General features: G+C 64.3%; 105 protein-coding genes and 5 tRNA genes (1 of these 110 only partly in view). 46 read left to right on the top strand and 64 right to left on the bottom strand.

Translation table 11 applies throughout. The annotated features are described in order from the left end of the window. A protein-coding gene (locus EBMC1_RS16785; protein WP_003051667.1) for a lytic murein transglycosylase crosses the window boundary here: on the bottom strand, positions 1-477 show its start. Its footprint begins 516 nt before the window's first position; the window shows 477 of its 993 coding nt (coding positions 1-477); it begins with the start codon at positions 475-477; the stop codon falls past the left edge of the window. Between the two features lie 226 nt (positions 478-703). On the opposite strand from EBMC1_RS16785, the gene EBMC1_RS16780 reads away from it, so the two are divergent. Then, positions 704-793, top strand: a tRNA-Ser gene (locus EBMC1_RS16780). 13 nt (positions 794-806) lie between these two features. Here EBMC1_RS16780 and EBMC1_RS16775 read toward each other — a convergent pair. After that, on the bottom strand, positions 807-1,505 hold the full coding sequence (locus EBMC1_RS16775; protein ID WP_003051664.1) for a 2OG-Fe(II) oxygenase: 699 nt from the start codon (positions 1,503-1,505) through the stop codon (positions 807-809). Between the two features lie 183 nt (positions 1,506-1,688). Here EBMC1_RS16775 and EBMC1_RS16770 point away from each other — a divergent pair, with 183 nt between their 5' ends. The 4 genes from EBMC1_RS16770 to EBMC1_RS16755 all read left to right on the top strand — a co-directional run bounded on the left by EBMC1_RS16770 (position 1,689) and on the right by EBMC1_RS16755 (position 8,993). Further along, positions 1,689-4,892: an autotransporter outer membrane beta-barrel domain-containing protein gene (locus tag EBMC1_RS16770; RefSeq protein ID WP_003051660.1), complete on the top strand. Its 3,204-nt coding sequence runs from the start codon at positions 1,689-1,691 to the stop codon at positions 4,890-4,892. 258 nt (positions 4,893-5,150) lie between these two features. Further along, complete coding sequence (locus EBMC1_RS16765; protein ID WP_003051657.1) at positions 5,151-5,672, top strand: RNA polymerase sigma factor; 522 nt, start codon at positions 5,151-5,153, stop codon at positions 5,670-5,672. Continuing rightward, the gene (locus EBMC1_RS16760; RefSeq protein WP_003051653.1) at positions 5,662-6,603 is read left to right on the top strand and encodes a FecR family protein; all 942 of its coding nucleotides are present in this window, start codon (positions 5,662-5,664) and stop codon (positions 6,601-6,603) included. Before EBMC1_RS16765 ends, EBMC1_RS16760 begins: the two co-directional genes overlap by 11 nt. Positions 6,604-6,605: 2 nt before the next feature. After that, a complete protein-coding gene (locus tag EBMC1_RS16755) occupies positions 6,606-8,993 on the top strand; it encodes a TonB-dependent receptor domain-containing protein (RefSeq protein WP_003051650.1) in 2,388 nt (795 codons plus the stop codon). A 22-nt stretch (positions 8,994-9,015) separates the two neighbouring features. Here EBMC1_RS16755 and EBMC1_RS16750 read toward each other — a convergent pair whose 3' ends face one another. Together EBMC1_RS16750 and EBMC1_RS16745 are read right to left on the bottom strand one after the other, a co-directional pair. After that, on the bottom strand, positions 9,016-10,155 hold the full coding sequence (locus EBMC1_RS16750; RefSeq protein ID WP_003051647.1) for an acyl-CoA dehydrogenase family protein: 1,140 nt from the start codon (positions 10,153-10,155) through the stop codon (positions 9,016-9,018). Between the two features lie 111 nt (positions 10,156-10,266). Continuing rightward, positions 10,267-11,460, bottom strand: coding sequence for an acyl-CoA dehydrogenase family protein (locus EBMC1_RS16745; protein WP_003051642.1), 1,194 nt, complete (start codon positions 11,458-11,460; stop codon positions 10,267-10,269). Positions 11,461-11,630: 170 nt separating this feature from the next. On the opposite strand from EBMC1_RS16745, the gene EBMC1_RS16740 reads away from it, so the two are divergent. Then, positions 11,631-12,707, top strand: coding sequence for an MBL fold metallo-hydrolase (locus EBMC1_RS16740; protein ID WP_003051639.1), 1,077 nt, complete (start codon positions 11,631-11,633; stop codon positions 12,705-12,707). Positions 12,708-12,929: 222 nt separating this feature from the next. On the opposite strand, the gene EBMC1_RS18580 is transcribed toward EBMC1_RS16740, so the two are convergent. The 21 genes from EBMC1_RS18580 to EBMC1_RS16645 form a co-directional block, all read right to left on the bottom strand. Next, on the bottom strand, positions 12,930-13,328 hold the full coding sequence (locus tag EBMC1_RS18580; RefSeq protein WP_156001426.1) for a hypothetical protein: 399 nt from the start codon (positions 13,326-13,328) through the stop codon (positions 12,930-12,932). Between the two features lie 158 nt (positions 13,329-13,486). After that, the gene (locus tag EBMC1_RS16735) at positions 13,487-13,747 is read right to left on the bottom strand and encodes a DUF1467 family protein (protein ID WP_003051636.1); all 261 of its coding nucleotides are present in this window, start codon (positions 13,745-13,747) and stop codon (positions 13,487-13,489) included. Positions 13,748-13,750: 3 nt separating this feature from the next. Then, positions 13,751-15,385, bottom strand: a complete 1,635-nt coding sequence (locus EBMC1_RS16730; RefSeq protein ID WP_003051633.1) for a ribonuclease J — start codon at positions 15,383-15,385, stop codon at positions 13,751-13,753. Beyond that, a complete protein-coding gene (locus EBMC1_RS16725; protein ID WP_003051630.1) occupies positions 15,382-16,167 on the bottom strand; it encodes a type III pantothenate kinase in 786 nt (261 codons plus the stop codon). Before EBMC1_RS16725 ends, EBMC1_RS16730 begins: the two co-directional genes overlap by 4 nt. A 2-nt stretch (positions 16,168-16,169) precedes the next feature. Then, positions 16,170-16,973 (bottom strand): biotin--[acetyl-CoA-carboxylase] ligase, encoded by an 804-nt coding sequence (locus EBMC1_RS16720; protein ID WP_003051629.1) that lies wholly within the window; start codon positions 16,971-16,973, stop codon positions 16,170-16,172. After that, a complete protein-coding gene (gene nuoN / locus EBMC1_RS16715; RefSeq protein WP_003051626.1) occupies positions 16,895-18,325 on the bottom strand; it encodes an NADH-quinone oxidoreductase subunit NuoN in 1,431 nt (476 codons plus the stop codon). Before nuoN ends, EBMC1_RS16720 begins: the two co-directional genes overlap by 79 nt. Beyond that, positions 18,322-19,887 (bottom strand): NADH-quinone oxidoreductase subunit M, encoded by a 1,566-nt coding sequence (locus tag EBMC1_RS16710; protein ID WP_003051619.1) that lies wholly within the window; start codon positions 19,885-19,887, stop codon positions 18,322-18,324. Before EBMC1_RS16710 ends, nuoN begins: the two co-directional genes overlap by 4 nt. Then, positions 19,884-21,956, bottom strand: coding sequence for an NADH-quinone oxidoreductase subunit L (gene nuoL, locus EBMC1_RS16705; RefSeq protein WP_003051616.1), 2,073 nt, complete (start codon positions 21,954-21,956; stop codon positions 19,884-19,886). The genes EBMC1_RS16710 and nuoL overlap by 4 nt, the downstream gene beginning before the upstream one ends. A gap of 4 nt (positions 21,957-21,960) precedes the next feature. Next, on the bottom strand, positions 21,961-22,266 hold the full coding sequence (nuoK, locus tag EBMC1_RS16700) for an NADH-quinone oxidoreductase subunit NuoK (RefSeq protein ID WP_003051614.1): 306 nt from the start codon (positions 22,264-22,266) through the stop codon (positions 21,961-21,963). Next, positions 22,263-22,874, bottom strand: a complete 612-nt coding sequence (locus EBMC1_RS16695; protein WP_003051606.1) for an NADH-quinone oxidoreductase subunit J — start codon at positions 22,872-22,874, stop codon at positions 22,263-22,265. Before EBMC1_RS16695 ends, nuoK begins: the two co-directional genes overlap by 4 nt. Before the next feature lie 12 nt (positions 22,875-22,886). Beyond that, positions 22,887-23,375 (bottom strand): NADH-quinone oxidoreductase subunit NuoI, encoded by a 489-nt coding sequence (gene nuoI / locus EBMC1_RS16690; protein ID WP_003051603.1) that lies wholly within the window; start codon positions 23,373-23,375, stop codon positions 22,887-22,889. Continuing rightward, positions 23,372-24,445 carry an NADH-quinone oxidoreductase subunit NuoH gene (nuoH, locus tag EBMC1_RS16685; protein WP_003051600.1) on the bottom strand — a complete coding sequence of 358 codons (1,074 nt, stop codon included), beginning with the start codon at positions 24,443-24,445 and terminating at the stop codon, positions 23,372-23,374. Before nuoH ends, nuoI begins: the two co-directional genes overlap by 4 nt. Positions 24,446-24,536: 91 nt before the next feature. Further along, positions 24,537-26,549 carry an NADH-quinone oxidoreductase subunit NuoG gene (gene nuoG / locus EBMC1_RS16680; protein WP_003051597.1) on the bottom strand — a complete coding sequence of 671 codons (2,013 nt, stop codon included), beginning with the start codon at positions 26,547-26,549 and terminating at the stop codon, positions 24,537-24,539. Between the two features lies 1 nt (position 26,550). Further along, the gene (locus EBMC1_RS18575) at positions 26,551-26,910 is read right to left on the bottom strand and encodes a hypothetical protein (RefSeq protein ID WP_156001423.1); all 360 of its coding nucleotides are present in this window, start codon (positions 26,908-26,910) and stop codon (positions 26,551-26,553) included. Beyond that, positions 26,907-28,196, bottom strand: a complete 1,290-nt coding sequence (nuoF, locus tag EBMC1_RS16670) for an NADH-quinone oxidoreductase subunit NuoF (RefSeq protein ID WP_003051586.1) — start codon at positions 28,194-28,196, stop codon at positions 26,907-26,909. Before nuoF ends, EBMC1_RS18575 begins: the two co-directional genes overlap by 4 nt. Continuing rightward, positions 28,196-28,357, bottom strand: a complete 162-nt coding sequence (locus tag EBMC1_RS18570) for a hypothetical protein (protein ID WP_156001421.1) — start codon at positions 28,355-28,357, stop codon at positions 28,196-28,198. The genes nuoF and EBMC1_RS18570 overlap by 1 nt, the downstream gene beginning before the upstream one ends. Continuing rightward, entirely contained in the window at positions 28,357-29,025 is a 669-nt protein-coding gene (locus EBMC1_RS16665; RefSeq protein WP_003051583.1) for a complex I 24 kDa subunit family protein, read from the bottom strand. Before EBMC1_RS16665 ends, EBMC1_RS18570 begins: the two co-directional genes overlap by 1 nt. Then, positions 29,025-30,242 carry an NADH-quinone oxidoreductase subunit D gene (locus EBMC1_RS16660; RefSeq protein ID WP_040590797.1) on the bottom strand — a complete coding sequence of 406 codons (1,218 nt, stop codon included), beginning with the start codon at positions 30,240-30,242 and terminating at the stop codon, positions 29,025-29,027. The genes EBMC1_RS16665 and EBMC1_RS16660 overlap by 1 nt, the downstream gene beginning before the upstream one ends. A gap of 35 nt (positions 30,243-30,277) precedes the next feature. Beyond that, a complete protein-coding gene (locus EBMC1_RS16655; RefSeq protein WP_003051577.1) occupies positions 30,278-31,195 on the bottom strand; it encodes an NADH-quinone oxidoreductase subunit C in 918 nt (305 codons plus the stop codon). Next, positions 31,195-31,749, bottom strand: a complete 555-nt coding sequence (locus EBMC1_RS16650; RefSeq protein WP_003051575.1) for a NuoB/complex I 20 kDa subunit family protein — start codon at positions 31,747-31,749, stop codon at positions 31,195-31,197. Before EBMC1_RS16650 ends, EBMC1_RS16655 begins: the two co-directional genes overlap by 1 nt. After that, positions 31,746-32,120 (bottom strand): NADH-quinone oxidoreductase subunit A, encoded by a 375-nt coding sequence (locus EBMC1_RS16645; protein ID WP_003051572.1) that lies wholly within the window; start codon positions 32,118-32,120, stop codon positions 31,746-31,748. The genes EBMC1_RS16650 and EBMC1_RS16645 overlap by 4 nt, the downstream gene beginning before the upstream one ends. Before the next feature lie 215 nt (positions 32,121-32,335). Here EBMC1_RS16645 and EBMC1_RS16640 point away from each other — a divergent pair, with 215 nt between their 5' ends. Continuing rightward, the gene (locus EBMC1_RS16640) at positions 32,336-32,821 is read left to right on the top strand and encodes a YbjN domain-containing protein (protein WP_003051569.1); all 486 of its coding nucleotides are present in this window, start codon (positions 32,336-32,338) and stop codon (positions 32,819-32,821) included. Positions 32,822-32,896: 75 nt separating this feature from the next. On the opposite strand, the gene EBMC1_RS16635 is transcribed toward EBMC1_RS16640, so the two are convergent. The 3 genes from EBMC1_RS16635 to EBMC1_RS16625 all read right to left on the bottom strand — a co-directional run bounded on the left by EBMC1_RS16635 (position 32,897) and on the right by EBMC1_RS16625 (position 36,444). After that, complete coding sequence (locus EBMC1_RS16635; RefSeq protein ID WP_003051566.1) at positions 32,897-33,715, bottom strand: inositol monophosphatase family protein; 819 nt, start codon at positions 33,713-33,715, stop codon at positions 32,897-32,899. A 99-nt stretch (positions 33,716-33,814) separates the two neighbouring features. After that, on the bottom strand, positions 33,815-34,378 hold the full coding sequence (gene efp, locus EBMC1_RS16630) for an elongation factor P (protein WP_003051563.1): 564 nt from the start codon (positions 34,376-34,378) through the stop codon (positions 33,815-33,817). A gap of 104 nt (positions 34,379-34,482) precedes the next feature. After that, positions 34,483-36,444 carry an OPT family oligopeptide transporter gene (locus EBMC1_RS16625; protein WP_003051560.1) on the bottom strand — a complete coding sequence of 654 codons (1,962 nt, stop codon included), beginning with the start codon at positions 36,442-36,444 and terminating at the stop codon, positions 34,483-34,485. Between the two features lie 137 nt (positions 36,445-36,581). On the opposite strand from EBMC1_RS16625, the gene EBMC1_RS18565 reads away from it, so the two are divergent. Further along, positions 36,582-36,728, top strand: a complete 147-nt coding sequence (locus EBMC1_RS18565) for a hypothetical protein (RefSeq protein WP_156001419.1) — start codon at positions 36,582-36,584, stop codon at positions 36,726-36,728. Between the two features lie 10 nt (positions 36,729-36,738). Here the strand turns inward: EBMC1_RS18565 and thiE are convergent, their stop codons facing one another. After that, a complete protein-coding gene (gene thiE, locus EBMC1_RS16620) occupies positions 36,739-37,368 on the bottom strand; it encodes a thiamine phosphate synthase (protein WP_003051558.1) in 630 nt (209 codons plus the stop codon). A 35-nt stretch (positions 37,369-37,403) separates the two neighbouring features. Between thiE and EBMC1_RS16615 the strand changes: the two genes are divergently transcribed. Next, on the top strand, positions 37,404-37,805 hold the full coding sequence (locus tag EBMC1_RS16615; RefSeq protein WP_231292949.1) for a hypothetical protein: 402 nt from the start codon (positions 37,404-37,406) through the stop codon (positions 37,803-37,805). Here the strand turns inward: EBMC1_RS16615 and EBMC1_RS16610 are convergent. From EBMC1_RS16610 to tkt, 5 genes are all read right to left on the bottom strand, one after another. Then, positions 37,802-38,458: an O-methyltransferase gene (locus EBMC1_RS16610; RefSeq protein WP_003051550.1), complete on the bottom strand. Its 657-nt coding sequence runs from the start codon at positions 38,456-38,458 to the stop codon at positions 37,802-37,804. The genes EBMC1_RS16615 and EBMC1_RS16610 overlap by 4 nt on opposite strands. After that, complete coding sequence (locus EBMC1_RS16605; RefSeq protein WP_003051547.1) at positions 38,458-39,348, bottom strand: fructose bisphosphate aldolase; 891 nt, start codon at positions 39,346-39,348, stop codon at positions 38,458-38,460. The genes EBMC1_RS16610 and EBMC1_RS16605 overlap by 1 nt, the downstream gene beginning before the upstream one ends. 77 nt (positions 39,349-39,425) lie before the next feature. Further along, on the bottom strand, positions 39,426-40,622 hold the full coding sequence (locus EBMC1_RS16600) for a phosphoglycerate kinase (RefSeq protein ID WP_003051544.1): 1,197 nt from the start codon (positions 40,620-40,622) through the stop codon (positions 39,426-39,428). Positions 40,623-40,759: 137 nt separating this feature from the next. Next, entirely contained in the window at positions 40,760-41,767 is a 1,008-nt protein-coding gene (gap, locus tag EBMC1_RS16595; RefSeq protein ID WP_003051541.1) for a type I glyceraldehyde-3-phosphate dehydrogenase, read from the bottom strand. Positions 41,768-41,804: 37 nt separating this feature from the next. Further along, a complete protein-coding gene (gene tkt, locus EBMC1_RS16590) occupies positions 41,805-43,772 on the bottom strand; it encodes a transketolase (RefSeq protein ID WP_003051537.1) in 1,968 nt (655 codons plus the stop codon). Positions 43,773-43,919: 147 nt separating this feature from the next. Here tkt and EBMC1_RS16585 point away from each other — a divergent pair, with 147 nt between their 5' ends. The 5 genes from EBMC1_RS16585 (at position 43,920) to EBMC1_RS16565 (ending at position 46,913) form a co-directional block, all read left to right on the top strand. Then, entirely contained in the window at positions 43,920-44,120 is a 201-nt protein-coding gene (locus EBMC1_RS16585; RefSeq protein WP_003051535.1) for a hypothetical protein, read from the top strand. Then, positions 44,113-44,541 (top strand): cell division protein ZapA, encoded by a 429-nt coding sequence (locus EBMC1_RS16580; protein WP_003051532.1) that lies wholly within the window; start codon positions 44,113-44,115, stop codon positions 44,539-44,541. The genes EBMC1_RS16585 and EBMC1_RS16580 overlap by 8 nt, the downstream gene beginning before the upstream one ends. A 224-nt stretch (positions 44,542-44,765) precedes the next feature. Next, positions 44,766-45,344, top strand: coding sequence for a 5-formyltetrahydrofolate cyclo-ligase (locus EBMC1_RS16575; RefSeq protein WP_003051530.1), 579 nt, complete (start codon positions 44,766-44,768; stop codon positions 45,342-45,344). Continuing rightward, complete coding sequence (locus EBMC1_RS16570) at positions 45,341-45,583, top strand: DUF2842 domain-containing protein (protein ID WP_003051523.1); 243 nt, start codon at positions 45,341-45,343, stop codon at positions 45,581-45,583. The genes EBMC1_RS16575 and EBMC1_RS16570 overlap by 4 nt, the downstream gene beginning before the upstream one ends. 58 nt (positions 45,584-45,641) lie before the next feature. Beyond that, a complete protein-coding gene (locus EBMC1_RS16565; protein ID WP_156001416.1) occupies positions 45,642-46,913 on the top strand; it encodes a hypothetical protein in 1,272 nt (423 codons plus the stop codon). Positions 46,914-46,945: 32 nt separating this feature from the next. On the opposite strand, the gene EBMC1_RS16560 is transcribed toward EBMC1_RS16565, so the two are convergent. Both EBMC1_RS16560 and EBMC1_RS16555 read right to left on the bottom strand, forming a co-directional pair. Beyond that, positions 46,946-47,022: transfer RNA gene (locus EBMC1_RS16560), tRNA-Asp, on the bottom strand. A gap of 43 nt (positions 47,023-47,065) precedes the next feature. After that, entirely contained in the window at positions 47,066-48,262 is a 1,197-nt protein-coding gene (locus tag EBMC1_RS16555) for an AI-2E family transporter (RefSeq protein ID WP_003051517.1), read from the bottom strand. Positions 48,263-48,471: 209 nt separating this feature from the next. Between EBMC1_RS16555 and EBMC1_RS16550 the strand changes: the two genes are divergently transcribed. The 4 genes from EBMC1_RS16550 to EBMC1_RS16535 all read left to right on the top strand — a co-directional run bounded on the left by EBMC1_RS16550 (position 48,472) and on the right by EBMC1_RS16535 (position 56,278). Continuing rightward, the gene (locus EBMC1_RS16550) at positions 48,472-49,473 is read left to right on the top strand and encodes a DUF11 domain-containing protein (protein ID WP_003051515.1); all 1,002 of its coding nucleotides are present in this window, start codon (positions 48,472-48,474) and stop codon (positions 49,471-49,473) included. An 11-nt stretch (positions 49,474-49,484) separates the two neighbouring features. Continuing rightward, positions 49,485-49,949 (top strand): hypothetical protein, encoded by a 465-nt coding sequence (locus EBMC1_RS16545; RefSeq protein WP_120649328.1) that lies wholly within the window; start codon positions 49,485-49,487, stop codon positions 49,947-49,949. A 73-nt stretch (positions 49,950-50,022) separates the two neighbouring features. Beyond that, positions 50,023-51,087, top strand: a complete 1,065-nt coding sequence (locus EBMC1_RS16540; protein WP_003051505.1) for a DUF11 domain-containing protein — start codon at positions 50,023-50,025, stop codon at positions 51,085-51,087. A 61-nt stretch (positions 51,088-51,148) separates the two neighbouring features. Next, complete coding sequence (locus EBMC1_RS16535; RefSeq protein ID WP_003051501.1) at positions 51,149-56,278, top strand: DUF11 domain-containing protein; 5,130 nt, start codon at positions 51,149-51,151, stop codon at positions 56,276-56,278. A 60-nt stretch (positions 56,279-56,338) separates the two neighbouring features. Here the strand turns inward: EBMC1_RS16535 and EBMC1_RS16530 are convergent, their stop codons facing one another. The 4 genes from EBMC1_RS16530 to thyA all read right to left on the bottom strand — a co-directional run bounded on the left by EBMC1_RS16530 (position 56,339) and on the right by thyA (position 61,011). Next, the gene (locus EBMC1_RS16530; protein ID WP_003051498.1) at positions 56,339-57,649 is read right to left on the bottom strand and encodes a dihydrolipoamide acetyltransferase family protein; all 1,311 of its coding nucleotides are present in this window, start codon (positions 57,647-57,649) and stop codon (positions 56,339-56,341) included. Between the two features lie 5 nt (positions 57,650-57,654). Beyond that, entirely contained in the window at positions 57,655-58,659 is a 1,005-nt protein-coding gene (locus EBMC1_RS16525; protein ID WP_003051495.1) for an alpha-ketoacid dehydrogenase subunit beta, read from the bottom strand. Between the two features lie 26 nt (positions 58,660-58,685). Next, the gene (locus tag EBMC1_RS16520) at positions 58,686-59,981 is read right to left on the bottom strand and encodes a 3-methyl-2-oxobutanoate dehydrogenase (2-methylpropanoyl-transferring) subunit alpha (RefSeq protein ID WP_003051492.1); all 1,296 of its coding nucleotides are present in this window, start codon (positions 59,979-59,981) and stop codon (positions 58,686-58,688) included. A gap of 94 nt (positions 59,982-60,075) precedes the next feature. Next, positions 60,076-61,011 carry a thymidylate synthase gene (gene thyA, locus EBMC1_RS16515; protein WP_003051489.1) on the bottom strand — a complete coding sequence of 312 codons (936 nt, stop codon included), beginning with the start codon at positions 61,009-61,011 and terminating at the stop codon, positions 60,076-60,078. Between the two features lie 130 nt (positions 61,012-61,141). Between thyA and EBMC1_RS17985 the strand changes: the two genes are divergently transcribed. Continuing rightward, entirely contained in the window at positions 61,142-61,570 is a 429-nt protein-coding gene (locus EBMC1_RS17985) for a JAB domain-containing protein (protein WP_003051486.1), read from the top strand. A 106-nt stretch (positions 61,571-61,676) separates the two neighbouring features. After that, a tRNA-Pro gene (locus EBMC1_RS16505) sits at positions 61,677-61,753 on the top strand. Between the two features lie 181 nt (positions 61,754-61,934). Here EBMC1_RS16505 and EBMC1_RS16500 read toward each other — a convergent pair. Then, positions 61,935-62,810, bottom strand: a complete 876-nt coding sequence (locus EBMC1_RS16500; RefSeq protein WP_040590745.1) for an N-formylglutamate amidohydrolase — start codon at positions 62,808-62,810, stop codon at positions 61,935-61,937. A 151-nt stretch (positions 62,811-62,961) separates the two neighbouring features. Here EBMC1_RS16500 and cpdR point away from each other — a divergent pair, with 151 nt between their 5' ends. The 5 genes from cpdR to EBMC1_RS16475 all read left to right on the top strand — a co-directional run bounded on the left by cpdR (position 62,962) and on the right by EBMC1_RS16475 (position 67,825). After that, the gene (gene cpdR, locus EBMC1_RS16495) at positions 62,962-63,339 is read left to right on the top strand and encodes a cell cycle two-component system response regulator CpdR (RefSeq protein ID WP_003051480.1); all 378 of its coding nucleotides are present in this window, start codon (positions 62,962-62,964) and stop codon (positions 63,337-63,339) included. Positions 63,340-63,412: 73 nt separating this feature from the next. Beyond that, positions 63,413-63,487, top strand: a tRNA-Val gene (locus EBMC1_RS16490). Positions 63,488-63,538: 51 nt separating this feature from the next. Further along, positions 63,539-64,453, top strand: a complete 915-nt coding sequence (locus EBMC1_RS16485) for a Rossmann-like and DUF2520 domain-containing protein (protein WP_003051476.1) — start codon at positions 63,539-63,541, stop codon at positions 64,451-64,453. Positions 64,454-64,466: 13 nt separating this feature from the next. Then, a complete protein-coding gene (locus tag EBMC1_RS16480) occupies positions 64,467-66,776 on the top strand; it encodes an ATP-dependent helicase (protein WP_040590742.1) in 2,310 nt (769 codons plus the stop codon). Beyond that, a complete protein-coding gene (locus tag EBMC1_RS16475) occupies positions 66,773-67,825 on the top strand; it encodes an aspartyl/asparaginyl beta-hydroxylase domain-containing protein (protein ID WP_003051468.1) in 1,053 nt (350 codons plus the stop codon). Before EBMC1_RS16480 ends, EBMC1_RS16475 begins: the two co-directional genes overlap by 4 nt. A 23-nt stretch (positions 67,826-67,848) precedes the next feature. On the opposite strand, the gene EBMC1_RS16470 is transcribed toward EBMC1_RS16475, so the two are convergent. After that, positions 67,849-67,924, bottom strand: a tRNA-Ala gene (locus EBMC1_RS16470). A 90-nt stretch (positions 67,925-68,014) separates the two neighbouring features. Between EBMC1_RS16470 and EBMC1_RS16465 the strand changes: the two genes are divergently transcribed. Then, entirely contained in the window at positions 68,015-69,031 is a 1,017-nt protein-coding gene (locus EBMC1_RS16465) for an NADP-dependent oxidoreductase (RefSeq protein ID WP_003051465.1), read from the top strand. Positions 69,032-69,061: 30 nt separating this feature from the next. Here EBMC1_RS16465 and EBMC1_RS16460 read toward each other — a convergent pair whose 3' ends face one another. After that, a complete protein-coding gene (locus tag EBMC1_RS16460; protein ID WP_003051464.1) occupies positions 69,062-70,423 on the bottom strand; it encodes a DEAD/DEAH box helicase in 1,362 nt (453 codons plus the stop codon). A gap of 135 nt (positions 70,424-70,558) precedes the next feature. Continuing rightward, positions 70,559-71,089: a hypothetical protein gene (locus EBMC1_RS16455; protein WP_003051461.1), complete on the bottom strand. Its 531-nt coding sequence runs from the start codon at positions 71,087-71,089 to the stop codon at positions 70,559-70,561. 177 nt (positions 71,090-71,266) lie between these two features. On the opposite strand from EBMC1_RS16455, the gene EBMC1_RS16450 reads away from it, so the two are divergent. From EBMC1_RS16450 to EBMC1_RS16440, 3 genes are all read left to right on the top strand, one after another. Beyond that, positions 71,267-72,709: an FAD-binding oxidoreductase gene (locus EBMC1_RS16450; RefSeq protein WP_003051458.1), complete on the top strand. Its 1,443-nt coding sequence runs from the start codon at positions 71,267-71,269 to the stop codon at positions 72,707-72,709. Positions 72,710-72,801: 92 nt separating this feature from the next. Continuing rightward, positions 72,802-73,578 (top strand): SapC family protein, encoded by a 777-nt coding sequence (locus EBMC1_RS16445; protein ID WP_003051455.1) that lies wholly within the window; start codon positions 72,802-72,804, stop codon positions 73,576-73,578. 12 nt (positions 73,579-73,590) lie between these two features. Continuing rightward, positions 73,591-74,145: a cytochrome b gene (locus EBMC1_RS16440; RefSeq protein ID WP_003051454.1), complete on the top strand. Its 555-nt coding sequence runs from the start codon at positions 73,591-73,593 to the stop codon at positions 74,143-74,145. 18 nt (positions 74,146-74,163) lie between these two features. On the opposite strand, the gene EBMC1_RS16435 is transcribed toward EBMC1_RS16440, so the two are convergent. Further along, positions 74,164-74,373 (bottom strand): DUF1674 domain-containing protein, encoded by a 210-nt coding sequence (locus EBMC1_RS16435; RefSeq protein WP_051066455.1) that lies wholly within the window; start codon positions 74,371-74,373, stop codon positions 74,164-74,166. A 55-nt stretch (positions 74,374-74,428) separates the two neighbouring features. On the opposite strand from EBMC1_RS16435, the gene EBMC1_RS16430 reads away from it, so the two are divergent. Beyond that, positions 74,429-75,724: an RsmB/NOP family class I SAM-dependent RNA methyltransferase gene (locus EBMC1_RS16430; protein WP_003051444.1), complete on the top strand. Its 1,296-nt coding sequence runs from the start codon at positions 74,429-74,431 to the stop codon at positions 75,722-75,724. A 6-nt stretch (positions 75,725-75,730) separates the two neighbouring features. Here EBMC1_RS16430 and EBMC1_RS16425 read toward each other — a convergent pair whose 3' ends face one another. Together EBMC1_RS16425 and EBMC1_RS16420 are read right to left on the bottom strand one after the other, a co-directional pair. After that, a complete protein-coding gene (locus EBMC1_RS16425; RefSeq protein ID WP_003051441.1) occupies positions 75,731-76,726 on the bottom strand; it encodes a glycosyltransferase family 2 protein in 996 nt (331 codons plus the stop codon). A 183-nt stretch (positions 76,727-76,909) separates the two neighbouring features. Then, positions 76,910-78,628 (bottom strand): DUF885 domain-containing protein, encoded by a 1,719-nt coding sequence (locus tag EBMC1_RS16420; RefSeq protein WP_003051438.1) that lies wholly within the window; start codon positions 78,626-78,628, stop codon positions 76,910-76,912. Between the two features lie 128 nt (positions 78,629-78,756). Between EBMC1_RS16420 and EBMC1_RS16415 the strand changes: the two genes are divergently transcribed. The 4 genes from EBMC1_RS16415 to EBMC1_RS16400 all read left to right on the top strand — a co-directional run bounded on the left by EBMC1_RS16415 (position 78,757) and on the right by EBMC1_RS16400 (position 82,916). Beyond that, positions 78,757-80,046, top strand: a complete 1,290-nt coding sequence (locus EBMC1_RS16415; RefSeq protein ID WP_003051428.1) for an MFS transporter — start codon at positions 78,757-78,759, stop codon at positions 80,044-80,046. Between the two features lie 132 nt (positions 80,047-80,178). Next, positions 80,179-80,838, top strand: coding sequence for an RBBP9/YdeN family alpha/beta hydrolase (locus EBMC1_RS16410; protein WP_003051425.1), 660 nt, complete (start codon positions 80,179-80,181; stop codon positions 80,836-80,838). A 5-nt stretch (positions 80,839-80,843) separates the two neighbouring features. Continuing rightward, positions 80,844-81,764 carry a cysteine synthase A gene (gene cysK, locus EBMC1_RS16405; RefSeq protein ID WP_003051422.1) on the top strand — a complete coding sequence of 307 codons (921 nt, stop codon included), beginning with the start codon at positions 80,844-80,846 and terminating at the stop codon, positions 81,762-81,764. Positions 81,765-81,782: 18 nt separating this feature from the next. Beyond that, positions 81,783-82,916 carry a cell wall hydrolase gene (locus tag EBMC1_RS16400; RefSeq protein WP_003051420.1) on the top strand — a complete coding sequence of 378 codons (1,134 nt, stop codon included), beginning with the start codon at positions 81,783-81,785 and terminating at the stop codon, positions 82,914-82,916. Between the two features lie 79 nt (positions 82,917-82,995). Here EBMC1_RS16400 and EBMC1_RS16395 read toward each other — a convergent pair whose 3' ends face one another. The 5 genes from EBMC1_RS16395 to cysD all read right to left on the bottom strand — a co-directional run bounded on the left by EBMC1_RS16395 (position 82,996) and on the right by cysD (position 88,168). Further along, the gene (locus EBMC1_RS16395; protein ID WP_003051412.1) at positions 82,996-84,132 is read right to left on the bottom strand and encodes a zinc-binding dehydrogenase; all 1,137 of its coding nucleotides are present in this window, start codon (positions 84,130-84,132) and stop codon (positions 82,996-82,998) included. A gap of 80 nt (positions 84,133-84,212) precedes the next feature. After that, positions 84,213-84,956, bottom strand: a complete 744-nt coding sequence (locus tag EBMC1_RS16390; RefSeq protein ID WP_003051408.1) for a 3'(2'),5'-bisphosphate nucleotidase CysQ — start codon at positions 84,954-84,956, stop codon at positions 84,213-84,215. After that, on the bottom strand, positions 84,953-85,240 hold the full coding sequence (locus tag EBMC1_RS16385) for a DUF2061 domain-containing protein (RefSeq protein ID WP_003051403.1): 288 nt from the start codon (positions 85,238-85,240) through the stop codon (positions 84,953-84,955). Before EBMC1_RS16385 ends, EBMC1_RS16390 begins: the two co-directional genes overlap by 4 nt. A gap of 3 nt (positions 85,241-85,243) precedes the next feature. Further along, positions 85,244-87,145: a sulfate adenylyltransferase subunit CysN gene (gene cysN, locus EBMC1_RS16380; protein WP_003051400.1), complete on the bottom strand. Its 1,902-nt coding sequence runs from the start codon at positions 87,143-87,145 to the stop codon at positions 85,244-85,246. A 117-nt stretch (positions 87,146-87,262) separates the two neighbouring features. Beyond that, positions 87,263-88,168 (bottom strand): sulfate adenylyltransferase subunit CysD, encoded by a 906-nt coding sequence (cysD, locus tag EBMC1_RS16375; protein ID WP_003051397.1) that lies wholly within the window; start codon positions 88,166-88,168, stop codon positions 87,263-87,265. A 136-nt stretch (positions 88,169-88,304) separates the two neighbouring features. On the opposite strand from cysD, the gene EBMC1_RS16370 reads away from it, so the two are divergent. The 4 genes from EBMC1_RS16370 to EBMC1_RS16355 are packed head-to-tail and all read left to right on the top strand — an operon-like array spanning position 88,305 to position 90,512. After that, positions 88,305-89,474: an isovaleryl-CoA dehydrogenase gene (locus EBMC1_RS16370; protein WP_003051394.1), complete on the top strand. Its 1,170-nt coding sequence runs from the start codon at positions 88,305-88,307 to the stop codon at positions 89,472-89,474. After that, the gene (locus tag EBMC1_RS16365) at positions 89,471-89,818 is read left to right on the top strand and encodes a hypothetical protein (protein ID WP_003051392.1); all 348 of its coding nucleotides are present in this window, start codon (positions 89,471-89,473) and stop codon (positions 89,816-89,818) included. Before EBMC1_RS16370 ends, EBMC1_RS16365 begins: the two co-directional genes overlap by 4 nt. Continuing rightward, on the top strand, positions 89,815-90,234 hold the full coding sequence (locus EBMC1_RS16360; protein WP_003051389.1) for a VOC family protein: 420 nt from the start codon (positions 89,815-89,817) through the stop codon (positions 90,232-90,234). Before EBMC1_RS16365 ends, EBMC1_RS16360 begins: the two co-directional genes overlap by 4 nt. After that, the gene (locus EBMC1_RS16355; protein ID WP_003051386.1) at positions 90,231-90,512 is read left to right on the top strand and encodes a hypothetical protein; all 282 of its coding nucleotides are present in this window, start codon (positions 90,231-90,233) and stop codon (positions 90,510-90,512) included. Before EBMC1_RS16360 ends, EBMC1_RS16355 begins: the two co-directional genes overlap by 4 nt. Positions 90,513-90,620: 108 nt before the next feature. Here the strand turns inward: EBMC1_RS16355 and EBMC1_RS16350 are convergent, their stop codons facing one another. Then, the gene (locus EBMC1_RS16350; protein WP_003051381.1) at positions 90,621-92,705 is read right to left on the bottom strand and encodes a M13 family metallopeptidase; all 2,085 of its coding nucleotides are present in this window, start codon (positions 92,703-92,705) and stop codon (positions 90,621-90,623) included. A 145-nt stretch (positions 92,706-92,850) separates the two neighbouring features. On the opposite strand from EBMC1_RS16350, the gene EBMC1_RS16345 reads away from it, so the two are divergent. Genes EBMC1_RS16345 through EBMC1_RS16325 form a run of 5 tightly spaced genes read left to right on the top strand, consistent with a single transcriptional unit; the run spans position 92,851 to position 98,054 of the window. Then, the gene (locus EBMC1_RS16345) at positions 92,851-94,449 is read left to right on the top strand and encodes a carboxyl transferase domain-containing protein (RefSeq protein ID WP_003051378.1); all 1,599 of its coding nucleotides are present in this window, start codon (positions 92,851-92,853) and stop codon (positions 94,447-94,449) included. 5 nt (positions 94,450-94,454) lie between these two features. Continuing rightward, positions 94,455-96,293 carry an acetyl/propionyl/methylcrotonyl-CoA carboxylase subunit alpha gene (locus EBMC1_RS16340; RefSeq protein WP_003051376.1) on the top strand — a complete coding sequence of 613 codons (1,839 nt, stop codon included), beginning with the start codon at positions 94,455-94,457 and terminating at the stop codon, positions 96,291-96,293. Then, positions 96,290-96,748, top strand: coding sequence for a GNAT family N-acetyltransferase (locus EBMC1_RS16335; RefSeq protein WP_003051373.1), 459 nt, complete (start codon positions 96,290-96,292; stop codon positions 96,746-96,748). Before EBMC1_RS16340 ends, EBMC1_RS16335 begins: the two co-directional genes overlap by 4 nt. Before the next feature lie 2 nt (positions 96,749-96,750). Continuing rightward, positions 96,751-97,203: a MaoC family dehydratase gene (locus EBMC1_RS16330; protein WP_003051370.1), complete on the top strand. Its 453-nt coding sequence runs from the start codon at positions 96,751-96,753 to the stop codon at positions 97,201-97,203. Then, on the top strand, positions 97,203-98,054 hold the full coding sequence (locus EBMC1_RS16325; RefSeq protein WP_003051367.1) for an HpcH/HpaI aldolase/citrate lyase family protein: 852 nt from the start codon (positions 97,203-97,205) through the stop codon (positions 98,052-98,054). Before EBMC1_RS16330 ends, EBMC1_RS16325 begins: the two co-directional genes overlap by 1 nt. 10 nt (positions 98,055-98,064) lie before the next feature. Here EBMC1_RS16325 and EBMC1_RS16320 read toward each other — a convergent pair whose 3' ends face one another. The 5 genes from EBMC1_RS16320 to hisI form a co-directional block, all read right to left on the bottom strand. Next, positions 98,065-99,558, bottom strand: a complete 1,494-nt coding sequence (locus tag EBMC1_RS16320) for a phospholipase D-like domain-containing protein (protein WP_003051364.1) — start codon at positions 99,556-99,558, stop codon at positions 98,065-98,067. A 46-nt stretch (positions 99,559-99,604) separates the two neighbouring features. Further along, on the bottom strand, positions 99,605-101,407 hold the full coding sequence (locus EBMC1_RS16315; RefSeq protein ID WP_003051361.1) for an acyl-CoA dehydrogenase C-terminal domain-containing protein: 1,803 nt from the start codon (positions 101,405-101,407) through the stop codon (positions 99,605-99,607). 68 nt (positions 101,408-101,475) lie between these two features. Beyond that, on the bottom strand, positions 101,476-101,907 hold the full coding sequence (locus tag EBMC1_RS16310; RefSeq protein ID WP_003051357.1) for a MerR family transcriptional regulator: 432 nt from the start codon (positions 101,905-101,907) through the stop codon (positions 101,476-101,478). A 63-nt stretch (positions 101,908-101,970) separates the two neighbouring features. Then, a complete protein-coding gene (locus EBMC1_RS16305; RefSeq protein ID WP_003051353.1) occupies positions 101,971-102,519 on the bottom strand; it encodes a hypothetical protein in 549 nt (182 codons plus the stop codon). Further along, positions 102,512-102,886, bottom strand: coding sequence for a phosphoribosyl-AMP cyclohydrolase (gene hisI, locus EBMC1_RS16300; protein WP_003051351.1), 375 nt, complete (start codon positions 102,884-102,886; stop codon positions 102,512-102,514). The genes EBMC1_RS16305 and hisI overlap by 8 nt, the downstream gene beginning before the upstream one ends. Positions 102,887-103,030: 144 nt before the next feature. Here hisI and purF point away from each other — a divergent pair, with 144 nt between their 5' ends. From purF to EBMC1_RS16285, 3 genes are all read left to right on the top strand, one after another. Beyond that, the gene (purF, locus tag EBMC1_RS16295; RefSeq protein ID WP_003051348.1) at positions 103,031-104,488 is read left to right on the top strand and encodes an amidophosphoribosyltransferase; all 1,458 of its coding nucleotides are present in this window, start codon (positions 103,031-103,033) and stop codon (positions 104,486-104,488) included. Between the two features lie 10 nt (positions 104,489-104,498). Further along, a complete protein-coding gene (locus EBMC1_RS16290; protein WP_051066450.1) occupies positions 104,499-105,227 on the top strand; it encodes an SDR family NAD(P)-dependent oxidoreductase in 729 nt (242 codons plus the stop codon). A 64-nt stretch (positions 105,228-105,291) separates the two neighbouring features. Beyond that, positions 105,292-105,678: a hypothetical protein gene (locus EBMC1_RS16285; RefSeq protein WP_120649329.1), complete on the top strand. Its 387-nt coding sequence runs from the start codon at positions 105,292-105,294 to the stop codon at positions 105,676-105,678. A 31-nt stretch (positions 105,679-105,709) separates the two neighbouring features. Here the strand turns inward: EBMC1_RS16285 and EBMC1_RS16280 are convergent, their stop codons facing one another. The 6 genes from EBMC1_RS16280 to EBMC1_RS16255 are packed head-to-tail and all read right to left on the bottom strand — an operon-like array spanning position 105,710 to position 113,507. Then, on the bottom strand, positions 105,710-106,885 hold the full coding sequence (locus EBMC1_RS16280; RefSeq protein ID WP_040590738.1) for a serine hydrolase domain-containing protein: 1,176 nt from the start codon (positions 106,883-106,885) through the stop codon (positions 105,710-105,712). A 30-nt stretch (positions 106,886-106,915) separates the two neighbouring features. Further along, positions 106,916-108,199, bottom strand: coding sequence for an SAM-dependent methyltransferase (locus EBMC1_RS16275; protein WP_003051339.1), 1,284 nt, complete (start codon positions 108,197-108,199; stop codon positions 106,916-106,918). A gap of 35 nt (positions 108,200-108,234) precedes the next feature. Next, positions 108,235-109,623 carry a cryptochrome/photolyase family protein gene (locus tag EBMC1_RS16270; protein ID WP_003051336.1) on the bottom strand — a complete coding sequence of 463 codons (1,389 nt, stop codon included), beginning with the start codon at positions 109,621-109,623 and terminating at the stop codon, positions 108,235-108,237. Continuing rightward, the gene (locus EBMC1_RS16265) at positions 109,623-110,570 is read right to left on the bottom strand and encodes a metal-dependent hydrolase (protein WP_003051334.1); all 948 of its coding nucleotides are present in this window, start codon (positions 110,568-110,570) and stop codon (positions 109,623-109,625) included. The genes EBMC1_RS16270 and EBMC1_RS16265 overlap by 1 nt, the downstream gene beginning before the upstream one ends. Positions 110,571-110,610: 40 nt before the next feature. Beyond that, the gene (locus tag EBMC1_RS16260) at positions 110,611-111,648 is read right to left on the bottom strand and encodes a 2-oxoacid:ferredoxin oxidoreductase subunit beta (protein WP_003051331.1); all 1,038 of its coding nucleotides are present in this window, start codon (positions 111,646-111,648) and stop codon (positions 110,611-110,613) included. Then, positions 111,645-113,507 (bottom strand): 2-oxoacid:acceptor oxidoreductase subunit alpha, encoded by a 1,863-nt coding sequence (locus tag EBMC1_RS16255; protein ID WP_003051329.1) that lies wholly within the window; start codon positions 113,505-113,507, stop codon positions 111,645-111,647. Before EBMC1_RS16255 ends, EBMC1_RS16260 begins: the two co-directional genes overlap by 4 nt. Between the last annotated feature and the right edge of the window lie 99 nt (positions 113,508-113,606).

Genomic DNA, 113,606 nt, shown 5'->3' with positions numbered 1-113,606 from the left:
GACCATTTCGAGCGTCGCGATGAATTCGGGTTCGAAAAGGCTGCGGCGGCGCCCCTCATAGGCGAGCGTCGCCAGCGCTTCGGGCAGGTCGAAATTGCCGGTTACCGCCCCATAAGCGGTTTCATGTCCGAAGATCGCGATCATGATGCTCGTCGGGACGCCCGTCCGCTCCTCGATCCGCGACAGTAGCGGCAACAGGCGGTCGTGGACGCGGCGCCCGCCATTGATGCGCGCGGCATCGACATGCTTCGCCTTGTAAGGCGCGAACGCCGGGATCGGCGTATCGGGACGCGGCGGGGCGCCCAGATTGTCGCGATCGAGCGCGACGACGCGCGCATTGAAGCGCAGCCCGCTCGTCACCCGGTCGAAGGTCGCACGCGAAACGCCGCGCGCCTGCGCCTTGGGCCAGAGCGACTGAACATAGGTGTCGAAGCCGGGATCGGCCGCCTGCGCGTGCAGCGGCGCCGAAGCCGCCATGGTCCAGGCCGAGAGGAGGACACCGATCCGGGCAAGGAGGCGTCCGATTCTGAATGGTTTAGCGTGCATATGTCCCACCCTATAGGGCGTGTCTGCCACGGATACAGCCCCCTTGGCCAGCCATGGGCAGGACAGGACGAGTCATTCGCGCGCCGGACCGTTCGCACCGCGCGCGCCAAAGGTTTCGCTTGCCGCGCGCCGCCGCCGCGCTATGTCGGCGCCGCAAGGACAGGTGGCCGAGTGGTTTAAGGCAGCGGTCTTGAAAACCGCCGTAGCGGCAACGCTACCGTGGGTTCGAATCCCACCCTGTCCGCCATCGCCGCACGCGCCTAACGCGCGTCGTGAAATATGATGCCGAGCGTGAAGCGCTCGCCCCTGCGAATCTCGCTGACGCCGTGGCGCATTTTGACGCGGTAGGTGCCGCGTGTTCCGGCTCGCGGTGCTTCGTTGACCGCGAACACGACCGCGTCACCCATCCGCAGCGGCACGACATGTGCGCGCGACTGCATTCTCGGGCGCTGTTCGGTCAGGACGAATTCGCCGCCGTCGAAATCGACTTCCGGCTCGGACAGCAGGACCGCCACCTGAAACGGAAAATGGAGGTCGCCGTAAAGATCCTGATGGAGGCAATTATAGTCGCCGGCGCGGTACCGTAGCAGCAGCGGCGTCGGCCGGACCTGTCCCGACGCGTGGCAAAGGCTTGTGAAGGCGGGCAGATCGGCGGGAAAGGAAGCGTTCGCTCCCAAACGCGCCGCCCATCGGTTCGCAAGCGGCGCCAGGCTTTCATACAGGCGCTGCCGCGACCGTTCGAGGACAGCGGGCAAGGGATAAGCAAAGTAGCGATATTCGCCGCGGCCAAAACCATGACGCTGCATCGTCACCGTGCTGCGAAAGCGCTCGTCGGCGTCGAACATCGCGGAAAGATCGGCGCAATCGGACGGGGTGAGCAGCTTCGGAAGCCGGTGCCATCCCCGCCCTTCCAGATCGGATTCAAGCTGCGGCGTCCGTATTTCCGGCTCGGCGGTCATTGGCATCCTCCCTCTTCGTCGTGCGGTGAGACGCGGCGAATAGCGGGACCGTACACCCGATCCGTTCCGTTTCTTGCGGCCAAAAGCCGGCGCAGGACTTTTTTCCAAGGTCGCGCGCGGCGCGCTCCGTCTTGTGTTCGGTTCCGGGCCATCGACCCGGGGGGACATCAAAAGAGGAACTCCATGCGCAAGACCCTGCTGGCATCGACCTGCCTGGCGACGATCATCGCCATGCCCGCATACGCCGAAACGAGCATCACTACCGCGACGACAACGCCGGTCAGCACCTCGACCGTCAAATCGGGCGCAGCCGACGATATCAAGATCGCCTCCGCAGGCTCGATCAAGCCGACGAGCGGCACGGCGGTCACGATCGACAGCAACAACAAGGTCACCAACGACGGCACGATCCAGATCACCAATTCGGACGGCGCGCGCGGCATTTTTGCCAATGCGGGTGTGACCGGCACGATCACCAATTCGGCGACCGGCAAGATCATCATCGACGAAAGCTACACCCCCACCGACATCGACAATGACGGCGATCTCGACGGGCCCTTTGCGGTCGGATCGAACCGCGTCGGCATCGCAACCGGCGGCGCCTTTACCGGCAATATCGTCAACAGCGGTGAAGTGACGGTCGAGGGGAATGATTCGGCGGGCATCCGGCTCGGCGGGCCGCTGACCGGCAATTTCACGACCGACGGCAAGGTATCGGTCATTGGCGACCGCGCGCTCGGCGTCGGACTGCAGGACGTCACCGGCAATGTCCGCCTCGCCGGCACGATTACGGCGCAGGGCGTGGATGCAGTCGCCGCGCGGCTTTCGGGCAACATCAACGGTGCGCTTGTCGTGCAGGGGACGCTCACCGCCACCGGCTATCGCTACACGACGGCACCGTCCGACCCGTCGAAGCTCGACGCCGACGATCTGCTGATCGGCGGCCCGGCACTGTCGATCGAAGGCGATGTCAGCGGCGGTATCGTCCTGGCTGTCCCGCCCAAGGACACGAACGCTGCCGACAAGGATGAGGACAAGGACGGCATCGACGACGACAAGGAAGGATCGGCGGTCGTCCGCTCCTTCGGTTCGGCCCCCGCGATGCGGATCGGCTCGGCGGACCGCGACATCGCGATCGGTGCCGTTGCCGGAACGGGAACCGGCTTCGGCCTGATCATCGACGGTTCGGTGCAGGGCAACGGCCTTTATGCGGGCAAGGACGCGACGGCGATCCAACTCGGCGGCATGGGGCATAATGTTACCATCGCCGGCGGCGTGGGTATCAGCGGCAGCGTTCAGGCAACGTCGAAGGATGCGTCGGCAACCGCGATCCGCGCCGGTGCGGGAACGATCACGCCCGAAATCCGCAACGCGGGCAAGATCGAGGCGACGGGCGGCAGCAGCGCAACCTCGTCGATCACCGGCATCCTGGTGGAAGCGGGCGCCGACGTGGCGCTGATCCGTAACAGCGGGTCGATCTCGGCCAAGGCCGGGGGCGATGCCGCGACCGCGCGCGCGATCGTCGATCTGTCGGGCAATGTCGACATGGTCGAGAACAGCGGCGCGATCAGCGCGAGCGGCGCGTTCGCGTCTTCGGATCGCAATATCGCGATCGACCTGTCGGCCAACGGCGGCGGCGCGACCGTCAAGCAGACGGCGGTTGCATCGGGTGTCACCGCGCCGTCGATCACCGGCGACGTTCGCTTCGGCACCGGCAACGATATCTTCGACATCGCCGACGGTTCGGTGAAGGGGAACAGTTATTTCGGCGCCGGCGACAACCGCCTCGCGCTGTCTGGCGACGCCACCTATGCCGGCAATGCGCGCTTCGGTAGCGGCAATGACACGATGGCGCTGACGGGAACGTCGGTGTTTACCGGCAATGCCGACTTCGGCGGCGGCACGGACATCTTGTCGATCGGCGGCACCGCCCGCTTTGCGGGGCAGCTCACCAATGCACAGGGTCTTGCGGTGTCGGTTGACGGCGGCGTCTTCGACATTGCCGGCGCGGCCACCATCTCGTCGCTCGCGGTGACCAACAAGGGCATCGTCGCGGTCACGCTCGACAGCGGCAGCACCGGCACGGCGTTGCAGGTGACCGGCACGGCCAGCTTTGCCGCCGATTCCAAGCTGGCGCTGAAGCTGTCGAGCATCGAGGATGCCGAGGGTTACCATGTCGTCCTGACCGCAGGAACGCTGACCGGCGCGAACAATCTGACCGCCACATCGACGCTCGTGCCCTTCCTCTACAAGGGTACGCTGACCTCGACGGCGAACGAGCTGCGCGTCAACATCGCGCGAAAGAGCACGAGCGAGCTTGGCCTCAACCGGTCGCAGGCGTCGGCGTTTAACGCGGTCGTCGATGCGCTTTCGGCCGATCAGGTGGTCGAAGGCGTCTTCCTCGACATCGTCGATGGCGACCAGTTCCGCAATCAGCTCAACCAGATGCTGCCCGAACATGAAGGCGGCGTCTTCGAAACCGTCACTTCGGGCTCGCGCGCGCTCGCACGCTATCTCCAAGATCCGAACGCGCCGTTCCAGGACGAGGGTAAATGGGGATATTGGGTCAACCAGGCCGTATGGGGCACGTCAAAGAGCATCGGCGATACCGCAGGTTATGATGTCAGCGGCTGGGGCATTTCGCTCGGCGCCGAGATCAAGAGCGGCATCGGCAATTTCGGTGCGTCGGCGGCCTTCCTCAGCGGCAAGGACGGCAACAGCAGCAACGACAGCGAGGTCAGCTCGACCCAGTGGGAAGGCGCGCTCTACTGGCGCCTGAATTCGAACGACTGGCTTGCTCACGCGCGCGTTTCGGGCGCTCCGATCCGGCTCAAGGGCACGCGCGTCTTCAGCGCCGAAGCGGGCGCCGAGGATATTCGCGAAACGATGCGCGGCAAATGGGATGCGACGCTGTGGTCGGCATCGGGCTCGATCGCACGCGACGCGCAGCTTGGCGGGATCAGCTTCCGGCCCACGCTCGCGGTGGATTATTTCAAGCTCAAGGAAGACGGCTATGCCGAAACCGGCGGCGGTGACGCGCTCGATCTGACCGTCGCCGGCCGCAGCAGCGACGAACTGTCGGTCAGCGGCACCGTCGCGCTTGGGCTCGAGTTCGGGGGCGCCGACGAATATGACGGCTGGACACGCTTCGAAATCGAAGGTGGCCGCCGCCAGATCGTCAGCGGGTCGCTGGGTGCTACGGTTGCGTCGTTCAAGGACGGCACGCCGTTTACCCTGGTCCCCGATGATCGCACGAGCGGCTGGGTCGGCCGCATCCGTGGCATCGTCGGCAATTCGGCCTTTCAGGCCGGCGCCGAAGTGTCCGCGGAAGAACAGCAAAGCCATATCGGCTGGGCGTTCCGTGCAAGCCTGCGCGTCGGCCTCTAAGCCCCCCATCGGGGCCGGTCGCAGCCGCAAGGGGGAGGCACTCCCTACCCCCGCCTCCCCCTTGCAAAGGCCGCCGGAATGACAGCCTCCGGACCCATGCCGATGCGCCGGTCTGCTTCGGTACCGGTGCACGGCCCCGATCGACCGTGGTTGCAAGCATCCCCGCTGCCGCTATATGGCGGCATCAGCGGGGGGGCGTATGGTGCCGGTCGGGCGGACCGGGACCGAAGAGGAATGGCGTTCCGAAACAAGTTCCGAATGACCGAGGCGAATGACCGATCCGACGGGGCCCACGGTATCGAGGGCGTCCTGCTCGCCAACCGCGACCGGATCATCCGGTTTCTGACGGTTCGCGGCGCGGGCGATGCTGCCGAAGATCTGTTTCAGGATTTGTGGATGCGCCTGACCGAACGCCACAGCGGCCCCGTAGCCGACCCTCTCTCTTATGTCATGCGCGCGGCCAATAATCTGATGCTCGACCGCTATCGCTCTGTGCGTCAGAGCCAGTTGCGTGACAAGGCGTGGGGCGAAGCGAGCGCAGTGCAGAAACCCGGCGCGGAGGCGGTGCTTATCTCGCGCGAGCAATTGGCGATGACCGAGCGCGCCATCGCTGCGACCGGCGATCGTCCGGCGCATATCTTTCGTCGATTCCGCTTCGACGGGGTATTGCAACGCGATATCGCCGCCGAAATGGGCGTCAGCATAAGTACGGTGGAGGCCGATCTCCGCAAGGTTTACGCCGCGCTCGCTGCCGTCAGGAGGCAATTCGATGCCGGCTGACCATGTGACCGCGAGCGAAGCCCAGGCGATCGACTGGATCGTTCGCCAACGCGCGCCCGACTTTGCCGATTGGGACGGCTTTGCCGACTGGCTTGCCGAGGACCCTGGACATGCCGAAATCTACGATGCGTTGGCGAGCCTCGACCTCGATCTCGATGCGTTGCCCCCCGCTGCGCCGTCGGTATCCCCGGCGAATGATCCGGCTGAAATCGATCGGGGCATGCCGCGTCGCTGGTGGCTTGGCGGAGCGGTCGCCGCGGCGATCGTCGGGGTCGTCGCCCTCCCCTCGCTCGACCTGTCGGGCGGCCGGAACGTGATCCAGACCGCCGCGGGCGAGCATCGCACGATCACCCTTGCCGACGGCTCGCGGATCGAGATCAACGGCGGCTCGACCCTGCGACTCGACAAGGACCGTCCACGCTTTGCCCGGCTGGAAAGCGGCGAAGCGATGTTCCATGTCGTGCACCGCAGCGACAGCCCTTTCGTCGTCGAAACGGGCGGTACGCGGATCGTCGATCTGGGGACGGCCTTCAACGTGGTGCGCGCCGACAATCGGACCGCGGTAGCGGTTTCGGAAGGCATCGTGCTCTATTCTCCTGACCGCGCCAAGCTGCGGCTGGTGGCAGGGCAAGCGATCGATGCGCGCGACGGCGATACGCAGCCCCCGCGCATACGCCGCGTCGATACCGCCACCGTCGGTGGATGGCGGAGCGGTCTGCTGGTCTATGACGGCGCGTCGCTTCAGACCGTCGCCGACGATCTGAAGCGGACGGCTGGGATATCCGTGCAGATCGATCCCTCGGCGTCGCGCTTGTCGTTCCGCGGCACCCTCGTCGTCGACAAGGCGAGCGATCGCACCGTGGCCGACCTTGCGGCGCTGTCGGGCGCCAAAGCCGAGCGGCGCGGCGATGGCTGGGTGGTCAGCCGCTGACGATGCGCACGCGCCTGTCTCTTGCGCTGGGGCTCGCTACGATCACCCTGCCCGCGCAGGCGATGGCGGCTGAAGAACGCGCCTTCGACGTGCCGCGCGCCAGTCTTTCGACCTCGCTTCCATTGCTCAGCCGTCAGGGCGGTGTCAGCATCAGCGTCAGCGACCCGGCGCTGTGGCGGACGCGGATGCGCCCGGTGCGCGGGCGGATGTCGGTCGACGAAGCGATCCGGCAGATGCTCGACGGCACCGGCGCGCGCGCGGTGCGGGTCAGCGCGACAAGCTGGCGGATCGAGAAGCAGGTCGCCCCGCGCTCCGTACGTCGCCCGCCCCCGCCGCCTGCGGCGCCTGCTGCAGCGCCGCCGCCCGAAGCGCCGCCCTACGAATTCATCGTGACCGCGACGAAGGCCGACCTGCCCTATTCCAGTTTTGCGGGCGTTGTCACGCGGATGGATGGCGACGATCTGGCATTCGGCGGCGAGCGCGGTACGGAATCCATCTTGTCACGAATGGCCACCGTGTCGTCGACCCATCTGGGCTCGGGCCGCAACAAGCTGTTCATCCGCGGAATCGCCGATTCCAGCTTCACGGGGCCGACACAGGCGACCGTCGGGCAATATTTCGGCGATATTCGGCTGAGCTACAACGCCCCCGACCCCGACCTGCGCCTCTATGACATCGACAGCGTCGAGGTGCTCGAAGGGCCGCAAGGCACGCTCTATGGCGCGGGATCGCTTGGCGGCATCATCCGCGTCGTGCCGCGCGCACCCGACGCGCGAGAGGCGAGCGTACAGGCAATCGCCGGTCTGACCGCGACCCAGCATGGCGAACCGGGCGGCGATATCGGCGCCATCGCCAATGTCCCGATCGGCGACGGCGGCAGCGCGCTGCGCCTTGTTGGCTATATGATCACCGACGGCGGCTATATCGACAATCCGCTGCTCGGCCAGAATGACGTCAATCGCGTAACGGTGCGCGGCGGCCGCGGGACATTGCGCCTTGTCCCGGCGGACGACTGGACCGTCGATATCGGCGGCGTCTATCAATCGACGACCGCCGATGATGCCCAATATGCCGACAAGGATGCACCGCCGCTGACGCGCAATTCGCTCGTCGAGCAGAATGCGCGCAGTCGTTACGGGATGGGCACGCTCGTCGTCACGCGCGACTGGGACAATCTGCGCCTGCAATCCTCGAACGCCTATATCGATCACCGGCTTTACGAGCGCTTCGATGCCACCCCCGCGGGGGGCGACCCGCGCGTTCTGGACCAGTTCAACGACACGCGCATGTGGGCGAGCGAGACGCGATTGTCGCGCCCCTATAGCGATGGTTGGGGCTGGGTGGTCGGCGCAAGCATCGTCGACAATGAAACGCAGCAGCGCCGCGAATTCGGCGGCATCCAGATGCGGTCGGCACTGACCGGCGTCACCAACCGCGTTACCGAATATACCGGCTATGGCGAGTTGACGGCCGAGCTTTTGCCCGATGTGATTGCTACGGCGGGGCTGCGTTACTCGCACGCACGCTTGGGCGGAAGCGGCGAAGACGTCGCCCTCGCTCTGGCGCTCGCAGCGGCGGGCAAGGCGATCACCGCGCATCGCAACGAAAGCGACCTTCTTCCTTCCTTCGCCATTCTCGCGCGGCCGCTATCGAACCTGACGCTTTATGCGCGGTATCAGGAGGGGTTTCGGCCCGGCGGCCTCGCTGTCGACGGCAATTTCGTCCGCCGCTATCGCAACGACCGGGTTCATACGTGGGAAGGCGGCATAAGGCTTGGCGAGCGCGGCCGCACCCCGTTCGATGCCAATATCTCCGTATCGCACACACGCTGGTTCAACATTCAGGCCGATTTCATCGACGGCAACGGCTTTCCGACGACCGCCAACATCGGCGACGGGCGCATCACCAGCATCTCGGGATCGCTCGCCGTCCGCGTGACGCCCACCCTCTCCTTCGATCTGGGCGCGGTTTATAACCATAGCCGCGTCGATGATCTGGCACCCCAAATCGCGCTGGTTGCCGATTTCGCGCCGGGCCGGTTGGGGCGGATTCCCAATGTCGCAAGCCATGCGGTACGCGGAGCGATCACCTATGCGTCGCCCGTCGGCGACGATGAGGAAATCCGGATCAACGGCTGGGCCAACTATATCGGACCGTCGCGGCTCGGGATCGGGCCGGTGCTTGGCGAAGGCCAGGGCGATTATGTCGATACCGGCCTTGCGATGCGGCTCGGCAACGGGCGGCGCGGCCTGTCGGTGACGCTGACCAATCTGCTCGATTCAAAAGGGAATCGGTTCGCGCTCGGCACGCCCTTTGTCGAGGGGAGCCCCGGCTATCTGACACCGCTGCGGCCGCGGACGCTGCGGGTCGCCGTCGACATCGCTTATTGAAAGCGATGCCGACGGCACGCCCTCATTCGGCGAGGGTCAGTTGCTCGAACCGGTCGAGGTGATAGTCGGCGCTGCCGAACTGCCCCTCGATCATCGTCGCACGCTTGAAATAGTGGCCGATCGCCAGTTCCTGCGTGATGCCGATGCCGCCGTGCGTCTGGATCGCATTCTGGCCGACGAATTTCGCGCCGCGGCTCACCTTCGACTTGCACGCCGAAACGGCCGCCTTGCGCGCATCGGGCGCGAGGTCGAGCTTCAGCGTGCCCATGATCGTCATCGACCGCGCCTGTTCGACTTCCATGAACATGTCGACCATGCGGTGCTGCAGCACCTGGAACTTGGCGATCGGAACGCCGAACTGCTTGCGTTGCTGGGTATATTCCAGCGTGCCTTCGTGCAGCTTCTGCATCACGCCGGTCGCCTCGGCACAGACCGCGACGGTCGCTTCATCGACAATCTGTTCGATCAGCGGCAGCGCGGCGCCTTCGCCGCCGAGCAGCGCATCGCCCGGGACCGCGACATTTTCGAAATAGATTTCCGATGCGCGGTTGCCGTCGACGGTGGGATAATCGCGGCGCACGATGCCGGGAAGATTGGCGTCGATCAGGAACAGCGACACGCCATCCTGGTCGCGCTGGCCGCCGCCGGTGCGCGCGGTGACGAGCAGATGGGTCGCCCAGGGTGCGGCATAGACGACGCCCTTGTGACCGTTCAGGACATAGCCCGCCCCGTCCTTCTTCGCAGTCGTGCGTAGATTGGCGAGATCATAGCGCCCCTGCGGTTCGGCGTAGGCAAAGGCGACGATGGCGTTGCCGCCGATGATTTCGGGGATCATCGCATCGGCCTGCGCGCCGCCGACGGCCTTCAACGCGCCGCCCGCGATCACCACGGTCGGCAGATAGGGCTCGATCCCGATGACCTTGCCCAGTTCTTCCATGACGATCGCATTTTCCAGCGCCCCGCCGCCAAGGCCGCCCTGTTCTTCCGAAAAGGCGGCGCCAAGCATTCCGAGTTCCTGCGCCAGCGCCGTCCAGATCGCCGGATCGCGCCCGCTGTCCGAATTGATGAACTTCTGACGCGTCTCGAAATCATAGGTGTCCGAGAGGAAGCGCGACAGCGTGTCGCGGATCATGTCCTGCGTTTCGGTATAGGTGAAATCCATTGTCGTTATCCTCGATTTCAACGTCATCCCGGCGAAAGCCGGAATCTCACCGCCGCATCATGGCAACAGGTCGAGATCCCGGCCTCCACCGGGATGACGGCGATTATGTGATCAGAGCCCCAGAACCATCTTCGCGATGATGTTGCGCTGGATCTCGTTCGACCCGCCATAGATCGTGGTCTTGCGCATGTTGAAATAGGTCGGCGCGGCGCGGTGTGCATAGTCGGGACCGATCGGATGCTCGTTATCGCCTTCCCCGAAGCCGCGGAAATAGGGCGCCCCGTAATGGCCGACCGCTTCCAGCGTCAGTTCGGTGAGCCGCTGCTGGATTTCGGACCCCTTGATCTTGAGCAGGCTCGATTCCGGCCCCGGCCCCTTGCCGGCATTGGCACCGGCCAAGCTGCGCAGTTCGGTGAATTCAAGCGCGGTCAGGTCGATCTCGAGCTCCGCGACCTTGCGCTTGAAGAAGGGGTTCTGAAGCAGCGCCTTGTCGCCGTCGAGTTCGGTGCGCGCGATCGCCTTGACGCGTTCGACGCCGCGCTTCGACGAGGCGACACCGGCGATGCCCGTGCGTTCATGTGCGAGGAGGAATTTGGCGCAGGTCCAGCCCTTGTTCTCCTCATAGACGCGCTGCTCGACCGGCACGCGCACGTCTTCGAGGAACACTTCGTTGACCTCATGCTCGCCGCCGAGCGTAATGATCGGACGCACGGTGATGCCGGGCGACTTCATGTCGATCAGCAGGAAGGAAATGCCCTCCTGCTGCTTGGCGTCCTTGTCGGTGCGAACGAGGAAAAAGCCCCAGTCGGCATGCTGCGCCATCGTCGTCCAGGTCTTCTGGCCGTTGACGACATATTCATCGCCGTCCCGCACTGCGACGGTACGCAGCGAGGCAAGGTCCGATCCCGAACCGGGCTCCGAATAGCCCTGGCACCACCAATCCTCGCCGGACAGGATGCGCGGCAGGAAGCGCGCTTTCTGTTCGGGGGTTCCGAAGGTGTAGATGACCGGGCCGACCATCGACAGGCCGAAGGGCATCAAGCGGATACAATCGGCGCGCGCGGTTTCTTCCGAAAAGATGAAGCGCTGCGTCGGGGTCCAGCCGGTGCCGCCATATTCGACCGGCCAGGCCGGCGCGACCCAGCCCTTTTTGTAGAGTATCTTGTGCCACGCAAGGAAGTCTTCCTTGGTCAGTTCATCCCCTTCGTCCTGCTTGCCGCGCAGCTCGGCGGGGTAATTTTCGGCGATGAAGTCGCGCACTTCCTTCTGGAAAGCGAGATCTTCGGGGCTGAACTCCATGTCCATTTTCTGATTCTCCCTTGGGCTATGGCGCCCTTATAGAAAGCGCTCACGTTTACGTAAAGGTAAGTTGCGCGACGAAACGCAGTCGTCCGGAGACTGCGCCGAACATCGGCCCTTGTCCAGACGCCCGCGTCGTCGCATGAAAGGAGCGGACCAAGGGGCGGGAGAGGAAAATGCGGAAATCTTTGCGGCTGCTCGTCGCGCTTGCGGTGCTGATCGCGCTGTGCGGCGGCGCGGCGATGCTGTTCCAGCAACAGATCGGCATGTGGGTGTTCAAGCGCGGCGTCGAACGCGGCGTCGGTCGCGATCATCTCGCCGGTCTGCCCGACGGCTTGCACGTGGCGCTGTGCGGCACCGGATCGCCGCTCCCCAACCGCGATCGTGCTGGCGCCTGTACGGTGGTGATTGCCGGCAAGGCGATGTTCGTTGTCGATGCCGGCGAAGGCGGCGCGCGCAATATCTCGCTGATGGGGCTGCCCAATGGCCAGATCAAGGCGCTGTTCCTGACCCATTATCATTCGGATCATATCGACGGCATGGGTCCGATGATGCTGCTGCGCTGGACGGGCAGCGGCAACAAGTCGCCCCTGCCCGTCTATGGCCCGACGGGACTCGATCAGCTGATCGGCGGCTTCAACGCGGCCTATGCGCTCGACAATGGCTACCGCACTGCGCACCACGGGCCGGTCGTGACCCCGCCCGCCGCGGCAGGTGCGACGGCCCTGCCATTCGCAACGCCCACCGAACCGGTTGTCGTCTATGAAGCCGATGGTCTCCGCGTGACCGCCTTTCCGGTCGATCACCGCCCGGTGCAACCCGCGGTCGGCTATCGCTTCGATTACAAGGGGCGCAGCGTCGTCCTGAGCGGCGATACGGCGCCGTCGAAGATGGTCGAACGGGTCGCCAAGGGCGCCGATCTGCTGGTGCACGAAGCGCTGCAACCCGAAATGGTCAAACTGATCGCTGCGCAGCTCAAGGCGTCGGGCCGGCCGCAGACCGGGCAGATCATGCACGACATCCTCGACTATCATGCAAGTCCTGCGCAGGCGGCGGACAGCGCGAAAGTCGCCGGGGTGCGGATGCTCCTCCTCAGCCATATCGTCCCGCCCTATCCGTCGCGCTACCTCGACGCCGCGTTTCTGGGTGACGCGAAGCGGCGCTATCCGGGGCCGATCGTCGTCGGCGAAGATGGCGACTTTTACTCGCTTCCCGCGGGCAGCACCGCGATCACGCGGGGGAACTGGTTCTAGCAATTCGGGGGCGGGAGTCGGAATGGCGGCGAGCGACCGGTTGCGGTCGTTTGGGCCTATCCTAACCCGTTCGCATCGAGCGAAGTCGAGATGCCCCTCGGCCTAGATGTTGCATCGATGGGTGTCTCGACTTCACTCGACACGAACGGAAAATGAGGTTCCTCGACTAGCGACCGGTTTTCGCCATTCCAGTGATTGTCAGAGCGTGCTGTTGTCGGACGGTCATTGGATCGGGGCACCGACTTGCCTTGGTTTTTTCCGGATGCGCCCGAGGCGGTCTAAAACTTGGAGACGCTTCAATGGAACGCCTCGATACTCGGTTGTAGAGCTACGACCGCTCTGGTCGGTTACTAAAAGTAACACTCGCTGCCCAAGTGGTGTTGTATCAAATGTCGCAGACAAGGCCTTGAAGTCTGCGGCCTGTGCCCCGTTACTCTCACAAAATTCGGGCAGAGCCTTAGCGAAGAGAGCGACAGCAACTTCGAGGCTGCCTGACGGTTTTCCACGCACAACGCGACCGTTGAGAAAATCGACTTCTATCAATGCTTCTGGAGATGACGCAGCTTCGCCAAATACATCTATGGGGTAGTGGCCAATCACGAACCCCAAGCCACTGGCCATCGAATCTGCGAGGTTATGCCCTATGGCGCAAAGGCGATCATGCTTCATACACAGACTTTGCCAGCATTTGCGTCCGGTTTCTACATATGCTCGCACCGAAGCAGACAGTCCGCTTCCCACCCCAAAGCAGCCCTTCTACCCTAAACCGCCCTGCCGCGTCAGGCGCGGCCGCTCAGGACGTCAGGGTTTGTCCAGCCGTTGATATAGGCGACATAGAAGAGGCCGAAGGCGATCGTGGCGACGATCGTGATCTGGATCAGAATGCGCAGCGGGTGGAAGCGCGCGGGTGCGCCCGGTTCCTGGCCATCGATCAAGGGCACGGCATCATCTTCGGCACGGCGGCCGTGGAAGGGCAGCACGAAGAAGGTGCTGAACGCCCAGATAAGCAGGTAGATGGCGAGTGCCGAGGTCCATTTCATGGGTCAGATATCCAGAATCAGCACATCGACGATCGGCTTTTTGCCGGTCCAGTCGGTTGCGATGCGCCGGACGCCAAGACGGATCGCTTCCTTGAGGGCATCGCGGTCGCGCGCCGGGGATTTGGCTGCCTTTTCTGCAGCGGCGTTCATTTCGTCGAGAAAGGCTTCGCGCTCGTCCTCGACCGGCACGCCGCGATACTGGATCGCGCTGTCCGCGAATTTGCCCCTAGACAGCACGACCGCGACCGAAATCTGGCCGTAGAAGGACAATTTGCGCCGCTCGTTGATCGTTTCGCCATCGGCGGGCAGGATCACGTCGCCGTCGAGAATGAGTCGGCCCGAACGCACGCGCTCGAGGATACGAGCGGGACCGGGGGCCAAGCGGACCAGATCGCCATTTTCCTGCACCAGCGCGTCGGGGACGCGTTGTTCGAGAGCGAAACGCGCCTGTTCGTGCATATGGCGGATCTCGCCATGCACCGGCACGATCAGCCTGGGACGCAGCCAGCCATAAAGCGCCGCAAGTTCCGGCTGCCCCGGATGGCCGCTGACGTGAATATGCGCCTGCTTTTCGGTCACGGTCAGAATGTCGCGCGCCGCGAGCTGGTTCATGATCCGTCCGATCGCAATCTCGTTGCCGGGGATCTGCTTCGACGAAAAGACGACCGTATCGCCCGCCTCGAGCTTGATCTGGTGAATCCCTTCGGCGATGCGCGCGAGCGCGGCGCGTGGTTCGCCCTGCCCGCCCGTCGCGACGATCATCACCTTGTCGCGCGGCAGCCGCATCGCTTCGTCGAAGTCGACCGTCGCCGGGAAATCCTTGAGATACCCCGCGGTGCGTGCAACGCCCAAAATGCGATCGAGCGACCGCCCCGCGACACACAGGGTGCGCCCGGTGGCCTTGGCGACCTGCCCCAGCGTGTCGAGGCGCGCCGCGTTGGAGGCGAAAGTGGTGACGACCACCCTCCCCTTCGCCGCGCCGACGGCGGCGAGCAGACCATCGCGCACGCCGCCCTCGGTACCCGATGCCTGCGCATTGAAAGCATTGGTCGAATCGCAGACAAGCACATCGACGCCTTCATCGCCCACCGCGGTCAGCGCCGCGGCGCTCGACGGTGTGCCGATGACCGGATCGTCGTCGAGCTTCCAGTCGCCGGTGTGGAAGACGCGGCCATAGGGCGTGTCGATCACCGCCGCGCTCATCTCGAGGATCGAGTGGGCGAGCGGCATCAATCGGATACCGAACGGGCCGATGCGGAACTGCGCATCGATATCGACAACCTTCAGCTCGACCTCTTTCTCCAGCCCTTCCTCGGCGAGCTTGTGCGCGATCAGGCCGGCGGTGAAACGATTGGCATAGAGCGGCACGCCAAGGTCGGCGGCGAGATAGGGAATCGCGCCGATATGATCCTCGTGCCCGTGGGTCAGGATGATGCCGAGCAGGTCGGCCTTGCGATCCTCGATAAATTCGAGGTCGGGCATGACGATGTCGATGCCGGGATAATCCTGCGACCCGAAGCTGACGCCGAGATCGAGCATGATCCACTTGCCGTCGCAGCCATAGAGATTGGCGTTCATGCCGATCTCACCCGACCCGCCGAGCGCGAGGAAAAGCAGTTCCTTGCCGGGAACGGTCATGCCGAAATGCCTCTCTGATTATAGAGGTGCATCAACCCGTTGAGCGTCAGATCGGGTTCGACCCGGTCGAACAGATGCGCCTGTTCCTGAAACAATATCGCGAGCCCGCCCGTCGCGATGACGGTGACAGGCTTGCCGATTTCCGCCTTCATGCGGTGCATAAGCCCCTCGATCATCCCGACATAGCCCCAATAGACGCCGATCAGCATCTGGCTTTCGGTGGTGCGGCCGATGACGCTGTTCGACGCCGGTGCTTCGATCGCGATGCGTGGCAGCTTGGCGGCGGCATTCACGAGCGCTTCGAGCGACAGATTGACCCCGGGCGCGATGATGCCGCCGAGATAGGCACCGTCGGGCCCGATATGATCGAAGGTCGTCGCAGTGCCGAAGCTGATGACCAGCTTGTCCCTGCCCGGCTCGATCGCTTGCGCCGAAATGGCGTTGCAGGCGCGGTCGGCGCCCACCGCCTGCGGCTCGTCGACCTTGAGCGCGATGCCCCAGCTTACCGGTTCGCGCCCGGCGACGAGTGCCTCGACACCGAAATATTTGTCGGCGAGCAACTGCAGATTGTGGAGTGCACGCGGCACGACGGTCGAGATGATCACGGCGTCGATTTCGGCACGGTCGAGCCCTTCGAGCCGCAGCAATTGATCGAGCCACACCATATATTCGTCGGCGGTGCGCCGGTCGTCGGTCGCGATGCGCCAGCGCGCGACCGCCATCGAGTCGCGGAAAACAGCGAATTTCGCGTTGGTGTTGCCGACATCGATCGCGAGCAGCACGGTTATGTCCCCTCCTCTACGGGTCGCCGCAATTCGACGTCGCCCGCATGCACCAGCATGACCTCCCCGTCGGCGCGGCGCAAGCGCAGCGCTCCGTCGGGCGCGAGGCCGTCGAAATATCCGTCGAGTGCCTGTTCGGACACATGTAGCGGCGTGCCCACGGGATGCCCCAGCGGCAACCAGGCGCGCACGATGCTTTCGACGCCTTCCTGGCGCCAGCTCCAGAGCGCGTCGGCCATGGCGACCGCCAGCGCATCGGCAAAGCGGTCGCGGTCGATCGCCGCGCCCTTTTCGGCGAGCGATGCGGTGGCACGGTCGGGCAGATCGGGCGCCGAAACCAGATTGACACCGACCCCGATCACTACGCTGTCGCCGCTGCGCTCGAGCAGAATGCCCGAACATTTGGCACCGTCGGCCAGGACATCATTCGGCCATTTGAGCTGGAAGTCGATCGCCGGCGCCAGCGCGCGGATCGTCTTCGCCAGCGCGACCCCGGCGACCAGCGCCAGCGTCGCGGCGAGCGGGTCGCCGGCGCGCAACTGCACCACCGTCGATCCCATGAAATTGCCGAGGCCATCGCCCCATGCGCGGCCCAGCCGCCCGCGTCCGGCGGTCTGGCGGTCGGCGACGAGCCAATGCCCCTCGCCGACATGCTCGCCCGCCGCCAGCCGCGCCAGCAGGTCGGCGTTGGTCGAACCTGTCTGCGCGATCCGCTCGATCGGCGGGATCAGAACAGCACCGCAGCCGCGGTGGCGGAGACGACCGCCAGCACCGGAATGAAGAAATAGCCGACGACCGACAGCCACAGGGCGCTGGCGGTAATGACCGCATCCTCGACCACGACGCCGCCGGTACCGAATTCAACCTCCGACTTGTCGTCGAAGTACATCGTCTTGATCACCGCGATATAATAGAAAGCACCGATCACCGACGCGACGATCCCGGCAATCGCCAGCGGCAGCAGATTGGCATCGACCGCGGCCTGGAACACCAGATATTTCGGCCAGAAGCCAAAGAGCGGCGGAATGCCGGCGAGGCTGAACAGGAACACCGCCATCGCCGCGGCAAGCCCCGGGCGGCGCTGCGAAAAGCCCGCGAGCGCCGGGATGCTTTCGATCGGATTGCCCGCGGTATCGCGCAGCTGGAGCACGACGAGGAAGCTGCCGATCGTCGTCACGACATAGACGAGCAGATAGGTCAGCACCGACTCGACGCCCTGCTGGGTGCCGGCGGCCAGGCCGACGAGCATGAAGCCGACATTGTTGATCGACGAATAGGCAAGCAGGCGCTTGATATTCTTCTGCCCGATCGCCCCGACAGCGCCGAGGATGATCGACGCGAGCGCGAGGAAGATCATGATCTGCTGCCACGCCGCGGTCGCCGGACCCATGGCTTCGATGACGACGCGCGTCATGAGCGCCATCGCCGCGACCTTCGGGGCGCTGGCGAAGAAGGTCGTCACCGGGGTCGGCGCGCCTTCATAGACGTCGGGCGTCCACATGTGGAAGGGCACCGCGCTGATCTTGAACGCCAGACCGGCGATCACGAAGACGAGGCCGAACAGCAGGCCGTTGTTCATGCCGCCGCCCATCGCCTGCGCGATGCCGGCGAACTGCGTCGTTCCCGAAAAGCCGTAGAGCAGCGAAATGCCGTAAAGCAGCATCCCCGAAGCCAGCGCGCCAAGGACGAAATATTTGAGCCCCGCCTCGCTCGACCGGTCGTCCGACCGCATGAAGCTGGCAAGCACATAGGCGGCAAGGCTGTTGAGCTCGAGCCCGACGTAGAGCGTCATCAGGTCGCGCGCCGACGCCATGATACCCATGCCGAGCGCCGCGAACAGGATCAGCACCGGATATTCGGCGCGCATCGCGTCCTTGAAGAAGCGCGGCGCGATCAGGATGCAGATGAAGCTTGCGGCGTAGATGAGCAGCTTGGCAAAGCCGCCGAAGGCATCAACTTCCAGCGTGTTCGAAAAGACCGAAGCCTGCGTCCCGAACATCGCGACAACCGCCGCCGCCGCAGCAGCAAGCGTGACGAGCGCCGCAAGCTGATAGAGGCCGACCTGACGGTCACCGCCAAATGTCCCGAGCAGCAGCGTAACGAGCCCGCCGATCGTCAGGATCAGTTCGGGCCAGATGAGGGCGAGATCAGCGGTCATTGGAGGCCCCCCGCATGATGCGCTTCGCCGGCGGCGGCGGCCTCTCCATGCGCGTCGTGCGCCGCCTTGGGCTTCCCGGCGGTGACGTGGGCATCGCCGGCGGGCTTGGCGGGCGCGAGGCGCGCGACCACGGTGGTCACGTCGCCGCGGAGCGGGGCGAGGAAGCTTTCGGGATAGACGCCCATCCACAGCGCCACCGCGGCCAGCGGCACGAAAATCGCCCATTCGCGGGGATTGATGTCGGGCATGGCCTTCACATCGTCCTTGGTCAGTTCGCCGAACACGATGCGGCGATAGAGGTAAAGCATATAGGCGGCGCCCAGGATGATACCGGTCGTGCAAACCAGCGCGACCCAGCTCGACGCTTCGTAGATGCCGGCGAGGCTCAGGAATTCGCCGACGAAGCCGCTGGTCCCCGGAAGGCCGATCGACGCCATGGTGAAGAGCATGAAGAACAGCGCATAGGCCGGCATGTTCACCGCGAGGCCGCCGTAGCGGTCGATCTCGCGCGTGTGCAGCCGGTCATAGATCACGCCGACGCAGAAGAAGAGCGCGGCCGAAACGACCCCATGGCTGAGCATGATGATCATCGCGCCTTCGATGCCCTGCTGGTTGAAGGCGAAGAGGCCCGCGGTCACGATCGCCATGTGGGCGACCGACGAATAGGCGATCAGCTTCTTCATGTCGCTCTGCACCAGCGCGACGAGGCTGGTGTAGACCACCGCGATCATCGACAGCGCAAAGACGATCCACATCAGCTGCGCCGAGGCATCGGGGAACATCGGCATCATGAACCGGATGAAGCCATAGCTGCCCATCTTGAGCAGCACGCCCGCCAGGATCATCGAACCTGCCGTCGGCGCCTGGACGTGCGCGTCGGGAAGCCAGGTATGGACCGGCCACATCGGCATCTTCACCGCGAGGCTGGCGAAAAAGGCGAGCCACAGCCACGTCTGCATTTCCGGCGGGAAATTATAGACGAGCAGCGTCGGGATGTCGGTGGTCCCCGCTTCGCGGATCATCGCGATCATCGCAATCAGCATCAGCACCGAGCCGAGCAGCGTGTAGAGGAAGAATTTGAAAGCCGCATAGATGCGGTTCGCGCCGCCCCAGATGCCGATGATGAAATACATCGGGATCAGGCCAGCTTCGAAGAAGATATAGAAGAGCAGCAGATCCTGCGCCGCAAAGACGCCGATCATCACCACTTCCATGACGAGGAACATCGCCATGTAGAGGCCGACGCGCTTCGTCACCGATTGCCAGCTCGCCAGGATGCACAACGGCATCAGGAAGACGCTGAGCATGATCAGCACCAGCGCGATGCCGTCAATGCCGAGCGCATAGTTGAACGGGCCGAAGATGCCGCGATGCATCTCCTGAAACTGCCACTGCGCGCCGCCGATATCGAAATTCGCCCACAGCATGACGCCGAGCGCGAAGTCGATCAGCGTCGCCGCGAGCGCGATCAGGCGCGCGTTGCGGTCGCTGGCGAAGACACATGCGATGGCGGCGACCGCAGGGACCGCCAGCATCAGCGAAAGGATCGGAAGACCGCTCACTGGAACTTCACCATGGCCCAGCTGGCGAGGCCGACAAGACCGAGCAGCATCACGAACGCATATCCATAAACATAACCCGATTGCAGCCGGACCGCGAGCCGGGTGCCCCCCTGGACGAGTGCCGCCACACCATTGGGACCGAAACGGTCGATGGTGCCTTCATCCCCACGCTTCCAGAAGAAGCGGCCGATCGCGAACGCCGGCTTGACGAAGAGGAAGTTGTAGAGCTCGTCGAAATACCATTTGTTGAACAGGAATTTGTGCAGCAGCGAGAACTGCGCGACGAACCGCGCGGGCAGCGTCGTGTTGCGGATATAGCTGTTCCAGGCAAGGAACAGGCCGATCGCCATCACCGTGAACGGCATCCACTTGACCCACAGCGGCACTTCGTGCGCCGCGTGCATCAAATGTTCGTTGAACGCCAGGCTGCCCTTCCAGAAAGCCGCGCCCTCTTCGGGGTAGATGAACTGGTGGTTGAAGAGCATCCCCGCAAACACCGCGCCGAGCGACAGCACGCCCAGCGGGATCAGCATGTTGATCGGGCTTTCGTGCGGATGATAGCCCGCCGTGCCATCGCCGTGCGCGTCTTGGTGAGGCGCATGGGCGTGATCGTCATGGCCGTGGCCATGATCGTCGTGCACCGCATGCTGGATATGCTCGCTCTGCTCCCACCGCGGCTTGCCATAGAAGGTCAGGAAGACGAGACGCCATGAGTAGAAGCTCGTCAGCAACGCGGCGAAAATACCGACCCAGAAGGCGATCTGGCCGCCACCGCCAGCAGCGAACGCTGCCTCGAGGATCCCGTCCTTCGAATAGAAGCCAGCGAAACCCGCCACGCCCGCGATGCCGACGCCGGTGATCGCCAGCGTCCCCATCATCATCGCCCAATAGGTGAGCGGGATATGTTTCCGAAGCCCGCCATAGTAACGCATGTCCTGCTCGTGGTGCATCGCATGGATGACCGAACCCGCGCCCAGGAACAGCAGCGCCTTGAAGAAGGCGTGCGTGAACAGGTGGAACATCGCCGCGCCGTAAGCGCCGACGCCCGCCGCAAAGAACATGTAGCCGAGCTGCGAACAGGTCGAATAGGCGATGACGCGCTTGATGTCCCACTGCGTCGTGCCGACGGTCGCGGCGAAGAAGCAGGTGGCGGCGCCGACGAAGGTGACGACGCCCGCCGCGACCGGCGCGGCTTCGAACATCGGCGACAGGCGGCAGACCATGAACACCCCCGCGGTGACCATCGTCGCGGCGTGGATCAGCGCCGACACGGGGGTCGGACCTTCCATCGCGTCGGGAAGCCAGGTGTGCAAGCCAAGCTGCGCCGACTTGCCCATCGCGCCGATGAACAGCAGCAGGCAAAGCACGGTCATCGTGTCGAAGCGGTGGCCGAGAAAGCCGATCGTCGATCCCGCCATGCCCGGCGCCGCGGCCAGAATCTCGGGGATCGAGACGGTGCCGAACACCAGGAAGGTGCCGAAGATGCCGAGCATGAAGCCAAGGTCGCCGACGCGATTGACGACGAACGCCTTGATCGCTGCAGCATTGGCGCTCGGCTTCTTGTACCAGAAACCGATGAGCAGATAGGATGCGAGGCCAACGCCTTCCCAGCCGAAGAACATCTGGACGAGGTTGTTCGCGGTCACGAGCATCAGCATCGCGAAGGTGAAGAGCGACAGATAGGCGAAGAAGCGCGGCTGCTCCGGGTCTTCGCTCATATAGCCCCAGCTATAGAGGTGGACGAGCGCCGAAACGGTCGTGATGACGACCAGCATCACCGCGGTCAGCGTGTCGACGCGCAGCTCCCAGTTGAACTGGAGCGCGCCCGACGAAACCCAGTGCAGCACCGGCGTGACGCCGGCTTCGCCCGTTCCCGCGACAAAGGACAGAAAAATCGGCCAGCTCAGCGCGCAGCTTGCGAACAGCGCACCGGTGGTCACGAGCTTTGCCGCGGTGGTGCCGATGGCGCGCTGGCCCAGACCTGCAACAAGCGCCGCGAGCAGCGGCAGGAAAACGATGTAGACAATTGAGCCGAGCGCAAGGGGCTTCAGAAAGAAGATATTCTCCACCAAATCAGCCCTTCATCCGGTTGGCATCGTCGACGGCGATGGTGCCGCGGCCGCGGAAATAGATGACAAGGATCGCGAGACCGATCGCGGCTTCGCCCGCGGCAACGGTCAACACGAACATCGAAAAGACCTGGCCCACCAGATCACCCAGCGCGGCACTGAACGCCACGAGGTTGATGTTCACGGCAAGCAGGATGAGCTCGATCGCCATCAGGATGACGATGATATTCTTGCGATTGATGAAGATGCCGAGCACGCCGAGCGTGAACAGCACCGCCGAAACGGCGAGATAATGGCCGACCGAAATCACAGTTCCATCCCCTGCCCGACGCCCGGATCGACGAGGCGCGTCGCGTCTTCGGGACGGCGGCGCACCTGCTGGCTGATATTCTGTCCACGCACGCCGCCGCGCTGGCGGTGGGTGAGCACGATCGCGCCGATCATCGCGACGAGGAGGACGATGCCCGCCGCCTCGAACAGGAAGATATAGCGCGTGTAGAGCAGTTCGCCGATCTGCTGGATATTGCTCTTGTCGCTGACCACGGGCGCGGCGCGCGCCGCAAGATCGATCCCCCCGGCGCTCCAGGCGCCGACCGCGAACACCAGTTCGGCGGCAAGGATGATCGCGACGAGCGCGCCCAGCGGCAAATAGCGCACGAAACCGGCGCGCAGCTCGGCGAAGTCGATGTCGAGCATCATCACGACGAACAGGAACAGCACCGCGACCGCGCCGACATAGACGATGACGAGCAGCATCGCGATGAATTCCGCCCCTGCGAGCAGCATCAGCCCCGCCGCGTTGAAGAAGGCGAGGATCAGCCACATCACGCTATGCACGGGATTGCGGGCGAAAATCACCATCGCGGCCGACGCGATCACGATGGTCGCGAACAGGTAAAAGGCGATCAGTTGAATCATGTCCGCGCGCCCTTACCGATAGGGCGCGTCGGCGGCAAGATTGGCCGCAATCGCGCGTTCCCATTTGTCGCCATTGGCGAGCAGCTTGGCCTTGTCATAGAGCAGTTCCTCGCGCGTTTCGGTCGCGAATTCGAAGTTCGGCCCCTCGACGATGGCATCGACCGGGCAGGCTTCCTGACAGAAGCCGCAATAGATGCACTTGGTCATGTCGATGTCGTAGCGCGTCGTGCGACGGCTACCATCGTCGCGCGGCTCGGCCTCGATCGTGATCGCCTGCGCCGGACAGATTGCCTCGCACAGCTTGCACGCGATGCAGCGTTCCTCGCCGTTCGGATAACGGCGCAGCGCATGCTCGCCGCGGAAACGCGGGCTGAGCGGGTTCTTCTCAAACGGATAGTTGATCGTCGCCTTCGGCTTGAAGAAATATTTGAGCGTGAGGGCGTGCGCCTTCACAAACTCCCAGAGGGTGAAGCTTTTGACGAGATGGCCTACGTAACTCATGAATACCTCGTCAGCATCAGATAGCCGGAGATCAGGAACACCCAGATCAGCGAGATCGGCAGGAAGATTTTCCACCCCAGCCGCATCAGTTGGTCATAGCGATAGCGCGGGACGGTCGCCTTCACCCAGCTGAAGACGAAGAAGAAGAACAGGATCTTCGCGAACAGCCAGATGATGCCGGGGACGGCATAGAGCGGCGCCCAGTCGACCGGCGGCAGCCAGCCGCCCCAGAAGAGCACGGCGTTGAGCGTGCACATCAGCAGGACGTTGGCATATTCCCCGAGCCAGAAGAGCGCGAAGCTCATCGACGAATATTCGGTCTGATAGCCCGCGACGAGCTCGCTTTCGGCCTCGGTCAGGTCGAACGGCGCACGCGCGGTTTCGGCGAGCGCCGAGATCAGGAACATCACCGCGAGCGGGAAGAGCAGCAGGTTGAAGCCGAAGGCGTTGACGAAGCCCAGCCCGTGCCCCTGCTGCGCCTTGACGATCTCATTCAAGTTGAAGCTGTCGGCCCACAGGACGACGCCGATCAGGATGAAACCGATCGACACTTCATAGGAGATCATCTGCGCCGAGGCGCGCAGCGCGGAAAAGAAGGGATATTTCGAGTTCGACGACCAGCCCGACAGGATGACGCCGTAAACGCCGAGCGACGAGATCGCGAGGATGTAGAGCAGCCCGACGTTGATGTCGGCGAGCACCGCACCCGAATTGAACGGGATCACCGCCCACGCCATCAGCGCCACGGTGAAGGTGATGATCGGCGCGATCAGGAACAGGCCGCGGTTCGCGCTCGACGGAATGATCGTTTCCTGCAGGAACACTTTCAGGCCGTCGGCGAAGCTCTGCAGCAGTCCGAAGGGACCGACGACGTTCGGACCGCGGCGCAGCGCGATCGCGGCCCAAATCTTGCGGTCGGCATAGATGATCATCGCCACCGCGAGCATCAGCGGCAACGCGATAAGCAGGATGCCGCAGATGGTGGCGAGCGCCCATGCCGCCTCATAGCTCATCGTAATATGCAAAGCCGACAAGCCGAACAGGTTAAAGTCCTGAAAAAACTCGGTCACAGCGACCACTCCCTATCGTCATGCCGGACTTGATCCGGCATCCATGGACCCCGGATCAAGTCCGGGGTGACGAAACTGCTTTTTGCGAAGCTCATTCCGCGGCCTCCGCATAATCCGCGCCATGCAGCAGCTCGGCCGAGCAGCGCTCCATCGTCGGCGATGCGCGGCAGATGGCGTTGGTGAGGTAGAAATCCTTGATCGGCGACGGGATCGCGCGCGCCTCGGGCTTCGCGTCGAGCTTGGGCACGGACCAGCCGTAATCGGCCAGCCCCTCGACGCCGAGCGCCGGCACCGCCGCGATCATCGCCGCGCGACATTCGTCGAAGCTGTCGAAGCCGACGCTGACGCCGAGCGCATCGGCCAGCGCGCGGAAGATGCTCCAGTCTTCGCGCGCGTCACCCGGCGCGAACACCGCCTTTTCGCTGCGCTGGACGCGGCCTTCGGTGTTGACCGTCGTGAAGTCCTTTTCGGTCCACGCCGCGGCCGGCAGGATGACGTCGGCCGCATGCGCGCCCTTGTCGCCATGATGGCCGACATAGACTTTGAAGCTCTTGTCGAAGGCCGCGAAATCGACCTCGTCGGCGCCCAGGAAGAAGGTCAGCTTGGGCTTGGCGGCGATGATGTCCTTGATCCCGCCCGGCTGTGCGTAGCCGAGCATCAAGGCCCCCATGCGCGCGGCCGAGAAATGGACGACGTTGAAGCCGTTCCAGCCGTCCTTCACCGCGTCGACGCTCTTGGCGAGCGCCAGCGCGGCGCCATGGACGCCCGGCACCGACAGCGCGCCGCCGCCGAATACCAGCATCGGCCGCTCGGCGCCCTTCAGCGCATCCATCGCTGCCTTGGGCAGTTTCGCGACCAGCGAGGCATCGTCGCCGAGCCATTCGGTCTTGTAGGTGAGGTCGACTTCGGGCCCGATACCGAACACTTTCGCACCCTTCTTCCACACCGCCTTGCGGACGCGCGTGTTGATGAGCGGCGCTTCCCAGCGCAGATTGGTGCCGACGAGCAGGATCACGTCGGCATTTTCGGCCTGCGCAATCGTGGTATTGAAATTGACCGCCGACAGGCTGGTGACGTCATAGGCAAGGCCCGTCTGGCGTCCTTCGAGCAGGTCGGAACCGAGCGCATTCACCAGCGCCTTCGCCGCGAACATCGTCTCGCAATCGACCATGTCGCCCGCAATCGCCGCGACCGACTTGCCGGCGTTCGCCGCCTTGATCGCGGCAAAAGCTTCGGCCCAGCTCGCCTCGACGAGCCTGCCGTCCTTGCGCACATAGGGGCGGTCGAGGCGGCGGCGCATCAGGCCGTCGACATGGTGGCGCGTCTTGTCGCTCGCCCATTCCTCGTTCACATCGTCGTTGACGCGCGGCAGCACGCGCAGCACCTGGCGGCCGCGGCTGTCGATACGGACGTTGGTGCCGACCGCGTCCATCATGTCGATGCCCAGCGTCTTGGTCAGTTCCCACGGCCGCGCCTCGAACGCATAGGGCTTGCTGGTCAGCGCGCCGACCGGGCAAAGATCGACGACATTGCCCGACAGCTCGCTCGCGACCGCGCGCTCGAGATAGCTGGTGATCTGCATATTCTCGCCGCGATAGATCGCGCCGATATCCTCGACCCCGGCGACTTCCTCGGCAAAGCGGACGCAGCGCGTGCACTGGATGCAGCGCGTCATCACCGTCTTGACGATCGGCCCCATATATTTCTCGGTCACCGCGCGCTTGTTCTCGTCATAGCGCGACGCACCGCGGCCATAGGCGACCGACTGGTCCTGCAGGTCGCATTCGCCGCCCTGATCGCAGATCGGGCAGTCGAGCGGGTGGTTGATGAGCAGAAACTCCATCACCCCTTCGCGCGCCTTTTTCACCATCGGGCTATCGGTCTTGATCACCTGCCCTTCGGCGGTCGGGAGCGCGCACGACGCCTGCGGCTTCGGCGGGCCGGGCGACACTTCGACGAGGCACATGCGGCAATTGCCGGCGATCGACAGGCGTTCATGGTAGCAGAAGCGCGGAATTTCCTTCCCCGCCATCTCGCACGCCTGCAGAACGGTTGCGCCCTGCGGAACGTCGATTTCTACGCCATCTACGGTAACTTTAGGCATATCAGTGCCATCTCGCTTCGATGAAATCTTTGGGTACGTGGTGGCTTGCCCAACCCGCTTTCAAATCCTTTTGGCGCGCCTGCTCGTAGCTGCCACACGACTTAACGATCTTCTGCTCAAGCTTGGAAAAGCGTGCGGGAGCCGTCGGAAGCAGCTTCTTGTTATCGCGGCGCGCCACGAGATAATTCTCGTAAAAGCGGCTTTCTCCGTGCTTTTCGGCCACCGAAAAAGAACAAGCGACCCACTTCTTCGCGGCTGCTGAGGTTTCTATACAGCCGCATGCCGGGGCAGGTGTCGCCAAAAAGACGATCGCTAAACTTCCAGCGACTACGGGAAGCGCGAACAGCTGAGCCCTCTTCACTCTGCCGCCTCCATCACGCCGCCATTCTCACGGATGCGGCGTTCCAGTTCGGGGCGGAAGTGGCGGATCAGGCCCTGGATCGGCCAGGCCGCCGCATCGCCGAGCGCGCAGATCGTATGCCCTTCGACCTGCTTGGTCACATCGAACAAGGTATCGATCTCGCTAATGTCGGCGTCGCCGGTGCGCAGCCGCTCCATCACGCGCCACATCCAGCCGGTGCCTTCGCGGCACGGCGTGCACTGGCCGCAGCTTTCATGCTTGTAGAAATAGCTGATACGGCTGATCGCCTGAACAACGTCGGTCGACTTGTCCATCACGATCGCGGCGGCGGTGCCAAGGCCCGAGCCGAGTTCCTTGAGGCCGTCGAAATCCATCGGCGCGTCCATGATCTGCGCCGCCGGGACGAGCGGCACCGACGAACCGCCGGGGATCACCGCGAGCAGATTGTCCCAGCCGCCTCTTATGCCGCCGCAATGCTTTTCGATGAGGTCGCGGAACGGGATGCCCATCTCTTCCTCGACCACGCACGGGCGTTCGACATGGCCCGAAATCTGGAAGAGCTTGGTGCCCTTGTTATTCTCGCGCCCGAAGCTGGAGAACCACGCGGCGCCGCGGCGCAGGATCGTCGGGACGACCGCGATGCTTTCGACATTGTTGACCGTCGTCGGGCAGCCATAGAGGCCCGCACCCGCCGGGAACGGCGGTTTGAGGCGCGGTTGGCCCTTCTTGCCCTCAAGGCTTTCGATCATCGCGGTTTCTTCGCCGCAGATGTACGCGCCGGCGCCGCGATGGACGAAGACGTCGAAATCATAGCCCGACTTCGCCGCATTCTTGCCGAGCAGGCCGGCGTCATAGGCCTCCTGCACCGCCGCGAAGAGTGTCTCGGCCTCACGGATGAACTCGCCGCGAATGTAGATGTACGCAGCGCGCGCACGCATCGCATAGCCCGCGATCAGCGCGCCCTCGATCAGCTTGTGCGGATCGTGGCGGATGATCTCGCGATCCTTGCACGAGCCGGGTTCGGATTCGTCGGCGTTGATGACGAGGAAGCTCGGGCGGTCGGCGCGCGGTTCCTTCGGCATGAACGACCATTTCAGGCCGGTCGGGAAGCCCGCGCCGCCACGGCCGCGCAGGCCGGACGCCTTGATTTCCTCGATGATCGCGTCCTGGCCGCGAGTCATCAGATCCTTGGTCTTGTCCCAATCGCCGCGCGCCTGCGCACTTTTGAGGTTCCACGGCTGATAGCCATAGAGATTGGTAAAGATGCGATCCTTGTCGGCGAGCATCAGTTGGTCCCACCCTTGTTTTGCATCATCTTGTAAACGACGTAACCGAGCGCGAGGATCAGCAGCGGACCGATCAGCGCAAAGGTCACGCGCAGCACGAAACCCAGCACGACAAGCGCGCCGATGATCGCCAGGATCGTGATGATGTCCTTCTGGGTCATCACCAATCCTTCCGATAGTCGTGGTTGGCCTTGACCATGTCTTTCAGGGTCGTGGGGCCACCTTCGGGGTCGCTCGTATGACGCTGCGCATTCTGGGTGCCCGCCTTGGGCTGTTTGCCCGCCGCCAGATCCTCGAGGATGCGGGTCATGCTGTCATAGTCGAGATCTTCGTAATTATCGTCGTTAATCTGGACCATCGGCGCGTTGGTGCAGGTGCCCATGCACTCGACCTCGGTCAGCGTGAACAGCCCGTCGGGCGTGGTCTTGCCCTTGGTCATCCCGCGGTTCTTGCACGCCGCCATGACATCGTCCGACCCGCGCAGCAGGCACGGCGTCGTGCCGCACACCTGCACATGATAGCGGCCGACCGGCGCGAGATTGTACATGGTGTAGAAGGTCGCGACTTCGTAGGCGCGCATGAACGGCATATCGAGCTGGGCCGCGACATATTCGATCACCGGCACGGGCAGCCAGCCCTGCGTCTGCGTCTCGGCACCGACCTGGCGCTGCGCGAGATCGAGCAGCGGCATCACCGCCGAGCGCTGACGCCCCGCGGGATAGCGCGCGACGACGGCCTTCGCCTTTTCGGCATTTTCCTTCGTCCACGCAAAAGCGCCCCAGCGCGCGCGGACTTCGGCTTCATCGGGAATTTGCGGTGCGTCGGCCATCAGCGGTCACACTCTCCGAAAACGACGTCAATGGCGCCGATAATTGCAGTGGTGTCGGCGAGCATGTGGCCCTTGCACATGAAATCCATCGCCTGAAGGTGCGAAAACGCCGTCGGGCGGATCTTGCAGCGGTACGGCTTGTTGGTGCCGTCGCTGACCAGATAGACGCCGAATTCGCCCTTGGGGCTTTCGGTCGCCACGTAAACCTCGCCCGCCGGGACGTGGAAACCCTCGGTATAGAGCTTGAAGTGGTGGATCAGCGATTCCATCGACTGCTTCATCTCGCCGCGCTTCGGCGGCGAAACCTTGCGGTCGAGGCTGGCGACCGGACCGCTCGGCATGTCGCGCAGGCACTGCTTGATGATGCGCGCCGACTGATAGACTTCCTGTACGCGGACCATGAAGCGGTCGTAGCAGTCGCCGCGCGTGCCGACGGGAATGTCGAATTCCATCTTGGCATAGGCGTCATAGGGCTGCGACTTGCGCAAATCCCACGCGATGCCGCTGCCGCGGATCATCGGGCCCGAGAAGCCCCACGCCAGCGCGTCTTCCTTGCTGACCACGGCGATGTCGACGTTGCGCTGTTTGAAGATGCGGTTGTCGATGACGAGGCTCATCGCGTCGCCGAACAGTTCGGGCAGGCGCTTGTCGACCCATTCGCCGATGTCGACGAGCAGCTTTTCGGGAACGTCCTGATGGACGCCGCCGGGGCGGAACCAGGCCGAGTGCATCCGCGCGCCGCTCGCGCGTTCGAAGAAGTTGAGGCAATCCTCGCGCAGTTCGAACACCCACAGGTTCGGCGTCATCGCGCCGACGTCCATGACGTGCGACCCGATGTTGAGCATATGGTTGCAGATGCGCGTCAGCTCGGCGAACAGCACGCGCAGATATTGCGCGCGTTCGGGCACTTCGAGATCGAGCAATTTCTCGATCGCCAGCACATAGCTATGCTCCATGCCGAGCGGCGAGCAATAGTCGAGCCGGTCGAAATAGGGCAAAGCCTGCAGATAGGTCTTATATTCGATCAGCTTTTCGGTGCCGCGGTGGAGCAGCCCGACGTGCGGGTCGACGCGTTCGATAATCTCGCCGTCGAGTTCCATCACCATGCGCAGCACGCCGTGTGCCGCGGGGTGCTGCGGGCCGAAGTTGATGGTGTAATTGGTGACGACCTGATCGCCCGCCGTATCGGCGGTATCGACCGGATAGCCTTCGAACATGTCGCTTCCGTGGTGCCGGACCGTCGCATTATCGGTCATGCGTCACCTCCTGCTTTGGGCTTGCGCGGCTTGGCCGGAGCCTTGGCAGCCGCCTTGGGCTTTGCCGGAGCCTTTTCGGCCTTCTTGGTCGCGGGCGTCTTCGCCTTTGCCGCAGGCTTGGCCTTGGCACTGTCCTTGCTGGGCTTCGCGGCTTCCTTGTTCGCCTTTTCGCCCGCGCCGGTCTGTTTGGCATTGTCGGTCGTCTTGGGCGTCGGCGGCGGTGTCTTCTTCGCCTCGTCGGCCTTCTTGACCGCCTCTGCGGTCATCGGCGTCGGCGCGCCCTTGCCCGGCGCCTCACCGGTGCCGCCCGCCTTTTCGTCGCCGGGAAGGATATAGTCGGCGCCTTCCCACGGACTGAGGAAGTCGAAGCTGCGGAAATCCTGCGCCAGCTTGACGGGTTCATAGACGACGCGCTTGTCCTCTTCGGAATAGCGCAGCTCGGTATAACCGGTCAGCGGGAAGTCCTTGCGCTGCGGATGCCCCTGGAAACCATAGTCGGTCAGGATGCGGCGCAGGTCGGGATTGCCGCTGAACAGCACCCCGTACATGTCGAACACTTCGCGTTCGAGCCAGCCGGCGTTGGGCCAGACAGAGACAATGCTCGGCACCGGGGTTGCCTCGTCGGTCAGCACCCGGACGCGCAGACGGTGGTTCTGCGTCACGCTGAGCAGATGATAGACGACTTCGAACCGCTCTGGCCGGTCGGGATAATCGACCCCGGCGATCTCCATGAGCTGCTGATAGGCAAGTTCGTCGCGCAGGCCGACCATCACCCCGGCAACCGCTTCGCGGCGCACGGTGATGCTGTCCTCGCCCACGGCGAAGACATGCGCGATCAGATCGCCGCCGACGACTTTCTTCAGCGCCTCGACAATGCCGTCGCGCGGCGCGATCAGGGGAGCGGGACTGGCCATCAGCGTTCGATCGTTCCGGTGCGGCGGATTTTCCGCTGCAACTGCATGACACCATAGAGCAGCGCTTCGGCGGTCGGGGGACAGCCGGGGACATAGATGTCCACGGGCACGATGCGATCGCAGCCGCGCACCACCGAATAGCTGTAGTGGTAATAGCCGCCGCCATTGGCGCAGCTACCCATCGAAATCACATATTTGGGGTTCGACATCTGGTCGTAGACGCGGCGCAGCGCCGGGGCCATCTTGTTGCACAGCGTGCCCGCGACGATCATCACGTCGGACTGGCGCGGGCTGGCGCGCGGCGCAACGCCGAAGCGTTCCATGTCATACCGCGGCATGTTGACGTGGATCATCTCGACCGCGCAGCACGCGAGGCCGAAGGTCATCCACCACAGCGAGCCGGTGCGCGCCCAGTTGAAGAGATCCTCGGTCGAGGTGACGAGAAACCCCTTGTCGCCGACCTCTGCATTGAGATCGTCGAAAAAGCTCTGGTCCGGGGCTGTCCCCGGAGCGACCGGCATCGAGCCGGGGGTCAGGATGGTCGAATTGCTCATTCCCAATCCAACGCCCCTTTCTTCCACGCATAGACAAGACCGATCGCGAGCTCGGCCAGGAAAACCATCATCGTCGCCCAGCCGGCCCAGCCGATTTCCTTCAGGCTGACCGCCCAGGGAAAGAGGAAGGCCGCTTCAAGATCGAAGATGATGAACAGAATCGCGACGAGATAGAAGCGCACGTCGAACTGGCTGCGCGCATCCTCGAAAGCGGGAAAGCCGCACTCATATTCGGTCAGCTTCGCCGGATCGGGCTGATGCGCCCCGGTCAACCGCGCCACGCCCATCGGCAGGAACACGAACGCCGCCGACAGCGCAACGGCGATGCCCAGGAATATCAGGATTGGCAAATATTGAGTCAGATCGACCATGGGAGCTCGCAGTCATGATTTCGGGCGTTTGCCACCCCGTTTCTGCGGGCGCTTTAGGCCAGCATGGCGCTGCCCGCAAGCGCTGCGGACAGGAAAATCGCCTTGCGAACGCCAAAAGCGCGGGGAACGCTGGCAAGGACGGGCGAAGCTATGTTAGGCGGCTGAACGGGACGCGTGTTGCGGCACGATTTGCCGCCATCCAACTGGGGGACTTTATGCGCCAACTGCCATTTGCCACTGCTCTTGCCACACTTGCCGCCACCGCGCTCGGCGCGACGCCGGCCCATGCCGAACTGGTTACGCCCAAGAATCCCGCCGCAATCGTCGCGATCGTCGAATCGCAGGGCTGGCCCGCCAAGCTGGTGACCGCCAGCGATGCCGATCCCTATATCGAGAGCAGCCGCAACGGCCTGAAATTCCTCGTTCTGTTCATGAACTGCAACGACGCGCACAAGGAGTGCAAGACGCTGCAATATTATATGGGGTTCAACGACGCGAAGAATGTGCCGTTCGAAAAGTTCAACAGCTGGAACAAGGAAAAACGCTTTGCGCGCGCCTATCGCGACAATGAAGGCGATCCGGTGCTGGAAATGGACGTCGATGTCGATTTTGCCGGATTGCCGCGCGAAAATCTGGGCGAGAGCTTCAACACCTGGGCGTCGCTGATGGATGCCTATCGCGAGTTCATCTACGACGATTGATAGGGCGAAACGCGGACAGCAAAAAGGCCATCCCGGTTATCCCGCGGATGGCCTTTTTTGCACTCACGTAACGGGTCAGGCGTTGCGCAGCGCGCCCGCGACCAGTTTTTGCAGCTTGGAATGCACCGCGCCGCTGCCCGCGATGAACTCGCTGCGCTCGATCGCCCGATCACCGCCGCGGAAATCGCTGACGAAGCCGCCGGCTTCGCGCACGAGCAACATGCCCGCCGCGACGTCCCAGATCGACAGATCGGCTTCCCAGAAGCCGTCGAACCGCCCCGCGGCGACCCATGCGAGGTCAAGGCTGGCGGCGCCGAAGCGGCGGATGCCCGCAACTTCGGGCGCAACTGCACCGAAAATACGGCTCCACTGACCGAAATCGCCATGGCCCATATAGGGGATGCCGGTCGCGATCAGACATTCATTGAGATTGCGGCGCGACGAGACGCGCAGGCGCCGGTCATGCAACCATGCGCCGCGACCGCGTTCGGCCCAATAGCTTTCGTCGGTAACCGGCTGATAGATCAGCCCCGCGGTCACATCGCCCCAGCCGCCGCCGAGCTTCGGTTCCTGCACCGCGATCGAAATCGCGAATTGCGGGATCGCGTGCAGAAAGTTCGAGGTGCCGTCGAGCGGGTCGATGATGAAGCGGGGCTTGCCGGGCTCGCCTTCGATCTCGCCAGCCTCTTCCATCAGGAAACCCCAACCCGGACGGGCATGGGTGAGTTCGTCATACAGCGTGCGCTCGGCGGCCTGGTCGGCCTTGGACACGAAATCCGCCGGTCCTTTTTGCGAAACCTGCAGATGCTCGATCTCGCCAAAGTCGCGGCGCAGCTTCGTACCCGCCTTGCGCGCGGCACGTTCCATGACGGTGATGATGCCGGATACGGCCATTTTCGTTTCCTTCAACGCGTCGGCCCCGCGGAGGTGGGGGCCGCTGGCTGCGTTGCGCCAGATTGCTAGCGGCCCCCGCCTTCGCGGGGGCGACGTTACTTAGTCAGCACGGCGGACATATTCGCGGTCATAGACGTTGACCACGATACGCGTGCCACTGGTGATGTGCGGCGGCACCATGACCCGCACGCCATTGTCGAGGATCGCCGGCTTGTACGACGACGAGGCCGTCTGGCCCTTCACCACCGCGTCGGCCTCGACGATCGTCGCTTCGATCTGTTCGGGCAGTTCGACCGAGATCGGGCGCTCTTCCCACAGTTCGAGCACGACTTCCATGCCGTCCTGCAGGAATTCGTGGGCTTCGCCGACGACATCCTTCGAAATGGTGATCTGTTCGTAACTGTCCTTGTCCATGAACACGAGGTCGTCGCCCTCGGCATAGAGGAACTGGAAATCCTTGGTATCGAGGCGGACCTTCTCGACCGTGTCCGCGCTGCGGAAACGGTTGTTGAGCTTGCGCCCGTCGATCAGATTCTTGGCTTCGACCTGCATATAGGCGCCGCCCTTGCCCGGCTGGGTGTGCTGGATCTTGGTGACCTTCCAGATGCCGCCCTCATATTCGATAATATTGCCGGGACGGATTTCAACGCCGGTGATTTTCATCGCGCACACTCGCTAGTTCAAGGATGGAAAGAGCCGCCGGCGCAGCGGGTGCGCCGGTCACAGGAGCGCGCCCTTAGCCGCCTGCGCGGCCAAGGGCAAGCGCGTTAGACGCTTTCGGTGGCGCGGCGCGTGCGCCGATAGCTGTAAGCGATCAACGCGACGAAGAGCGAAAGGCCGACGATGATCGCCGTCGGCTCGAAGCTCTCCCCGACCAGCGCCAGCGGCGCATCGCTTCCCGAGCCCGCGACGACGCCCGCGAACAATACCCCGAAAATGCTCTCGCCGACGATGAAGCCCGTCGCCAGCAAGACGCCCATCCGACTGTAGAATTCGGGGCGAGCGCTGCGTTCGGCGTGCTTTTCCCAGAAATGGCCGATCACCGCACCAATGGGGATGAGCAGCGTCAGCGACATCGGCAGATAAATGCCCATCCCGACGCCGAGCGGCGGCAGGCGCAGCTTGCCCATGCGCCCCAATATCTCGTCGGCGGCGATGACCGCGGCGCCGATCAAGGCGCCATAGCCGATCAGATCCCAGCGCAGATCGCCGCCGAGCACGCCCTTGGCCAGCGCGCTGATCAGGGCCGCTTGCGGCGCCGGCAGCGCATTGGCGCCCGCCCCCGCGGCACCGGCAAAGCCAAATGCCTGGTTCAACAGGTCGAGCACCGGCGGAATGATGAGCGAACCGAAGCCGACACCGATAACCAGCGCGAGCTGCTGCTTCCACGGCGTCGCACCGACGAGCTGGCCGGTCTTCAGATCCTGGAGATTGTCGTTGGAAATCGTCGCGACCGAAAAGACGATCGCGGTGGTGAACAGCGCATAGGCGACAAGCGCAGCGGTATCGGCTTCACTGTGATTGCGCCCGAAGAAGAGGAGCAGCATCAGCGAAGCGGCAATGATGGCGAGGATACCGACGCCCGACACCGGGCTGTTCGACGCACCGATCAGGCCGGCCATATAGCCGGTAACCGCGGCGATGATCGCGCCGACGAACAGCACGAACAGCAGCGTCGCGAAAATGACGCCGACCGGATTGGCCGCGATCGGGCCGCCCTGCGCAAAGAACCACAGCAATCCCGCGATCGGAATCAGCGAGCCCAGGATCGTCCCCGCGACGATGCCGAAGGACAGGTCGCGCTCGCCCAGCTCGACGACCTCGCCCGCGCCGCGCGCCCGCGACGACGCGATCGAGCCCTTGATGCCCTTGACGATCGGGCCGACGATCTTGAGCAGCGTCCACAATGCCGCGACCCCGATCGTCCCGGCGCCGATGAAGCGCACCTGCTGCGAAAACACCATGCCGACCACATCGTCGACCGGTCCGGTCAGCCCCTGCGCCGCGGTCAGCGCGGGCATCAGACCCGCCCATGCGATGACCATGCCGATGAACATCGCAACGCCGACCGACAGGCCGACAAGATGCCCCACGCCGATCAGCGCGAAGGACAGGCTGCCGCTGACGCCGGTGGCGCCGGCGCCGAGCTTGAAATTCTTCGACACTTCGAGCGCGGCGAGCTTCATCGCGCCCAGCAACGAGAAACCGGCGCTGATCAGCGATCCGAGCAGGATGGTGCGCAGGCCGCGCTGATTCTCCTCGGCCCCCTCGCCCGCGCGCGACCCGACCTTGAGCACTTCGGCCGCGGCGACGCCTTCGGGATAGGGAAGGTCCGACCCGGCGACGAGTGCGCGGCGCAGCGGGACCGAAAACATCACGCCCAGCGTTCCGCCGATGAAACAGACGGCGGCGGTCGTCCAATAGGGGAAACCCTGCCACCAGCCGACGATGACCAGACCGGGCAGGACGAAGATGATGGCCGCAAGCGTCCCCGCCGCGCTGGCGATCGTCTGGACGATATTATTCTCCAATATCGTCGCCCCCGAAAGGAAGCGCAGGATCGCCATCGAAATGACCGCGGCCGGAATCGAGGTCGCGAAGGTCAGTCCGACCTTCAACCCCAGATAGACATTTGCCGCCGTGAACAGCAGCGTGATCAGTCCGCCGAGGACGATCCCGCGGACGGTGAGTTCGCGCATCGAAACGCTGCGCTGGTCGGTATCGGACATAAACTTCTCCCCGCGCGCTGTGTTGCGGGCGGCGCCGGATTAGGCAAGTCAAAACAGGCGTGGAAACGCGACGAAGCGAAACCGAATTGACGCTTCGATCCAATCATCGCCACGCAGCGCGGCGCATAGAGCCGGGCATGACGACGACCCTTCCCGATCCCAAGCCGCATCCCGGCCCCGAAGCGGCCGCTTCGGTCAAGCGCCCGGCGCCATGCGTGGGCCTGTTCGGTTGGCGCAAGTGCGACGACGCACCGCGTGACGAGCATCCGCGCACGCGGACCTGACGCGCGCGGCCTAATCCGCTGCCATCAGCGCGGCGAAAGCCTGCACCGCCGCAGCCGGGCCGTCCGGATGGTTCCAGACGCCGCCCGATACGGCAAGGAAATCGGTGCCAGCATCGATCAACAGCTCCGCATTCTCGACCGTGATCCCGCCGATCGCAACGCAGGGCAGCTCGAACAGTCCCTGCCACCAGCTGAGGATTTCGGGTTCGGCGCGATGTTCCACCGCCTTTGTCGTCGTGGGGAAGAAGGCGCCGAAGGCGACATAATCCGCCCCCGCTTCGCCGGCATCCATCGCAAGGTGGCGGCTGTTGTGACAGGTTACGCCGATCTGCGCGCCGGGGCCGAGCAGCCGCCGCGCCTGCTGCGGATCGCCGTCCCCCTGCCCCAGATGGACGCCATCGGCCTTGAGCCGCTTCGCCAGCGCCATGTCGTCGTTGACGATGAAGGCGACATCGTGCGCGGCGCAAATCGCCTGTAGCGGTTCGGCAAGGCGCGCCGCTTCGTGCTGGGTCAAACCCTTGACGCGGAACTGGAACGCGGCAACCGGGCCGGCGGCCAGCGCCGCTTCGAGTTGCGCCGGAAAGTCGCCGCCGACATCGGGTGGCGAGATGAGGTAAAGCTGGCAGGTCGGTTCGGTCATGGCGGGTTCATAGCTACGCCGCCAGCATGCCGCAAATGCAGAAGATGTTTCGCGCCGCCACCCTGTCCCTCGTCACTGCTGCGACCGTTTCGGCCTGCGCAGCGACTCGCGACGTTACCGCATTGCCCGACGCCGCCAATGTCGCCATCGGCCAGCGCGCCTATGCCGACGGCCCGTTGATCCAGCCGGTCGCGGTGATCGAGGACAGTCGCTGCCCCGTCGGAGTCGCCTGTGTGTGGGCAGGCCGCGTTCGCGTGAAGATTCTCTGGCTTCGTCCCAATGGCGACGCACAGCCTTTCGAAGCGGTGCTGGGCGAGCCGACGCCGCTGGCCGACGGCACGATCACGCTCGAATCGGTGCATCCCGACAAGCGCCCCGACCGACCGATCAAGGCCGGCGATTACCGCTTCGCCTTCCGATTCATGGGCGGTCTTTAGGCGACCCGCGCCAGCACGAAGCCGTCCCATCCCTTCGCGCCGACCGTCTGCAGCGCGGTCGCGTCGATGCGCGGGTCGGATTGCAGAAAGTCAAACAGCGCGCGCGTTCCTTGAATGCGGGCATCGTCACTCGCGGGATCGAGGACGCCGCCTTCGCGCACGACATTGTCGACGATGATCGTCGTGCCGCTGCGGCCGAGGCGGATCGCTTCGGCGACATAATCGACATTGCTCTGCTTGTCGGCGTCGATGAAGACCATGTCGAAAGGCGCGACGTCGGTCATCGCGGCAAGGCTGTCCATCGCCGGGCCGACCCGGATCTCGGCCCGATCAGAGAGGCCGGCGCGATCGAGATTCGCCTGCGCGACGCGGGCATGCTTGGGATCGACTTCCAGCGTCACCAGCGCGCCATCGTCCGGTAGCGCCCGCGCGAGCCAGATCGTCGAATAGCCGCCGAGCGTCCCGATTTCGAGGATGCGTCGCGCGCCCGCCATTTGCGCGAGCAGATAGAGCATCTTGCCCTGCGCCGCCGAGACGTCGATCGGTGGCAAGCCGTTTTCGGAATTGTGGGCGAGTGCGGCCGCCAGGATCGCGTCGTCGCCAATCAGCTTCTCGCCGATATAGGTGTCAACGCGGTCCCAGCTATCGGTCATCAGGCGACCGATGCGGCGTGAATTTCGTCGATCGCGCCGCCGAGCGAGCCGTTGAATTCCGCGTCGCTCATCTGGTGACGCAAATCTTCCAGCAGCGCGCGGCTGAAGCTGGCGATGATACCGGGATTCTTGGCCAGTTCGATACACGCTTCGGGGCGCGCGAAGCCGCCCGAGAGCGCGACGACGCGCAGCACCTTGGGATGATCGACGAGCGGCTGGAACAGGCCTGCTTCGGTGGGCAGCGACAGCTTGAGCATGACCGGCGCGCCGGTCCATGCGTCGAGCGCCGCGAGCGTTTCCGCAAGCAACAGTCGGTCCGCCGCATCGCGCTCGGGGCTCTTGATATTCACTTCGGGTTCGATGATCGGCATCAGGCCGTGCGCGGCGATGCGCGCGGCTTCGGCAAATTGCTGCGCGACGATTGCCTTGACGCCCACCGGGTTGGCGAGGTTGACGACGCTGCGCATCTTGGTCCCGAACACGCCCTTCGCAACCGCCCGCTCGCACAGCGCGTCGAGATCGGCGTTGGGCTTCATCAACTGAACGCCATCGGCTTCGGCTTCGAGGCCTTTGTCGACCTTGAGGAACGGGACCACGCCGCGTTCCCACAGCAGAGCCGGGATCGGCTTGCCATCGGCTTCGCCGTCCATGGTGCGTTCGAACAGAATCGCGCCGATCACCTTATCGCCGTTGAAGCAGGGTGCGGTCACGATCCGGCTGCGCATCGCATGGATCAGCGCGAACATTTCCTCGTCGCCCGAATATTCACCTTCTTCGATGCCATAGCCCTTGAGCGCCTTGGGCGTCGAACCGCCACTCTGGTCGAGCGCGGCGATGAAGCCCTGGCCCGATTTGATCTTTTCCAGCATCTCGGCATTGGCGGTCGTCATAACGTCTCCGTGGGTTTGCATACGTATGGTGCGGCGCGCATAGCGGCCCGTTGCCTGGGACGCAATGCGATGGGAACTCAGGCCTTAAGCGCGTCTACCCCCGGCAAAGGCTTTCCTTCCATCCATTCGAGGAAGGCGCCGCCTGCGGTCGAAACAAAGGTGAACTCGTCCGCAACGCCGGCATGGTTGAGCGCGGCGACGGTATCGCCGCCGCCGGCAACCGAAATCAGCGACCCTTCGCGCGTCAACGCCGCCGCCGTCCGGGCGAGCGCGACGGTTGCGGCGTCGAACGGCGAAATCTCGAAAGCGCCGAGCGGACCGTTCCACACCAGCGTGCGGCAGCTTTTCAGCACGTCACCGAGCGCCTCGACCGCCGCAGGCCCGACATCGAGGATCATCTCGTCCGCCGCAACTTCGTGGATGTTCACGGTGCGCGTCGGCGGGTTCGCGGCGAATTCTTTCGCGACGACCACGTCATAGGGCAGATGGATGGTGCAGCCTGCGGCATCCGCCGCGTCGAAAATCGCGTTGGCGGTATCGACGAGGTCGTGCTCGCACAGCGACTTGCCGACATCGACGCCGCGCGCCGCGAGGAAAGTGTTCGCCATCCCGCCGCCGATGATCAGATGATCGACCTTGCCGACAAGGTTGCGCAGCACGTCGATCTTGCTCGACACTTTCGCGCCGCCGACAACCGCCGCAACCGGATGCGCGGGATTGCCGAGCGCGGCGTCGAGCGCCTTGAGTTCGGCCTCCATCGCGCGGCCGGCATAGGCGGGCAGCCGATGGGCAATGCCCTCGGTCGAGCCATGCGCGCGGTGCGCCGCCGAAAAGGCATCGTTGACATAGATGTCGCCGATTTCGGCAAGCGCATCGGCGAACGCGGGGTCGTTCTTTTCGTCACCCGCATGAAAGCGCGTATTTTCGAGCACGGCGACGTCGCCGGGCGCGAGGACGGCAACGCCCGCCTTGGCGCCTTCGCCGATGCAATCGGGAATGAACATCACCGAATGGCCGAGGACGTCGGCGACGCCGTCGATGACGAGGCTGAGCGACTGGGTCGGGTTCTTCGCCCCTTTCGGGCGGCCGAAATGGGCAAGCAGCAGAACGATGGCGCCCTTGTCCGACAATTCGCGGATCGTCGGCATCGCCGCCCGAATTCGCGTATCGTCGGCGACGGCGCCGTCGGACATCGGCACGTTGAGATCGACGCGCACCAGCACCTTCTTGCCGGTGACGTCACCGATGTCGTCGAGCGTCTTGAAATCTGCCATCTCTCACTCCGATCCCGGAGTGTTCCCCCGCGAAGGCGGGGGTCCATCTCCTGCGCTCTTATCCCCTGATCACCGCCGGTTTCATTCCGATGCGGTCGGAGATGGGCCCCCGCCTTCGCGGGGGCACAAGGATATTGTTAAAGGAACTTCGCGATCACGCCCGCCGTGTCGATCATGCGGTTGGAGAAGCCCCATTCATTGTCGTACCAACTCAGCACGCGCACCAGCTTGCCGTCGATAACCGCGGTTTCGAGGCTGTCGATGGTCGAACTGGCGGCATTATGGTTGAAATCGATCGAAACCAGCGGTTCCTCGGTATAACCAAGGACGCCCTTCAGCGCGCCTTCGGCCGCGGCCTTGAGCACCGCGTTCACTTCTTCCTTGGTCGTTTCGCGCGACGGGGTGAAAGTGAGGTCGACCACCGACACATTCGGCGTCGGAACGCGGATCGATGACCCGTCGAGCTTGCCCTTCAACTCGGGCAGGACGAGGCCGACGGCGACCGCCGCACCGGTCGAGGTCGGGATCATCGACATTGCGGCGGCGCGGGCGCGGCGCGGATCGTCGTGGATCTGATCGAGGATTTTCTGGTCGTTGGTATAGGCATGGATCGTCGTCATCAGGCCGCGTTCGATACCGATCGCTTCGTGCAGCACCTTGGCAAAGGGCGCGAGGCAGTTGGTGGTGCAGGACGCGTTCGAGATGATCCGGTGATCGGCGGTGATCTGGCTGTCATTGACGCCGTAAACGACGGTCAGGTCGACTTCCTTGGCGGGCGCCGAAATGAGTACGCGCTTCGCGCCGGCGTCGAGATGCTTCTGGCCGCCGGCCTTGTTGGTGAAGAAGCCGGTGCATTCCATCACGATGTCCACGCCGTTGGCGGCGTGCGGCAGGGCGGCGGGATCGCGCTCGGCGGTGACCTGGATGCGCTTGCCGTTGATGATCAGGTCGTTGCCATCGACTTCGACGGTGCCGTTGAAGGCGCCATGAACCGAGTCATGGCGAAGCAGGCGGGCATTGGCCTTGGCATCGCCCAGATCGTTGATCGACACCAGTTCAAGGTCGTGATCGGTGCGCTCGAGAAGGGCGCGCGCCACATTGCGGCCGATGCGTCCGAAACCGTTGATTGCGACTTTCACTGCCATGTCGGTTAGTCCTTTCTGCGGAAGGTGGCGGCCGGTCTTATGCGCCGAGCCGCGCCAGAATCTTGGGGGTGATGGCGTCGACCGTCAGGCCGAAATGCCGGTAGAGATCGTCGATCGGCGCCGACGCGCCGAAGCTGTCGATGCCGAAGCGCAGGCCATGGCGGCCGGTGTAGCGTTCCCAGCCGAAGGTCGTCCCGGCCTCGATCGAGACGATCAGGGCATCGTCGGGCAGCAGATCGGCCTGATAGGCCGCATCCTGTTCGTCGAACAATTCGGTCGACACCATCGAAACGACATCGGCGCCCTGCCCCGCCGCTTCGAGCTTTTCGGCGACATCGAGCGCCAGCGACACTTCGGAACCGGTCGCGACCAGCACGACCTTGCGCGCCGCGGCGGCGCTGCGAAGGCGATAACCGCCTTTCAAGCAAAGATTTTCCGTGACGTCATGACGCAGCGGCGGCAGATTCTGGCGCGTGAGTGCGAGGAGCGTCGGACGGCTGTCCTGCGCGAGCGCGATCGCCCAGCATTCGGCCGTCTCAACCGCGTCGGCCGGGCGCATCACGAGCAGATTGGGCATGGCGCGCAGCGACTGCAGATGCTCGATCGGCTGGTGCGTCGGTCCATCCTCGCCGAGCCCGATGCTGTCGTGCGTCATCACGTAAACGACGCGCTGACGCTGGAGCGCTGACAGGCGGATCGCGCCGCGGCAATAGTCCGAAAAGACCAGGAAAGTGCCGCCATAGGGGATCACGCCGCCGTGCAGCGCCATCCCGTTCATCGCCGCCGACATGCCGAATTCGCGGATGCCATAATAGATGTAGCGACCCGAATAATCGTTCCGGTTCAGCGGCTTGGTCGACGATGTCTTCGTATTGTTCGAGCCGGTAAGGTCGGCGCTGCCGCCAACAAGCGAGGCGATGTCGGCGGTGAGCGCGGTCAGCGCATTTTCCGACGCCTTGCGCGTCGCGACCTTCGGCGGTTCGGCAACCAGCCCGTCGAGATAGGCCTTGAAAGCATCGCCCGGCGCCACCTTGCCGCCCAGGCGATCCTCAAAATCCGTTTTCTTGTCGCTATTTGCAAGGCGATCATTCCACGCAGCATGAAGTGACTGGCCGCGCTGGCCAAAGCCGCGCCATGCGTCGGCAATGTCGGCGGGAATGACGAACGGTTCGGCGGTCCAGCCCATATTGGCGCGCGCCGCCGCCACCTCGTCGGCGCCGAGCGGCGAGCCATGCGTCGCCGACGTGCCCTGCTTGTTCGGCGCGCCGAAGCCGATCAGCGTCTTGCACGCAATCAGCGACGGGCGACCGTCCGCCAGCGCCGCGTCGATCGCGCGGCGAATATCGGCAGCATCATGGCCGTCGCAGCTGTCGACATGCCAACCGGTCGCCGCATAACGCGCTTTCACGTCCTCGCTGGTCGAAAGGTCGGTCGACCCGTCGATCGTGATCTTGTTGTCGTCCCACAGCACGATCAGGCGGCCAAGGCCCAGATGGCCGGCCAAGCCGATCGCTTCGTGATTGATGCCTTCCATCAGGCAGCCGTCGCCGGCGATGACCCAGGTGCGATGGTCGACGAGGTCGTCGCCGTAAATGGCATTGAGATGGCGCTCGGCGATCGCCATGCCGACCGCAGTCGCAAGCCCCTGCCCCAGCGGCCCCGTCGTCGTTTCAACGCCGGCAAGCTCGAAATTTTCGGGATGCCCGGCGCAAGGACTGTTCAGCTGGCGAAAATTGCGGATTTCCTCCATCGTCGGATGCGCATAGCCCGCGAGATGGAGCGTCGCATAAGCGAGCATCGAGCCATGGCCCGCCGACAGGACGAATCGGTCGCGATCGGCCCATTTGGGATCGCTCGGATCGAATTTCAGATAATCCGAATAGAGGACGGTCGCGACGTCGGCCATGCCCATCGGCATCCCGGGGTGACCGCTGTTCGCGGCCTGTACGGCGTCCATCGCAAGCGCGCGGATCGCGTTGGCGAGCTGGCGTTCGGGCAGTGTCATCTTTTCCCCGCTTATGTCTGGGCTGGCGTGCGCGACTGCCCTTTGCGGCGGCGCCGCCGAGAGTCAACCGCCCGCGGCAAGAATTCGCGCGCATTTCGGCGCCGACAGGCGATTGCACCCCTCCCCCGGCGCTGCTACCCCTGTGGCATGGAACTCGATCTCGACGAATCCAGCCTCGCCATCGGCCGCATCGAGCGCGCGCTGAGCCGCATCGAAAAGAGCCTGGCCGAGCGCGCAGAACGCGGCGCATCCGATCAACCGACAAGCGATCAATCGGCCCTGAAAGCCGAAGTTAACGCTGTTATCGGTGAACTGGACCGACTGATTGCGGAGGCGAATCGTGGCTGATGTCCGACTGAACATAGCCGGGCGCACCTATGACCTGACCTGCGCCGACGGCGAGGAGCCGCAGCTTCAGAAGCTCGCCGGGCTGATCGACGAAAAGGTCCGCGCCATCCCCGGCAGCACCGAGGTACGCCAGCTTCTCTTCGCGGCGCTCATGCTCGCCGACGAGGCGCAGGAAGCAAAGGCCAAGGTCGACAGGTCCGAGCCCCAATCCGATTCGCTGCGCGCCGCGGTTGCGCTAGCGGAAAGCCGCGAAACGCAGGCGCGCGACGAACTCGCTGCGGCCCGCAGGGAAATCGAGGCACTTAAGGCCGCGCCGCCGCCCGCTGTAGCAGCCGCGCCGCGCACAACGCACGACCGCGCACTGCTCCAGATCGCCGACCGGATCGAAGCGCTCGCCGCAAAGGTTGAGCAAAGCGCTTGAGGATGGGGCCCCGCGTCCCTAAATAGGCATCGGCGGGTACTGCCCGGCACGAGCCGTTGCGAAAATCCCTGAGGCGATACATCATCCAAGGGAGCTGTCCCTGCCCGGACCCTGGTCCGACGTACATGGCCCCCACCTGACGTTACTGGCGTCAGAGGATCTTCCGGAAACCGACCCATGGTGGTCCCGCCAACCCGACAGGCTTTGAAGGAGGCCCGGCCCGCATGACGCCCAACCTCGCTTCGCAGAAACAGGCGCTGCGCGAACGATTGCGTTTTCGCCGACGCCATTTCGTCGCCAATCTCGACCCGATGGGGCGGCTCGCTGCCTTTCGCGCCGTTCCCGACACGCTCCGCAAGCTGCTCGATGCCAGCCCTGTCGTCGGCGCCTATGCACCGTGGGGCGACGAACCCGATATCCGCCCGCTGCTGCTGCTGGATGGCCGGCGCATCGCGCTGCCGCATCACGCAGACCGCACGGCCGCCATGACCTTTCGGATATCGGACGATGGCGATGCGCTTCGAAAAGGGCCGTGGGGATCGCCCCAGCCGCCCGAAAGTGCCGAAATCGCGCATCCCTACATCATCCTCTGCCCGCTCGTCGGTTTCGACCGCCACGGCGGCCGTCTCGGCCAGGGAGGCGGGCATTATGACCGGTTCTTTGCCGAAAATCCGGCGGTTCCGCGTATCGGGATCGGCTGGTCGGTGCAGGAAGTTGACACTGTTCCCATTGAACAAACCGACATTTTGCTCGATGCGGTCCTGACCGAGCAGGAATATATCATCACCGGAGACCGATTGTGAGCGAGCCCCCCGCCGATCCGCAGCCAAGCTGGCGCAAGCCGACCGGCATCCTTCTGATCTTGGCGCTGATCACGGCGTGGGCGGCGGCCGTCGTCAGCCTCTCGCCGTGGGTCGGCGGCTGGCCGGTGCTGGTGCAGGCGATTTTCTATCTGGTCGCGGGGATCGCCTGGGTATGGGTGCTGCCGCTGCGGCCACTGCTGTGCTGGATGGAAACCGGGCGCTGGCGCGCCCCACAATAGGGATTGGCACCGCCCGATTATTCGATAGCCTGCGCGCACCATTGGGGAGGCAGGCGCGATGCGGGTATTTATGGGAACGGCGGCTGTCCTGTCGCTGATTTTGGCGAGCACCCCGGCGGCGGCGCGTGATGACGGCCTGCGCAAGCAGGTGAAGGCGCTCGTCAAGGCGTGCCCCGCCGCTGCCAAAGGCTATGATCTTGCCGCCCTGACGCCCGACGGCCTGGCCACGCCGGACTATCGGGCAAGGTTCGAAGAATGGGCCGGGGCGCCCGATCCCGATACGCAACCGGGTAGCAGCGGCGCAACGATCATGCTGCGCGGCGTGATCGGTTCAAGCATCACGCAGGATATCCGCTTTTCGACCGTCAGCACCCTGTGGCGCGACGCGGCCGGGGCATGGCAAGTCTTGCGCGTCGATCATGGGACGCTGGCGCCCGTGCCACCGCCCCCGCCGCCCCCCGAATTGTTCGAAGAGCCCGATGCGGCCTATGGTTTCATGATCGAGCAGGTCAAGCCCGCCCCCGACAAGAGCCGCCGCGTCCAGCGCGGCCGCCTGCTTCCGGCGGCGGCGGCGGAACTCGATCGCCTGCTTGCCGATCCCTGTCTGCAACTCGAACAGATGGGGCTGACGGCGCACCGCAGCAAAAGCGAGGTTCCGCCCTGCCCCTTCGACTATGCCGGGTCGACGATCGAGGTGACGCGCGATGCGCGAAGCTGGCTGATTTCGACCGATTGCCGGCGCGAATTGCCGAGCGCGAAGATCGCCGACATTCTCTTTTATCCGCAGGCCGATGTCCCCATGCCCGACTGGGACAGGACAGCGTGCGCCGATTGCGTCCGCTATGTCCTTGTCGCCGAATATTTCCGGCGCGCCGAGCGGACTGGCGACGCGGCGACCGATGCGGTGATCACCCGCGCTTATGCTGCCGTGGCCGGACGCGATTATGCCGGGGCGCGGCGCTTGCTCGAGCCGCTGGCAAGCGAGACGTCCGCCTATCCGCTGCGTTGGTTGCTGATGCCCGAACTCGCGTGGCTACGCGAAAAGACCGGCGATACGGACGGTGCAATCACGCTGCTCGCCATCGCAGGTGCAGCGGCCGATTATCAGCGAGGCCGGCTGCGCTGCGATGCCCCGATCGGCAATCTCACCGAATTTCAGGACGTCATGCAGCGGCGTTTCGGCATTGCGCAAGTCTGCGATGCGCCGGAGCAGTTCGCCATCCCCGACGGGTTCGATATGGCGTCGGTGGAGCTTGCCCGGCAGAAGGCCGGTGCGATCGAATATCCGATATATTCGCGAAAGACGGAAGCGACCCAAACCAAGGATTGAAGGAGGCGCCACCTGCCGAAATTCAGGGCAAGTGGCGCGAGTGACGGGGCTCGAACCCGCGACCTCCGGCGTGACAGGCCGGCGCTCTAACCAACTGAGCTACACCCGCTTGCGCTTGGGAGCCGCGCCAATATTGCCCTCGCCCCGACCTGTCAACCGTCCCGATCAAACTCTTTTCGATTTAATCGCTCGCGCATCTCTTCGGTCGCGGTGAGCGTCCCATGTTCGAAAAGGAAACCGGCAAGATCGGGGGTGCCGGTCGAGGCCAGGACGGTCTGCACGATCAGGAGCAGCGGCACCGCGAGCAGCGCGCCCGGCGTCCCCCACACCCATCCCCAGAAGCTGAGCGAGACGAGAATCAGCAGCGGATTGACGGTCAGCCGCCGCCCCAGCACGAGCGGCGTGATCAGATTGGCCTCGACCAGATGCACCCCGATGAAGATGACGGCGGGCAACAGTGCCACCCCCACCGCATCGAAGGTCATCAGCCCGCCGAGACCCAGGAGCATCGCGGCGACGATCGGCCCGAGATAGGGCACGAAATTGCACAGCGAGACGATGCCGCCCCACATGAAGGGCGACGGCATGCCAAGCGCCCACAGCAACAGCGAGACGATCAGTCCCAGCAGCGCGTTGATCATCGTGATCGTCGCGAGATAGTCGGCAGTCGCATCGACGACATTCTGGATCACGCGCGCGGTCTGCATCGCGCCGTCGAAGCTGCCGCGCCGCCGGATCGTGCTGCGCCGCAGCCGCGTCCATCCGGCCAGGAAGAAGAAGATCACGAGTACCGCGAAGAGAAGCTGCACCGCCGCCGCGGGCGCGGCCGAGATGAAATAGTCGACGACCGAGGTTGGCGCGGTGGCGGCCATGGCCTGCGCGGTCGCTTCGGACCCGCTCGCGACCGAGGTCAACGTGCGGTCGACGAATTTCTGCAAGGTCGAATAGAAATCGATCACCGGCGCGAGATTGCTCTGGATGCGCGGGATCGATTCGGGGATGCGCGCGAACCAGCCCGTCGCCGGAACGACGATGATCGCCAGCGCCGCGTTGACCAGCATCAGGAAGCTCGAGAGCGCCAGAAAGGCCGCCAGCGCCGACGGAACGCGGCGCCGTTCGAGCCATTCGAGCAGCGGAACGAGGGCAATGGAAACGACGATCGCCGCGGTGAGCGGCAGGAAGAATTCGGCGCCGGCCTGCAGCGCGAAGGGCAGCCCCAGGCAGAAGGCCGCACCAATGATAAGCGTCAGCGCCGCGAGCAACCGGTCCCGACGAAAATCATCGATCTCAACGCGTTGCGCTGCGTCTTTGAGCAAGGGTGGCACCTTCGGGTGCTCGCTGTCCTCCATTGCGTCGATCGCTCCCGTTGAACCCGATCCTCTTAGGCGCACTTTGGCGTCGGCGCCAGTGGCGCCCGAATGGATTGGCCCAATGGTGCGCCATTATTGCCCTGTCCCCATTTAGGACAAAAGGCCGAGTATTTTCACCATTTTAACCAGAAATTACCCTTTTTCCGCGAGGACGGCTCCCAAGGACCAGCAATTATGGAGCCAATTCGATGATGAAAGCGCCTGTGGGGGGCGCGAAGCATCAGCTTCTTCGACCCTCTTATTCCGCCCTGTTGCTTTGCGCGCTCGCCCTGCCGATGCAGGCGCATGCCGCCGGTACGGTAGCCGGATCAACCATCAGCAACACCGCCAGCGCCAGCTTCGACAACGGAGCGGGGACGCAGACGATCGATTCGAACACGGTCAACCTGCGCGTCGACGAGCTGCTCGACGTGACGGTTGCCTCAAACAACCCGTCGGATGTCGCAACGACGCCCGGCGGGACCAACCAGCTGCTTACGTTCACTGTGACCAACACCGGCAACGGGCAGGAAGCCTTCGGGCTCAGCACGATCGCCAATGTCGGCGGCGACAATTACGACCCGACCATCACCGGCATCTATATCGACAATGGCGACGGCATCTTCGATCCCGCCACCGACACGCTCTATACCGCCGGGTCGAACGATCCGGTGCTCAACCCCGACCAGAGCGCGTGCATTTTCGTCGTTGCGACGACGCCGGGGACGGTCGCCGACAATGATCGCGGCATCGTGACGCTGGTCGCGGCGGCCAAGACCGGCACCGGCGCCCCGGGCACCACCTTCGCGGGCCAGGGCCAGGGCGGCGGCGATGCGGTCGTCGGTTCAACCGGCGCTGACGGGCAGGACAATGGCGCCTACAAGGTGTCGGCGGCCACCGTCACGCTCGTCAAATCGGCGGTCATCGCCGATCCGTTCGGCGGCAGCGAGCCCGTTCCGGGCGCGACGATCACCTACACGATCACCGCGACGGTCGCCGGCACGGGGTCGGTCAGCGGTCTTGCGATCACCGACAATATTCCGGCCGACACATCCTATGTCACCGGTTCGATCACTCTTGGCGGCGCACCACTGAGCGATGCGAGCGACGCCGATGCCGGCGACTACAACGGCACGCGGATCCGCGTGCAGCTCGGCACCGTCGCGGGCGGCCAGACCCGCACCGTTACCTTCAAAACCAAGATCGACTGATGGAGATTCGCATGCGCAAGGCTCTTTTCCTTCTGATCGCCGCCCTCGCACCGGCACAGGCGTTCGCCGCCAACCAAGTCGCGCTCGACAATAATGTCTTCGTCGAGCGGGTGACGACCGACGCGGCCGGCAAGCAGCGCGTCCTGCTCGAGGAACCGAAGGTCGTCGTTCCTGGCGACCGGCTGGTCTTCGTGCTCAACTATCGCAACGCGGGCGCGCAGCCTGCCGACAAGTTCGTCATCACCAATCCGATGCCCTCAGCGGTCCGTTTTGCGGGCGCCGGCGATACGCCGCCGCTCGTCTCGGTCGATGGCGGCAAGATGTGGGGACAGCTCGCCGATCTCACCGTGCCGATGGCCGACGGAACGCGCCGCCCGGCGCAGCCCGCCGATGTCACACACGTTCGCTGGGCGTTCCAGAAGCCGATCCCGGCAGGAGCGACCGGCAAGCTCATCTTCAGGGGGGTCGTAAAATAACCCTCTGATCATAACCGCTTAAAGGTCACCGGCGGTGGGGCAATAGGGGACCGAACAAGCCTGGAGTTCAGCTATGACCAGCAAGCTGACTTATGTGGGCGCCATCGGAATGACAGCGATCGCGTTGATCGCTGCCAGCCCGGCCTATGCGGCCGGCACGACCGCGGGCACCACCATTACGAATAACGTCACCGTCGACTATCAGGTCGGCGGCGTCGCACAGGGCCAGCAGACCGCGTCGAACAGCTTTGTCGTCGACCGCAAGATCAATCTGCTTGTCGAAGAAGTGGGCAGCGTCACGACCGAGGTCGTGCCGGGGCAAAGCAATGCCGTCACGACGTTCCAGTTGACGAATACGTCGAACGAAGTGCTCGATTTCGCACTGACGGCCAGCCAGATCGCTGGCGGGACGGCTGCGCATGGCGGCACCGACAGCTTCGATGTGAGCAACGTCCGCATCTACCGCGACAATATATCGTCGGGTACGGTCGGCAGCTTCGATGCGGCCGATACGCTCGTCACCTATATCGACGAGCTTGCAACCGATACGCCGATCCGGCTGTTCGTCGTCGCCGACGTCCCGGCCGGTCTTTCCACCGGTGCTGTTGCGGGCGTCCAGCTGCGCGCGACGGCACGCGAAGGTGGGGCTTCGGGCACGCAGGGCGCCGCGATTACGCAGACTGCCGGGGCCAATACGGCCGCCAAGGACACTGTCTTTGCGGACGTCGCCGGGGTGAATGACGCCAATCGCGACGCGTCGCATAGCGCCGCCGACGATTATACGGTCAAGACCGCGACACTCACTGTAACCAAGACCAGCCGCGTGGTCGACGATCCGTTCAACGGAACGACGAATCCGAAGCTGATCCCGGGCGCGACGGTGGAATATTGCATCCTCGTCGCCAACGCCGCGGGCGGTGCCAGCGCCACGTCGGTCGCAATCAACGACAGCGTCCCGACGCAGTTGACCTATGTCGTCGGTTCGGCGCGGGTCAACGGCACGGCTACGGCAGGCACCTGCAACACCGACGGCGTCGCGGCAGGGACCAACTATGCCGCGCCGGTCGTGTCGGGCACCGTTGCGACGGTGGCCGCGGGCGACACGCGCACCCTGTTGTTCCGCGCGACCGTCAACTGACAGGACCAGCGAAGGGGGCGGCGGCGCGCACGGCGCGGCACCGTCCCCTTCAGGACCGGCAATGATCTTCGGCTCGAAAACCCTCTCCTATGTGACCGCCCTGGTCGCGGCAGCCCTGCTGCCTGCGGCACCCGCGGCGCATGCGCAGGTGATTTCGAATACCGCATCGGCGCAGTGGGCGGGCAGCGGCGGCGCGGCGCAAACCCTCTCCAATCGCGTCGATGTGACGGTGGTTGCAAGGCCGCCCGATCAGCCGGTCATCAGCACCTACCGCCTGGTCGACAGCGGCGGCAACAAATCGGTGCCGGTCGTTCCGACCCCCTGCGGCGGGTCGATCATCGCCGCCCAGGGCCTGAGCGCCGCAAGCGCGGGCCAACTCATCCAGCTTGCCGGACCCTATGCCGGCCTTCCGACCAACCCGGCGTCGCTGCAGAGCACCGCCAGCTTCCGCGCGGGCGAAATGCTTGTCGTCGGGGTCACCCTCGCCTCCGCAAATACCGATCCGGCGCAGCGCGACCTGCTGCCCGTCAGCATCGACTTGCAGAATGGCGATCATGAACAGATCACGCTGACCGAAACCGCACCAAACAGCGGCGAATTCGTGGGTATCATCAACACGATCGGCGTTCCGCCCGCCGTGGTTGCCGGCGATTGCCGCCTGTCGGTCGCGCCGGGCGCGCCGATCCAGGTCCGCGTCACCGATCGCGCCAATGCGAGCCTCGTCGCCATCGCGACAATCGACTTTCTGGTCGATCCCTTCGGCATCGTCTTCGACAGCGGCGATGGTTCGCCCGTCGCGGGCAGCCGCGTCACGCTGATCGACGCAGCAACCGGCCAGCCGGCGCAGGTGTTCGGCGACGACGGAACCTCCTCCTACCCGTCCACGGTCGTTACCGGGCAAAACGTCACCGACAGCGGAGGCACGGTCTATACCTTCCCCGCGGGCGACTATCGCTTTCCGTTCGTGGCGCCCGGCACCTATCGACTGCTCGTCGAACCGCCCGCGCCTTACACCGCGCCTTCGGCTTCCAGCCCTGCGGATCTTGCCAGCTTGCGCCGTCCCGATGACGGTCAGCCCTTCACCATCACCGACGCGAGCTACAGCCGCGCCTTCACGCTTTCCAGCCCTGCCCCGGTGCGGGTCGATATTCCCGTCGATCAGCCCGGCCAGCCATTGGTGATCGCCAAGACGACTTCGACGCAGGTCGCGGTGCCTGGCGATGTCGTCCAGTATCGCATTACGGTGTCGAACCGCGATGCGCGGCGGACGACCGGTGCGGTGACGGTCGGCGATCAATTGCCGGCCGGGATGCGCCTTCGCGCCGATACGGTCCGCATCGACGGCACGCGCGTCGACCCGACCGTCGCAGCCGACGGGCGCAGCTTCAGCGTCGCCCTCCCCGCAATTGCGCCCTCGGCGTCGGTGCTGCTGACCTATGTCGCCGAAGTCACCGTTTCGGCGCAGCCGGGCAGCGCGCTCAATCGCGCGACGGCGCAGGACAACCGCGGGACCGTCAGCAATGTCGCCGAAGCGACGATCGCGATCAAACGCGACCAGCTTGGCGACCGTATGACGATCATCGGCCGTATCACCGACGGCGGCTGCGCCGTCGACCCGGGCAAGGCGCGCGGAATCGGCGGCGTCCGCGTGATGCTCCAGGACGGCAGCTACACCGTCACCGACGAGGATGGGCGCTATCATTTCGAAGGCGTTCGCCCCGGCCTGCACGTCGTCCAGATCGATCCTTCGACCCTTCCGCTCGATCGCGCGCCGGTCGATTGCGCCCGCTCGACCGTCGATGCCGGCAGTGCGATCTCGCGCTTCGTCGAAGGTCGCGGCGGTTCGCTGAAGCGCGCCGATTTCCGCGCCGCGATAAGCGCGCCGCGCGCCGCTCCGGCGACCAGCGCTGCCGAAACCCGCAAAGTGTTGAGCGACCCCGAAGCCGCAGGCGCCAATCGCGACTGGCTTGCCGGCCAGGCACCGGGCATCGGTTGGATCTTTCCTGAACCCGATCATAATCCGCGCGCCAAGTCGATCCGCGCCGCTGTCAAGCATATGCCGGGGCAGCGCGTGACGCTCAGCATCAATGGCAAGCCGGTCAATGCGCTCAATTTCGAGGGCGTCAGCAAGTCGGCCGACGGGAGCGTCGCCGTCAGCGTCTGGCGCGGGATCGAGATTGCCGAGGGTGAGAATCGCCTCGAAGCAAAGGTCGAGGATGCGAACGGCGCGCCAGTGCAGACGATCCAGCGCAATGTCCATTATTCGATCACGCCGATGCGCGCGACGCTGGTGCGCGACAAATCGGTGCTTGTGGCGGACGGTGTCACGCGCCCGGTGATCGCGGTGCGTCTGACCGATCGCGACGGCAAGCCGATCCGCGCGGGACTGACGGGCGATTTCAGCGTCCCCGCACCCTATTACCCGGCGGTCGAGGCCGAAGCGCAGCAGGCGCGCCAGCTTGCCGGGCTCGAACGCGCGCAGCCGGTCTGGAAGACCGAAGGCGACGACGGGCTGGCCTTCATCGAGCTCGAACCGACGACCGCTTCGGGAACACTGACGATCGATTTCCGCTTTCGCGACACCAAGGTCGAGCGCCAGCAGACGATCGAAACCTGGCTCGATCCGGGCAATCGCCCGTGGACGGTGGTGGGCTTTGCGGCTGGAACGCTCGGCTACAATACGCTGGACGACCGTATGGAAGCGGTCGCGGAGAAGCTCGACGACCTCAACGCCGACGCCCGGCTCGCGCTCTATGCCAAGGGCCGCATCCAGGGCAAATGGCTGATGACGCTGGCCTATGACAGCGACAAGGAACAGGACGACGCGCGCTTTGGCGGCGTGATCGATCCGCGCGCCTATTACACCATCTACGCCGACCGCAACGAGACGCGCTATGATGCCGCATCGGTTCGCAAGCTCTATCTGCGGCTCGAACGGCCGCAATTCTATGCGATGTTCGGCGATTTCGAGACGGGCATTTCGGAGCCGCAGCTCGCCCGCTATCAGCGCGCGCTCAACGGTGCCAAGGCGGAGTATCGCGGGCGCAACCTCGCCGCGACGGCCTTCGCCGCCGATACGCCCTACCGCTTCCGCCGCGACGAGATTCAGGGCAACGGCCTGACCGGCCCCTATCAGCTCGCTGCGCGGAACATTCTGCCGAACAGCGACCGCATCACGATCGAAACGCGCGACCGGCTGCACAGCGAACGCATCGTCGACAGCAAGACGCTGACGCGCAACATCGACTATGACATCGACTATGTCGCGGGCACGCTGCGCTTTCGCGAACCGGTGCTCAGCCGGTCCTCGGCGCTAGATCCGCAGTTTATCGTCGCCGAATATGAGGTCGATGGCGTCGGCGAACGCGTACTCAATGCCGGTGGCCGGGTGAGCTATCGCAGCGACGACGACCGGCTGCGCGTCGGCGCGACGCTGATCCACGACGAGGATAATGACCGCAAAACCAACCTCGGCGGCGTCGATGCGCGCTTCCGGCCCGATACCGATACCGAGGTTCGCGCCGAAATCGCGGTCAGCGACGCCAACCGCAAGGCAGGCAGCAGCAACAGCAGCGCCCCCAGAACCGCGAAGGCGTGGCTGATCGAGGCCGAGCATCACAGCAGCAGCGCCGACTTTCTGGCCTATGTCCGCGAACAGGAAAGCGGATTCGGCACCGGTCAGATCAGCAGCAGCGAAAACGGCACGCGCAAGTTCGGCTTCGACGGACGGCTGCGCGTTGGACGCCAGCTTTCGGTGACGGGCAGCGCGTGGCAGGAAGATTATCTCGACACCGATGCCCGCCGCCGGGCAGCGCGCGCGCTGGTCGAATATGACAATGGCACCACGCTGCTCCGCGCCGGACTGACCCACGCCGACGACCGGCTCAGCGACGGCAGCACGAACAAATCCGACATCGTTCAGCTCGGTGCGACGCAGCGGCTGTTCGACAAGCGCCTCGAACTCGATGCGCAGAGCGAATTTGCCTTGGGCGGACAGGATGCAAGCGTCGATTTCCCGACCCGTCAGCGGCTCGGCGCGCGGTTCGCGATCACGCGCGATATCAATCTGGTCGGCAGCTACGAAATCGCCGATGGCAGCAGCGTGAAGGCCCGCACCGCGCGGCTGGGCTTCGACCTCGCGCCGTGGGCCGGGGCACGCCTGCTCGCGACCGCCAACCAGCAGGATATCAGCGAATATGGCCCGCGCAGCTTTGCGGCCTATGGCCTGTCGCAGTCGCTGCGGCTCGGCGAGAGCTGGTCGGTCGATCTCTCGGTGGATGGCAACCGCACCCTGGGCGGCATCCCCGCGGGCGATGTCCTGAATGCCGGCCAGCCTGCTGCGTCGGGAGGCTTCCTCGCGGGCAACGGTGCGCTGACCGAGGATTTCGTGGCGGTCAGCACCGGCGCCACCTATCGCGCCGACCGCTGGACGATCACGGGTCGCGCCGAATATCGCGATGGCGAGCTTGCCAATCGCTATGGCCTCACGCTCGGCGGGCTGCGCCAGCTTGGCGAAGGCCGGGCGCTCGGTGCGCTCTTCACCTATGCGAAGGCCAGCGGTGCCGGCACCACGCCGTCGACCGAAGTGATCCAGTTCGAACTCAGCTGGGCGCATCGTCCCGCCGATTCGCGGCTGTCCTGGCTCAACAAGACCGAAGTCCGTTCGGACAAGGTGCGCGATGCAGTCGCGGGTCAGGCCGGGCCGATCGGCGGCGCGGCGCTGACAATCGATGGCGACGCAACCAGCCGCCGCGTCATCAACAGCCTGTCGGTCAACTGGTCGCCGCTCGGTGATCGCGGCGATCGGCGCGACGGCGACCGGCTATGGTATGAACGCGGCGAATTCGGTTTCTTCTGGGGCACGCGCTATAATTTCGACCGCTTCGGCGCCGATGACGTCAAGGGCTGGTCGAACATGTTCGGCGCCGACTTCCGCTTCAATCTGGGTGAGCATGTCGATGTCGGCGCCTCGGGCAGCGTTCGCGTCGGAACCGGCGGCGATACCGTCGCCTGGGCCGCCGGCCCGACGCTAACCCTCGCGCCGATGGCCAATGCGAATGTCACCTTCGGTTATAATTTCGCGGGCTTCCACGACCGCGATTTCGAGGACGCGCGCTTCGCCCGCTCGGGCGCCTATGTGACCTTCAAGCTGAAGTTCGACCAGACGAGCTTTGCCGGGCTGGGATTGTAACGCCGCTTGGATAGCCGTCATTGCGAGCGCAGCGAAGCTCCTCGCAATGACGACATAGACTCAGTCCGCGAACAGCAGAACCGGCGTCTCGATCAGCTTCTTGAGCGCCTGCACATAGCTTGCGGCGTCCCAGCCATCGACAACGCGGTGGTCGCAACTGATCGACAGGTTCATCAGCTTGGCGCGGCGGATGTCGTCGCCGTCGAAAACCGGGCGTTCGACGATCTTGTTCGGGCCGATGATCGCGACTTCGGGCCGGTTGATCACCGGCGTCGTTGCGATACCGCCGAGCGGGCCGAGCGAGGTGACCGTCAGGGTTCCGCCCGTCAGCTCCTCTACCTTCGCCTTGCCCGTGCGTGCGGCCTCCGCCAACCGGCCGATTTCGCTCGCGAGCTGCCACACATTCTTGTCCTGTGCGTCGCGGATCACCGGGACCATCAGTCCGGCATCGGTCTGCGTCGCCATGCCGAGATGGACGGCACCATGCCGCGTCACAACACCCGCTTCGTCGTCGTAACGCGCGTTGATCATGGGAAATTCGGGAATCGTGCGGCAGATCGCGACGATCAGGAACGGCAGCATCGTGAGCTTCGGCCGGCCGCCGCGATTGGCGTTGAGGTCGGCGCGCATCGCTTCGAGCGCGGTGACGTCCATTTCCTCGACATAGGTGAAGTGCGGGATCGCGCGCTTCGACGCCGCCATATTCTCGGCGATCTTGCGGCGCATGCCGATGACCTTGACCGGTTCGTCGGCGCGGGCGCGGCTGGCGCCCGGGGCGTGATAGCCCTGCCCGCCGCTGTAGCGGAGGAATGCGTCGAGATCGGCATGACGAATCCGCTCGCCATCGGAATGGACCTGCCCCAGATCGATGCCCAAATCCTTCGCCCGAGCGCGAACGGCCGGCGATGCGAGGATGGCTCTACCCTGTTCCGTTCGGGCTGGGCTTGTCGAAGCCCCGTCCTTCTTTTCAACGGTGGAAGACAAGGGCGGCGCTTCGACAGGCTCCGGGCGGGCGGCTTGGAGGGACGGCGGCGCTTCCGCCACCGCAGCCTCTTCGACGCCCGGCGTTTCGGCCGCGATGTCCTCTTCGAATTCCTCTTCGGCGATCATGTCTTCGACCGCGGCTTCGCCGTCGGTTTCGATCACCGCCAGCGTCGAGCCGATCGAAACCATGTCGCCGACGTCACCGGCGAGTTCGACAACGACCCCCGACACGGGCGATTCCATTTCGACCGTCGCCTTGTCGGTCATCATGTCGGCCAGTTGGGCGTCCTCCTCGACGCGCTCGCCGATCTTGACGTGCCAGGCGACAATCTCGGCCTCGGCGATGCCCTCGCCAATGTCGGGCAGGCGAAATGAATAGCGAGCCATGGCGGTCAATCCTTCATGATCTTTTCGAGCGCGGTCGCGATGCGCACCGGCCCGGGGAAATAAGCCCATTCGAGGCTGTGGGGGTAAGGCGTGTCGAAACCCGTCACGCGCTCAACCGGCGCCTCGAGATGATAGAAGCAGCGTTCCTGAACGAGCGCCGCCAGTTCGGCGCCAAAGCCTGAGGTGCGCGTCGCTTCATGGATGATGAGGCAGCGCCCGGTCTTCTTTACCGAGGTTTCGATCGCATCGATGTCGAGCGGCAGCAGCGTCCGCAGGTCGAGGATTTCGGCGTCGACGCCCATCTCCTCGATCACCGTCTTGGCGACGTGGACCATCGTGCCATAGGCGAGCACCGTCACCGCCTCGCCGGCGCGTACCGTCGCCGCCTTGCCGAGTTCGATGCGATAATAATCTTCGGGGACCGCGCTCGCATCATGCTTCGACCAGGGTTCGACCGGGCGGTCGTAATAGCCGCTGAACGGGCCATTGTAGATACGTTTGGGTTCGAGGAAGACGACGGGGTCGTTATCCTCGATCGCTGCGATCAACAGGCCCTTGGCATCATAGGGGTTCGACGGAATGACCGTCTTCACGCCGCAGATATGCGTCATGATGCTTTCGGGCGACTGGCTGTGCGTCTGGCCGCCAAAAATGCCGCCACCGAACGGCGTGCGCACCGTCATCGGGCAGATAAAATCGTTCGCCGAACGATAGCGCAGCCGTGCCGCCTCGCTCACGAGTTGGTCGAGCCCGGGGTAGATATAGTCGGCAAACTGGATTTCGGGAACCGGACGCAGGCCATAAGCGCCCATGCCGACGGCGACGCCGATGATGCCGCATTCGTTGATGGGGGTATCGAAAACACGCGTCTTGCCGTGCTTTTTCTGCAGGCCCGCGGTGGCGCGAAAGACGCCGCCGAAAAAGCCAACGTCCTCACCCATCACGACGGTGTTAGGGTCGCGTTCGAGCATGATGTCCATGGCGCTGTTGATCGCCTCGATCATGTTCATCGTCTTGGTCTGGGTTTCGCCGGCCATCATTCGGGCTTCCAATTGGGGCCGAACTTCTTTTCCTGTTCGGCCAGCATCTGATCGCACTGCTCCTTGAGATGCCAAGGCATTTCCTCGAAGACATCCTCAAACATCGTTTCGAACGGCTGGTGCATGCCGTGACCCAGAATCCCGAGCTTTTCCGACTGCTTCTGCGTCGTCTTTACCAGATCGTCGAGTTCGGCGCGCAGCGCATCATGCTGCGTATCGTCCCATTCGCCGAGCGCGATCAGATGCTGCTTCAGGCGCGCGATCGGATCGCCGAACGGCCAGGCGCTCGCTTCCTGCGCGGCGCGATAGGCGCTCGGGTCGTCCGAGGTGCTGTGCCCTTCGGCGCGATAGGTGAAATGTTCGATCAGCGTCGGACCGTTATTCGTCCGCGCCCGGTCAGCCGCCCATTGCGTCGCGGCATAGACGGCAAGCGGGTCATTGCCGTCGACGCGCAGGCCGGCGATGCCATAGCCGACGGCGCGCGCCGCAAAAGTCGTCCGCTCACCCCCGGCAAAACCCGAAAAGCTGGAAATCGCCCACTGGTTGTTGACGACGTTGAAGATGACCGGCGCGTTATAGACGGTCGCGAAGGTCAGCGCCGAATGGAAATCGCCTTCGGCCGACGACCCTTCGCCGCACCACACGGTCGCGATGCGGCTGTCGCCCTTCGAGGCCGATGCCATCGCCCAGCCGACTGCTTGGGGATATTGCGTCGCGAGATTGCCCGAAACGCTGAAAAACCCGTGCTCGGGCGCCGAATACATGATCGGCAATTGCCGCCCGAGTAGATGGTCGCCGCGGTTCGAATAGATCTGGTTCATCATCTGGATCAGCGGATAATCGCGCGCGATCAAGATGCCTTGCTGGCGGTAGCTGGGAAAGCACATATCGGCGCGGTCGATCGCCATCGTCGAGGCAACCGAGGTCGCCTCCTCGCCGGTGCATTTCATGTAAAAGCTGGTTTTGCCCTGGCGCTGGGCGCGGAACATGCGGTCATCGAAGGCGCGGACGAGCATCATGTAGCGCAGCATCGCGCGCAACCGTTCGGCGCTGAGCTTCGGATCCCACGCGCCCTTCGCCTGCCCGTCAAAATCGAGCACGCGGACAAGGCCGTAGCACATATCGCGCATCGCATCGGGCTTGGTCGCTTCGCCCGGACGCGGGGTCGCCTCGACCGCCGGAACATCGATATCGCCAAAGTCGGGCGTGTCGCCGGGGCGATAGCGGGGTTCGGGAATATGGAGCGACAGCGGCGGCAGATTGCTCGCCGGGCGCCGATGCGTTTCGGGCATATCTTCGTCCCTTCAGGGCGCGAATCGCCGCGCCGTTATATTTCAATTGGACGACATATTATTACTTCCTGCATAGCAATGCAATGTCGGCCTCTCAGACCGCGACGGGCGCGGAAATGTGCGCCTGCGGGGCGTAATTCTCGACCGCGAAATCGTCGAACGCATAATCGAAAATGCTCGAAGCCTGCCGAAGGATGCGCAATCGCGGTGCGCCCGATGGAACGCGCCGAAGCTGCTGCTCCACGAGCTCTGCGTGATTGAGGTAAAGATGGACGTCGCCGCCGGTCCACACCAGTTCATGGGCATGAAGGCCGCATTGCGCCGCAACCATCCGCGTCAGCAGCGCGGCTTCGAATATGTTGAAGGCAAAACCCAGGCCCAGGTCGCACGACCGCTGGAACAGAAGGCACGACAGTCCGCCGTCGCTCCGCACATGAAACTGATAGGTCATGTGACAGGGCGGCAGCGCCATGCGGTCGAGATCGGCGACATTCCAGCCTGTGAAGATATGCCGGCGCGATCCGGGGTTGTTGCGGAGCGAGTCGATCAGCGCGGCGATCTGGTTGTGCCCCTGTTCCGCGCGGCGGAACAGCCCCTCGCCCGCCGGCTCATAGCGCGGCCAATTGACCCACTGATGACCGTAGACCGGCCCCAGATCGCCCCACGCCGCCGCGAAATCAGGATCGGCGACGATCCGCGCCTCGAACGCTTCGGCGTCGATCTGCTCGCCCGTCGCGCGGCGATATTTCTCGAGCGGCCAGTCGGTCCAGATGCGGACGCCCTGCGCAACGAGCGGTCGGATATTGGTGTCGCCGGTCAGGAACCACAACAGCTCGCGCAGCGCCGTTTTCCAGTACACGCGCTTGGTTGTGAGCAAGGGAATGGCATCGTCGCGCAGCGAAAAGCGCATCGTTTCGCCGAACAGCGAGCGCGTCCCGACCCCGGTGCGGTCGACGCGTTCGTCGCCTTCGGTCCATATCCGACGCATCAAGTCGAGATATTGAAGTTCATAATGGATGGATTCGGACAAGACTCGCTCCCGGCATTGCGGCCTCTTTGCTAGGCGGCAGCGACGCGGCCCGCAAGCGCCCCGCCGACCTCGCACCGTTTCGGCCCAGTCCCGGCTTGGCGCACGCGGGCGCGGGGCGCAGATTTCGGCAATGGCGCTCGCTTTCCCTCCTGCCCGCCCTTTCGATGGCACGACGCTGAGCGGCTTCGTCGATCGCGACGCGGAGGATGCGGTGGCCCGCGATCTGCTGCGCGCCGAGTTTCCCGCCGACCGCGAGCGACTGATCCTGGCCGGATTCGACGGCTTCGGACGCCTGATGCGGATCGAACGCTGCGAAGGCGGTATCGACGGCCGCTGCACGATCGCGCCCGCCTGCTGGCACCGGCTGATCGGCCGGGGCGCCGCGACCGTGCTAATGGCGCATAATCATCCATCGGGCTGCGCCTACCCGAGCGAAGCCGATCTGGCGGCCACCGGCGAGGCGATGGATTTTCTCCGCCGAATCGCCGTCGATTTGACCGATCATCTGATCTTCGTCGATCATGGTCATTTCAGCTTCCGCCGCGCGCAATTGCTCTAAATCGGCGAATATCGTCAAAGCTGCCGATTGACGCTTGAAGTTCCGAAAAGGCGCGTCTAGAGGACCGCCCTGCCCTCGCGCCGGTCCGCCGGCGCCAGAGATCGGTCGGGGAGTAGCTCAGCCTGGTAGAGCACTGTCTTCGGGAGGCAGGGGCCGGAGGTTCGAATCCTCTCTCCCCGACCAGTTTCGCATTGCTGCAGATTTTGCACAGACGCGTCTTGTAACGTGTCGCGACCCATCCTAAATTGATCCTACGCCGCCATGGTTTTCCCCCTTTCCATCGCGGCGAGCGCCTCGTCCTAGCGGACGTGGGCGCGTCCTCCCTGGACCCTGGCCACCTCGTACTCCGGTACGAGGTGGTTTTTTATTCGGCGGCCAGCGGCAGCATGTCGCCATCGGGACGCATCTGCCCCGCCGCATCGATCAGGCCGGCGAACCAGCGTGCAAGCGCGCCCGAACGGGCCGCATCGACGCTCTTGTCGGGATGGAGATAAAGACTCCGGTCGATTTCGATCTGAACCGCATGGATGCCCGCCAGCGGTCGCCCGTGCGTGCGCACGATATGCCCGCCCGCATAGGGCTGGTTGCGCGTCACGGCGACGCCGAGCCGTGCGGCACTGTCGAGAAGCAGGTCGGATAGCCACTCGCCCGCCGATGTGCCGAAGCGATCGCCGATCACGATGCGCGCCCCATGACCTGGCTGTCCGGACGGAATCGAAGGCATGCTGTGCAGGTCGATCAGAGTGGCGTGGCCGAAGCGATCACGCGCCGCAGCGAGTTCTTCGGCAATTGCTGCATGATAGGGCCGATGCAGCGATTCGAGACGCCAGTGCAGCGCGGCCCGGTCGATCGGACGTTTCCACAATGTCCCGCAGTCGGCGAGCCGCGTCGGCACGACGCCCAGCCCGGCGCGCTCCTTGCGGCCCGGCGCCGAAAATTGTGCGCGAAGCGGCACTGCGACCTCGGCGGGCGCCATCTGCCCCTCGCCGCGATTGCAATCGGCGACAGCGCGCGCCCACAGCGCCTGCACCACTGTCGCGCCGGCCTCGACCGCACCCGCCGCGATGACATCGCACCAGCGATCCTCCAGCCGCTCGAGATCGGCGATCGGCACGCGCGCCGCTGCAAGTATTTCAGGCGGATAGAGGCGCCCGGCATGCGGGATCGACACGACGACGGAGCCTGGCGCGTCGGGACGTTGGACCGCGATTGCGGCGGGCGGAAGGGTGCGGTGGGGCATCGATATGAGAGGGTGGCAAAAAAGCGCCGACGAATCCAGCGGCGCGGGAATTTGTTAAATCTCTCCCGCTATGACACAGTTTCATTCGAGGGGTGCGGTACGCGCGATTACACGATCGGGCGCAGCCGGAAGACAGGGGCAGAATTTTACGATGATCCGCATCTTGCTCGCCGAAGATGATGATGTGATGCGCGAATATCTGGCGCGGGCGCTGACCGGTGCGGGTTATCATGTGACCGCGGTCGACCGCGGGACCGAAGCGGTCCCCTATATCGATTCGGGAACATTCGACCTGCTCCTCTCCGACATCGTGATGCCCGAAATGGATGGTATCGAGCTGGCGCAGCACACCGCAAAGGCGGCGCCGCAAACGCAGGTGATGTTCATCACAGGATTCGCGGCGGTATCGCTGCGCGCCGAAGAGAATGTCCCGCAAGCCAAGCTGCTGTCCAAGCCCTTTCACCTCAAGGATCTGGTGCGCGAGGTCGATATGCTTTTCGGCCGCGCCGATCGCAGCAACCAACAATAATTTCAACTTTGCGCGCGAAGGGCTTGCCAGCCTGCGCCGAGGCCTTTAAGGGGCGCGTCACCCCAAAACGTGTGGGCGTGTAGCTCAGTGGTAGAGCACTGTGTTGACATCGCAGGGGTCGCAAGTTCAATCCTTGCCACGCCCACCATTTTCCTCCCTTTGGATTGGCCCTGATCCCGCCGCCGGGTGGCGGCAGACCATGATCTGCCGTATCGTAGACATCATGAACATCGACATATTTCGGCGGATCGGAATCGTAGGATCGGGCCGCGTGGCGCGCGCCTTGGCGCTCGGACTGAAGCCCGCGTCGCACGAACCGCCCTTGCTATGGGGACGTTCGCCCGAGCAACTGGCCGAAGCGGAGCGGCAAGTCGATGGCATCGAAACCACCCCCACCCTTGGGGCACTCGTCCAAACATGCGATGCGATTGCGATCGCCGTTGCCGATGACGCCCTTTCCGGCATCGTGGCCACGTTGGCGACCGAAGCATCCAAGACGCCGTCCACGCCTTTCGTTTTCCACGTCAGCGGCCGTAGCGGAGCCGCGCCTCTGGCGCCGCTGCGCGATGCGGGCTGGCTGACGGCCGCTATCCATCCGGCGATGACCTTCACGGGCAACCCGCCGGGTGAAGTCGCGCGGATGGCGGGCGCGCGCTTTGCGATCACCGGCTCAAGCGTCGACGCAGCCGTGCAGGCCAAGCGGGTCGTCGGCCTGCTCGGCGGTGTTGCGGTCGAAATTCCGCAAGAGCGCCGCGCGCTTTATCACGCGGCGCTCTGCCACGCGTCGAACCATCTCGTGACGCTGATTGCCGATGCCGCGCAGGCTCTTGAACGCGCGGGAGTCGACGCGCCGCGCGCGCTGCTCGCGCCGCTGGTGCAGGCTGCTCTGGACAACAGCCTCGACCGCGGGTTCGGTGCCCTTTCGGGACCGTTGCTGCGCGGCGACGTTCAGACGATCCGCGATCATGTTGCGGCGCTTGCCGCGCATGATCCCGACCTTGTCGCCGCATATCGGGCCATGGCGGTTGCCACGATAGACCGGCTCGAACACGAGGGCGCACGGCCCGACGCAGCGCTGCGCCGCGCACTGGACAGCAGCGGCGCTGTTCCCTAATCGTTCGCGCATAATGGATACCCCCTCATCCCTCCCCGAATTGCCGCCGCCCTCGCCGTCGAATCCGCCCTATCTGCAGGGCCTGAACGGCCCGCAGCGGCAGGCCGTTCTCACCACCGAAGGGCCAGTGCTGATGCTCGCCGGGGCCGGCACGGGCAAGACCGCCGCACTGACGGCACGGCTGGCGCATATCATCGCGACGCGGCGCGCCTGGCCGTCGGAAATCCTGGCCGTCACCTTCACCAACAGGGCAGCGCGCGAGATGCGCGAACGCATCGGGCGGATGATCGGCGACGCGGTCGAGGGCATGCCCTGGCTGGGCACTTTTCACAGCATCTGCGCGAAAATGCTGCGCCGTCACGCCGAACTCGTCGGCCTGCAAAGCAATTTCACCATCCTCGACACCGACGACCAGCTTCGCGTGCTCAAGCAGATCATCCAGACCGAGGGACTCGATGAAAAGCGCTGGCCGGCGCGCCAGCTCGCGGCGCTGATCGACAAGTGGAAGAACCGCGGCCTGACGCCGCCCGACCTCGATGCGGGTGACAAGGAAGCCTATGCCGACGGCAAGGGCGGCCATTTCTATGCGCTGTATCAGGCGCGGCTGAAGACGCTCAACGCCTGCGATTTCGGCGACCTGCTGCTGCACATGCTGGTGATCCTGAAAAATCACCGCGATGTGCTCGAACATTATCAGCAGCGCTTCAAATATATCCTCGTCGATGAATATCAGGATACCAACGCCAGCCAGTATCTCTGGCTGCGGCTGCTGGCGCAGGCGCGCAAGAATATCTGCTGCGTCGGCGACGACGACCAGTCGATCTATTCGTGGCGCGGCGCCGAGGTCGCGAACATCCTGCGCTTCGAAAAGGACTTTCCCGGCGCGACGGTAATCCGGCTCGAGCAGAATTACCGATCGACCCCGCAGATATTGGCGGCCGCGTCGGCGCTGATTGCGCAGAACAGCGACCGCCTCGGCAAGACGCTGTGGACCGAACTCGATGCGGGCGACAAGGTGCGCGTCGTCGGCGTGTGGGACGGCCCCGAAGAAGCGCGCCGGGTCGGCGAGGAACTGGAAGACTTGCAACGCCGGCGTGTCTCGCTCGACCGCGCCGCCATCCTCGTCCGCGCGCAGTTCCAGACCCGCGAATTCGAGGATCGCTTTATCGCGATCGGCATGCCCTATCGCATCGTGGGCGGCTTCCGCTTCTATGAGCGCGCCGAAATTCGCGATGCGCTCGCCTATTTGCGCCTCGTCCAGTCGCCAGCCGACGATCTGGCGTTCGAGCGGATTGTCAATGTCCCGAAGCGCGGATTGGGCGACAAGGCAGTGGCGCGCATCCACCAGTTCGCGCGGATCGACCGGACCCCACTGTTTCATGCGGCATCGCGGATCACCGAAACCGACGAGCTGACTCCGCAGGCGCGGCGCCAGCTCGCCAATTTCGTTGCGATGATGCGCGGCTGGCAATCGAAGGTGGGCGAGCTATCGCACCCCGAGCTGACGCAGCTCATCCTCGACGAATCGGGCTATACCGCAATGCTGCAGGCCGATCGCAGCGCCGAGGCGGCGGGACGGCTTGAAAACCTCTCCGAACTCGTTCGCGCGATGGAAGAATATGACTCGCTCGAAGCCTTTCTCGAGCATGTCAGCCTGGTGATGGACCGCGACAATGACGACCAGACCGAAACGGTGACGATCATGACGATCCATGCCGCCAAGGGCCTCGAATTCGATCATGTCTTCCTCGCCGGATGGGAGGACGGCGTCTTTCCGTCGCAACGCGCGATGGATGAAGGCGGGACGGCGAGTCTGGAGGAAGAGCGCCGGCTGGCCTATGTCGCGATCACCCGCGCCCGTCAGCGCGCCAGCATCTATCATGCCGCGAACCGGCGCATCTACGGCCAGTGGATGAGCAGCATCCCCAGCCGCTTTATCGGCGAAATCCCGCCCGAGCATGTGGCAAGCGAGAACAGCTTCGGCGGCGGCCAGAGCCTTTGGCGGGCCAACTGGTCGGCACAGGGCGATCCTTTTGCGCATGTTGCCGAGCGCCAGCCGGCCCGCACCATGACGCGCGGCCCGGCGTGGCAGCGCGCCGTCGCGCAATCATCGACCGTCACCCGCGCGCCCGCGCCGTCCGAGCGAGCACCCGCCGCATCGGTGGGGGCCAAGCCGCGCGCCGACCTCGCCATCGGTATGCGCGTGTTCCACGAAAAATTCGGCTATGGCGAAATCATCGACATCGACGGCAACAAGCTGGAGGTCGAATTCGAGCAGGCGGGCGCAAAGCGGGTGCTCGACGGCTTTGTGAGGGCGGCATGACAACCAAGGATGAATGGCTGCGCAAAGCACGCGAAGCCCATGGCAGGGGCGATTCAGCCGCCGAAGCAGCGGCGCTCGACGCGCTCATTCGAGCGGATCGGACCAACATCGCGGCGCTGATCGCGATGGCGGAACTCAAGCGTCGGCTCAATGACGAGCGTGCCGCCAGCAGCTTCTACCGCTTGGCGCTGGCAACCGCGGCCCAGGCTCGGGACGTGCATCCTGCGCTGCACCCTTCGTTGCAAAGAGCGGAGCAATATTTGTCCGATGTCGACAATGTTCTGGCCGACCACCTGTTCAACCGCCTTCACGCAGCCGGACTCGACCAACGCACCGCGACCCCGCGTGTAGCCGAGGCTCTGCGGCTATTATCGGGCGAACAACCGCTGTATCAACAGCAGCCCAACATGTTCTACTTCCCCGGCCTTGCGCAGCGGGCATTTTTTGATCGGTCGGAATTTGATTGGGTTCCCGAAGTGGAGGCGTCCACCGCCGCCATCCGCGACGAGCTGCAAGCCTTGTTGAACGATCCGGGCGAACATTTTTCGCCCTATGTCGCGGCCAACCCCGATCGACCTCCGCCCAACAATCCATTGCTGGACAAGCCGGACTGGGGAGCGGCTTGGCTGTGGCAAAGTGGCGAGATTGCAAGCGGCATGGATCGCTTGTGCCCGCAAACGCTCGCAACGCTGGCGCTCGCCCCGCAGCCAGTGATCCCGGGACGTGCACCCATAGCGTTGTTTTCCCGTCTCAAACCCGGAACCCACATTGCGCCACATCACGGGCTGCTTAATACTCGGCTTATTTGCCATCTGCCACTCGTAGTGCCCGATGGCTGCGGCATCCGCGTCGGCGCCGAAACGCGCGCATGGCGCGAAGGCGAATTGATGATCTTCGATGACAGCTTTGAACATGAAGCATGGAATCGCGGCACCAGCGATCGCACGGTGCTGTTATTCGAGATATGGCGTCCCGACATCGATGCCAATGAACGCGAGCAACTGACGACACTGTTTGCCGCCATCGACGCTTATGGCGACGGCCACTGATCCAGAAATTAAAGAAAGGTCGCTGGTGGAGCCGAGGGGAATCGAACCCCTGACCTCTGCAGTGCGATTGCAGCGCTCTCCCATCTGAGCTACGGCCCCGCGACGGGGCGCTCTTAACGGGACTGGTTGACACTGGCAACGGCTTTTCTGACCATAGGAAATATCTTCGGATAATTGGGGGAACAATCGATGGCGAAGGCATGGCATCTGGTGCGTCGTCCGCAAGGATTGCCGACGATCAACGATTTTGCGCTGCACGCGCTTCCCGATCTGCCGCTCGAAACCGATCAGCTTCGCGTGCGCAATCACTGGCTGTCGGTCGACCCCTATATGCGCGGCCGGATGAACGATGCCAAAAGCTACGCCGCCTCCTTCCAGCTAGACCAGCCGATGACCGGCGGAGCGATCGGCGAAGTCGTCGAAAGCGCAATGGACGGCTTTGCGCCGGGCGACATCATCCTGCACATGGGCGGCTGGCGCGACGGCGGAACCATCGGGCTGGAGATGACGCCGACCAAGCTGCCTGCCGATCTGCTCGCCGCTGGCATGCCGCCCCAGACCTTTCTCCACAATATGGGGCTGACCGGGGGCACCGCGTGGATCGGCCTTCTCCGCATTGCAGCGGCAAAGCCCGGCGACACGGTTTTCGTGTCCGCCGCCGCAGGCGCCGTTGGCTCGGCGGTGGTCCAGATCGCCAAGGCGCGCGAGATGACCGTCATCGGCTCCGCCGGCGGCGAAGAAAAATGCGCCTGGGTCAAGGATCTGGGAGCCGATGCCGTTGTGGATTACAAGGCGGGCCCGCTTGTCCCCGCGCTTACCGAAGCGCTGGACGGCGTCGGCAAAAGCGGCATCGACGTCTATTTCGACAATGTCGGCGGCGATCATCTCGACGCGGCCTTCGCGGTCGCCAATGATTTCGCCCGCTTTGCCATCTGCGGCATGATCGACGTCTATAATGACGGAAAGCCCCAGGAAATGCGCAACCTGATCCGGACGATCCCAGCGCGTATCCGCATGGAGGGCTTTATCTATACCGACCAGTTCTTCGACTGCATGGAAGAATTCTACGCCGACATGGCAGGGCTGATCGCGAGCGGTGCGGTGACGATGCGTGAAACCGTGCGCGACGGAGTCGAAGCGGCGCCCGACGCGTTCCTTGGTTTGTTTTCCGGCGCGAATATCGGAAAGATGCTCGTCCGCGTCTGACGCGAACGCACCGCCAATCCGGGCCCGGTTTTAGCTACCGAAACCGACCGAAAGGAAGCCCGGCATCGGGCCGTTCCAGCCGTCGTCGGGTTCGTCGTCGCGAACCGGCTTCTGGCGCGGCGCATCGGGCGTCTTGCGTTCGGGGCGCCTGGATGCGCTGCTTTTGGATTCCGCGCGGGGCGCATCGTCCTTCGATTTCGGTTTCGCACCGCCGCGCCGGCTCTTCTTCGCTTGCGGCGGTTGCTTTTCCTCAATCTCTTCGGTGGGTTCCTGACGCTCGCCGCCCGCAAAGATATCGATCTTGTGGCCGGTCAGCTTCTGGATGTTGTCAACCGCCTCCGCATCGGACGGGCTGACGAGCGTGAAGGCCCGGCCCTTCGCCCCTGCCCGCCCGGTACGTCCGATGCGGTGGACATAGTCGTCGGGATGCCAAGGCGCGTCGAAGTTGAAGACGTGGCTGACGCCCTTCACATCGAGACCCCGGGCCGCGACGTCGGACGCGACGAGGATGTTGATATCGCCCTTTTTGAAGCGATCGAGTTCGGCAATGCGGCTCGACTGATCCATGTCGCCATGGATCTCGCCCGCGCGATAGCGGTAGCGTTGGAGCGATTTGGCGAGCTCACGCACGGTCGTCTTGCGATTGCAGAAGATGATCGCGGTGCTGATATCCTCTTCCTCGAGCAGCCCGCGCAGCGTTTCGCGCTTGCCGCGCTCGCTGGTCTTGACCAGGAACTCGGTAATATTGACGTTGGTGCTCGCGGGCCGCGCGACTTCGATCGTCTTGGGATTCGACAGGAATTTGTCGGCGAGCTTCTTGATCGGCGGCGGCATCGTCGCCGAAAAGAGCAAGGTCTGGCGATTCGCCGGCAGCTTGGTGCAGATATTCTCGATGTCCGGAATGAAGCCCATGTCGAGCATCCGGTCCGCCTCGTCGATGACGAGGAGGTCGCAGCCGGTGAGCAATATCTTGCCGCGCTCGAACAGGTCCATCAGGCGGCCCGGCGTCGCGATCAGCACATCGACGCCCCTTTCGAGCGCCTTGATCTGATCGCCCATCTGGACGCCGCCGATGAGCAACGCCATCGAAAGCTTATGATATTTGCCGTATTTTTCGAAATTCTCGGCCACCTGCGCCGCAAGTTCGCGCGTCGGTTCGAGGATCAGCGAGCGCGGCATCAGCGCGCGGGCGCGGCCATGCGCCAGAATGTCGATCATCGGCAGCACAAAGGATGCTGTCTTGCCGGTGCCCGTTTGCGCGATGCCGATAATGTCGCGCATCATCAGAACCGAAGGGATGGCGCCCGCCTGGATCGGTGTCGGTTCGTCATAGCCCGCTTCGGTCACAGCGCGCAAAAGTTCGTCGGAAAGGCCGATGTCGGCAAATTTCATAAGGTCATCATGTCCGGAAAAATGTTGTAGCACGGCTTCCCACGCCAGCCGTTGCTGCCGCGCCCCTAGGGGAAGTGGCGGTGAAAAGTCAAGAAAAGCCGACCGATCTGGCCGAAAAATCGCGCGCCGCCCCGCTCAGTCGTCGTCGCGCGCCACCGGTACGAGCAAGCGAAACTCGTCTACCTCGCACTTTGCGCCGGTCCGCGCATGGATTTCGTCACGGCCTTTGCACAGCTGCCCGTCCTTGTTTCCCTTCATGTAGAATCCGGCATAGAAGTCGAGCGCCCGGCAGCCGCGGTTCAACTGGGCACGCAGCAACTGCTTCTGGCGGGTGATCAGATCGATGCTGTCGCGCTGCACTGCCTCCATCCGCACGATGTTCTTCATCGCGACGCAGCGCGGCCCCTTCTTTTCCTTCCAGACCACCTGCGCTTCGCGCGGATGAACGGGCGGTGGCGGCGGCGCGGGGGCTGCGAAATTATTGATCGGACTACGCTGTGCCGGAACACGGATGATGATCTGCTGCTCGATCACGACCTGGAAAAAGCCGACATCAGGGGGAGCAATGGCGGGCATGGACGCCTCCACCGGCGGCAGCGTTGCCGCGATGGGCACGTCCGACGCGGGCGCAGCCGCCGCGACCAGCAGGGCCAGCGCCGTCACCATGGATGCGCCCGCTCCGCATCACTGTGCCAGGCCATGGCGTTCACCCGATACTCCCGTTCACTGCAAAGCCCCACAAGGTGGCAATTCATCTGCCAACCCTTTAACGACCATGATTGAACAGCAAATGAATTGATGTCGACCCCTATTGCGCGCCCGCGCCCCAACGAGACGCCCTGCATGACCCAACCGCCCTCCGCCGACCTGCTCAACCACCTCGCCGATCTGCTGGGCCCCAAGGGGTTCAGCCGCGATCCGGACGATATGGCACCCTGGCTCACCGATTGGCGCGGCCGTTATCGAGGCCAAGCGGCCGCCATGCTTTCCCCGGCCAATCGTGACGAGGTCGCCGCAGTCGTCAGGCTCTGCGCGGCGGAGCAGGTTGCCATCGTCCCGCAAGGCGGAAACAGCGGCATGGTTGGTGGCGCAACGCCCGACGCGACGGGCAACCAGCTTCTGCTCAGCCTGCGGCGCATGAACCGGATCCGTGATATCGACGTCGCCGCCGGATTGGCGATCGTCGAAGCGGGGGTCGTGCTCGAACATCTGCATGGTGCAGCCCTTGCGCACGGACTGCGCTTTCCGCTCACCCTCGGCGGCAAGGGGTCAGCGACGGTCGGCGGGCTGGTTTCGACCAATGCCGGCGGAACGCAGGTGTTGCGGTTCGGAACGATGCGGGCGCTGGTCGAAGGCGTTGAGGCGGTTCTGCCCGACGGCGAGCTTCTCGACGCGCTGGCCCCGCTCAAGAAGGATAATCGCGGCTATGACCTGCGGCATCTGTTTTGCGGCGCCGAGGGCACGATCGGCGTCGTCACCGCCGCAACGCTGCGCCTCGTCCCCGCCGCCGCCGCGCGCTGCACGGCGTGGATCGGCCTTGCTTCGCCCGACGATGCGCTGCGCCTCCTGCGCCGGCTCGACGCCGCGCTCGGTCGCACGCTCGAAGGCTTTGAACTCATCCCCGACGCCTGCCTGCAGGCCGTGCTGCGCCATATTCCGCAGACCCGCGCGCCGCTCGCTGCCTCCGATCCCTGGTATGCGCTCGTCGAGCTGGCCGGTGATGATGGTGATGCGTTGACCGAAGCGCTGGAATCATCGCTGGCAAAGGCACTCGAGGACGGGCTGATCCGTGACGTCGCGATTGCCAAGAGCGAAAGCGAAAGCGAGCAATTCTGGCGCCTGCGCGATTCGATCTCGGAGGCCGAGCGCGCCGAAGGTCCGGCCCTCCAGCATGACGTCAGCGTTCCAGTCGATCGGATGCCGCAGTTCATTGCGGAAAACCCCGCGCGCCTCGATGCCGCATTTCCGGGTACCCGGGTGCTGTCCTTCGGCCATCTTGGCGACGGAAACGTCCACCATCATGTTCAACCGCCAGCGAGCGTCGACGGTCGTGCATGGCTCGCGGCGCATGGTGAGGACGCAAGCCGGATCGTCTACACCCACGTACTCGAACTCGGCGGCTCGATCTCGGCCGAACATGGTATAGGGCAGATGAAGCGCGACATGCTGGCCGAACTCGACAGCCCCGCCCGCCTCGCCGCGCTGCGTGCGGTGAAAGACGGACTCGATCCGCGGGGGCTATTCAATCCCGGCAAGTTGGTCGCCCAGAAGGCGCCCTTGGCCTAACGCCCCTTGCGCCGCGCCGCGCCTGCCAATAAGGCGCGCGATTATTCCTTTCGCCCTCGATCCCTTTGGGGGCGCCAATCCGGAGTTTCATCATGGCCACAGCGCCCGCCAACAACCTGCCGCTTTTCTATGGCGACCTCGTTCCGCTTTCGAGCGTCGATCACGTCGATTTCCACGCCCGTCCGCTCGCCGAAGCGAAGTTTCTCGTCGGCCAGCATGCGATTCCGCTGACCGCCGACGAATTCACCTCGGCTTGCCGCTTCTTTCCGATCATCTTTTCGGCTGGCGACAATCCGGTTCCGCTGGCGCTCATGGGCCTCAACGAAGGCGTCAACGTCTTCGTTGACGACGAAGGCAAGCTGAAGAATCCGGTTTATGTTCCGGCCTATATTCGCCGCTACCCCTTCCTTCTCGCGCGCCTCAACCCGGGCAGCGAAGAATTGTCGCTCTGCTTCGACCCGACCTCTGGCGCGGTCGGCAAGTTCGACGAGGGCGACGCCCTGTTCGTTGACGGCCAGCCGAGCGAGCAGACCAAAGCCGTGCTCGATTTCTGCCGCAACTTCGAAGAAGCCGGGCAGCGCACCGGCATGTTGGTCGACGAACTCAAGAAGGCCGACCTGCTGATGGACGGCGAAGTCGCCATCCAGCCCGACGGTTCGGACAAGCCCTTCGTCTATCGCGGTTTCCAGATGGTCGACGAAAACAAGCTGCGCGAACTGCGCGGCGATGTGCTGCGCAAGCTGATGCAGAACGGCACGTTGCCGCTCATCTATGCGCACCTGCTTTCGCTCCAGCTGATGCGCGACATCTTTGCCGAACAGGTAAAAGCTGGCAAGGTGCCGGCAATGACGGACGCCCCCGTCGCCTAAGGAGAACGCGATATGGCCACCCTCGCCGATGCCGGATCGACCGCCGACCCGCGCTATACGAAGGTGGCCATATGGCTGCATTGGCTGATCGGCCTTTCGGTCATCGTCAATATCGGCCTTGCGATGCTGACCGAAGGTCTTCCGCGCGAAGCGCATCGGGAAGCGATGAACATCCACAAGGCGCTGGGGATAACGATCCTCGTGCTGACCGCGCTGCGCATATTGTGGCGCCTCGGGCACAAGCCTCCGCCGCTTCCCGCCGGAACGCCCGCATGGCAGCGTCCGGTCAGCAAGATCCTGCATTTCCTGTTCTATCTGCTGCTGATCCTGCTGCCGCTGTCGGGCTGGGTCTGGATGTCCGCCGCCGATCGGCCGATCGACTTCTTCGGATTGTTCACCGTGCCGTCGATCGCCGCGCCGTCAAAAGCGCTCGCCGACACGCTGCACGAACGGCACGAACTTTTGGGCATCACCATGCTCGTGCTCGTCGTCATCCACATATTGGCGGTGCTGAAGCATCAATATGTGGACCGTACGCGCCTAATGGGCCGGATGAACCCCTTCTGACCTGCGCACGGCGGCCGATCAGAAGTCGATCGCCAGACCCTTCAATTCCCAGTCGCCATAGCGTACCGGGTTGCGGCCGCCGGGCTGCGCCTCCGCGGCGTCTTCGATAATCGGCTGCGGCTTGGGCAGCGGTTCGTTGGTCCAGTTTGCGGGCGGTTTGACATCGCCCGGACGCTTGGTCGCGCGGGGCGTGCCGCCGATGTGGTCGGATTGAGGGTCGTGCGCCATGATGAATCCGATATAGGACGTTGTGATGAAGAACGCCAATGATAGCCGACCGAAAATGCCCGAGCGCCGCGGACGCCGGCCACGAGGCGGCGAAAGCGAGCCTGCCGGCACCGCGCCGCGCCGCGCCGCCCTGCGCCTGCTCGACGCAGTGCTGCGCCGCGGCGAGGCGCTCGACGTTGCGGCGCATGCCGCCACGCAGGGCCTCCCGCCGTCCGACCGGGCCTTTGCGATCGCGATCGCGTCGGAAACGCTGCGCTGGATGGTCGACATCGATGCGCTGATAGATAGCGCAACGCCCCAGCCGCTGCCCGAGGACGTGAAGTCGCGTGCCGTGCTGCGGCTCGCGCTCGCCCAATTGCTCGCGCTCGGCAGTCCGCCGCATGCGGTGGTTGCCACCGCGCTGCCGCTCGTAGCGGGTGGGCCGCGGCGACTGGTTCACGCGCTTCTGTCGCGCGCGCAGCAGGACGCGTGGAAACTACCCGAGCGCGCGAGCCTGCCGCCCGCGACGGCGGCGCGCTGGCACGATGCCTGGGGCGCCGAGACGGTTGCCGCGGCCGAACATGGCTGGAGCGCACCGCCGCCGATCGACCTGAGCTTTGCAGCCGAGCCCGACGCCGCGGGATGGGCCGAAGCCCGATCGCTCGCACCGCGGCACTATCGCCTGCCGCGGGGCAGCGCGGTCGAAGACCTGCCCGGCTTCCGCGATGGCGGCTGGTGGGTGCAGGATCTTGCCGCCAGCATCCCGGCCCGCCTGCTTGGTCAGGGCAATGGCCGATCGGTGTTCGACCTGTGCGCCGCGCCGGGCGGAAAGACGATGCAACTCGCGGCGGCAGGCTGGACGGTGACCGCCGTCGACACCAGCGCGCGCCGGCTCGAACGACTGACCGACAATCTGCGCCGGACGCAGCAGACCGCGGAGATTGTTCAGGCTGACATCCGGCGCTGGGAGCCGGACGCACAGGCCGATGCCGTGCTGCTCGACGCCCCCTGTTCGGCAACCGGCATTTTCCGCCGCCATCCCGATGTGCTGCACCGCATCGAAGACCGGCAGATCGACGAGCTTGCCGCGCTGCAAGGCGAGTTGCTCGCGCGCGCCGCCGGTTGGGTCAAGCCGGGCGGGTCGCTCGTCTATGCGACCTGCTCGCTGGAGCGCGCCGAGGGGGAGGAGCAGATCAAGGCGTTTCTGGGCACCAATTCGAAATGGCAGATCGACCCCGTACTGCCTGACGAACTGCCGCAGGGCGTAACGCCGGATGCGATGGGCTGCGTCAGAACCTTGCCGGGGATGCTGGCCGATGTGGGCGGGCTCGACGGCTTTTTCGTGGCGCGGCTGCGCGCGCCGTCAACCTGACGCGCGTCAGACGAAAACCCCGGCGACGAGCGAACTCGCCAGCCGGAACGCCCGATCGACGCGCCGATTGACGAGGCAGCGCACCACCGTACGGGTCGCGGCCTCCAGCCGCACGCCGCTCGCCAGCCGCTTGCAATAGTCGACGAACTCACTGTCGGCCATGCTGGCAACAGCATAGCGGCGCGCGGCGATGATATCGGTCTCTACCATACGTCCGATGCCGGGCTTTTTGAGCAGCGCATCGAGATCGACGAGCGCCGGCAGCCGCGCCATGTCGCGGAAGGGATCCGGGGCGCCCGTCTTGCGCACCAGATGCGCGAGCCGGGCATAGGCGGCCTGTTCGGTCTGCTGCGCGTTGTTGGCGACGCTCATCTGTTCGGGCGACCGGCGATAGAGCAGCAGCGTGTCCGGCAGATTGTCGATGTCGGCAATCTCGGAGAGACGCAGGAAGAGGTCGTAATCCTCGCAATAGCCGAACGCCGGGCGATAGAGCCCGGCCTTTCGCAGCGCATCGGTGCGGAACATCACGGTCGGATTGGCGACCGCAGGCCGCAGTTCGAGTTCGGCGCGCACGTCATCGCAGCCCACCGGTTGCCGGAAATGACCGCTCCGTCGGCGCCCGCCATTGTCGATCTCGACATATTGCCCACCGAGCGCACCGAGTGTCGGCGTGCGATCGAAATGCGCCAGCTGCAGCGCGAAACGGTCGGGCAGCGAGATGTCGTCGGCATCCATACGCGCGACGAAGGGCGTTTCGACCAGCCCAAGCATCCGGTTCATGCTCGCAACGATGCCCTGATTGGACTGGCGAATCAGTCTGATCCGCCGATCGGTCGCCGCCTTGCGCGCGGCGATGTCCCCCGACGCGTCGGTCGAACCGTCATCGACGATGTAAAAGACAAAATCGCCCATCGTCTGGGCCAAAATGCTGTCGATCGCCGCTTCGACGAAGCGTGCCGCATTATACATGGGCATGACGACGCTGAGCCGCGATGCAGACATGTGGACCGACTTTCAAAAAGCCAGTCAGCTGATTGGGGCAACTGCTGGGACGATATCGATTCGCCATTATCCGCGCCCGGCAGGGCCGTCAATTTGGCTTAACCATGTCCCGGCAGCCCCAAATTGGGGCAGGTCGGTGCCGGCCAACCAACGGTCGGCCGGCACCTTATGCGCTGAATGCGATCAGAAAACCGCCTTCGGGCTCGCTTCCTTCATCATCGCTGCGCGCACCATCGGGATCGGCGGACCGCCGTAGGAAAGGAATTCGTCGTGGAAGGCTTTCCACTTCGTCTTGTCTCCCTTGGTCCAATCCTGGCGCAGCTTGCGGATCATGAGCTTGCCCATGGTGTAGTTGAGATAGAGCGGATCATAAGTACCACGCGCCGCCTGCTGCCGCGCGTTGCCCTCGTCCTGATAACATTGCTCCTTGAACAGCTTTTCCGAATCGGCGACCGTCATTCCCTTGGTGTGGAGACCGATCGCCGACAGGTAGCGGCAGTTACGCAACAGCGCGTTCGACAGCTGGCCGATGTGCGTTTCGGGGTCGCCATCGCCGAGCCCTGCGTCCCACATCATTTCCTCGGTATAATGCGCCCAGCCCTCGGCGAAGGCATAGCCGACGAACAGCTTGCCGAAGATGCTTTCCGCCCGGTTCGAATGCAGGAAATTGAGGAAGTGACCCGGCCAGACCTCATGGACCGAGGTGAAGAGCAGATCCTTCTTGCCCGGCACGAAGTCGAGCTGCGTCTGCGTGTCCCAGCTCGGGTCGGGCGGCGAGATGTAATAGACCGACGGCAGGCCCTTCTCATAGGGTCCGGGGATGTCGATATAGGCGCTGTTCTGCCGGTTGTAGGGCGGCGATTCCTCCACCTGCGCTTGTTCTGTGCCCGGGATCGATACCAGATCCTTTTCGACGAGGAAGGCGCGCAGCATCGGAAGCTGGCGCCGCGCCTCGGCCACCGGACCATCGGCGGGCTTGTCCGACCCCATCTTCTTCATGCAATCGGCGATCGTCATGCCCGCGGCATAGGTCGCGCACGCGGCCTTCAACGCATCCTGATTGCGCTTGAGGTCGGCCTGGCCGATCCGCTCGAGTTCGTCGAGCGGCGTGTCCACCGCTTCGTTCGTGAGCAGCATCTTCGAAAATTTGTCGGCGCCGAGCGCCCAGCCGTCGGCGCTGCCCGGCTGCGACGCCACATAGGCGGCAAGATCCTTCATCGCCGCGGCCGCCTTGGCCGCAACTTCGTCGAACTGCTTTTGCAGCGCCGGGTCCTTGACATCGGCAAAGGCGGCCTTGGCATCCCCGGTGTAATAGTCGGCAAAGCCACCGAAACCGGCGCTGCCATATTTGACGAAGGTTGCGGGCATCGGCAGTTTCAGATTGGCCTTGATTTGGGCAGCGGCGGCCGGAACCTTTTCGGCGTAGGAAATGAACGCCTTCATGCGCGTCGCCGGATCAGCATAGGGGCGCGAGATATAGACGTTGGGGTCGAGCTGCCCGACGTAGAAGGCCGGGTTTTTATGCGGGAAATCGGCGTCCTTCAGAAAGAAGAGCTGCCCCTGCGCGACATGGACGAGATAATCGCGCTCGAATTTCTCGGCATCGCTCATCTTGCCGTTGAATGCCTGGGCATCGGCGATCGTCTTTTCGAGGAAAGCGATCTGCTTCTGCAATCCGTCTGCCGACCAGTCGGGAAGCTGACCGTCGAACTCATGCTTGCCCTGATAGACCGCAAAATTGGGATTCAGCGGGAAATAGCCGGCAAGAAACTGGTCGCGAAATTCGATCCAGTTGGCGGCAGAGCCGGCGGACTGCGGCGCCTTTTCGGCGCTGCATGCGGCAAGCACGAGCAGCGCGCCGGCCATCGCCGCGCCGCCGAAGCGGGCAAATTTACGTGTCATTCGATGCGTCTCCCTTGATCGATGGCGACTGTCTGCCACCGCGTCCAACGGGCTGCACCCGATAATCGACGAACGGCGGCGACAAAGCATGCTGGACAGGCGCCAAAAGACGGTTAGGGCAAATCGCAATGGCCTCCTCCTCCTCCATCGACGGCCCGTCGAAGCCCCCCTCCCCGCTCAGTTTCGCCGATTATCGCTATTACTGGTTCGCGCGCTTCACCGCGGTCATGGCGACGATCGCGATGGTCGTCGTCATCGGCTATCAGCTCTATGATACAGCGCGCTCCAGCTATGGCATGTCGATCAAGGAGGCGTCGTTCCAGCTCGGCTTGCTCGGCCTCGTCCAGTTCATTCCGCTTGCCCTGCTGACCCCCGTCGCAGGTTGGGCCGCCGACCGTTTCGAACGGCGCCGCGTCGCGATCTTTTCCAACATGATCGACCTGACGATCGCCGCGACGCTCGGCTGGTTCACCTGGACTGAGGGACTGACGCTTCCGCTGCTCTTCACCCTCGCGGCACTGCACGGCGTCGCCCGCGTTTTTTCCGGCCCGGCGATGAGCGCGATCGCGCCGAATATCGTGCCGCCGGCAGTGCTGCCGCGCGCGATCGCGATGAGCAGCATCGCCTGGCAATCGGCGTCGGTCGTCGGACCGGCGGCGGGCGGCCTGATCTATGCCGTCCATCCCACATCGGTGTATATCTTCGCAGCCGCCTTGCTCGTCCTTTCGGCCTTCACGGTCAGCAGGGTCCGCCCGGTGCTACCGCCGCCTGCCGAAGTGCGCCGGCACCCGCTGCGCGAGATGGTCGATGGGCTGCAGTTCGTCTGGACCGAGCGCTTTCTGCTGGGCACCATAACGCTCGACCTGTTCGCGGTGATCCTGTCGGGCGCGACCGCGATGCTGCCCGTCTATGCCCGCGACATATTGCACACGGGGTCCGAAGGGCTTGGTTTTCTGCGCGCGGCCCCCGCGGTCGGCGCCGCGATCATCGCATTGGGCCTCGCGTGGCGGCCCATCGAGCGCAACGTCGGCGTCAAGATGCTGTGGGCTGTCGCGGCATTCGGCGCCGGGACGGTCGCTTTCGGCTTGTCGACCAACTTCCTGCTGTCGCTCGCGCTGCTCGTGGTCATGGGCGCCGCGGACATGTTCTCGGTCTTCGTGCGCGGGACGCTGATTCAGCTCAACACGCCCGACCATATGCGCGGCCGCGTCAGCGCGGCGTCGGGGCTCGCCATCTCTGCGTCGAACGAATTGGGCGAAATGCGCGCCGGCGCAATGGCGGCGGTGCTTGGCCCGGTGAGTGCGGTGGTCGTAGGCGGCGTCGCGGCGATCGGTGTTACTGCGCTGTGGGCCAGAATATTCCCCGAACTGAGGCACGCCCGGACTTTCGAGGCGCGGTTCGACCCGGCGAATGATTGAGCGCTGTTGATGGCGTTTCGGCGCAAAATCGCCCCGCTTTGTCCAGCACCTATTGTCAATGTATTTAATTGAGTTAAAACGGACGCACCCGTCACCGCGGCTTCCCTTCCCTCTCTCGATGGAACGACCGCCATGCACAGCTCGACAATCCGCCACAAAATTCTGACCATCCCGGGCCTCGACAACAGCGGGCCGGGTCACTGGCAAAGCCTGTGGGAACAGAAATTCCCCGATTGCGAACGCATCGACCTTGGCAATTGGAACGCGCCGACCAAGGGCGAATGGGTCCGCCGCATCGCCGACACGATCGCGACCGAGGACGCCCCCGTGCTTGTCGCGGCGCATAGCCTGGGATGCCATGCCTTCGCCCACTGGTTCGCCGGCGCCAGCGCTTTCGCGCGGACGCGGATTGTCGGCGCGCTGCTCGTTGCGCCGCCCGACCTCGCTTTGCTGCGCCGTAGCAATCGCATCACCGGATTCGATGATACCCCGGCCTTTTCGGCTCGAACTCCGATGATCGTGGTTGCAAGCGACAATGATCCCTACGCCAAGTCCGCGCATGTCTGGCGCCTGTCGCGCAAGTGGGACGCGCGCTTCGTCAATGCCGGCCCCTTCGGGCATATCAACGCCGACTCGGCGATCGGCGACTGGCCTTATGGACAGTATCTGCTGGCGTCGTTACAACCCGCTCCGACGCCCGCCCTGGCCGACGAAAGGCTGTGGGTCCGCGCCGGAGACTGGCCGAACCGGGTGCGCCGCGATCCGCGCTTCGACTTCAAGGAAAGTGCATAGAGACGATGAAAGCCAATTCGATCCTCGAAACCATCGGCAACACGCCGCACATTCGCGTCGCGAAGCTGTTTCCCGACGCCGAAGTCTGGGTGAAGTCCGAACGCGCCAATCCGGGCGGGTCGATCAAGGATCGCATCGGGCTGGCGATGATCGAAGCGGCCGAGCGCGACGGCAGCCTGAAACCGGGCGGCGTCATCGTCGAGCCGACGTCGGGCAACACCGGCATCGGCCTGGCGATGGCCGCCGCGGTCAAGGGGTACAAGCTGATCCTTGTCATGCCCGAAAGCATGTCGCTCGAACGCCGCCGCCTGATGCTCGCCTATGGCGCGACATTCGACCTGACGCCGCGCGAAAAGGGCATGAAGGGCGCCATCGAGCGGGCGATCGAGCTGGTCGAAACGACCCCCGGTGCCTGGATGCCGCAGCAGTTTGAGAATGAGGCGAACATCGACGTCCATGTCCGGACCACCGGCCCCGAAATCCTGAACGATTTCAAGGACACGCCGATCGACGCGCTGATTACCGGCGTCGGCACCGGCGGACACATTACCGGCGTTGCGCAATTCTTGAAACAGCATTGGCCCAATCTGAAGGTCTATGCCGTCGAACCCGTTGCTTCGCCGGTCATCTCGGGCGGCCAGCCTGCTCCGCATCCGATCCAGGGCATAGGTGCCGGCTTCATCCCGCGTAACCTGCATACCGATCTGCTCGACGGCGTGATCCAGGTCGATGCCGCCGATGCGAAGGAGATGGCGCGGCGCTCGGCGACCGAGGAAGGGATGCTCGTCGGCATCTCGTCGGGCGCGACGCTGGCGGCGATCAAGCAGAAGCTCGCCGAGCTTCCGGCGGGCAGCCGCGTCCTGGGCTTCAACTATGACACCGGCGAGCGCTATCTGTCGGTGCCCGACTTCCTGCCGGAGATCTGAGCAGCAGCCATGCTCCCAATGGAGCATCCGGATACGACGCAGAACCCGCGCGAATGGCGCGGCTGGCTGTTCGCGCTTTTGAGCTTTGCGGCGATTGCGGCGGTGCTGCATTTCAGCGGACAGACGAGCCGCCCGCTGCCGGTGATGCCGCACCCCGTTGCGCCGCCCGCCAACGTCGTGCCCGACGTCCAGCCGATGGAGTTCGCCCCGGTTACCGAGCAGGACGCGCGTGCCGAAAATGCGCGCATAGCCTTTGTGACCAAGGGCTTCGTTGCAGCGCGCCCATTCGTCTATCCCGGCGCGGGCGAGGCACGCGACCGCGCCCGCGACTGCATGGCAGCGGCGATGCTTTACGAGGCCGGCGACGATAGCAAGGGACAGCTTGCGGTCGGTCAGGTTGTCATCAACCGCGTCCGCCATCCCGCCTTCCCCAAGACGATCTGCGGCGTCGTATTCCAGGGATCGGAACGCACCACCGGCTGTCAGTTCACCTTCACCTGCGACGGCGCGCTCAATCGCCGCTATTCAGATGCCGCATGGACGCGCGCGCGCAGCAATGCCGATCGCATGCTCGCCGGACTGATTGATCCGAAAGTCGGGCTGGCGACGCATTATCACACCGACTGGGTGCGCCCCTATTGGAGCGACAGTCTGGAAAAGATCGCGAGCGAAGGCACGCACCTCTTTTTCCGCTGGCCCGGTTTCTGGGGAACGCCCGGCGCGTTCCGCGGCGCGGTGTCGGCGAACGACGCGCCGATTGCGAAGATGGCGGGCCTGTCCCCCGCCCATGCGCTTGCCCTCGCGCCGCCAAGCGATCTTGCCGACGCCGCCGCCAGCATTGGCCCGGTCAAGTTGGTAACGGGCGCCGGAGACGCGGTCGGGCGCGATACCATCTATGTCCAGCTCGACCGCCGCGCGACACCCGAAAGTTTCGTCACGCTCGCGCTGCGTCTTTGCGGCGAACGCCCCTATTGCAAGTTCATGGGCTGGACCAACCCGGTCATGAAGCCCGACAGCGACGCGATGAACGACATGCAGCGCGCGGCGATGAGCTTTTCCTATCTGCGCGACGAAAAATCGGGCTTTGAAAAGGCGCTGTGGAACTGCAGCGAATATGCGCGCGACGACACGCGGCAGTGCATGAAGCGCTGAGCGAAGCGATCCAGCCTGGTTCAATCAACCCCGGATCACTTCGCTCGCAGTGCTGCAGCCCGTTTGAAGGCTCCAGCGCTCAACCATGCGGGCGGATCAGATATTTCTCGCCCGTGCGCTTGGCATTATAGGCGTTCGCGACGTCGAGGTTGAGCGCATCGGCCAGCGAAATCTGGTGGCTGTAATGGCTCTTGAAGGTCGTCGTCAGCTCGTCGACGACACGCTGACGCATCCGCATCGCCGTCTCCATCCCCGCCTTTTGCAGGAAGGGCGTGAGCAGGAAGCCCGAGAGCGACCAGCTGAAGCCGAAGCTGCGGTTGAGCAGCGTCGGGCCGAGGTCGAGCGCGCCGTAGATATAGACCTGTTTGAAAGTGTCCGAGCCATAGCGGCTGTAGCTCGTCATGCGCTTGACCGCCGCCGCTTCCATCGCCGCGAGAATCTGGCCCGCAAGCTTGCCGCCGCCGATCGCATCGAAGCCGATCGTGGCGCCGGTTTCGGTAATCGCGGCGACGAGTTGGTCGACGAAATCATCGTCGCTGCTATTCACGATATGCGTCGCACCGATGCCCTTCAGCAATTCGACCTGCGCCGCGCTGCGCACGATATTGACCAGCGGGATATTGTCCTTGGCGCAGATCTTGACGAGCATCTGGCCGAGGTTCGACGCCGCGGCGGTGTGAACGATCGCGCTATGCCCCTCCATCCGCATCGTTTCGGTGAAAGCGAGGCTGGTCAGCGGATTGACGAAGCAGGAGGCCCCATCGACCGGATCGGTGCCATCGGGCAACGGCATCGTCATCTGGACGGGAAGGCACCGATATTCGGCATACATCTCGCCGCCAAGCAGTGCGACGGTCTTGCCCATCAGCGCCTGCGCCTCCGGAGAGGCCCCCGCCTTGACGACGACGCCGCACCCTTCGTTGCCGATCGGGAGCGCATCGCCGATCCGGCTCGCCATCGCGCGCATGCCGGGCGGCGGAATATCGGCCGTAATCATCGGCAAGCCATCGCGGGTGCCGGCGCGCGCGCTGCTCATGTCGGCCCCACCGAACAGCAGGCCAAGGTCGGACGGGTTGATCGGGGTGGTGAGAACCTTCACCAGTACCTCGTGCGGCTTGGGCTCGGGCATTGGGCGGCGTTCGAAATAGACTTCGAGCTCGCCCTCCGGCTTGGCGAGCGTCAGCATCGTCAGATTGGTTTCGGGCAAATCGGTCATCGCACGTCTCCCTTGGCGTAATTTGGTTTCTCGATGCAACGGGTTAGGGCGAAGGGCCGCCGCTGGCAATGCCGCCCGGTTCAGCCGGGCGAATATTCCGACGCGAGGCGCAGCACCTCGTCTGCCAGTTCGCGGCGGCAGATGAGCAGGTCGGGCAGATAGGTATCGGCATTGTTGTAGCGCAGCGGCGAGCCATCGACGCGGCTGACGTGCAGCCCCGCAGCCTGCGCAACCGCAACGGGCGCGCAATTGTCCCATTCATATTGGCCGCCGGTGTGCAGATAGATGTCGGCCTCGCCGCGCACCACGGCCATGGCCTTCGCTCCGGCCGAGCCCATCGCAAGCAGTTCCGCGCCCATCCGTTCGGCGACCTGAACCGCCTCGGCAGCGGGGCGGGTGCGGCTGACAAGCATCCGCAGCGGCTCGTTGGCAGGCGCCAATGCGGTCGGCGCGCCCGAGGTCAGCGTCAGCCCGAGCCCTGGCAACGCGACCGCGCCGACGCTGGCGACGCCATCGATCGCGAGCGCGACATGCACCGCCCAGTCGGACCGGCCCTCGCCATATTCGCGCGTGCCGTCGAGCGGATCGACGATCCACACGCGGTGACTGGCAAGTCGCGCCGGATTGTCCTTTTCCTCTTCTGACAAGATCGCATCGTCGGGACGCGCCGCGCGAAGTTCGCGGCAGAGCATCGCGTTGGCGGCCTCGTCACCCGCCTGCCCCAGCACCTTGCCCGCAAGATCGCCCGCCGCGCGCAGATCGAGCAGGATACGGCCGGCGGCGTCGGCGAGCCGCGCCGCCAATTGTTCGTCATTCTCGGTCATGGCTGCGTGCCAGAGCCGTCGCCGCCGCCTTCGTCAAGTCTTTCGGCTCCCGGCTCGCGCGGCGTCTTGTCCATGCCCCAGGTCACGCGGCTCCACGCGCGTTCATGCACATAATAGAGCAGCATCTTGGTCAGCACTTCGGTGCTCGCAATTGCGCCGGCGGCCTTCACATTGGCGGTGAAGATGTAGCTGAGGATGAAGGTGTCGATGCTGCCCAGAGCGCGCCAGCTGACCGCCTTGGCGAAAGATCGGCTGTGCGCCTCGCGGCCCCGGAACAGCAGCACCGGTTAGCCCAGCAGCCGTTCGACGATGAGGTCGGCGGCCTCCTCTGCCGTCATCGCGGTCGTGTCGATGCGAATCTCCGGCGCCTCGGGCGCCTCATAAGGGCTGTCGATGCCGGTGAAATTCTTGAGCTGACCCGCCCGTGCCTTCTTGTAGAGGCCCTTGACGTCGCGCCGTTCCGCCTCGGCCAGCGGGGTGTCGATAAATATTTCGAGAAACTCGCCCTCGGGTAGCATCGCGCGCACCATTTCGCGCTCGGCGCGGAAGGGCGAGATGAAGGCGGTGATGACGATCAGCCCGGCGTCGGTCATCAGCTTGGCAACCTCGCCGACGCGGCGGATATTCTCGATCCGGTCGGCTTCGGTGAAGCCCAGATCCTTGTTGAGCCCGTGGCGGACGTTATCGCCGTCGAGCAGGAAGCTGTGCCGGTTCATCCGGTGCAGCTTCTTCTCGACAAGGTTCGCGATCGTCGATTTGCCCGACCCCGACAGGCCGGTAAACCACAGCAGCGCCGGCCGCTGGTTCTTCAGGTTCGCGCGCATGTCGCGATCGATGTCGCTCGCCTGCCAATGGACATTCTGTGCCCGGCGCAGGCTGAAGTGCAGCATCCCGGCGGCCACCGTCGCGTTGGTCAGCTTGTCGATCAGGATGAAGCCGCCGAGCGTCTTGTTGTCGGCATAGGCTTCGAAGGTGATCGGCTTGTCGGTCGACACCTCGACCACCCCGATCCCGTTCAAGTCCAGCGTCTTTGCGGCCAGCCGGTCGAGCGTATTGACGTTGATCTCATATTTCGGGGCCTGGACGGTCGCCGAAACGCTCTGCGTCGCGAGCTTCAGCCAATAGGCGCGGCCCGCAATCATCGCCTCGTCCGCCATCCAGACGAGCGTCGCTTCGAACTGGTCGGCGGCTTCGGGGGGCGCAGCGGCAGCTGCGATGACATCGCCGCGCGAACAATCGACTTCGTCCGCCAGCGTCAGCGTCACCGACTGGCCCGCGACTGCTTCATTCAGATCGCCATCAAGCGTAACGATCCGGTCGATCGTCGTCGTCTTCCCGCTCGGCAGGATACGGACGGCGTCGCCCGGCTTGACCTTGCCGCTTGCAAGCTGGCCCGAAAAGCCCCGGAAATCCAGATTCGGGCGGTTGACCCATTGAACGGGCATCCGGAAAGGCTTGGCTTCGTCGGCGGTGCCGCCGATCTCGACCGTTTCAAGATGGTCGACCAGCGCCGGCCCCTTGAACCAGGGCGTATTCGCTGACAGCGCGGTGATATTGTCGCCCTTGAACCCCGAGATAGGGATGGCGGTGAAATTGGTAATGCCGATCTCGCTCGCAAAGGCACGATAGGCAAGCGTGATGCGATCGAAGACCGCCTTGTCATAGCCGACAAGGTCCATCTTGTTCACCGCAAGCACGATATGCCGGATGCCGAGCAGGTGCGCGAGGAAGCTGTGGCGGCGCGTCTGCGTCAGCACGCCCTTGCGCGCATCGACGAGGATCACGGCAAGGTCGGCGGTCGACGCGCCGGTGACCATGTTGCGCGTATATTGCTCGTGCCCCGGCGTGTCGGCGACGATGAACTTGCGCTTTTCGGTCGTGAAAAAACGATAGGCGACGTCGATCGTGATTCCCTGCTCGCGCTCGGCGGCAAGCCCGTCGACGAGCAGCGCGAAATCGATCTCACCGCCCTGCGTACCGACGCGCTTGCTGTCGGCCTCGAGCGCGGCGAGTTGATCCTCGAAGATCATCTTGCTGTCGTAGAGCAGGCGTCCGATCAGCGTCGATTTGCCGTCATCGACGCTGCCGCAGGTGATGAAGCGGAGCAGCGACTTCCGCTCGTGACTCGCGAGATAGGCGTCGATATCCTCGGCGATCAGAGCGTCGGTGACATAGATGGGGTCGGTCATATTCTTACTTCGTCATTCCCGCGACAGCGGGAATCCCGCTTCGTCCGTTGATACAAAAAGAGGCCCCCGCCTTCGCGGGGGTTGACCCTTCGTCAATCTGAAGATTGACGCGGCGGGTCAAAAATACCCCTCCTGCTTCTTCTTCTCCATCGACGCATCGCCGCCATCCTTGTCGATGATGCGTCCCTGCCGTTCGCTGGTCGTCGTCAACAGCATTTCCTGGATGACTTGGCTGAGCGTCGTCGCCTCGCTTTCGACCGCCCCGGTGAGCGGATAGCAGCCGAGGGTGCGGAAACGCACCGAGCGCATCACCGGCTCTTCACCGTCGCGTAGCGGGAAGCGGTCGTCATCGACCATCAGCAGCAGCCCGTCGCGGGTCACCGTCGGCCGCGGCGCGGCGAAATAGAGCGGCACGATCGGGATATTCTCGCGCGCGATATATTGCCAGATGTCGAGTTCAGTCCAGTTGGAGATCGGAAAGACCCGGATGCTTTCCCCCTTCGCCTTGCGCGCATTGTAGAGATTCCACAGCTCGGGGCGCTGCTGCTTGGGATCCCAGCCGTGACTCGCCGTGCGGAAGGAAAAGATGCGCTCCTTCGCGCGGCTCTTTTCCTCGTCGCGCCGCGCACCGCCGAAGGCGACGTCGAATCCGTGAAGGTCGAGCGCCTGCTTGAGCCCTTCCGTTTTCCACATGTCGGTGTGCAGCGGGCCGTGGTCGAAAGGATTGATCCCTCGCGCCTTCGCCTCGGGGTTCTGATGGACGATCAGGTCCATGCCCGATTCCGCGGCCATGCGATCGCGCAGTTCGTACATCGCGCGGAACTTCCACGTCGTATCGACGTGGAGCAGCGGAAAGGGCGGCGGCGAGGGATAGAAAGCCTTGCGCGCGAGATGCAGCATCACCGCGCTGTCCTTGCCGACCGAATAGAGCATCACGGGGTTGACGGCGTCGGCCATCACTTCGCGCATGATGTGGATGCTCTCGGCCTCGAGACGGTCCAGATGGGTAAGCGTGTCGATCATGCCCCGCCCTTGCCGACCCCCATGGCGGCAAGCAAGCTGTATGGCCTTTTCGCCTTGCAAGCCAGACTTGTCCGCTGCGCTTCAAACGGCGTCCGCTTCCTGCTAGTCGCATCCGAAACCAGAAACAGAGGACGATATGCGCGCTACCCCCGATTTCGATTTTGCCCTTGGTGAAACTGCCGAGATGATCCGCGACACCACCGCCCGCTTCGCCGACGAGCAGATTGCGCCGCTGGCCGACAAGGCCGACCGCGAGGACTGGTTCCCGCGCGACGAGCTCTGGACGCAGATGGGGGCGCTGGGCCTGCACGGCATCACGGTCGAAGAAGAATGGGGCGGGCTCGGCCTCGGCTATCTCGAACATGTTCTGGCGGTCGAGGAAGTCAGCCGCGCGAGCGGCGCGATCGGCTTATCCTATGGCGCCCATTCGAATCTGTGCGTCAACCAGATCCGACGCTGGGGCGATGCTGAGCAGAAGGCGAAATATCTGCCGAAGTTGATCTCGGGCGAGCATGTCGGCAGCCTTGCCATGTCGGAAGCCGGCGCCGGCAGCGACGTCGTATCGATGAAGCTGAAGGCCGAACCGGTTCAGGGCGGCTATGTCCTCAACGGCACCAAATTCTGGATCACCAACGCCACCTGTGCGGATACGCTGGTCGTCTATGCCAAGACGACGCCCGAAGCGGGATCACGCGGCATCACCGCCTTCCTGATCGAAAAGGATATGCCGGGCTTCAGCATCGGGCAAAAGATCGACAAGGTCGGCATGCGCGGATCCCCGACCGCCGAACTGGTCTTCACCGATTGCGAGGTCAGCGAGGACCAGGTGATGGGGCCGGTCAACGGCGGCGTCGGCGTGCTGATGTCGGGCCTCGACTATGAGCGCGTCGTGCTCGCCGGGCTCCAGCTCGGCATCATGCAGGGCTGCCTCGACACGGTCATCCCCTATCTTCGCGAGCGCAAGCAGTTCGGCAAGCCGATCGGCTCGTTCCAGCTCATGCAGGCCAAGGTTGCCGACATGTATGTCGCGCTCCAGTCGGCGCGCTCCTATGTCTATAATGTCGCCAAGGCATGCGACGCCGGGCTGACGACGCGGTTTGACGCCGCGGGCGCCATCCTACTGGCCAGCGAAAGCGCGGTGAAGGTCGCGGGCGAAGCGATCCAGGCGCTTGGCGGCGCGGGCTACACCAAGGACTGGCCGGTCGAGCGCTATTGGCGCGATGCCAAACTGCTCGACATCGGGGCGGGCACCAACGAAATCCGCCGCATGCTGATCGGCCGCGAACTGATCGGCGCAGGCGCGTGATCTGGCTGGGGCTGTCGGCCACCTTCATGGTGGCGACCGCCCTGGTGCACGGCTTGCTGGGCGAAAGGCGACTTGTCAGGCCGTTGATGTCGCTCGACAGCGGAATCATGGGGATCGACTTGGCGCGCCGGGTGTTTCGTCTGGCATGGCATGCGCTCTCGCTCCTGATGCTGGTGTCCGCCGCGTCGGTCCTGTGGCCCGGAACGCCGCGCGGTCTGATCCTGCTGATCGGGGCCGCGTGGACGGCGACCGGTCTGTTCGATGCCGTATATACGCGCGGCCGACACATCGGCTGGCCGTTTCTGACTGCATCCGGACTGCTCGCGATTGCCGGGGCCTTATGAGCGCGCGCGGCCTTGTCCATCATATCGACCTGACGGTTCGCGACGCGGCGCGGTCGCGGATTTTCTATGATGCGGTGCTGGGCTTTCTCGGCTACCGGCGCGCCGCCGATTATGATCATGGCAGCGATTGGGACCGCGACGGCGAACCGTTCCATTCGATCGGGATCGTCGAAGCGCGTGGCCCCGGCGCGCTACGGAGCCACGACCGCTTTTCGCCCGGACTGCATCATCTTGCCTGGACTGCCGAAAGCCGCGCCGACGTCGATGCGTTGCATGATTTGCTGCGCAGCATAGGCGCGACGATCCTCGATGCCCCCGCCGATTATCCGCGCTACGGACCGACCTATTATGCGCTCTTCTTTGCCGACCCTGACGGGTTGAAGCTCGAGTTCGTGTTCGGGGCGACCGGCGGATGAGCGATACGCTGCTCGACGCGCTGCAATATTATGGCGCCGGGGCCGGAACGCTCGCGGCGCTGATCGTGTCGCTCAATCTCGGGCGACGCCCGACCGGCTGGGCCTTCGTCATTTTCGTGACCAGCAGCATCGCGCTCGTCGCGTGGGGCTTTCTGCAAAGCGACAGCGAAGGCATCGGCTGGCAGAATATCGCGCTGCTGTGCATCAACTGCGTCGGCGTTTACCGGTACCTGATCCTCAAGGAAAAGCCGGGGGCGCCGCCGGCATCAGAAAAATAGCGTCTTCGCGAGCGCAGCGAAGCAATCTCCAGCGTCCAGAGTCAACCTCGGGCCGATGACTGGAGATTGCTTCGTCGCTCCGCTCCTCGCAACGACGAGAAGCGGACATTACCCCCAGACGCGGACGCGCTGATCGGGGGCGAGATACAGCTTGTCGGTCGGCTGAACATTGAACGCCTTGTACCACGCGTCGAGGTTGCGGACGGTGAGTGCGCGGTAGTTGCCGGGCGCATGGCCGTCGGTCGCGATCCGCGCGCGCAGCGCCTCGTCACGCATCTTGGTGGCCCAAGTCTGCGCATAGGCGATGAAGAAACGCTGATCGCCCGTGAAGCCGTCGATCACCGGCGCTTCCTTGCCGTTCAGCGAAGCGCGATAGGCGTCATAAGCCGCCTGCAGGCCCGCGACGTCGGCAATATTCTCTCCCAGCGTCAGCTTGCCGTTGACCGCAAGATCGGGGAACGGCTTGTAGCTGTCATATTGCGCGGCCAGCGCCGCCCCCGCCGCCTCGAACTTCTTGAGATCCTCGGCCGTCCACCAGTTGCGCAGCGCGCCGGTCGAATCGAAGGCGGCGCCATTATTGTCGAAGCTGTGGCTGATCTCATGGCCGATGACGGCGCCGATCGCGCCGTAATTATAGGCGGGATCGGCCTTGGCGTCGAAGAAGGGCGGCTGCAGGATCGCGGCGGGGAAATTCAGCGCATTCTGCACCGGCAGGTTGACGGCATTGACCGTCTGCGGGGTCATCCACCATTCGCCCTTGTCGAAGGGCTTGCCGATCTTGGCGAGCTGGTGCGCATATTCGGCCTTCTCGCCGGCGACTTCGTTCGCATAGGCGTCGTCGGCGCTGATCGTGTAGCTGCCATAGTCGCGCCAGTTTTCGGGATAGCCGACGCCGACGACGATGGTTTCGACCTTCTTGATCGCTTCCTTCTTCGTTTCGGGCGCCATCCAGTCGATCGTATTGACGCGCTTCGCAAAGGCGGCCTTGATCCCCTTCACCATGTCACCGACTTCGGCCTTGGCCGACGCCGGGAAATATTTCTCGGCATAGACGCGGCCGACAGCATCGCCGAGATAGGTGTTGAGCGCGTCGAGCGCGCGCTTGTCACGGCTGCGCTGCTGCGGCGTGCCCGAGAGGGTGGTGCCGTAAAAGGCGAAATGCGCATCGTCGAGCGCGCTAGGCAGCACATCGGTATGACTGTTGATCTGATGGAAGACGAGCCAGTCCTTCCACGCCTCGAGCGGCTGCGATGCGACGAGCGCCGACAGGCCCGTGATCGCCCGCGCATGATAGGCGCCGAACTTCGCCGCCTTGTCGAGCCCGGCAGCGGCAAAATAAGCGTCCCAGTCGATCCCGGGCGCCTTTTTGGCAAAGTCGGCCTTGGTCCAGACGTCGGCCGATTTGGTGAAATCCTCACTCTCCTCGCGCGTCGCATGCGCGCGGGCGATCTTGGTTTCCAGATCGAAGATGCGCTGCGCCTTGGCATCGGCATCGGCGATGCCTGCCTGAGTCAGCAGCTTGGAGATATAGGCTTTGTAGGCGTCGCGGATGCCCACCATCTTCGGATCGGCCGACAGATAATATTCGCGCTCGGGTAGGCCGAGCCCGCCCTGCAGCATATAGGGAATAACCTCGCCCGGCGTCGCCAGTCCCTGCGAAACGAAGATGCCGAAGAGATTCTCGGTGTTGAAGTCGGTGGCGTTGAGCGGATCGACATCGGCGCGCGTCTGTTCGCCCAGGATGGTCGACAGCGCCGCCTTGTCGGCGATGGTGTCGAAGCGCGCCAGATCGGCCTCGACCGGTTTCATCCCGGCGGCGTCGATCGCCTTGGTGTTCATATAGGCGTTGTAGAAGGCAGCAATGCGGCCGTCGTCGGTGCCCGGATCGCCGCCGCTCTTGACGATCGCATCGACGAGTTCACGCGTCCGCTTCTCTGTTTCAAGGAAGGCGGTGTAGAAGGCGCCGATCGACGAGCGGTCGGCGGGGATCTGGGTCGCCTTTTGCCAATTGCCATTCGCATAGGCGTAAAAATCGTCGCCCGGCTTGACGCTGGTGTCCATCGCTTCCTTGCTGATGCCAAGGTCGGTGCCGAGCGTGTAAGCAGCCTTGTCGCCGTTGGCGCTGGTGCAGGCGATCGGCCCGGCAATGATCGTCACGGTGGACAGGAGGATGGCGAGGACGGTCTTTTTCATGGCGTTGCCTTGCTTTCTGGGGGGTGTCGGACGGCGATACGCCTGTGACAATCCCGTTTCAATACCAACCATTTTCGGCCTGCGGTGCTTTCCAATCGACGAGCGACCGGCTAGGGCGCAGACAGTTTCAGGGAGAGAGTGAACCGTGAGCGCCCCCGTCCTTTCGACGCAATATAATCCCGACGATCCGCAGACCCAGGCACGCGCCGCGCACAACCGCGGCCTGCGCGACGCGCTCTATGCCCGCGTCGCCGAAGCGGCGCTCGGCGGTAACGAAAAGTCGCGCGAGCGGCATACCAGCCGCGGCAAGCTGCTGCCGCGCGAGCGCGTCGAGCGGCTGCTCGATCCGGGTTCGCCCTTCCTCGAGATCGGCCAGCTCGCGGCGGGCGACATGTATGAGGGCGAGGTTCCGGGCGCCGGGATGATCGCCGGCATCGGCCGTGTGTCGGGCAAGCAGACGATGATCGTGTGCAACGACGCCACGGTGAAGGGCGGCACCTATTATCCGATGACGGTGAAGAAACATCTTCGCGCGCAGGAGATTGCCGAGGCGAACCGCCTGCCCTGCATCTACCTCGTCGACTCGGGCGGCGCCAACCTGCCGCATCAGGACCAGGTCTTTCCCGACCGCGACCATTTCGGGCGCATCTTCTTCAACCAGGCGAATATGTCGGCGAAACGCATCCCGCAGATCGCCTGCGTGATGGGAAGCTGCACCGCGGGCGGCGCTTATGTTCCCGCGATGTCCGACGAAACGGTGATCGTGCGCAACCAGGGTACGATCTTCCTCGCCGGCCCGCCGCTGGTGAAGGCCGCGACGGGCGAAGAAATCAGCGCCGAGGATCTGGGCGGTGGCGACCTGCACGCGAAGAAGTCGGGCGTGGTCGATCATCTCGCCGAGAATGACGAACATGCGCTGACCATCGTGCGCGATATCGTGTCGACCTTCGGGGCCGACGATGGCTTCGAGGTGGCGATGAAGGACCCGCGGCCACCCAAATATGCCGCCGAGGAGCTTTACGGCATCATCCCCGAGGATGTGCGCGCGCCCTATGACGTGCACGAGGTCGTCGCGCGCATCGTCGATGCCAGCGAGTTCCACGAGTTCAAGGCGAACTATGGCAGCACGCTTGTCTGCGGCTTCGCGCATATCTGGGGCATCCCGGTCGCGATCCTCGCCAACAATGGCGTGCTGTTTAGCGAGAGCGCGGTCAAGGGCGCGCATTTCATCGAGCTGGCGCAGCAGCGCCGCATTCCCCTGCTCTTCCTCCAGAATATCAGCGGCTTCATGGTCGGCGGCAAATATGAGGCCGAAGGGATCGCTAAGCATGGCGCAAAGCTGGTAACCGCGGTCGCGACCGCGACGGTGCCAAAGATCACGGTGCTGATCGGCGGCAGCTTCGGCGCGGGCAATTACGGCATGTGCGGGCGCGCCTATAGCCCGCGCTTCCTGTTTAGCTGGCCCAACAGTCGGATCAGCGTGATGGGCGGCGAACAGGCGGCGAGCGTACTGGCCACCGTCCACCGCGACGCCGACAAATGGACGGCGGAGGAGGCCGAAGCCTTCAAGGCGCCGATCCGGCAGAAATATGAAGACGAAGGCAATCCGTACCACGCGACCGCGCGCCTGTGGGACGACGGCATCATCGACCCGGCGCAAACGCGCGACGTGTTGGGCCTCGCCTTTTCCGCAACGCTGAACGCTCCGGTCGAAGACCGCGGCTTCGGCGTGTTCAGGATGTAATCGAGATGATCCAATCCCTCCTCATCGCCAATCGCGGCGAAATCGCTTGCCGCATCATCCGCACCGCGCGCGAGATGGGCATAAGGACCGTTGCGGTCTATTCGGATGCCGACGCGAAGGCGCTGCATGTGCGCGAGGCCGACGAGGCCGTGCATATCGGGCCGTCGCCGGCGCGCGAATCCTATCTGGTCGGCGAGAAGATCATCGCTGCCGCGAAAGCGACCGGCGCCGAGGCGATCCATCCGGGCTACGGCTTCCTCTCCGAGAATGCCGAGTTCGCACAGGCGGTCGCCGACGCCGGGCTCGTCTGGGTCGGGCCGAACCCTTCGTCGATTACCGCGATGGGCCTGAAAGACGCCGCCAAGAAGCTGATGGCCGATGCGGGGGTACCGGTGACGCCCGGCTATATGGGCGAAAATCAGGACCCGGCCTTCCTCGCCGAACAGGCGGCCGAGATCGGCTATCCGGTCCTCATCAAGGCGGTCGCCGGCGGCGGCGGCAAGGGGATGCGCAAGGTTGATGCTGCGGCCGAGTTCGCCGACGCGCTCGCCTCGTGCCAGCGCGAGGCGGCGGCGTCGTTCGGCAATGATCATGTGCTGATCGAGAAATATATCCTGACCCCGCGCCATATCGAGGTGCAGGTGTTCGGCGATACGCATGGGAACGTGGTTCACCTGTTCGAGCGCGACTGCTCGCTGCAGCGGCGCCACCAGAAGGTGATCGAAGAGGCCCCTGCCCCCGGCATGGACGAGGCGACGCGCGCCGAGCTTTGCGCCGCCGCCGTGCGCGCCGCCAAGGCGGTCGATTACGTCGGCGCGGGCACGATCGAGTTCATCGCCGACGCGTCGGAAGGCCTTCGCGCCGACCGCATCTGGTTCATGGAAATGAACACGCGATTGCAGGTCGAGCATCCCGTCACCGAGGAGATCACCGGCGTCGATCTGGTCGAATGGCAGCTGCGCGTGGCGTCGGGCGAGCCGATCCCGCTGACGCAGGACGAACTGGCGATCAACGGCTGGGCGATGGAAGCGCGGCTCTATGCCGAAGATCCGGCCAAGGGTTTCCTGCCCAGCATCGGCACGCTCGAACTGTTCCAGCTTCCCGAACATCTCGGCCGCATCGACACCGGCGTCTACGAAGGCGCGGAGGTGTCGCCCTTCTATGACCCGATGATCGCGAAGGTGATCGCCTATGGCGACGACCGCGATGAAGCCCGCGAAATGCTGGCCGAAATGCTGGAGGACAGCGCGATCTGGCCGGTAAAGACCAATTCGGCCTTTCTGATCGCCGCGCTCAGCCATCCCGATTTCGTCGCAGGCACGGTCGATACCGGGCTGATCGGCCGCGACGGCGACAGCATGACCGCCGAGCCGATGCCGTCGGAGCAGGCACTGACAAACGCCGCTATGGCGATGGTTCCCCGCTCGCTGCAGTCAGGCTTCCGTCTCAACGCGCCGGACGTGTGCACCGCGCCCTTCCTGCTCGACGGCAAGCGCGTCGATGTCACGCTGCACGGCCCCGGCGCCGAGGAGCCCGCCCCCGCCATGCTCGTCGCCGAAAGCGGCGCGGTGTGGCAGCTTACGCCTTGGCGCGCCGCGGGCGGTGCCGGCGGCGCAGCGGGCGACGGGGCGATCCTGTCGCCGATGCCCGGCAAGATCATAGCGGTCGACGTCGCCGCGGGCGACAAGGTGACCAAGGGTCAGAAGCTGCTGACGCTCGAAGCGATGAAGATGGAGCATAGCCTGACCGCGCCGTTCGACGGCATCGTTGCCGAACTCAACGCTGCGGCCGGGGCGCAGGTGCAGGTCGAGGCACTGCTCGCGAAGATCGAGGCCGCCGAGTGAGCGGCCTGATCCTTCGCGATGCGACGGCGGCGGATCTTCCCGCCATCCTCGGCATGCTTGCGGAGGACACGATTCCGCCGGCACGCGAGGCCGAACCCTCGGACCCGCGTTACCTTGCCGCGTTCGAGGCCATCGACGCCGATCCGAACCAGCGCCTGATCGCGGCCGAGCTCGAAGGCCGTGTCGTCGGGACGATGCAACTGAGCTTCCTGCCGGGGCTTTCCTTTGTCGGAAGCTGGCGTGGGTTGATCGAGGCGGTGCGGATCGCGAGCGACCTGCGCGGGCAAAGACTGGGCGAGCGGATGATCCTGTGGGCGGTCGAGCAGTGCCGCGCGCGCGATTGCAAACTCGTCCAGCTCACATCGTCGGCGACACGGACTGCCGCGCACCGCTTCTACGCCCGGCTCGGCTTCGTGCAGAGTCATGTCGGCATGAAATTGCATTTGAGGGACTGACGATGGCAGGCAAGTTTTTCGACGAATGGCAGATCGGCGATGCGATCGTGCACGAGATCCGCCGCACCGTGACAGAGACGGACAATCTGCTGTTCACGACGATGACGCACAATCCGCAGCCGCTGCATCTCGACATCGAGGCTGCAAAAGCATCGGAATTCGGCCGGATCCTCGTCAACGGCACCTTCACTTTCAGCCTGATGGTCGGTCTGTCGGTTGGCGACACGACGCTCGGCACGCTCGTCGCCAACCTCGGCTATGATAAATTGGTGATGCCCAAACCGGTCTTTCTCGGCGACACGCTGCGCGCGACGAGCGAGGTGATCGGCCTCAAGGAATCGAAATCGCGGCCGAATGCGGGCATCGTGACCTTCCTCCATCGCTGCATCAACCAGCGCGACGAAATCGTCTGCCAGTGCGAACGGTCAGCGCTGATCAACAGGAAGAACGTCTGATGCGCCTCCGATCCCTTCTCTTTGTCCCCGGCGACCGTGCCGAACGCTTTGCGAAAGCAGCGGCGTCGGGCGCCGATGCGATCATCCTCGACCTCGAAGATTCGGTGTCGCTCGCCAACAAGGAGGCTGCGCGCGAAGCGGTCGCCGCCTATCTCGCCGGAACGCGCGAAGTCTTTACGCTGGTCCGTGTCAATCCGCTCGACGGGCATATGACCGCCGCCGACGTTGCTGCCATTGTCGGCGGGCGCCCCGATGCGATCATGCTGCCCAAGGCCGAAGGCGCGCCGAGCATCGCTCAGCTCGATACGATCCTTCGTAGCGAGGGGGCCGCCGGTGCGTCGCTGCCGCCGGTGCTCCCGATCGCGACCGAAACCCCGGCAGCGATCTTTACGCTGGGTGGCTATCGCGAGGCGAAGGCCCGGCTGGTCGGCCTCACCTGGGGCGCCGAGGATCTGCCCGCCGCCATCGGCGCGGCGACGAGCCGCGAGGCCGACGGGCGCTACACCGAACCCTATCAGATCGCCCGCGCGCTGACATTGTTCGCCGCGCATGGTGCGGGCGTTGCGGCAATCGATACGGTGTTTCCCGCGATCAAGGACGAGGCGGGCCTTGCCGCCTATGCGGCGCGCGCGCGGCGCGATGGCTTTACCGGCATGATGGCGATCCACCCATCGCAGGTCGCGCCGATCAACGCCGCCTTCACGCCGTCGGCTGACGAGGTTCAGCGTGCGCAGGCGATCGTCGATGCCTTCGCCGCCAATCCGGGCTCGGGGGTGCTTCAGGTGGACGGCAAAATGGTCGATGCCCCGCACCTCAAACAGGCGCGGCATATCCTGTCGCTGGCGGACTGACGCCGCGCTGTCATCTCCGCCGGAACGGGCGGTGACGCTTCATCCAGGCTTTGCCGCGGTGCCAGTTCCGGCGCAGCCCGCGCTCGGCGATCCCTTCGAACATCGCGTCGGGATTTTCGGGATCGAGCAGTTCATGCTCGGCGATATAATCGTCGAACGGCCCGGGCTCGACGAGATCGAGTAACTCTAGCGAGCGGCCCGGCCCGCGCAGCGCCTCGATCGCATCGATAAGCGACCCCGTTGTTTCATGAAGGCGGCCGACATCGGCCGGATCGACGTCCAGATGCTCGCCGATCAGCGATTCGCGCAGCGCCCGGATCGTCGGCTCCACGCCGCGGTTCGCGGGCAAAGCGGCATCGATCGTCACATCGCATTCGCTGTCGAGCCCCAGCGATCGATTGTTCATGTTCGACGATCCGATACGCAGCAGGCGATCGTCGACGACCGCAGTCTTTGCATGAACATAGATCGGATCGCCGCCCGCGGTGTGCGGGACATATACGCGCAGGCGGTCGCCGTGCCGCGCCTTGGCGATCGCGCGCACCAGCTTCACGCGCGCCGCGTCCATTGCCATCTGTTCGAGCCAACCGTCGGCGGTACGCGGCATCACCATGACGACTTCGGGCGGATCGTCCTCGTCCAGCCGCTCGGCAATCGCCGCTGCGATCTTGGCCGAGGTAAAATATTGATTTTCGAAATAGATGAAGCGCTTCGCCGCGGCGATCATGTCGAGATAGAGCTGCTCAATCTCGCGAATTTCGGGATAGCCGTCATATTCGGCGCGCGTGCGCGATATTGCGACATCGACGTTCGTAAAATCGGGTTCGAGATTTTCGGGCCAGTTTTCGCCGTCGCCCTTTACGTCGCGCAATTGCTTGTTCGTTGCGCGCTGCCACCGTTCGTTGCCCAGATCGGCAAGCGCTTCGCCGACCGGCCCGGCCAGGATCATCGTTGAATCGTGCCACGGCATATAGGGCTGGCCGTCGGGATTGGTGCGCCGCGGATCGCCGTCGCGGTGGCCCCGCGTATCCCAGCGCGACGAGGACACGTCGATACCGCCGCACACCGCCAGATGATCGTCGAACACCGCGACCTTCTGGTGGTGGCTGCATCCAGTGGGGTGCGCGCTGTCGAGCCGGAAGCTGATCGAGCGCGTCACCTTCCAGCGCAGCACCATCGAGACGATGCGCGGCATGAGAAACTGTTTCAGACCGCCGAAATTCCAGCGAAGAATGTCGATATCGCGGTCGGGTTTCGCATGGGCCAGACGCAGCAGAAAATGCCCCAGCGATTCGCCCTTGCCCGCATCATCGGGCGTCAGGGCAATCCGCGGGTCGAAATCCCAACCGATCAGCAGGATGCGCTCTTTCGCGCGCTCCATCAGCCGGACGAGCAGCGCGTAATAGTCGGCCGCATCGACGATCATCCGCGCCTTGTTGGCGCGTTCGATCCGCCAGCAATTGCGGCCTTCCTCAACGATCGGGGTCAGCGCATCCTCGCTCATCGCCGCCTACACGCACGGGCGGCGGCGATGGTTGCGAGCTTGCATGTCAGGCGGCGAAGAATTGATCGGGCGTCAGCGCCATCATCGCTTCGCTGCCGGCCTCGATCTTGCGGCGCAGCGCGCCCGCATCGGGGATGAAGCGTTCGCCGAAATGACGCGCGGTGACGAGCTTGGCCTCGAGGAACGCCTTGCTCCCGCGCCCTTCGTCGAGCGCCTTCTGTGCCGCTTCGGCCATGCGCAGCCACATGAGGCCCAGCGCGACGATACCCATGATGTGCATGTAATGATGCGCGCCCGCGCCGACATTATTGGGGTTGGTCATGCCATTGGCCATGAACCACATCGTCGCGGCCTTGAGTTCGCCATTGGCCTTTTCGAGTTGCCCCGCAAAATCGGCGAAGGCCGGCTTGTCCTTCGCCGCCGCACATTCGGCGTCGACGATCGCGAAAAAGGCCTGGATGGCACGGCCGCCATTCTGCGCGAGCTTGCGGCCGACGAGGTCCATCGCCTGTACGCCGTTGGCGCCTTCGTAGATCATCGTGATGCGGGCATCGCGGACATATTGGCTCATGCCCTGCTCTTCGATGTAGCCGTGGCCGCCGAACACCTGCTGCGCGTTGGTCGCGACGTCATAGCCCTTGTCGGTGCCATAGCCCTTGATCACCGGGGTCAGCAGGCTGACGAGGTCGTCGGCCTGCTGCCGCTCCTCTTCGGACGCGGCGCCATGCGCCAGATCGACCTGCAGCGCGCCCCAGAGACACAGGCCGCGCAGCCCCTCAACCACCGCCTTGCCATCCATCAGCATGCGGCGCACGTCTGGATGGACGAACAGCGGGTCGGCCTTCTGGGCGGGATCCTGAGGCCCGGTCAGCGCCCGGCCCTGCCGGCGGTCCTGCGCATATTGGACGGCATTCTGATAGGCTATGTCGGCCTGACCCAACCCCTGTATGCCGACGCCGAGCCGCGCGGCGTTCATCATCACGAACATCGCGGCAAGGCCCTTGTTCTCCTCGCCAACCATCCAGCCTTTTGCGCCGTCATAGTTCATCACGCAGGTCGCATTGGCGTGGATGCCCATCTTGTGCTCGATCGACCCGCACGACAGCGTGTTGCGCTCACCGAGCGAACCGTCGTCGTTCACCAGATATTTGGGGACGATGAACAGCGAAATTCCCTTGACGCTGTCGGGTGCGTCAGGGGTCTTTGCCAGCACGAGATGGATGATATTGTCGGTGAGGTCATGCTCGCCCGACGAGATGAAAATCTTCGTCCCCGTGATCGAATAGCTGCCGTCGGCGTTCGGAACTGCGCGCGTGCGGATCAGCCCAAGATCGGTGCCGCACTGGGGCTCGGTCAGGTTCATCGTGCCGCCCCATTCGCCCGACACCATCTTGGGGACATAGAGCCTTTTCTGCTCGTCCGACCCTTTGACCAACAGCGCCGAGACTGCGGCCTGCGTCAACCCCGGATACATGGCAAAGGCCTGGTTCGCCGCCATGCGATATTCCTCGACCGGAAAGCCGAGGACGTGGGGCAGCCCCTGACCGCCGAACTCCTCGGGCTGGTTGAGTAGCGTCCAGCCCGCTTCACAATAGGCCTTATACGCTTCCTTGAACCCCTCGGGCGTGGTGACCGAACCATCTTCATGCCGCGTGCAGCCTTCGAGGTCGCCCGATCGGTTGATCGGGAACAGCACCTCTTCGCAGAATTTGCCGGCCTCGGTCAGCACCGCTTCGACCATATCGGGCGACGCATTGGCGAAGCCCGGCAGGTCGGCGTAGCGATCGATACCGAGGACATCATTGAGCTGGAACAGCGTATCTTGGATCGGGGCGCGGTAGACAGGCATGCGAAATCTTTCCGATAAATCAGGTGTTGGCAATCAAACTTGCCCGGGGAGGTTCTGGTTGCCGAAGCTCAGCCGACTTTTTCGCCAGCGTCGACCTTTTTCACCATATCGATGAAACGTGTCAGTTCCTCGACGGCGCTGTCGATGTCATCGCGCTGACGCTGGAGCAGCGCGATGCGCTCCTCGCATTTTTCGACCGTGACCTGGCGCTGGAGCTTGCGGCCATCGCCGACGTCGTAAAGGTCGATCATCTCGCGAATGTCGGCCAAGCTAAATCCGGTGCGCTTGGCACGCAGAATCCAGGCCAGCCGGGCGCGGTCGCGTTTCGAATAAATACGCGACAGCCCCTTGCGCGAGGGGCTGATCAGCCCTTCGTCCTCGTAGAACCGAAGCGCACGCGCGGTGACGCCGAATTCGGTCGACAGATCGGTGATGCTATATTGCTCGCGCCCCAGATGATCGGGCGTGTCGATATGGGCGTGGCCGTATTCTTCGGTCATCCCGAAAGACTAGTTTCCGTTGACGTGAACGTCAAGGCCGTCGGAGATAAGGAAAAGCGCCGCCTACGGCGATCCGCAAGGCCGGACCCTATTGCCGCGTCCATCGCGCAACTGCAAGCCCTTTGCATCGTCCGCCGACCAGCTCGCCCGCGGCAGGCGCAGGCCCGAGAGCGAGGCGCGCGACGGGCACAGGCTGTCGCATTGCGACGGCAGGCGTCCGGGCAGGCGCAGTTCGTCATCCTCTTCGTGGACAAGTGCCTCGCATCCCTCGACCCCGGCGAAGCGCATCCGCCAGTCATCCCCGTCGCGGACGATGGTGCCGCGCGCGTTGCACGACAGGCCGGGACCGAACGACGCGCTCACCGCAAAGCGCCACTGCCCGGCGCCCTCAGGGACAACGCACATCGCATCGCGCCCAAGCTCGTGCGTGCGTTCGAACAGGCCGGTCGGATCGCTTGCATCGGCGCGTACCACTCCGCGTTCGCGCGCCGCGATTTCCAACGGATTGCGCGTATCGATCGCGGCATCGGCGCCGTCGCGCTTCGCCCGGTCGCAGCCGCCGACGAGCAGCAGAACCGCGACGAGGAGGCCCGCGACGCGTGGGCTAGGCATCGGTATCGAGGAAGGTCAGGCTGCCGTCCCGCTCGATCCGGCGATAAAAGCAGGATCGGCGACCTGTGTGACAGGCGGGACCGGCGGGCTTCACGCGCAAGAGCAGCGCATCCTGATCACAATCGACGCGCATTTCGACGACCGCCAGCTCGTTGCCCGAGGTTTCGCCTTTGCGCCACAGCGCGGCCCGCGACCGCGACCAGAAATGCGCCTGCCCCGTCTCCTGCGTCAGCGCGATCGCGTCGGCATTCATATGCGCGACCATCAGCAGCACGCCGCTGTCGGCGTCGGTCACGATGGCGGTCACCAGCCCGGCGGCGTCGAAACGCGGCAGGAAACGGTCGGTGGTGTCGCGCGAAGCATCCATGGTCCGCGCCTTAGAGCAGGTCGAGAGCGGCTGTCACCCCCCGCGCGGGTGGAGTTGACATCAAAAGGTCAAATATGGGGGGCGACATTTGGGTTCGGCACTCCTATATGCGCGGCAGTCCCAGCCCCCTGCCCCTGGATTGACATGCTGACGACCCATCCTTTTGACGACGACAAGCTCCGCGAGGAGTGCGGCGTCTTTGGTATTCACGGCGCCGAAAGTGCCGCTGCGGTCGCGGCGCTGGGGCTTCACGCCCTGCAGCACCGCGGTCAGGAAGCCGCGGGCATCACCGCCTTCGATGGCAAGGATTTCCATACCCACCGCGCGATGGGGCATGTTGCGGGCAATTTCGACCGCGACGACATCATCCGCCAGCTCGCGGGCGCGTCGGCGATCGGCCATGTCCGCTACTCAACCACCGGCGAGACGGCGCTGCGCAATGTCCAGCCGCTGTTCGCCGACCTGGCCACCGGCGGCTTTGCAGTCGCGCATAACGGCAATATTTCCAACGCGATGGCGCTGCGCAAGATATTGGTGCGCCGCGGATCGATCTTTCAGTCGACGAGCGATACCGAGGTCATCATCCACCTCGTCGCCACGTCCAACTATCGCACCCTGCTCGATCGCTTCATCGACGCGCTGAAACAGGTCGAGGGCGCCTATTCGCTGATCTGCCTGACCGCGGAAGGCATGATCGGCTGCCGCGATCCGCTCGGCATTCGTCCGCTGGTCATCGGCAAGCTGGGCGATGCGTACATCCTTGCGTCCGAAACCGTGGCGCTCGACGTCGTCGGGGCCGAATTCGTCCGCTCGGTCGATCCTGGCGAACTCGTCATCATCCGCGACGGCCAGCTTTCGTCGCACCGCCCCTTCGCCGATCGTGCGGCGCGGCCGTGCATCTTCGAATATGTCTATTTCTCGCGCCCCGATTCGATCGTCGATGGCACCAGCGTTTATTCGGTGCGCAAGGCGATCGGCGCCGAACTGGCGCGCGAAAATCCGGTCGATGCCGATCTCGTCATCCCGGTCCCCGACTCGGGAACCCCGGCGGCGATCGGCTATGCGCAGGAATCGGGCATTCCCTTCGAGCTCGGTATCATCCGTTCGCACTATGTCGGCCGCACTTTCATCCAGCCGGGCGACAAGGTTCGCCACCTCGGCGTCAAGCTGAAGCACAATGCCAATCGCGCCCTGATCGCCGGCAAGCGGATCGTGCTGATCGACGATTCGATCGTGCGCGGCACAACCAGCCTCAAGATCGTGCAGATGATGCGCGACGCGGGCGCCGCCGAAGTGCATATGCGCATCGCCAGCCCGCCGACTTCGCATAGCTGCTTCTACGGCGTCGACACGCCCGAACGCGCCAAGCTGCTCGCGGCGCAGATGACGGTCGGCCAGATGGCCAATTTCATCAATGCCGACAGCCTGTCCTTCCTGACCATCGACGGCCTGTACCGCGCGCTGGGTGAGGCGCGACGCAACGACGATTGTCCGCAATATTGCGATGCCTGCTTCACCGGCGACTATCCGACCACGCTGACCGATTTCGACGAGAACAGCCTGGAAGATCAGTTTTCGCTGCTTGCCGAACGGGTTGTCTGACGAAATGACGATGAATTCTGAAGAACTGGCGGGACAGACGGCGCTCGTCACCGGCGCGAGCCGCGGCATCGGCGCTGCGATCGCCGAATCGCTCGCACGACGCGGCGCGCATGTCGTGATCACCGCCCGCACCGCGGGCGGGCTCGAGGAACTGGAAGACCGCATCCACGATGCTGGGGGCAGCGCGACCATTGCACCGCTCGACCTGACCGACGGCGACAGCATCGCCCGGCTGGCGAGCGCGATCGCCGAACGGTGGCAGCAACTCGACATGCTCGTGCTCAATGCCGCGATGCTCGGCACGCTGACCCCGGTTGGCGCGATCGACGGTAAGGAATTCAACAAGCTGCTGACGCTCAACCTCGTCGCGCAGCAGGCGCTGATCGCCAATTTCGATCCCTTACTGCGCCGCGCGCCTGCGGGTCGCCTCGTCGCATTGTCGACCGGCGTTGCGCGGACCCCGCGCGCCTATTGGGGCGCCTATGCCGCGTCGAAGGCGGCGTTCGAGGTGCTGGTGTCGAGCTATGGCGCCGAAATGCGCAATATCTCGAACGTCCGCACCGCAATTCTGGACCCCGGCGGCACGCGCACCCAAATGCGCGCACGCGCCTATCCCGGCGAAGATCCGCAAAGCATCAAGGATCCGGCGGTCGTCGGCGAATTCGTCGCTCGAATGATGGTCGACGGTTTCGACAGCACCGCCTATCACGCGCTGCCGAAGGTGATGGCAGAGGCTTAACGCGATATTTGCTTTCCCGGGCTATCACGCGCTCTCAAGCGTTTCGAGAAGCAAGGGCATGGAAATGGGCGGCAATATTCTGCGTTCCGCGGTCGCGGCGGTTATCGGCATTGCGGTCGCCTTCGGCCTGTTGTGGATCGCCCAATATGCGGGCGGCGAATTCGCTCCCGAAGTCTATGACCTAGACACCGGCGAAATCCTGATCCCGCTCGGCGCGACAATTGCGTTGCTCGTCGGCTGGTTCGTCGGCACCTTCGCCGGAAGCTGGCTCGCGATGCGCATTTCGGACGGCACCGGCGCCGGCTGGGTTGTTGCCGGAGCGATTCTGGGCGCAGCCATCTATCGTTCGATCACCTTGGCTGATGCCTGGTGGGTGATGGCGCTGGGCGTCCTGATCCCGGTTGTAGCCGCCTGGCTCGCTCAGCGCGCTACCGCTACGCCGGTCGTCTGAACGGCACTGTGGCGCTAGACGCATCAAAAAATCAGCGGCTGCTTTCCCGGTCGACCGCAGTCTGCACCGCCTTGTAAAAGGCCTCGCGCGCCGCGCCGACGCCTTCGGGGTCGGTCGCGGTCGGCCAGTTGCCGTTCGATGCGATGACCAGCCGTCGTTTGGGGTCGATGAAGATGCCCTGCCCGAAGATGCCCTGCGCGGCGAAGCTGCCGTCGTCGTTGGTCCACCATTGATACCCGTAGCCGCGCCCCGGCTGATCGATCGCGGCCTGCTTGGTCGTCGCGGCGGCGAGCCAGTCATCGGGCAGAACTTTCTCCCCGCCAGCCACGCCGCCGCCAAGAATGAACAGACCGAAACGGGCATAATCGCGCAGGCTGGCCGATACGCAGCAACCGCTGATCTCGTGCCCCGTCGGGCCGAGCATCCAGACGGCGTCCTGATCCATGCCGAACGGCTTCCATATCTTTTCGGACAGATAGGATGAGAGTGTCTTGCCCGTTGCGCTCGACACAAGGACGCCGATCAAATTGGTCTCGCCGGTCTTGTAGACCCATTTCGACCCCGCGGGCGCCTCGCGCGGCAAGGTCTTCATATAGCTGACGGTAATATCCTCGCCCGCGATGGGCTTTTGCAGATTGAACTGCGCCACGTCCGATTTGGGATCGGTATAATCCTCATTCCAGCGCACGCCCGAGGTCATCGTGAGAAGCTGGCGCACGCTGACGTCGTCATAGGCCGAACCGCGCAGTCCGGGGATATACTGCGTCACCTTGTCGTCGAGGCTCTTGATATAGCCGTCCTTCACCGCCGCGCCGACGAGCGTCGAGGTAAAGCTCTTCGCGACCGAAAAGCTCGTCCAGCGCCCTGCAGGACCATAGCCGAGCGCATATTTTTCGAGCCGGATCTTGCCGTCCTGAACGATGATCAGCCCTGCGTTGCGCTGGCGCGCCATATGCGCGTCGATGTCGACCCCGACATCAAGCGGCTGTCCTTCGGGCAGCGGATAGACGGGGCCGCCCGCCGCAATGGTGTGCACGACGACCTTGGGCACCGATTCCATCGTACGGAAAGCGGCGTCGCGTTGATCCTGGCTCCAAAACAGCACATTCTGATCCTTTGGCATGGCGTCGGTGGTCTGTGTCGCGGCTGTTCCGGCAAGGCCGGCCAGCGCCACGGGCAATAGCAAGGCGGCCAATCGTCGTCGCATTCCCCTCTCCCTCTTCTCGATTATAGTCGACTATCCGTCGATCTTTTCCAGCGTGACCTGCGCGACGTCGATCCCGCCGCCGCGAAAGCCGCCTTCGCAATATTGCAGATAATAGCGCCACAGGCGGATGAAGCGTTCGTCGAAGCCCGACGGGAGTTGCCCCGCCGACACCGCCTCGTCAAAGCGTTCGCGCCACTGGCGCAGCGTTTCGGCATAGTCGCCGCCGAAATGACGCACATTGCCCCATGCCAGCCCGCGCGCTTCGGCCAAGGCCCGGAAGCGACTTTCGGAAATCAGGCAACCGCCGGGGAAAATATAGGCCTGAATGAAGTCGCTGCTCGCCGCATAGCGTTCGAACAGCGCGTCGTTGATCGCGATATACTGGATCGCCGCCTTGCCGCCGGGGCGGAGCTGCCGCGCGATCGCGTCGAGATAGGCGGGCCAATAGGCCTGCCCCACCGCCTCGACCATTTCGACGCTCGCAATCGCGTCATAGGGGCCCTTGGCGTCCCGATAATCGCAGATTTCGACACGCGAACGCCCCGAAAGATCGACCGCCTGCAATCGCGCCTCGGCCACCTCCGCCTGCGACGGCGACAGGGTGATACCGGTATAGAGAACATCGTGGCGCTCGACCGCGCGTTCGGCGAGTGCGCCCCAGCCGCAGCCGATTTCGAGCAGCCGCGTCCCCGACCGCAGGTCGAGCCTGTCGAGGATCGCATCGACCTTGACCTCCTGCGCCTCTTCCAGCGTCATGCTAAGGTCGGTGAACAAGGCACTCGAATAATTAAGTCCGCTGTCGAGCCACAGCCGGTAGAAATCATTGCCCAGATCGTAATGCGCCAGAATATTGCGCCTGGAACCGCTGCGGCTGTTGCGGTTGACGATATGGGCGGCGCGATTGATCCAGTGCAGCGGCCCGCGCGAGCGCGCAACATTGCCCAGCGTTTCGCCGTTGCGCATGAACAGATCGAACAGCGGGACCGGATCGGGCGAACTCCATTCGCCCAGGTCCCAGGCCCGGTACCAACCGACCGATCCCGACATCGCGAGGCGCACCAGCGCCGACCAGCTTTTCAGATGAACGATCGCGGTCGGTCCCTTGCCACGTCCGCCCAGGATGCGCACGCTGCCGTCGGGCAGATGGCCCTCGAGCGTCCCCTTGCCCAGCCCCGCATCGATGCGGTCGAGCAGGCGATGGAACAGCCCCGCCGGGGCGCGGCCGACGAGGCGCGCGATAAAACCACCCGACCGAAAAGCCCTGTCGGCGCGAAGAAGTGCTTTGCCGCGACGGGGGCTGACATGGGTGTTCATTAGCATTCCCTGCCGCAAAACCCGCCGCATGACAATCAGTTGTCGTCGGCCTTCATGACGTCATAGGCCGACAGCGCCCGCGCGCGGGCTTCGCGATGCCCAATGATTTTCGGGGGATAGCTTCGCGGACGGCGACCGAATTCATCGGGATCGTGGATTGCGGCATCGCCGATATCGGCCAGTTCGGGCACCCATTGGCGGATATAGGCGGCGGCATCGAATTTCTCCGACTGGGTAAGCGGTGCCATGATCCGCGGAAACATGTTCGAGTCGACACCTGACCCCGCGACCCATTGCCAATTCACCGCATTGGACGCGTAATCGGCATCGACCAACGTATCCCAAAACCACTGTTCGCCGCGCCGCCAGTCGATGAGCAGATGCTTGATGAGGAAGCTCGCGGCGATCATCCGGACGCGATTGTGCATCCAGCCGGTTGCCCAGAGCTGCCGCATGCCGGCATCGACGATCGGATAGCCCGTGCGTCCCTGTTGCCAGGCGGCGAAATCGGCGTCGGCCTCCTTGCCGCTCCGCCAGGGCAGCGCGGTATCGAAGGCTTCGCGGGCACTGCGGCCGCCGTAATCGGGATATTGCAAGATCACCGTCTGCGCATAGTCGCGCCACCCGATCTCGGCGAGGAACACATCGACCGATCCCCCCGCGTCTGCGACGGCATGCCAGATCGCGGCGGGCGAAACCTCGCCGAAGTGAAGATGTGGCGACAGGCGCGAACTGCCTTCGATCGCGGGCAGGTTCCGTTGCTCGTCATAACGCGCAGCGATCTCGGCAAAAGCGCCGAGTCGCACCTGCGCGCCCGTTTCGCCCGGCGTCCATTCGCCTTCGAACCCCGTCGCCCAATTGGGGCGGGACGGGAGCAGTTTCCAATCGTCGAGTCGGTCCGACGCCGGCCAGCGGCCGGGCGCATCGAGGCCTTCGGGCGCATCCACGGGCACAGGCGGCGGCATATGATCGCGCAGCGCGCGCCAGAAGGGGGTGTAGATTTTATAGAGACCGCCGCTGCCGGTCTTCACCGATCCCGGCGGCGCGAGGTAATTGCCGTCGTGACATATGAGATCGAGGCGCTTCGCGACCGCGCGCTCGGCATTGCGCCACCACGGCTCGTAATGACGGAGGCAATGCACGGCGCCGGCCCCGCTTTCCCCGGCAATCTTCGCCAGTTCGTCCTCGCACTTGCCGCGCCGCAGGATCAACCGCGAACCGCGCGCGCGCAGGCTTTCGTCGAGCCGCGCGAGGCTGTGATGCAGCCACCAGCGCGACGCGCCGCCCATCGCCCGATGCCGGGGTGTTTCGTCGTCAAGAATATAGACGGGAATGACCGGCCCCGATGCCGCCGCAGCGACAAGCGCCGCCTGCTCGGCGAGCCGCAGATCGCGGCGAAACCACAGGATCGTCGGCGGCGCCATCAGGGATAGCTGGCGGTATCGGGTGCGGTCACGCGCACCGTAAAGTTGTCGCGCGCCAACGGCTGCATATAGCGCTGATCATTCAGGACGATCGCATCGCCGTCGCGCGTCGCGACCGGCATCCGCGCCCAGAAAAGGAAGGCGCGCGCGGGCGGATTGGACTTCAGCCACGCGCGGAGGCGCATGTCGTCCATGCCCGTCGGAACCCCCGGCTCCACCGTGCTCCCCTGCCCCAGCGCATAGGCGCCGCTGCCATAGCGCCCGCCCCCGCGCCAAAAGATATCGCGCCGCCAGAAGGCGATCGGCGGCGGGCTCGCGACGACCAGTGCGCCGCCTTGTCCGCTCCGGCTCAGCAGGTCGGCCGCCTGCGCCTCGGCCTGCCCCGTCATGACACCGTTGGCGAAGATATAGGCGCAAACGGCGGTGAAACCGATCCAAGCCGGACGTCGCCAGTCAGGCGCCCCGCGCCGTTCGCGTCGCAGCGACAGCCAGACCGACAGGCCGAGCGCCAGCCATATCCACAGGTCGATGATGAACAGCGTATCGCCATAGAACCAGCGGTGGCTGAACGGTTCGAGCAGCCGCACGCCATAGTTGTTGAGCCAGTCGAGCGCCGGGTGGCTGAGGCACCCGATATAGGCGAGCGCGAGCAACCAGCCGCGATGCAAGGGCGGCCTTGCAGCGGGCCGCGTTCCCCGCCGCGTCTGCCAGCGGTCGAAGGCGATCATCACCGCCCAGAGCAGGACCGGCAGCAAAAGCAGCGCGATCGGCCCATGGGTGATCCCGCGGCGCATCGCGAGCGATTCGACGCCATAAAAGGCGCAGCTTGCATCGATGTCGGGCAGGTTCGCGGCGAGGATCAGCGTCGGCATCGCCAGCGCGGTCTTTTTCTTGAGCCCCATTTGCCCAAGAACCGCGCCGACGAGGCTGTGGGTCAGATTGTCCATGCGCCCCTATAAAGCCGACGCGCGCATCGACCGCAAGCGATCAGAGATCGGGCCCGCCTTCGCTGACCGTCCAGGTCTGCCCTTTCTTGAGCAGGCTCTGCAGATCGGCCTTCTTGCCCTCAGCCGCCGCCTTGTTCTGGCGCCATACGTCGGCTTCGAAAGTCGGACGCGGATCGTCGTAGAGGACACCGAGCGCCATCGGGAATTCGCCGAAGCGCATTTCCACGAGCATGTGCGCGACGCTGCGGTTGGTGACGTCGTGGACGATCACGCCCGCTGCCTGCCAGTCGCCATCGACGACATCGACGACCTTGAGCGTCAGCGCCTCCTGATCGAGCGCGATGCCCTTCGCGCCCTTGGCAAACAGCATCGGTTCCCCGTTCTGGAGCCAGAGCTGGCGGTCTTCAGCGCCCTTCGGCGCGGCGAAATCCTGGAACACGTCCTTGTTATAGACGATGCAGTTCTGGAAGATTTCGATAAAGGCCGCGCCCTTGTGCGCATGGGCCGCTTTCAGAACATTCGGCAGTTCCTTCGACACATCGAAGCCGCGCGCAACGAAGCGGGCGCCCGCGCCCAGTGCGAAGGCGCAGGGCTGCGCCGGGCGGTCGACCGAGCCGAACGGGGTCGACGGGCTGTTGGTGCCGACGCGGCTGGTGGGCGAATATTGGCCCTTGGTCAGCCCGTAAATCTCGTTGTTGAACAGCATGATCTGGCAATCGAGGTTGCGCCGGATGAGGTGCATCGTGTGATTGCCGCCGATCGACAGACCATCGCCGTCGCCCGTGACGATCCACACGTCGAGTTCGGGATTGGCAAGCTTCAGCCCCGTCGCGAACGCCGGCGCACGGCCGTGGATCGTATGGAAGCCATAGCTTTCGACATAATAGGGAAAGCGCGACGAGCAGCCGATCCCGCTGATGAACACGGTGCTTTCGGGCACCGCGCCGATTTCGGGCAGGGTGCGCTGCACCGCCTTCAGGATCGCATAGTCGCCGCAGCCGGGGCACCAGCGCACTTCCTGATCGGTTTCCCAATCCTTGAGCGTCGTCGTGCGGGCGATGGTCGTCATCTCGTTCACTGGAGCGCCTCCTCGATGGCAGCTTCGATTTCGGCAATCCGGAAGGGCTGGCCCGACACCTTGTTGAGCGGCTTGGCATCGACCAGATACTGGTCGCGTAGCACCGTCTTGAGCTGGCCCGTGTTCATTTCGGGCACGATCACCTTGTCATAGCTTTTGAGCAATTCGCCCAGATTGGCGGGGAGCGGCCAGATATGGCGCAGGTGAATCTGGCTGACGTCCTTCCCTTCGGCGCGCTTGCGGCGCACCGCCTGATGGATCGGGCCATAGGTCGAACCCCAGCCGACGATCGCAAGCTTGCCGCCCTCGGCGCCGAGTTCGACGATCTGGTCGGGAACCTTGACCCCGTCGATCTTCGCCTTGCGAATGTCGGTCATCGCCTGGTGATTTTCGGGCGCATAATTGATGTGACCGGTGTCGATCTCTTTCTCGATCCCGCCGATCCGGTGCAACAGGTCGGGCGTACCCGGCTTCACCCACGGGCGCGCGAGCTTTTCGTCGCGGCCATAGGGTTTGAAGCCGCCTTCGGGTACCTGGGTCAGAAATTCGACCGGGAAGGCTTCATAGGCGGTCAGGTCGGGGACTTTCCACGGCTCGGCCGCGTTGGCGATATAGCCGTCGGTCAGCAACATCACCGGCGTCATATATTGGACCGCGATCCGGCACGCCTCGATCGCGCATTCGAACGCGTCACCAGGCGAGCGCGCGGCGATCACCGGCATCGGCGCATCGCCGTTGCGGCCATAGACAGCCTGATAGAGATCCGACTGTTCGGTCTTGGTCGGCAGGCCCGTCGACGGGCCGCCACGCTGCGAATTGACGATGACGAGCGGCAGTTCGGTCATGATCGCGAGGCCCATTGCCTCGCCCTTCAGCGCGATACCCGGTCCCGACGAGCTGGTGACGCCCAGCGACCCTGCGTAGCTCGCACCGATTGCCGAACAGATGGCGGCGATTTCATCCTCGGCCTGAAAGGTCGTGACGTCATATTCCTTGAGCCGCGACAGATGGTGGAGGATTGCCGATGCGGGGGTGATCGGATAGCCGCCGAAGAACATCGGCAGATGCGCAAGCTGCGCCCCGGCGACAAGGCCGAGCGCGATGCCCTCGGCGCCGGTCAGCGTACGATAGAGGCCGGGTTCGGCGGGCGCCGGCGCGACATGATGCTGCTTGAGCGGTCCCGCGAGTTCGGCGGTTTCGCCATAGGCATGGCCCGCATTGAGCGCCGCGATATTCGCTTCGGCAAGATTGGGATCCTTGGCGAATTTCGCCTTCAGCCACTCGATCAGCGGCTGGCGGTCGCGGTCGAACATCCACAGCGCAAGGCCGAGCGTCCACATATTCTTGCAGCGCAGCGCTTCCTTGTTGCCGAGCCCGAACGGCTTGACCGCATCCATCGTCGCCTGACTGATGTTGAGCTTCAGAAGCTGCCATTTCGCAAGGCTGCCATCCTCGAGCGGGTTGGCGTCATATTTCGCCTTGGCGAGATTGCGGTCGTTGAATTCACCCTCATCGGCGATGATCAGGCCGCCGAGCTTGAGCACGCCGACATTGGTCTTGAGCGCCGCGGGGTTCATCGCGACGAGCACGTCCGGGGCGTCGCCCGCAGTCGTGATCTCGCTCGACCCGAAATTGATCTGGAACGCCGAAACACCGAACAACGTCCCCTGCGGCGCGCGGATTTCGGCCGGAAAATCGGGGAAGGTCGCCAGGTCATTGCCCGCGAGCGCCGTCGAAAGCGTGAACTGACCACCGGTAAGCTGCATCCCGTCGCCGCTGTCGCCTGCGAAACGAACCACCACTGCGTCGGAAAGGGGGGACTGCCGATCTTCGGCCCGGTCCTCGACCACTGTCGCCATTTTCTGTTCTGCCTTTAGAGTCCTGCAAATTACCGGAATGGGCCTAGGCCCGTCTTACGCCGCCCGCAATTCAGAAAAATTTGTGCGCTGCAAAGCGGA

Origin of the sequence: Sphingopyxis sp. MC1, from assembly GCF_000371385.1 — a bacterium.
Lineage (GTDB): Bacteria > Pseudomonadota > Alphaproteobacteria > Sphingomonadales > Sphingomonadaceae > Sphingopyxis > Sphingopyxis terrae.
The sequence above is the reverse complement of the archived record's forward strand: the minus strand, read 5'-3'. Positions and strand labels throughout refer to the sequence as shown.

Bases quoted from the DNA above. Each gene is read 5' to 3' on its own strand.
- EBMC1_RS16565 (WP_156001416.1), top strand. From the start codon at position 45,642: ATGCGGGTATTTATGGGAACGGCGGCTGTCCTGTCGCTGATTTTGGCG.
- EBMC1_RS16750 (WP_003051647.1), bottom strand. From the start codon at position 10,155: ATGGATTTCACCTATACCGAAACGCAGGACATGATCCGCGACACGCTG.
- nuoF (WP_003051586.1), bottom strand. From the start codon at position 28,196: ATGCTCGCCGACAAGGATCGCATCTTTACCAATCTCTATGGCTATCAG.
- EBMC1_RS16535 (WP_003051501.1), top strand. From the start codon at position 51,149: ATGATCTTCGGCTCGAAAACCCTCTCCTATGTGACCGCCCTGGTCGCG.
- EBMC1_RS16475 (WP_003051468.1), top strand. From the start codon at position 66,773: ATGACAACCAAGGATGAATGGCTGCGCAAAGCACGCGAAGCCCATGGC.
- EBMC1_RS16340 (WP_003051376.1), top strand. From the start codon at position 94,455: ATGATCCAATCCCTCCTCATCGCCAATCGCGGCGAAATCGCTTGCCGC.
- EBMC1_RS16735 (WP_003051636.1), bottom strand. From the start codon at position 13,747: ATGAAATGGACCTCGGCACTCGCCATCTACCTGCTTATCTGGGCGTTC.
- EBMC1_RS16270 (WP_003051336.1), bottom strand. From the start codon at position 109,623: ATGGCGCCGCCGACGATCCTGTGGTTTCGCCGCGATCTGCGGCTCGCC.
- EBMC1_RS16370 (WP_003051394.1), top strand. From the start codon at position 88,305: ATGCGCGCTACCCCCGATTTCGATTTTGCCCTTGGTGAAACTGCCGAG.
- EBMC1_RS16760 (WP_003051653.1), top strand. From the start codon at position 5,662: ATGCCGGCTGACCATGTGACCGCGAGCGAAGCCCAGGCGATCGACTGG.
- EBMC1_RS16585 (WP_003051535.1), top strand. From the start codon at position 43,920: ATGGAACTCGATCTCGACGAATCCAGCCTCGCCATCGGCCGCATCGAG.
- EBMC1_RS16485 (WP_003051476.1), top strand. From the start codon at position 63,539: ATGATCTGCCGTATCGTAGACATCATGAACATCGACATATTTCGGCGG.
- cysN (WP_003051400.1), bottom strand. From the start codon at position 87,145: ATGACCGACCCCATCTATGTCACCGACGCTCTGATCGCCGAGGATATC.
- cysK (WP_003051422.1), top strand. From the start codon at position 80,844: ATGAAAGCCAATTCGATCCTCGAAACCATCGGCAACACGCCGCACATT.
- purF (WP_003051348.1), top strand. From the start codon at position 103,031: ATGCTGACGACCCATCCTTTTGACGACGACAAGCTCCGCGAGGAGTGC.
- EBMC1_RS16525 (WP_003051495.1), bottom strand. From the start codon at position 58,659: ATGAACATGATCGAGGCGATCAACAGCGCCATGGACATCATGCTCGAA.
- EBMC1_RS16610 (WP_003051550.1), bottom strand. From the start codon at position 38,458: ATGACCGATAGCTGGGACCGCGTTGACACCTATATCGGCGAGAAGCTG.
- nuoN (WP_003051626.1), bottom strand. From the start codon at position 18,325: ATGACCGCTGATCTCGCCCTCATCTGGCCCGAACTGATCCTGACGATC.
- EBMC1_RS16460 (WP_003051464.1), bottom strand. From the start codon at position 70,423: ATGAAATTTGCCGACATCGGCCTTTCCGACGAACTTTTGCGCGCTGTG.
- EBMC1_RS16660 (WP_040590797.1), bottom strand. From the start codon at position 30,242: ATGTTCGAAGGCTATCCGGTCGATACCGCCGATACGGCGGGCGATCAG.
- EBMC1_RS16645 (WP_003051572.1), bottom strand. From the start codon at position 32,120: ATGGTCGATCTGACTCAATATTTGCCAATCCTGATATTCCTGGGCATC.
- EBMC1_RS16410 (WP_003051425.1), top strand. From the start codon at position 80,179: ATGCACAGCTCGACAATCCGCCACAAAATTCTGACCATCCCGGGCCTC.
- EBMC1_RS16530 (WP_003051498.1), bottom strand. From the start codon at position 57,649: ATGGCTCGCTATTCATTTCGCCTGCCCGACATTGGCGAGGGCATCGCC.
- EBMC1_RS16500 (WP_040590745.1), bottom strand. From the start codon at position 62,810: ATGCCCCACCGCACCCTTCCGCCCGCCGCAATCGCGGTCCAACGTCCC.
- nuoI (WP_003051603.1), bottom strand. From the start codon at position 23,375: ATGAGTTACGTAGGCCATCTCGTCAAAAGCTTCACCCTCTGGGAGTTT.
- EBMC1_RS16545 (WP_120649328.1), top strand. From the start codon at position 49,485: ATGCGCAAGGCTCTTTTCCTTCTGATCGCCGCCCTCGCACCGGCACAG.
- EBMC1_RS16425 (WP_003051441.1), bottom strand. From the start codon at position 76,726: ATGTCTGCATCGCGGCTCAGCGTCGTCATGCCCATGTATAATGCGGCA.
- EBMC1_RS16740 (WP_003051639.1), top strand. From the start codon at position 11,631: ATGCGGAAATCTTTGCGGCTGCTCGTCGCGCTTGCGGTGCTGATCGCG.
- EBMC1_RS16420 (WP_003051438.1), bottom strand. From the start codon at position 78,628: ATGACACGTAAATTTGCCCGCTTCGGCGGCGCGGCGATGGCCGGCGCG.
- EBMC1_RS16635 (WP_003051566.1), bottom strand. From the start codon at position 33,715: ATGGCCGTATCCGGCATCATCACCGTCATGGAACGTGCCGCGCGCAAG.
- EBMC1_RS16400 (WP_003051420.1), top strand. From the start codon at position 81,783: ATGGAGCATCCGGATACGACGCAGAACCCGCGCGAATGGCGCGGCTGG.
- EBMC1_RS18580 (WP_156001426.1), bottom strand. From the start codon at position 13,328: ATGGCCAGTGGCTTGGGGTTCGTGATTGGCCACTACCCCATAGATGTA.
- EBMC1_RS16730 (WP_003051633.1), bottom strand. From the start codon at position 15,385: ATGACCGTTCCCGGCAAGGAACTGCTTTTCCTCGCGCTCGGCGGGTCG.
- EBMC1_RS16555 (WP_003051517.1), bottom strand. From the start codon at position 48,262: ATGGAGGACAGCGAGCACCCGAAGGTGCCACCCTTGCTCAAAGACGCA.
- EBMC1_RS16480 (WP_040590742.1), top strand. From the start codon at position 64,467: ATGGATACCCCCTCATCCCTCCCCGAATTGCCGCCGCCCTCGCCGTCG.
- EBMC1_RS18570 (WP_156001421.1), bottom strand. From the start codon at position 28,357: ATGACCCAGAAGGACATCATCACGATCCTGGCGATCATCGGCGCGCTT.
- EBMC1_RS18565 (WP_156001419.1), top strand. From the start codon at position 36,582: ATGACGACGACCCTTCCCGATCCCAAGCCGCATCCCGGCCCCGAAGCG.
- EBMC1_RS16455 (WP_003051461.1), bottom strand. From the start codon at position 71,089: ATGGTGACGGCGCTGGCCCTGCTGGTCGCGGCGGCTGCGCCCGCGTCG.
- EBMC1_RS16440 (WP_003051454.1), top strand. From the start codon at position 73,591: ATGGCCACCCTCGCCGATGCCGGATCGACCGCCGACCCGCGCTATACG.
- EBMC1_RS16625 (WP_003051560.1), bottom strand. From the start codon at position 36,444: ATGTCCGATACCGACCAGCGCAGCGTTTCGATGCGCGAACTCACCGTC.
- EBMC1_RS16305 (WP_003051353.1), bottom strand. From the start codon at position 102,519: ATGCCTAGCCCACGCGTCGCGGGCCTCCTCGTCGCGGTTCTGCTGCTC.
- EBMC1_RS16540 (WP_003051505.1), top strand. From the start codon at position 50,023: ATGACCAGCAAGCTGACTTATGTGGGCGCCATCGGAATGACAGCGATC.
- EBMC1_RS16745 (WP_003051642.1), bottom strand. From the start codon at position 11,460: ATGGACATGGAGTTCAGCCCCGAAGATCTCGCTTTCCAGAAGGAAGTG.
- efp (WP_003051563.1), bottom strand. From the start codon at position 34,378: ATGAAAATCACCGGCGTTGAAATCCGTCCCGGCAATATTATCGAATAT.
- EBMC1_RS16355 (WP_003051386.1), top strand. From the start codon at position 90,231: ATGAGCGATACGCTGCTCGACGCGCTGCAATATTATGGCGCCGGGGCC.
- EBMC1_RS16770 (WP_003051660.1), top strand. From the start codon at position 1,689: ATGCGCAAGACCCTGCTGGCATCGACCTGCCTGGCGACGATCATCGCC.
- gap (WP_003051541.1), bottom strand. From the start codon at position 41,767: ATGGCAGTGAAAGTCGCAATCAACGGTTTCGGACGCATCGGCCGCAAT.
- EBMC1_RS16415 (WP_003051428.1), top strand. From the start codon at position 78,757: ATGGCCTCCTCCTCCTCCATCGACGGCCCGTCGAAGCCCCCCTCCCCG.
- EBMC1_RS16265 (WP_003051334.1), bottom strand. From the start codon at position 110,570: ATGGACAATCTGACCCACAGCCTCGTCGGCGCGGTTCTTGGGCAAATG.
- EBMC1_RS16280 (WP_040590738.1), bottom strand. From the start codon at position 106,885: ATGCGACGACGATTGGCCGCCTTGCTATTGCCCGTGGCGCTGGCCGGC.
- EBMC1_RS16360 (WP_003051389.1), top strand. From the start codon at position 89,815: ATGAGCGCGCGCGGCCTTGTCCATCATATCGACCTGACGGTTCGCGAC.
- EBMC1_RS16275 (WP_003051339.1), bottom strand. From the start codon at position 108,199: ATGAACACCCATGTCAGCCCCCGTCGCGGCAAAGCACTTCTTCGCGCC.
- nuoG (WP_003051597.1), bottom strand. From the start codon at position 26,549: ATGCCTAAAGTTACCGTAGATGGCGTAGAAATCGACGTTCCGCAGGGC.
- EBMC1_RS16640 (WP_003051569.1), top strand. From the start codon at position 32,336: ATGCGCCAACTGCCATTTGCCACTGCTCTTGCCACACTTGCCGCCACC.
- EBMC1_RS16665 (WP_003051583.1), bottom strand. From the start codon at position 29,025: ATGGCCGACGCACCGCAAATTCCCGATGAAGCCGAAGTCCGCGCGCGC.
- thiE (WP_003051558.1), bottom strand. From the start codon at position 37,368: ATGACCGAACCGACCTGCCAGCTTTACCTCATCTCGCCACCCGATGTC.
- EBMC1_RS16310 (WP_003051357.1), bottom strand. From the start codon at position 101,907: ATGACCGAAGAATACGGCCACGCCCATATCGACACGCCCGATCATCTG.
- EBMC1_RS16395 (WP_003051412.1), bottom strand. From the start codon at position 84,132: ATGACCGATTTGCCCGAAACCAATCTGACGATGCTGACGCTCGCCAAG.
- EBMC1_RS16600 (WP_003051544.1), bottom strand. From the start codon at position 40,622: ATGGCAGATTTCAAGACGCTCGACGACATCGGTGACGTCACCGGCAAG.
- EBMC1_RS16575 (WP_003051530.1), top strand. From the start codon at position 44,766: ATGACGCCCAACCTCGCTTCGCAGAAACAGGCGCTGCGCGAACGATTG.
- EBMC1_RS16695 (WP_003051606.1), bottom strand. From the start codon at position 22,874: ATGATTCAACTGATCGCCTTTTACCTGTTCGCGACCATCGTGATCGCG.
- EBMC1_RS16320 (WP_003051364.1), bottom strand. From the start codon at position 99,558: ATGAGCGAGGATGCGCTGACCCCGATCGTTGAGGAAGGCCGCAATTGC.
- EBMC1_RS16550 (WP_003051515.1), top strand. From the start codon at position 48,472: ATGATGAAAGCGCCTGTGGGGGGCGCGAAGCATCAGCTTCTTCGACCC.
- EBMC1_RS16615 (WP_231292949.1), top strand. From the start codon at position 37,404: ATGCAGAAGATGTTTCGCGCCGCCACCCTGTCCCTCGTCACTGCTGCG.
- EBMC1_RS16285 (WP_120649329.1), top strand. From the start codon at position 105,292: ATGGGCGGCAATATTCTGCGTTCCGCGGTCGCGGCGGTTATCGGCATT.
- EBMC1_RS16390 (WP_003051408.1), bottom strand. From the start codon at position 84,956: ATGACCGAGAATGACGAACAATTGGCGGCGCGGCTCGCCGACGCCGCC.
- EBMC1_RS16435 (WP_051066455.1), bottom strand. From the start codon at position 74,373: ATGGCGCACGACCCTCAATCCGACCACATCGGCGGCACGCCCCGCGCG.
- EBMC1_RS17985 (WP_003051486.1), top strand. From the start codon at position 61,142: ATGGCGCTCGCTTTCCCTCCTGCCCGCCCTTTCGATGGCACGACGCTG.
- EBMC1_RS16465 (WP_003051465.1), top strand. From the start codon at position 68,015: ATGGCGAAGGCATGGCATCTGGTGCGTCGTCCGCAAGGATTGCCGACG.
- EBMC1_RS16445 (WP_003051455.1), top strand. From the start codon at position 72,802: ATGGCCACAGCGCCCGCCAACAACCTGCCGCTTTTCTATGGCGACCTC.
- EBMC1_RS16290 (WP_051066450.1), top strand. From the start codon at position 104,499: ATGAATTCTGAAGAACTGGCGGGACAGACGGCGCTCGTCACCGGCGCG.
- EBMC1_RS16430 (WP_003051444.1), top strand. From the start codon at position 74,429: ATGCCCGAGCGCCGCGGACGCCGGCCACGAGGCGGCGAAAGCGAGCCT.
- EBMC1_RS16350 (WP_003051381.1), bottom strand. From the start codon at position 92,705: ATGAAAAAGACCGTCCTCGCCATCCTCCTGTCCACCGTGACGATCATT.
- EBMC1_RS16650 (WP_003051575.1), bottom strand. From the start codon at position 31,749: ATGAGCAATTCGACCATCCTGACCCCCGGCTCGATGCCGGTCGCTCCG.
- EBMC1_RS16765 (WP_003051657.1), top strand. From the start codon at position 5,151: ATGACCGAGGCGAATGACCGATCCGACGGGGCCCACGGTATCGAGGGC.
- EBMC1_RS16330 (WP_003051370.1), top strand. From the start codon at position 96,751: ATGGCAGGCAAGTTTTTCGACGAATGGCAGATCGGCGATGCGATCGTG.
- tkt (WP_003051537.1), bottom strand. From the start codon at position 43,772: ATGACACTGCCCGAACGCCAGCTCGCCAACGCGATCCGCGCGCTTGCG.
- cpdR (WP_003051480.1), top strand. From the start codon at position 62,962: ATGATCCGCATCTTGCTCGCCGAAGATGATGATGTGATGCGCGAATAT.
- EBMC1_RS16655 (WP_003051577.1), bottom strand. From the start codon at position 31,195: ATGGCCAGTCCCGCTCCCCTGATCGCGCCGCGCGACGGCATTGTCGAG.
- EBMC1_RS16775 (WP_003051664.1), bottom strand. From the start codon at position 1,505: ATGACCGCCGAGCCGGAAATACGGACGCCGCAGCTTGAATCCGATCTG.
- EBMC1_RS16520 (WP_003051492.1), bottom strand. From the start codon at position 59,981: ATGCCCGAAACGCATCGGCGCCCGGCGAGCAATCTGCCGCCGCTGTCG.
- EBMC1_RS16450 (WP_003051458.1), top strand. From the start codon at position 71,267: ATGACCCAACCGCCCTCCGCCGACCTGCTCAACCACCTCGCCGATCTG.
- EBMC1_RS16325 (WP_003051367.1), top strand. From the start codon at position 97,203: ATGCGCCTCCGATCCCTTCTCTTTGTCCCCGGCGACCGTGCCGAACGC.
- hisI (WP_003051351.1), bottom strand. From the start codon at position 102,886: ATGGATGCTTCGCGCGACACCACCGACCGTTTCCTGCCGCGTTTCGAC.
- EBMC1_RS16755 (WP_003051650.1), top strand. From the start codon at position 6,606: ATGCGCACGCGCCTGTCTCTTGCGCTGGGGCTCGCTACGATCACCCTG.
- EBMC1_RS16315 (WP_003051361.1), bottom strand. From the start codon at position 101,407: ATGCCTGTCTACCGCGCCCCGATCCAAGATACGCTGTTCCAGCTCAAT.
- EBMC1_RS16605 (WP_003051547.1), bottom strand. From the start codon at position 39,348: ATGACGACCGCCAATGCCGAGATGCTGGAAAAGATCAAATCGGGCCAG.
- cysD (WP_003051397.1), bottom strand. From the start codon at position 88,168: ATGATCGACACGCTTACCCATCTGGACCGTCTCGAGGCCGAGAGCATC.
- EBMC1_RS16255 (WP_003051329.1), bottom strand. From the start codon at position 113,507: ATGGCGACAGTGGTCGAGGACCGGGCCGAAGATCGGCAGTCCCCCCTT.